Below are 111224 nucleotides of genomic sequence, written 5' to 3'. Positions count from 1 at the left end.
CCTCGAAGGCCGGTCCGCCCTGTTCTGGCTCAATCACATCGAGAACTGCACGCTCGTCTGTGCCGACACATTCAAGAAGCCCGAGGTAGAAGACCGTTTCGATCGCAACATCAGACAATTCGGCGCACGCGTCCGGAAAATGAAGGGCCCGTCGATCCTGGCGCTCGGAACGCTCGTCACCGAGCAGGCGGCGTTCGACCTCATCTATGTCGACGGCGGCCATCAGCGCGATACGGTGATGATCGACATGCTGGCATCATGGAGCCTGCTTCGCGCCGGCGGCATCATGCTGCTCGATGACTATGGCTGGAAGCCGGAGCTGGCACCGGAGCACACTCCAAAGCAGGCTATCGATACGTTTCTCGACTGGCACGCCGACGCCGACATCATCCTCAAGTCCTACCAGGTGGCCCTCCGCAAGGCGCCTGCGACAGCCAGCAAGGCCTAGCACGGTGGCCGCGCCGGCCCTTGCGGAGTATGGATATGGTTCGCTTTCGTCGACGGCGGGACGCCACTCAACCTTATGAGCGATAGTGACGCTGCGGCGGGCGCGACTCGCCGCTTGCGGATGCCACGCGCGCCCTCTCGGCGCCGGCCGCCAAACGACAGCATGGAGTGGATGCGATGGCGCTCAGGCGCATGGACAATGTCGGGATCGTGGTGGCCGACCTCGAGGCGGCGGTCGACTTCTTTTGCGCGCTCGGGCTCGAGCTCGAAGGGCGGGGCATGGTCGAGGGCGAGTGGGCGGGGCGGGTCACCGGGCTCGGCGACCAGCGCGTCGAGATCGCCATGCTGCGCACGCCGGACGGGCACAGCCGGCTCGAGCTTTCGCGTTTCCTCGCGCCGCCGGTGGTCGCCGATCACCGCACCGCGCCGGTCAACGCGCTGGGCTATCTGCGCGCGATGTTCGCGGTGGACGACCTCGACGGCACGCTGCGCCGGCTCGACCGGCACGGCGCGCGGCTCGTCGGCGAGATCGTGCAGTATCAGGACGTGTATCGGCTCTGCTACATCCGCGGGCCCGAAGGGCTGCTCATCGGCCTCGCCGAGGATCTGCGGTAGCCATCGGGGCCCGACCGCTCAGGCGCAGACCCCCGGCGGCTGCGGCCGCATGGCGAGCGAGGCGCGCAGCAGCGCCCCGAGCGGCAGGGCGGCGCGGCGCTTCTCGTGCGTGTCGCGGCGGCGGGACGGATGTTCGGGATGCGGCTCGACGTCAGGCGCGGCGGCATGCCAGCCGCAATCGAGGCATTTGAGCCGCACGTCGCAGCCCGTCGCCGTTTCGACGATGCCCGGAAATACATGCTGCGAGCCGCACGACAGGCAGTGCGGTCGCGCTGGCGGCAGGTTGCCCTGCGATGGCCGCGCCATTGACGAAGTCCCTCTCCCCTGCGGGAGAGCATACCACATCACGGTTCCGTGAAAAGCCCGTGACAGCGGCCGGCGCCTACGCCTTCCGTCGCAGGCGCGCCAGGTCGGTTTTCTGCTGCCGAGGCGGCATGGACCGCGCCAGGCAGATTTTTCATCCCGGCGACGGCGCTACATCGACTGGCAGAGCTGAAGCTCCTCGTCCCACCAGATATTCGGCCCAAAGCAGTCGTCTGGTTTGGTTGTCGGGCTGCCGACCTCCCCGGTTCCCGCGCCTCCGTCACCTTGCGGCGGCAGATCGCCCGGCGGAGTCGTGTCCGGGGGCGGCGTGGTATCCGGCGGCGGTGTGTCGGGTGGCGGGGTGTCGGGTGGCGGCGGCGCATCTGGCGGCGGTGTGGTGTCCGGCGGCGTGGTGGAGTCACCCGGCGGATCGCCTGGATCGCCGGCCGGACCGCTGGCGGGCGGCGGCGTGTCGCCGGCAGTGGCCGGCGGGTGGCCGCCGGGCGCAGGTCCGCCGCTTGCTGTATCGGCCGATGCCGTCTTGTCCTCGCTTTTGGGTGGCGCCCCCAGCAGCGTCGACCGTCCCGCCGCGGCGGACAGCGCGCTGCCGAGGTCGGCCGGATCGTCCTCGCGGTGGCGGGCGAGCAGCGATTTGTGCGGGTCGGGGCCGAAATAGGTCTTGAGGCCGACCAGCGCGCGGATGGCGCCGTCCTGGCCGAGGCGCGCCTCGCCGGTGACGGCGACCGGCAGGTCGAACCTGTCGAGCAGGTATTCGCTGCCCAGCTGCAGCGCCGCATAGCCGTCGAGCGACGACACGCCGAGCGACACGCGCCAATTGTCGGTCGGATAATAGGCCACCGTGCCCAGCGCGAAGAGGCCGACGCGGTCGGGCGCCGGCGCCGCCGGGCGCACCATGGCGACGCCGCCCCAGGCTTCCACCGTCACCCGGTCGCGGTAGAGCTCGGCCTCCGGCCCGGCCGCGAGGATGGTGGCGCCGGGCGAGCGCACGAGCCCGAACGAGGCGCCGAGCAGGTACGAGTCCGGATCGCGGGTGAACAGATGCAACGCGGCGCTGGCGGTGACGCCGGGGGCTGTGGACGCACTCACATCCGCCTGCAGTCCGAAGCCGTCGCCGAGCGGAACGGTGAGGGCCCCGGCGGCGCGACCCATGAAGGCCGGCGTCGGCAGCGAGAGCGCCCCCGCACTGAATTCGAACTTGCCGTTGAGCCCGGACACGGCCGGCTTCTGTTGCGCCAGCGCCGCGTTGGAAAAAAGACATAACAGTATTGCTGCGGGCCAGATGGCCACGCCGAAAATATTGCCTTGCACGGACGCCCCCGAGAAAAGTCGGCCGTATATGTCCTTAAGTAAACGTTATCAGTGTAGGCACGTCTCAAAAGTCGTGGCAAGCGAAAGAATCGGCTTCTAGATCGGCGCCCCGGCACGGCCCCGGACCCGCCTGCCCGCCCCGGCGTCACCCCGGCCGGAGCGTGCCGATCGCTCCGCCGGAGGACGGCGGCGCGCCGCCGCTGCCGCGCGGCCGCCATCACCCGCGAGCGCCGCCTCCGGCGACGATGCGCCGGCCCATCCACACCCCGCCCGCGCGCCCCCGCACCCGGATTTGCGCGTTGTCCCGCGCGCGCCTATATTGCCACAATCGTCCCATAACCGGGGCCGGCCATTGCCCCAAGGGAAGCCTTCATGAGCTGGATCGACAACGTCCTCCCCCCCAAAATCCGGTCGTTTCTGGGCAATACCAAGCGCGAGACGCCGGAAAATCTGTGGGTGAAGGATCCCGAATCCGGCGAGATGGTGTTTTACCGCGATCTCGAGGCCAATCAGTGGGTGGTGCCCGGCTCGGGCCACCATATGAAGATCAAGGCCGGCGACCGCATGACGGCCTTCCTCGACCGCGGGCAGTACGACACCGTGCCGCTGCCGCAGGTGGCGCAGGACCCGCTCAAATTCCGCGACCAGAAGCGCTATGTCGACCGGCTGAAGGAGACCCGCCTCAAGACCGGCATGGACGATGCGGTGCTGGTGGCGACCGGCAGGCTCTACGGCCAGCCGGTGACCGTGGCGGTGCAGGATTTCGACTTCATGGCCGGCACGCTCGGCATGGCCGCCGGCTCGGCGGTGATCACCGGGCTCGAGAAGGCGGTCGAGCTGAAGACGCCGTTCGTGCTGTTCGCCTCCTCGGGCGGGGCGCGCATGCAGGAGGGCATCCTGTCGCTGATGCAGATGCCGCGCACCACCGTCGCGGTGCTCAGGCTGCGCGACGCCGGCCTGCCCTACATCGTGGTGTTCACCAACCCCACCACCGGGGGTGTCACCGCCTCCTACGCCATGCTGGGCGACGTGCACATCGCCGAGCCGGGCGCGCTGATCTGCTTCGCCGGCCCGCGGGTGATCGAGCAGACGATCCGCGAAAAGCTGCCCAAGGGCTTCCAGCGCTCGGAATATCTCTACGAGCACGGCATGGTGGACATGGTGGTGCACCGCCACAATCTGCGCTCCACCATCGGCTCGATGCTGGCCATGCTGACCAAACAGGCCACCCCCGCCGACCTCGCCTCGGCCCCGGCTTTGGTGCCGCTGCCCACCAGCACCGCCAACGACGACGACCTCGAAGGCCCGGTGACGCAAGCCGCGTCGGAATAGGCGCGAGGGCGCGACCGCCCCCACCGGGGCCGCTCCCCCACATCCCCCACCGCGCCTCTGGATTGTTGCCGCGCCGGTGCTATTACCCATCCGTTCCTGGGCGATTCTGCATGTCCCGCACCGATGCCATCCTCAAGCGCCTGACGGCGCTCTATCCCCGTTTCATGGATCTGCAGCTCGACCGCGAGCGGCGGCTCCTGGCCGAGCTCGGCCATCCGGAGCGGCAGCTGCCGCCGGTGATCCACGTCGCCGGCACCAACGGCAAGGGCTCCACCGTGGCCTATCTGCGCGCCATGCTGGAGGCGGCGGGCAAGCGCGTGCACGTCTTCACCTCGCCGCATCTGGTGCGCTTCAACGAGCGCATCCGGCTGGCCGGCGAGCTGGTCGGCTCGCGCCGGCTCAACGCCATGCTGGAAGCGGTCGAGCGCATCAATGCCGGCCAGCCGATCACGCAGTTCGAGATCACCACCTCGGCGGCGCTGAAGCTGTTCGCCGAAACGCCGGCCGACTATTTGCTGCTCGAGGTGGGCATGGGCGGCAGCTTCGATTCGACCAACATCGTCGACCACCCCGCCGGGGTGATCATCACCCCGGTCGACTACGACCACATGGCGTATCTGGGCAATTCCATCGCCGAGATCGCCGCCAACAAGGCCGGCATCTTGAAGCGCGGCAGCCCGGCGGTGATCGGCCGGCAACGCGACGAGGGCCTCGACACCATCGAGCGCGCCGCGGCGAAGCTCAAGATCACCCCCTTCGTTCAGGGCCGCGACTATGACGGCTTCCCGCAGGACGGCAGGCTGATCTACCAGGACGAGGCCGGCCTGCTCGATCTGCCGCCGCCCGCCCTGCGCGGCCACCATCAATACGACAATGCGGCGCTCGCCGTCGCGGCGGTGCGGCACTTCCGCCTGCCGGTCAGCGAGGCGCAGATGGCGGCGGGGCTGCGCCACGTCGTGTGGCCGGCGCGATTGCAGCCGCTCACCGGCAGATTGCGCGCGCTGTTGCCCAGAAGCGCCGAGCTCTGGCTCGATGGCGGCCACAACGCCCATGGCGCGGCGGCGCTGGCGCTGTCGCTCGAGGAGATGCAGGCACGGCGCAAAAAGAACCTCGTTCTGATCGTCGGCATGATGAACACCCGGCCGCCGGCCGACTTCCTCGCGCCGTTCAAGCCGATGGCGCCGCGGGTGCTGGGCCTCGGCATTCCGGGCGAGCCCAATTCCTGGCCGGCGCGCGCCATCGCCGACGCCGGCCTGTCGCACGGACTGCCGTCGAAAGCCTGCCGGTCGGTGCTGTCGGCGCTGCGGGATGCCGCCGAGGTGCCGAACGCCCGCGTGGTGATCTGCGGCTCGCTCTACCTCGCCGGCGACGTGCTCGCCCGCAACGGCACCCCGCCGGAGTAGACCACCATTTTACAGTCAGCCTCACCTCGCCCCTTCAGGGGAGAGGTCGGCGCCTTGGCGAGCGCAGCGAGCCTGGAAGCCGGGTGAGGGGTGCGATCTCTCGGCTCAAGCGATGCGGCCCGCAACGCGCAAGGTTCACCACCGCACCCCTCACCCAGCTCCGCTACGTCGCTGTGCTCCGAAGCTGCGCTACCCTCGCCCCTTCAGGGGCGAGGGGACCAGGCTGATGGAATGATGGTCCAGTGCGCAGCGATGCTGCGCGCAACGGCACGCTGCCGGCCTGAGCAGATGGCAGCAGCCGGCTCACTTTGCCCCCACCCCCAACCCCTCCCCGCAGAGGGGAGGGGGGCGATGGAACCGCAATCGCCGATGTTGCAGTCGCGCTCCCCTCCCCCTTGCGGGGTGGGGGTGGGGGCCACACGCGCCGGATCCGGCGTCAGCCTAATATTTCGCCTGCTCGTCCCCGGCGAACGGGTCCACGGGCGAATGCGTGTTCCAGTCCTGCCGGCCCAGCAGGGCCTGCACCACCGCGCGCTGCATCGTCTCCGTCGTCGAATACGCATTGACGTAGGTCGGCGCCCGCGGGGCGTCGTAGAGATAATACGGATAGCCGAACGAGATCAGCAGCGTTGGAGTCTCGCTCCAGTAGCGCTGCATGGCGCTGACGAAATCGCCGGTGAGGCGCAGCCAGTCGAGGAAGATGTGGCCGCGCGTCAGCAGCGTTTCCTCGCCGAACAGATAGAGGACGAGGTCGTAATCGCCGGGCGCGACGCGCTGGCCCGGCGCCGCCATCGTCACCTCGAAGCCCTCGGCCTTGAGCAGGTCGGGCAGCGCGAAGGGCAGCGGGCGGGGCGCGAAGGGAAGGACGATGCCGGTCGAGAACACCAGCACGCGCCGGTGCTGCCGCGGATCGAGCGGCAGCAGCGCCTGAATGTCCTTGACCAGCGTCGGGGCGCGCCGCGCCGCCTCGGCGGCAAGACGCCGATGCGCCGCGATGTCGATGCTCGGCGCGGCCTGCGGCCCGCGGTGCAGGCCGAGCGCCGCCTTCATCGCCAGGATACGGGTCACGGCCTCGTCGACACGGGTCCGGCTCAGCCGGCCGTCGGCCAGCGCGTCGGCGATGTAGCGATGATCGGCCTGCATGTCGTCGACGAACAGGATCACGTCGCAGCCGGCGGCGACCAGTTCGGGCAGATAGTCGGCGCGGCGCGACCAGGCCTTGAGGCCGGCCATGCCGGTGGCGTCGGAGACGATCAGGCCGTTGAAGCCGAGGCGGCGGCGCAGCAGCTCCTCGTTGAGGTCGCGGCTCAGCGAGGCGGGCCGGTAGAGCTCGACGCCGGCGTCGGGGTTGCGTTCGCGCACGAAGGCGGGCAGCGCGATGTGCGCCGACATGACGCTCAGCGCCCCCGCCGCGATGGCGGCGCGGTAGAGGCGGCCGAAGCACGCCTCCCAGTCGTCCATGCTGAGCGGATTGACGGTGGTGACGAGGTGCTGGTCGCGGTCGTCGAACCCTTCGCCGGGCCAGTGCTTGACCGCCACGGCCACGCCGTTCTGCTGGAAGGCCGTGAGCTGCGCCAGCGCGTGCCGCTCGATGGTGTCGATATCGCTGCCGAAGCCGCGGGTGGCGACGATGGCGCTCCTGAACCTGGCATTGATGTCGAGCACCGGGGTGAACGACCAGTTGATGCCGACCGCCTGCGCCTCGCGCGCCATGGCGGTGCTGACGGCGCCGGTCAGCGCCGGATCGTCGATGGCGGCGAGCGCCAGCGGATTGGGAAATTCGCCGCCGCCCGGCAGGCTCATGCGGCCGCCCTCGAGGTCGGCCGAAACCAGCAGCGGCACCGGCGCCGCGGCGTTGAAGCCGGCGACCAGCGCCCGCTCGGCGGCCCAGTCGGCGCCGGCCTGGCGGGTGATGCTGCCGGGCCGGAACGCCTGCTGCGCCGCGAGCAGGGCCGGATCGTCGCCGGCCGAGCGCAGATTGAACAATTGCCGGATCCGCTCGTCCGGCGTCAGCCGCGCCAGCGTCTGCCGCACCCAGGCGATGCCGTCGGCATCGAGATGGAACGGCGCTGCCGCCAACTGCGCGTCACGCATGGATTTTCCCCCGTTTTCCGGGAGTGTAGCGTGGGCTCGGCGTCAGGCGAAGGTCTCCAGCCATTTGGTGAGCTGGGCGCGCGAGGGGCCGTAGCCGACCTTGATGTCGACCGGCTCGCCGTCCCTGAACAGCATCAGCGTGGGCATGGCGCGCACATTGTAGGTGACGACGGTGGACGGATTGGTCTCGACGTCGAGCTTGACGATCTTCACGCGACCGTCGAGCTCCACCGACAGATCGTCCAGGATGGGGTCCATGGCCTTGCAGGGCGGGCACCAATCGGCCCAGAAATCCACCAGCACCGGGCCCTTGGCCTCCAGCACCTCGCGCCCGAAATCGGCATCCGACACCAACTGGCCCACGGTTCTCTCCATCGTTGATTGCCGATGAATGCTAGGCGAGTCGGGGGCGGTGCGGAAGTCAAAACGCCCAGCCGCACGATACTATGATGCCATATCACCTCCGGGCAGCCCCGGAGGAGAGGACAAACCCGGGATGCGGGCGCCGGACACGCGCCGGCCGCGCGATGCTATGACGCCATAGCATCTTTGCCCCATTCCGACCGCGAAGCTCTGGCAGTCCCGGAGGGAAACGGAGGCAGCGGCGATGACTTTCGACGAGGCGATGGCGTATGCCCTCACCCTCCCCGGCACCGAGCGCTCGACCAGCTACGGCAAGCCCTGCGTCAAGGCCAACGGCAACGGCGTCCTGTTCGTCGGCCACGAGCCGCACGAGGCCTTCGCCCTGCGGCTCGAGCCGAGCACCAAGCAGATGCTGCTCGCCGCCCACCCCGAAAGCTTTTTCGAGACGCCGCACTACGCCGGCTACCCCATCGTCCTGGTCCGCTACGCCAGCCCCGACGCCGACCTCATCCGCGAGCTGATCGCCGGCGCCGTCGAGGCGGCCCGCGCCAGCCCGCCGCCGCGGCCACGCAAGCGGCAGCGGGCATAGCTGCCGCCTGCGCATCCGGCGGTGCCTCAAAACGAAAACGCCGCCGGGGATCACCCGACGGCGTTTTCGATTGCCTTGACTGCGACAGCTCAGGCGGCGTGGCTCTCGAGCCATTTGCTGAGGCCCGCCTTGGGGGTGCCGGCGCCGATCTTCATGTCGACCGCCTCGCCGCCCTTGTACAGGATCATGGTGGGGATCGAGCGGACGCCGTACTTCACGGTGGTCGAGGGGTTCTCGTCGACGTTGAGCTTGACGATCTTCACCTTGCCCTCGAGCTCGGTGGCGAGTTCCTCGAGCACCGGCGCGATGGCCCGGCACGGGCCGCACCATTCGGCCCAGAAATCGACGAGCACCGGCTCCTTGGACGAAAGGACTTCCTCGCCGAAATTGGCGTCGGAAACGTGGTTTGTCATATGAAGAATTCCCTTTGGGATGTCGCCTTCCAAGAAAGCGGCGTTTGTGTGATCCAAAAGCTAGGAAGAGTCCAGCGACGCCGCAATGTGTATCACCCTATGGTGAAGCCGGAAACCGCCTGCCGCAACCGCCCCGGCGGCAGAATCATCAATGATTCCAAACTCGTCCACAGGATGGCCGCGTCCACGGCCCGTCCCGGGAAGAGCTGGCCTGCGAACAGCGCATAGAGCCCGAGCTGCGCCAGATAGGCCTCGGGCACGCCGGCGGGCGTCGCCGGCGGCGCGGCGTCGGACTTGAAGTCGACCACCAGCACGCGGTCCGGCTCCACCACCAGCCGGTCGATGCGGCCGGCGATGGTGACGGGGACGCCGTGGCGCGTGCCGCGCGCCAGAATCGGCAGCTCGGCGCGCGAATTGGGTCCGAACAGATGCACCAGGTCGAGCCGGGTGAGGATCGAGCAGGCCCGGCGCGCGAGCTCGGCATGCGCCTTGGGCCGCCCCGGCAGCAGCACGGCGAGCGCTTTGGCCGACACCGTCGGCCAGTCGGCCTCGGGCACCTTGAGCAGATGCTGCAGCAGCGCATGCAGCGCAATGCCCTCCTGCCGCGCCGCCTCGGGGTCGCGCGGATCGCCCAGCCGCTCGGCGGGGGTGGCGAGCGCGTGCGCGGCGTCGGCCTCGGCGAAGGCCGTCGACGGCCGCACGATGCGCCGCGGCCGGTGCGTCGGCAGCTCGGGCAGGCGCAGCGGCGCCGGCGCCGCCGGAACAGCCGGTGCGGCGCCGGCGTCCGCCGTCCCGTCCGCCAGCCGCGGATAGACCAGCGCCGTCTCGGCGCCCTCGCCATCGTGCACGCTCTCGGCCACCGGGCGCAGCGCCTGCTCGACCGCCTCGTACCAGGTGCCCTCGAGCTTGCCCTGCCGGGTCAGCGTGCCGGTGACGTAGAGCTCGTCCTCGGCGCGGGTCATGGCCACGTAGAGCTTGCGCCAATATTCCATGCGCTGCGCCGCCAGCGCCTCGTCGCGCAGCTGCAGCGTCTCGCCGACATGCGCCTCCTTGCTGGAGGCATGGATGAACAGCGGCGCCTCGCGCATGAAGATGGCGCGCCGGTCGCGTCCCTCCTCGGTGCTCGCCGCGTCGGCGAGGATGACGATGGGCGCCTCGAGCCCCTTGGCGCCATGCACGGTCATCACCCGCACGCCGCCGGCCTCGCCCAGCTCGCGCTTGATGGTGACCTCGCGCGAGCGCAATTCGGCGAGGAAGCCGAGCAGCGAGGGCTGCGGCGCCTGCTCGTGCGCCAGCGCCAGGTCGAGGAACTGCGCCACCACGTCGTCGATCTCGGCGCCGAAGCGGGCGCGCAGCTTCCTGAGGCCGCCTTCGCGATAGAGCACGTCGCTGTAGAACTCGAAGGGCCGCTCGAAATCGAGGCGCCGGCGCCACTCGTGCAGCGTCTGCTGCGCCGCCCGCACCGCGGCGCTGGAAGAGCGTTTCAGCGCGTGCCACAGCCACTCACGGGCGGCGCGCGGCTGCGCCACCGCCGCCAGCTCGTCCTCGGAAATGTCGAACAGCGGCGAGCGCAGCAGCGCGGCGAGCTGCAGATCGTCGGCGGGGTTGGACAGCACGTCGCCCAGCGCCATCAGGTCGAGCGCGCCGATATGGGTGGTGACCGCCAGCCGGTCGGCCCCCGGCGTCGGCAGGCCGGCCTGCACCAGAGCGCGGATGATCTCGTGGAACAGCACGCTGCGCACCTGCACCAGGATCAGCACGTCGTCGGCCGTCACCGGCCGGCCGCGCGGCCCGAGATGCCGGCCGGCGTCGATCCAGCCCTTGATCTCGCGCGCGATCCGTTCGGCGACGCGGCGCGCCGCGCCCTGCGTCTGCTGCTGCGGCGGCGTGGTCGGCCAGGCGTCGGGATCGGCCTCGTCGGCGACGTCGCGCAGCGGCGGCCACAGCGTCACCCGGCCGCCGGTCTCGGCGCGCGCCGTCTGGTGCTCGACCGCCACCTCTTCGAGCACCGCCTCGTGCAGATCGGGCCGGGCGAAGACGCGGTCGACGGCGGCCAGCACCTCGGGCAGCGTGCGGAAGCTGTCGCGCAGCGGCAGCGCCTCGAACTCCACCCGGGCGCTGCGCGCCGAAAAATAGGTCTTGCGGCCCAGATCGACGAACACCCGCGGATCGGCGCCCTGGAACGAGAAGATCGACTGCTTCTGGTCGCCGACGGCGAACAGCGTTCTGGTGCGCCGTGCCACGCCCTGGCCGGCGAAGAATTCGTCGACCAGCGCCTCGACCACCGCCCATTGCTGCGGGTTGGTGTCCTGCCCCTCGTCGACCAGGATGTGGTCGATGCCGCTGTCGAGCTTGTAGCGCACCCAGTCGCCGTGCCGCGGGTTGCGCAGCAGCGCGTCGAGCCGTTCGATCAGATCGTCGAAATCGAGCAGCGAGCGCGTCCGCTTCCTGGCGTCGTAGCTCGCCGCAATGGCGCCGACGATGTCGAGCATGGCCTCGCTGCGCTCGACCAGCTCGGCGCGCGTCAGCTCGAGCCGCAGCCGCTCGAGCCGCGCCGCCTCGTCCAGGAGGCGCTGCGCCACGTCGGGGATCAGCAGCGCGACCGGCTTTTTGAGCAGGATCTTCCGCGCCGTGCCGGTCTGCGTCAGGTAGGCCGCGAGCAGCAGGTCGCAGTCCGGCCGCTCGGGGTCGATGCGCGCCAGCCGGTCGACGAACTCGTCGCCGTCCGGGCCGGGCGCGGCCAGCTCGAACACGGCGCGATGGTCGGCGGCGCTCGGCCCGTAGCCTTCGGCGATCTCGGTCAGCACCGCCTCGCGCAGCGGCCCCGGCCCGACCTGCAGCAGGTGCCGCAGATTGCGCCGGGCGCGGACGGGGTCGGCCAGCACGTGGCGCAGCACGCGCTGCTGGCCGAGCGCCTCGACGATCGCCGTCTCGATCTGGAAGTCGCTCAGCATGTCGAACAGCGTCGCCACCGCCCCGGCATGGGCGCCGCCGCGCAGACCCGTGGCCAGCACGGCCTCGCGCGCCTCGCGCAGCATGCCGTCGCGCTCGTGCTCCTCGAGCACGGTGAAGTCGAAGGGCACGCCCGCCTCCTGCGGGAAGCGGTGCAGCACCGCCTCGCAGAAGGCGTGGATGGTCTGGATGCGCAGGCCGCCGGGGGTTTCGAGCGCGCGCGCGAACAGCGTGCGGGCGCTCGACAGCATGGCCGCCGACGGCGGCGCGCCGGTCAGGTCGCCCAGCGTCCGGCGCAGCTCGCTGTCCTCGACGACGGCCCATCTGGCGAGATTGCCGCCGATGCGGCCGCGCATCTCCGCCGCCGCCGCCTTGGTGTAGGTGAGGCAGAGGATCTGCTCGGGCTTCACCTCGCTCAGCAGCAGCCGCAGCACGCGCTCGGTCAGCACATGCGTCTTGCCCGAGCCGGCATTGGCCGTCACCCACACCGATTGCGTCGGGTCCGAGGCCCGGCGCTGGCTGGCGATGATGCGCTCGGGGAGCGGCTTGAGGTAGCGGCGGGTCACGGGTCGTCGACCCCCGAAATCAGCGTCCACTCGTCGGTGCGCGCCAGATGGTCGTAGGGTCCGGGAGAGTGCCGCAGCCCGACGTCGCGCGGCTTCAGTCGCGGCACCATCGCCAGATCGTCGCGGATCAGGAATGCCTCGATATGCGCCTGCACGCGGCGCGACATGGCGTCCACGGCGTCCATCAGCGACATGCCCTTGCGCAGGCTGAACGGGCGCACCACGAAGGCGTTGGGGCCTAGGCCGATCTTGATATAGGTGAGCTCGGCGGTATCGGCGGGGGCGACGCCGGGAAACACTCCGGCGGCGGCCATCGCCGCCTCGAGCAGCAATTGCGGCGCCTCGAAATTCTTCATGTCGGCGGGCGCCGGCACGCCGCCGGTCTTGAAGTCGAGGATTTCGAGCCGGCCGTCGGTGCGCCGGTCGACGCGGTCCGCCTTGCCGGCCAGAACGAAGTTCTGGAGCAGCGGGAAGGTCCATTCGCCGGTGATCTCGGCGGTGCGCGAGGCGATGCGGCCGTGCCGCTCCTGCTCCCACAGCAGGAACAGCTCGGCGGCATGGTTGAAGCGCTTGATCCAGATGTCGCGCCGTTCGGCGATGCTTTCGAGCGCGCCGAACTGTTCGACCGCCATGGCCTCGAGCTGCGCCGCGGCGCCGGGCGCCGAAAAATTCAGCCCACGAGCGACGAACTGCTCGAACACCTTGTGGATCATGGTGCCGCGCTCGCGCGCCCCCGGCTCGGCGCCGAGCGGCTCCAGCCGTTCGAGGTGCAGCACATAGCGGGCGTAGATGTCGTAGGGCGAGCGCAGCAGCGTTTCGACCTCGGTGACGCGCAGCCGGCGCGGCCGGAGGGCGGCCGGAGGGCGCGGCTCGGGCCGCCGCGCCGGTTGCGGCAGGCCGGTGAAGTCGATGGCCGCCGCCTGGCGCAGCCAGATGTCGCCGCGGGCGCGCAGCGCCCGGGCGGCGTCATCGCCGACAAAGGCGTCGAGCCGCTGCAGCAGGCGCGAGGGCAGCGCCGGCGCGGTGCCGAGCCGGGTGGCGTAGGCGACGAGCAGTTCGGCATTGCCGAAGGCCATCTCGAAATCGTGCGCCGCAAGCCCCTGCTGGCGCTCGGGCGGCTCGAGCCCGACGCCCAGCCGCATCTGCCGGCTCATCCACGGGCCGGGATCGGCGGGCGCCGGCCAGATGTCCTCGTTGAGGCCGGCGAGGATCGTCAGATCGGGGTTCATCAGCCGCGCCTCGAGCTCGCCCCAGATGTGCACGTCGTCGCGCCGGCGCTGGCCGGGCGGCACCTTGACGGCCTGCATCAGCGCCTGCAGCACGCCGTCGAGATTGACCGGCCGGAAGCGCGGACCGGCATCGGGGCCGGCCGCAAGGTCGCGCGCCCATTGGCGCAATTCGAGCAGGCCCGGCACATCGGCGCCATCGACCAGCGCCGTCAGCGCCGCATCGAGCGCCGACGCCAGTTGTCCGGCCTCGATCTCGGGCGCCGCGACCAGATCGCAGATCGGCGCCAGCGCCAGGCCCAGCGCGTCGAGCAGGGCGCGCAGGTCGTCTTCCTTCGCGAGCGGCAGCACGCCCGCAAGGCCGGGCAGCGTACGGTCGCGCCGCAGCCGGAGGTCGAGCCGCGTCGCCAGCTTCTGCACCTCGTCGCGGCCGCGGCCGAGGGTGACCGCGGCGTTGCGCAGCAGCGCAACGAGATCGACCGGGGCGAATTTCTCCGTCGCCACCGCCAGCACCTGCCGCGCCAGCCGGCCGGCGCTCGACTGGTAGAGCGGCGTTCCGGCGGGATCGTCGACGTTGATCCCGTGGCGGCGCAGCTCGGCGGCGATGCGCCGGGCCAGCGTCTGGTCGCGCGTGACGATGCCGACGCTCCGCCCCTCGGCGACCGCCTGCCGCGCCGCCAGCGCCACGGCGCGGGCCTCGATATCGGCATTGGGCGCGGCGATGACGCCGACGCCGGCGAGCGCCGCGTCGATGGCGAGCGCCTGCCGCTCGCGCTCCCAATGCTCGGTCTGCGCCGCCGGCGCCAGCGCGGCGCGCACGAGGCGCGTGCGTTCGGTCGCCGGCGCCAGATCCTCGACGTCGGCAATGCCGGCGCCGAGCCGGCGCAGCAGCGTTGCGAGGCCGTATTGCGGATGCCCGTGCAGGGTGTCGCTGTCGAGCAGCAGCTTGTGCTGCTCGGGGCTGAGGCTGGTGTCGAGCCCGGGCAGCACCAGCGCGCCGCGCGGCAGGGCGGCGATGGCCCTGAGCAGCTCGGCGGTCGCGGGGATCGAGCCGGTGGTGCCGGCGGCGATCACCGGCCGCTCGCCATAGAGCAGCGGCGCCGTATCGGCCTGCCGCCGCAGGCGGTCGTTGCGCGCCGCGGCGGCATCGGTGCGGCCGGTGGCGCGCAGATAGGCCGGCCACGCCTCGAGCGCGATGTCGAGGAAGGCCAGCACCTGCTGCCAGTTCGCCGCGAGCTCCTCGGGCACCAGGTCGCCGAGCCGTTCGCGCCGCACATCCTCGATGGTGAAATCGTCGATCAGCGTGCCGAGCGAATCGGCGAGCCAGAAGATTTCCGCCGCATTGGGCGGCGAGGCGAAGCCGTCGGCGCGCTGCGCGAAGGCCGCGACCAGCCGCGACAGCACCAGCCGCCGCTCGATCAGGCTTGCGGCGGGCGGCGCCACCGGCGCGTCGATGGGCGGCAGGAACGGCTCCTCCTCGCCCGGCTCGCCGCCGAAGGTGCGGATGTCGGGCAGCAGCGCCGCGCCGCCCAGCCGGGTCGCGAACAGCTCGGCCAGATGCAGCCGCGCCCGTCGCGTCGGCAGGATGATGGTCACGTCCGCAAGCCAGAACGGCCCGGTCCTGTCCCACCCGGACAACAGGGTGCCGTCGAGCACCTTGTCGACGAGAATCGGCAGGAAGGCCGCGTTGGGCGGGATCGACCAGAGGCCGCGCCGGCTCACCATGCGACCTCCGCGACACGCCCCGTGCGTGTGTCAGGGATGGACAGCGTCACCGACCGGAGAGAACCTGACAGTGTGTCACGGGCGCGCTCGGGCCATTCGACCAGCACGATGGCGTCGGGGCGGTCGAACAGGCCGAGTTCGTCGACCTCGCGCGGATCGCCGATCCGGTAGAGGTCGGCATGCAGGACCGGCACCCCGTCGGGGGTCTCGTAGGGCTGCACCAGGGCGAAGCTCGGGGACGGCACGTCGAGCGCCGCATCGTTCGTCAGCGTCCGGATAAGTGCCCGTGCCAGCGTGGTTTTTCCGGCTCCGAGGCCTCCCTCGAGCAGCACCGTATCGCCCGGCCGAAGCAGCGCGGCGAGGCGTGCGCCAAGCGCCGCGGTGGCCGCGTCGTCCGCCAGAAAGATGCGCTCGATTCCCATGCCCGAGCACTAGCACAAGGCCGGCGGCGATGCCTATTCCGCCGCCGTCGGAGCGGCGATGGCGGCCTTCAGCGGCAGGCTCACCACCACGCGGCTGCCCCGCGGCTCGCGCCGCTCCACGCTGATGGTGCCGCCATGCAGGCTGACGAAGCTGCGCACGATGGCGAGGCCAAGCCCGACGCCGCGCTGGCGGCCCGAGGCGTCGCCGCGATCGCTGAGCGCGGCCCGCATCTGCTCGCTGGTCTGCGCTCCCTCGTCCTCGACGGTGAACAGCATCCGTCCGCCGCGCGAAACCGCCGTCAGCGTCACGAGCCCGCCCGGTTCGGAGAAGCGCGCCGCCATCGACAGCAGGTTGTAGAGGATTTGCACGATGCGGGTGCCGTCGGCATAGAGCGGCGGCAGGGCGTCGGGGATCTCGACGCGGATGTTGAGCGGCTTTTCGCCGTCGACCTCCGGGAAGGTGGCGGCCAGGCCGGCGCGCGCCTTCTCGATCAGCGCCGGCACGTCCTGCGCTTCGGGCTGCAGCTCGGCGATGCCGGCATCGACCGTGGCGAGATCGAGGATGTTGTCGATGAGCACGCCCAGCGTCACCGACGAGGCGCGGATATAGTCGGTGTAGGCCTTCTGCTTGTCATTGAGCGGACCGACCGCCTCCGACGCCAGCAGGTCGGCAAAGCCGATGATGTTGGTGAGCGGGCTGCGCAGCTCGTAGCTGACGTTTTGCACGAAGGCGTCCTTCAGCCGGTCGGCGGTGATCAGCGCCTCGTTGCGCTCGGTCAGTACGCGCTGGTAGTTGGCGCTTTCGGTGACGTCGACGAAGGTCATCATCGTCTGCCCGTCCGGCAGGCGGGTGATGGCGTAGTCCAGCATGCGGCCGTCGGCCCGGGTGATGCGGCCGCTGGTGTCGGTGCGCGTGGGGTTGAGGTCGACGATGCCGCGCTTGAGGTTGCGCCACAGGCTGGCGCCATCCTCGGGCAGGACGCGGCCCACGGCTTCGACGATCTGGTCGATGTGCGGATTGGTCTCGAGCAGGTTGGTCGGCAGCTTCCACAGCGTCGACAGGCGCGGATTGGAGAGCGTCAGCCGGCCATTGGTGCCGAACACCGCAACGCCCTCGGTCAGCGCGTTGAGGGTCGAGCGCTGCACGTCGATCTGGGTGCGGTGCTGGCTCTTGAGCTTGAGCTGGTCGGTGATGTCCTCGAAGACATAGATGACGCCGCCCTGCGGGCCGGCCGGCGCCGAGATCACCTGCACCACGCGCCCGTCGGGCAGGTACCAGGGGTCGCTCTCGCGCGGCGCCTTGATGGTGTAGGATTGCAGGTGCTTGGCGCGCCAGGCCTGGTAGTCGGGCTCGGCGGGCAGCATGCCCATGGTCCTCAGCTTGTCGAGGATCGCGCGCTCGTCGAGGCCCGGCTGCAGCCATTTGGGATCGAGCCGCCAGAGCGCGGCATAAGCGCGGTTGCACTGTACCAGCTCACGGCTGGCATTGAAGATGGCAATGGGCGTAGCGAGCGCATCGATGATGGCGCCCAGATGCGCCAGACCCTCGGCCTGCGCCGGTGCGGCCTTGGCCGGTACCGGCCTTTGCCGCAGATAGCCGATGCGGCCAATCGGCAGCGCCACCTCAACCAGATCGAGTCCATGCGCGGCGGCGAGGTCGGCGACCGGCACCGCCTGGCCCCGGGCCAGCGCCTCGTAGGCGGGATTGGCGAAGGCCACCTTGCGGCCATCGCCGAACAGCACAGCGGGGTCCGGCAGGGCCGCCAGCACCGCGGCGACATCGTCGGTGCGATTGGCAGGGCGTGCGTCGGGCTGGTGCAGCGTGGGGCGCACGCGCATGGCGGCGCCGGCGCCCAGAGCCCAGCCCATGACCCGCATCTGGCGGCCGTCGCGGGCTGGCAGCACCACATCGAAGCCCTGCCCGCCGCTGCGCAGATCGTTGACCCGACTGGCCAGCAGGGCCGCGTCCTGCTCGTTCAGCCAGGTGTCGAAATCGAGGATCGCCTCGACGCGGCGGCCGTTCGGCAGCACCGCGGAGGCGGGACCCAGAAGACGCGTATTGCCGGTACGGCCGCCCCATACCACGGTGATCTCGCCGGTGCCCGACAGCAGCGCCTCATAGTCGTCGACCATGGCCCGCAACGACGCCACCTGGTCGGTGGCACGGCGCTGCGCCTCGCGACTGTCGCGAACGATGCGGCGCACCAGCGCCAGGGCCACCAGCGCAAAGGCGCCGGCGCCCAGCGCGATGGCGAGCGGCACGGTGCTGGCAAGATTGGGTGTCCCCAGGCCCTGGCTCAGCGCCGGGGCGGCAGTCAGAAGTGTCAAGGGAGCCGAAGCGCCAAGCGCGAATCCCAATCGTCTCCGGAATCGCTCCGGCCGCATGCACCAAACTCCGGTAAATTGAACCGCCACCACCTGCCCCGCCGGGGCAGATCACTTCAATCGCCGGAAAACGCTGGCGCCCATCGACCGCTTCCTCACGGTATCCCGGCAGCGCCGGGCTGTGAGGGTGCCCCCGAATCATCCAACCATAGCGAGGCGACGAGTCGCGAAAAAGAGTCCTCGTCACTGTGCACAGCGGGCAAATCGCCAAACATGGCGATTGACCGTGGACCGAACAGTGAACGATTGGTTAACGCTCGAAGCTCGGCAGCCGGCGTGGCAGCCTGAGGCGGGAGACGGCGCCATGCGACGCCGCCCCGAGGCCGAAAATCAGTAGCGATACTGGTCGGACTTGAACGGGCCATGCTGCGGCACGCCGATATAGTCGGCCTGCGGCTTGGTGAGCTGCGTCAGCTTGGCGCCGAGCTTGGCGAGATGCAGCTCGGCCACCTTCTCGTCGAGGCGCTTGGGCAGCACGTGCACCTTGTGCTCGAGCGACTTGCCGTTGGTCCACAGTTCGATCTGCGCCAGCGTCTGGTTGGAGAAGGACGCCGACATCACGAAGCTCGGATGGCCGGTGGCGTTGCCGAGGTTGACGAGCCGGCCCTCCGACAGCAGCACGATGCGCTTGCCCGAGGCGAGCTCGACCAGATCGACCTGCGGCTTGACGTTGGTCCATTTGAAATTGCGCAGGCCCGCGACATCGATCTCGTTGTCGAAATGGCCGATGTTGCAGACGATGGCCATGTCCTTCATCTGCCGCATGGCGTCGACGGTGATGATGTCCTTGTTGCCGGTGGCGCTCACCACGATGTCGGCGCGATGCGCCGCGTCCTCGAGCGTCACCACCTCGAAACCGTCCATCGCCGCCTGCAGCGCGCAGATCGGATCGATTTCGGTGACCAGCACACGGGCGCCGGCGCCGCGCAGCGAGGCAGCCGAGCCCTTGCCAACGTCGCCATAGCCGCAGACGATCGCCACCTTGCCGGCCAGCATCACGTCGGTGCCGCGGCGGATGGCATCGACCAGCGATTCCCGGGTGCCGTATTTGTTGTCGAATTTGGACTTGGTGACGCTGTCGTTGACGTTGATCGCCGGGAAGGGCAGCTCGCCCTTTTCCTGGAGCTGATAGAGCCGCATCACGCCGGTGGTGGTCTCTTCGGAGACGCCGCGGATATTGGCGCGGATCTTCGAATAGAAATTCGGATCCTTGGCGAGGCGCGCCTTGATGGTGGCGAAGAAGATCTCTTCTTCCTCATTGGCTGGTTTGGCGAGGATGGACGGGTCCTGCTCGGCCTTGGCACCGGTGAGGACCAGCATGGTGGCATCGCCGCCATCGTCGAGGATCATGTTGGGGGTCTGCCCGCCCGGCCAATCCATCATGCGGTCGGTGAAGGCCCAGTATTCTTCGAGGCTCTCGCCCTTGTGGGCGAACACCGGAATGCCAGCCTTGGCGATGGCGGCGGCGGCGTGATCCTGGGTCGAAAAGATATTGCAGCTCACCCAGCGGACATCGGCGCCGAGCGCCACCAGCGTCTCGATCAGCACGGCGGTCTGGATGGTCATGTGCAGCGAGCCGGCGATGCGTGCACCCTTGAGCGGCTGCGCGGCGGCAAATTCCTCACGGATGGCCATCAAGCCGGGCATCTCGATCTCGGCCATGCCGATTTCCTTGCGGCCATAGTCGGCGAGCGAAATGTCTTTGACGGCGTAGTCGGCCATTGCATGTCTCCGGGATGCGTGTGCGGCGCCTTATAGAGACGGACGCGCCAGCGGGCAAGGTGATATAAAGAAAGCTTTATATGCTAGCGGATGATACCCGCGCTGGGCCTTCAGTCCGTCGCGCCGACACCTTCATTGTCTTCGTCGAAGCCGTTTTCGACGAGGATGGTGATGGCATCCAGCGCTTCGCGGGCCTGCTTGCCAGTGGCTTGCACGAGAATGGTGCTGCCCGGTCCGGCTCCCAGCATCATGAGTCCCATGATTGACCCGCCGGAAACGGTGGTGCCGTCGCGGGTGACCTTGATGTCGGCGTCGAAGCATTCGGCCATGCGCACGAAGCGCGCCGAGGCGCGGGCGTGCAGGCCCTTGCGGTTGACGATGGTGAGTTGTTGCGCCAGCGCCCGGCCGGCATTCGCCGCAGCATCCATGAGCAAAACTGTATGCCGGAAACGGGTCAGCCGCCAAGCGACTCGCTGGCGACATTGATGTATTTCCGCCCGGCCTCGGCGGCCATGGTGACCGCCTGCTTGATCTCGAGGTCGGAGCGGACGCGGGTGAGCTTCACCAGCATGGGCAGGTTGACGCCGGCGATGACCTCGGCGCCGACGGTCTTCATTACCGAAATGGCGAGATTGGAGGGCGTGCCGCCGAACATGTCGGTGAGGATCACCACGCCGTCGCCGGTGTTGGCCTTCTCGACGGCGGCGATGATGTCCTCGCGCCGCGCTTCCATGTCGTCATCGGGACCGATGCACACGGTTTCGACCTGTTCCTGCGGGCCGACCACATGCTCGAGGGCGGATTTGAACTCGACGGCGAGCGCTCCATGCGTCACCAGAACCAGACCGATCATCCACCATCCCCAAACGCGCCAGCCCCCTGACGCGACTGCACCGAGCGGGAAGCCCTGTCCTGGAGCCGACCCCGATGTGAAGCGCCGAGTCTTGCCCCTCGATTCAGGTGTTTCAAGCGGTTTTTTTCCGGGTTGCGGGAGTTGGGCTAAGTGCCCGAAGCGCCTCGCGGATCAGCAACATCTGATGGCGACTATCCACCAGGCCGGCGCGCGGCACCGGGCAACGCGCGAGCGTGACGCCCTCGAGCGCGGTGACCAAAGCATCCTCCTCGACCATGCGCTCGAGGCCGTCGACGAGGTCGATCACCAGATGCAGCGGCGCCCGGCGCAGGAAGGGGCGGCTGACGATGCCGCGCCCGCGCAGCTCGATCAGCCCCTCGATCGCTCTGGGGGCGTGCATGACAAGGCCGCCGGGCGTCGGCTCGATGTCGATGCGGTCGTCGCTGACCAGCTTCGCCGGCACGCCGCGCAGCGCCCATTCGTCGAGCAGTTCGAGCGCGAGGATGGATTTGCCGGAGCCCGGCGCACCACGCAGGATCAGTCCGGTCCTGCCCAGCACCAGCCCGGTCGCGTGGATGTTGACGAGGCTCATTTGCGCGGGCGTTGCGGCTTGTCGATGGCGACGCGCGGCAGGCTGACGGTGAAGACGGCGCCCGAGCGGTCGGTGCGGTTGGCGGCGGAGATGGTGCCGCGATGCGCCTCGATGATCTGCTTGGAGATGGCGAGGCCAAGCCCCGAATGGTCGCCGAAATGCTCGCCGTCCGGACGGTCGGTGTAGAAGCGCTGGAAGATGCGCGAGATGTCGCCGCGGATGCCCGGGCCCTCGTCCTTGACGGTGGTGACGACCTTGTCGTCGCTGGTCGCGATCGACACCGTCACCGTGCTGTCCTTAGGAGAAAAGCTCACGGCGTTGTCGATGAGGTTGTTGAACACCTGCGCCAGCCGGCTGTCGTGGCCCATGACGGTCGCCGGGAAGCGGCCCTGGTGCTTTTCCAGAACGACGTTCACCTCGCGGGAAGCGGCGAGGTCCTTCTGGATGGCGACCATGGCGTCGCAGAGCTTGTCGAGCTCGATCGGCTCGGAGGTGCCGCGCGCCAGCTCGGCATCGAGGCGGCTGGCGTTGGAGATGTCCGAGATCAGCCGATCGAGGCGGCGCACGTCGTGCTGGATGATGGCGTTGAGCCGCTCGACATCCTCGGGGCGCTTCGCCCTCGGCAGGGTCTCGACGGCCGAGCGCAGCGAGGTCAGCGGGTTCTTGAGCTCGTGCGCCACGTCGGCGGCGAAGCGCTCGATCGCCTCGATGCGGTTGTAGAGCGAGCTGGTCATCGAGCGCAGAGCGCGGCTCAGATGCCCGACCTCGTCGGTGCGGTAGGTGAAATCGGGGATCTCCTCGCGCGAGCTGGGCGAGGTCTGCACCTTTTCGGCCGCCTCGGACAGGCGGCGGAGCGGCCCGGCGATGGTCGAGGCGAGCAGCAGCGACAGCACGATAGTCACGGTGGCGGCGACCAGCGCGATGCGCAGCACGCCCCAGCGCTCGGTGGCGACGATGGAATCGATCTCGCCCGGAGCGGTCGAAAGCAGCAGCACGCCGACGGTGGCGCGCACGCGCTGCACCGGCACCGCCACCGAAATCACCAATTGATGGTCGGAATCGACGCGCACCACGTCGGCGGGAGCACCGCCCAGCGCCGCCGCGACCTCGGGGTATTTGGTGCCTTCGTCGGCGCCGTATTCCTTGTAGGGCGGGAAATCGTCGCCGGGGACCCAGCTCATCAGCGAGGTCCACCAATCGTTGTTGGCATCGGCGGTCGAGCCGGCCAGCGGCCGGCCGGAGCGGATCACCTCGCCCTTGCTGTAGATCGAGGCGCTGTCGACGATCATGAAGCCCGACTGGTCGTAGATGCGGGCACGGGTGCGCGTTGGGGTGACGAGGTTGCGCAGGAGCGGCGCGACGCGCTCCGGGTTGATCGGAAATTCGAGATTGGGATCGTAATAGGAGAAGGGCGAGACGGCGCTGCCCGATTTGAGCTGCAGCAGCCGGTCGGGATCGACCTGGATGACGTCGCTGTCGACCGTCGCCGAGGCGGCGATGGCGGCGGCGATGATCTCGCCCTGCACGCGCAGCGACTGCACGCGCGCATCGATGAGCCCGGCACGCCACTGGTTGAGGTAGAGGATGCCGGTGACCAGCACCGCCAGCGCCACGAGGTTGAGCACCACGATGCGCCGGGTGAGGCTGCCGAAGACCACCGCACCCAGTACGCGCGAGACGCCGCCGATGCCCTTCTGCGCCTCGTGCAGAAAGCCGCTCCACCACCGCGACGGCGCCGCCTCGCGACGCCGCGCCTGGGTGGAGGGCTTGTTGAGCCCGGGCAGATCCTGACCGGTGACGGCCATGTGGCCTTATTGTTCCTTGAACCGGTAGCCGACGCCGTAGAGGGTTTCGATCATCTCGAAATCGTCGTCGACCGCCTTGAACTTCTTGCGCAGCCGCTTGATGTGGCTGTCGATGGTGCGATCGTCCACATAGACCTGGTCGTCATAGGCCGCATCCATCAGGGCGTTGCGCGACTTGACCACGCCGGGCCGGAGGGCAAGCGCCTGCAGGATGAGGAATTCGGTGACGGTGAGGGTCACCCGCTGGCCCTTCCAGGTGCAGGTGTGGCGCTCCTCGTCCATGACCAGATTGCCGCGCTCGATCAGCGCTTTGCCCGGCTGTGGCTCGGCCGCGGCTCCCGGCTGGCCGTCGCGCGGGGCGGCACGGCGCAGGATGGATTTGACCCGCTCGACCAAAAGGCGCTGGCTGAACGGCTTCTTGATGAAATCGTCGGCGCCCATCTTGAGGCCGAACAGCTCGTCGATCTCTTCGTCCTTGCTGGTGAGGAAAATCACCGGCAGGTCGGATTTCTGCCGCAGCCGGCGCAAAAGCTCCATGCCGTCCATGCGCGGCATCTTGATGTCGAGGATGGCGAGGTCGGGCTTGTCCGACGTCAGGCCCTCGAGGCCCGACGCGCCGTCGGTATAGGTGGAGACGTTGTACCCCTCGGCCTCGAGCGTCAGCGAGACGGATGTGAGAATGTTGCGGTCATCGTCCACCAGGGCGATCTTAGGCATCCAAGTCCCTTTCTTTGGGTCAGTTGGCTCGGTTCGGCCAGGGCCTGCCAAATGTGGCGGAACGGAATTGCCACAATTGCGCATAAAGTAAGGCGCCTGCCCGCTATATACCAGACGGCCCTGAGCCGCCATTCCTTGGGGTGGCGCCCCGCAGATTCTCAAACTTCCGTCTTACGACCGATTGCCCGCTGTCCCCTGCCCCGGCCCCGACCTAGCTATGCCGGCGCCGATTAACGTCGAGGGATAGAGGACGAAATGGCTCAAACTGCGGAGCTGGTTGGCCGGCTCGAAGGTATTGCGCGGATCCGCCGCGGCGGCAATCGGGCGCAAATGGTCACGGCCGCGCTGGTGGCGGGAGATGGGCAGCTCACCAATGCCGGCGCGCTGGCGGTGACGACCGGCGCCCATACCGGCCGCTCGCCTAAGGACAAATATATCGTGCGCGACGAGCTGGCGGCGCCGCATGTGTGGTGGGACAACACCGGCGCGATGGCGCCCGCGGCATTCGAGCGGCTGCTCGAGGACATGCTGGACTATGCGCGCGACCGCGAGCTCTATCACGAGGCGCTGGGCGCCGGCGCCGATCCGGCGCTGCATGTGGCGGTCGACGTGATCACCGAGACGGCGTGGCACGCGCTGTTCATCCGCAATCTGCTGCGCCCCCGCCTGCCGCAGCCGGCAATGCAGGCGACCATCCTGCAGCTGCCGGGCTTCGTCGCCGATCCGGCGCGGCACGGCACGCGCAGCGGCACGGTGATCGCCCTCGACATGAGCCGGAACATCGTTCTGATCGGCGGCAGCGCCTATGCCGGCGAGATCAAGAAGTCGGTGTTCTCGCTGATCAATTTCCATGCCCCGCTCCGGGGCGTGTTGCCGATGCATTGCTCGGCCAATGTCGGGGCCGACGGCGGCACGGCGCTGTTCTTCGGGCTCAGCGGCACCGGCAAGACGACGCTCAGCTCCGACCCCGACCGGCCGCTGATCGGCGACGACGAGCATCTGTGGAGCGCCGCCGGCGTCGCCAATATCGAGGGCGGCTGCTACGCCAAGACGGCGCGGCTCAGCGTCGAGGCGGAGCCGGAAATCCACGCGGCGAGCCAGAGCTTCGGCACCGTGCTCGAAAACGTGGTGATCCGCGACGGGGAGCCCGATTTCGACGACCTGACGCCCACCGAGAACACCCGCGCCGCCTATCCGCTGCAGACGCTGGGCGCGGTGGTGCCCGCCGGCACCGGGCCCACGCCCCGGGCCGTGGTGTTCCTCACCGCCGACGCCTTCGGGGTGCTGCCGCCGGTCGCCCGGCTCGACCGCGAGCAGGCGATCCGGCTGTTCCTGCTGGGCTATACCGCCAAGGTGGCGGGCACCGAGCGCGGCGTCACCGAGCCGACCGCAACGTTTTCGGCATGCTTCGGCGCACCGTTCATGTCGCACCATCCGCACGTCTATGGCGACCTGCTGGCCGAGCGGCTCGACGCCAGCGGCGCCAAGGTGTGGCTGATCAACACCGGCTGGATCGGCGGCGCCTATGGCGCGGGCCGGCGCATCGACATCGCCGCCACCCGGCGGCTGGTGGCGGCGGCGCTGAGCGGCGAGCTCGACGGCGCGGCGATGCGGACCGACCCCGTGTTCGGCTTTGCCGTGCCGCTGGCAGTGGAGGGGCTGCCCAAGCGGCTGCTCGACCCGCGGGCGAGCTGGGCGGATGCGGCGGCCTACGACGCAGCGGCGCAGCGGCTCGCCCGCATGTTCGCCGAGGCGGCGCGCAAGCTCGAGCGGAGGCCGGTGGCGACGGCGGCGGAATAGCCGCCGCCATCAGCAGCGAACAGCAAAAACCCGGCTGAGCCGGGTTTTTTCGCGGACGGTATTAGGGAAGCGCCTAGCGGACCGAGTAGAATTCGTGGGCGCCGATGACGGCGACGCGCTTGAACTTGTCGGACCAACCGGGATTGACCGACACGGTGTGATAATAGAGCGCCGAATTGGGGATCACGCCCGGGCGGTCGCCCTGGCGGAATTCGCTATAGGCCACGGCGGCCATCTTGGTGGCGCGATTCCAGGCCGCCTTCTCGGTGCCCATGTCGGACCGACCGTCGCAGGCGAAGGTGAACTGGCAGCGGTGGTAGCCCTGGTCGGCGTTCTGGAACACCACGCCGCACAGGGTAGTGGGGAATTTCTTGCTCATCGCCCGGTTGATGATGACGTTGGCGACGGCCCACTGGCCTTCTTCGCTCTCGCCGCGGGCTTCGTGGTAGATCGCCTGGGTCAGGCAGAGCTTCTCCTGGTTGGAGAGCTGCACCTTCTTGACCGTCGGCATGAAGCTTTTCTGCGCGTATTTCTCGAGCATCGCCGTGTTGAGCGCCGGCTGGTCGGCCAGCGAATCGATGGCGTCGAGCGCCGGGGTGCTGATATTGCGGGTGCGGTCGACATAAGCGAGCAGCACCTGCTCGGTCAGCTTGCCGGCGGGCTGCACGTCGAAACCGTCGAAGCTCCTGAGCTGCTGCTGGCGGGCGACGTAGGCGGCCAAAAGATCATTGGTCAGCGCCGGCTGAGCGGAAAAGCTCGGGCGGAGCGGCACGGTGGCGGGCGCTTCGCGCGCCGCGGCCAGCTGCGGCGTCATTTCGGCGGGGGTGACATAGGCGACCTGCAGGTCGACGGCCTGGACCGGAGCGGATACGCCGAGCGCCATGACCGCCGCAGCGCCCACGACTCCCACCATCCACAGCGCGCGTGTGAGCGCGTTTGCCCTCAATCCCCCGTCCTTCCCCCAGCCCCGCCCCAAGCGTGCCGGCTTTTGGCCGTTGTTTCCCGCAGTCTTTCTAGCCGAGCTTTTTCGACCTGCAAACCAGAATTTACCGTGCCTTAACCATACACGTTAGGTTGCTAAAGCGACGTTAACGGCCCCGCGGGTACGGGGAAACCCCATATTTCTCAAGGTTTTGGAGGGGGTAAGCAGCGGCTTGCGCAAGCGAATCGTAGTTAATTCAAATTGCGCCGATACGCCGCGCAATCCACCGGGATCTGGCCGCCCGGCGGGCGAAGAGCCGCCGTCAACCGGCCATTTCCGTGCCGAAGGCGGCGGCGCGGACGTCGTGCAGGCTGGCAAGGATGGTGCACAGCGCCCGGATTTCGTCGGAGGGCGGCACCAGATCGGGGACCATGATGGTCTGCATGCCGGCGCCGTGGGCGGCGCGGACGCCCGAATGCGAATCCTCGACCGCGAGGCAGGCGCCGGGCGCGACGCCCAGCCGCCGGGCGGCGGTGAGGTAGGGTTCAGGGTGGGGCTTGGGGCGGACGACGTCGTCGCGCGTCACCACGGTCGCGAACATGTCGAGCAGCCCGGCGGTGCCCAGGTGCCCCAGCGCATGCGCCGCCCGCGACGAGGTGGCGACGGCGGCGGGAATGCCGCGGCCGCGCAATTCGGCCAGAAGCTCGGGTACGCCGGCCTTGATCGGCACCGATTGCTGCATGCGCGCGTGCATCAGCCGGCGGCATTCGGCGTCGAACAGGGTGTAGGGGAAGGTGGCGCCATAGGTTTCGACCAGCAGCGTGTTGGTGGCCTCGTGCGAGGCGCCGACCATGCGGCCGTGCACGGCGTCGGTCATGGCGAAGCCGAGGTCGCGCGTCACGTCCCAGACGATCTGTTTGAACACCAGCTCGGTATCGAGAAGCGTGCCGTCCATGTCGAAGACGACGGCGGCGAAGGGCTGCAGGGCGGCTGGGCTGGGCATGCCCGCATTTAGGGCGCTTTGGCGGCCGGCGCCAGCCCTTACTGCGCCGGCGGCGTGGCGCTGGACGAGGCGGCCGAGGCGTCGCCGGCGACCAGGGTGATGGGCACCTCGAAGGTGGTGTCCTTGCCGCCGGCCCGGTCGTGCAGCACGTATTGCAGCTTGTAGGCGCCCGGATCGAAGGCGGTGAGCGTGGCGTCGAGCGTCAGGAAGGTTTCGAGCAGCTTTTCGCGCGACTTGATGTCGGCGGTGAGGAATTTCTCCTGGCTGGCGACCGTGGTGCCCTGGGCATTGAGCAGGTTGAGGTCGGCATCGAGCAATTCGCTCAGCGTGCCGTCGCCATTGTCCTTCCAGCCATAGCCGAGCACCTCGACATAGACGTGGATCGGCTCGCCGGTCCTGAACTCGGAGCCCTGGTGCGGCGTGTAATTGCCGTAGCCGGCGGCGGGCCCGTCTGTGAGCGTGACGTTGCGCGCCGTGAGCGGCAATTCGGCCCAGATGGAGAGCAGGGCCTGCCGCGCCGCGTCGAACGCCGTGAGGCTGGTCTCGGCCAGCGCCGGAACCGGCACGAGCAGGGCCGCGCCCAGGCCAAGGGCGAGCGGGAATTTGAGACGCGAACGCATACGCATGGCCACCTCCACCGGCCCCGAGCATGCACCGAACGCCGGGCGGCTGCAAAGGGGAGCGGGAAATGATGTGGGAATGATGACCAAGCCGGGAGGGGGCGGCGGGGGGCCTCTCCTGCTTGCTGGGCAGGGGACCAGGCGCGGCATAGGGCGACTGCGGGTCAGTGGGAAGACGCCAGTGCCTCGACCGTCAGCTCGTCGTCCACGCCGCCGTAATATTTCGCCAGTGCGTCGGCGAACACCTGGCCGCCCCCGGCATGGCGGAACAGCGTTACAGAGGAGCGGAATTTCAGATCGTCGGGGGTGCCGAGGATGGCGTGGGCCGTCTTGCCCGCAATGGCATTGACGAGACCGGTGCAGTCGAGCGGCCGCCGACCGAGCACCGGATGAGCCAGATAGGCGCGCGCCTCGTCGAGATCGGCGATGCCATAGAATTTCGCCGTCGGCGACCGACCGAGCGCATCGAGCTGCGGGAAGACGAACCACATCCAGTGCGACCGCTTCTGCCCGGCCCGCAGCTCGGCCAGAACCGTCTCGTAGACCGGCGTCTGCGCGGTGAGGAAGCGGGTGAGGGACATGTCGTCTCCTGAGCTGAGCAGGAAACGCGGGAGGCGCCTATCGGTTCGCACAGCCGCCCTCCCTCTCGCGACTCGCCGGCTCACCGCGCCGTGATCGGATTTCCACTGGCGCGCGCCGCGCTTTCCTGCTCCCATCGGTTGCAACGAGAACAATCCACGTCAGGAGCATCCCATGGGCGAGCGCATTACACTTACGGCAGCCGACGGGTTCACGGTCAATGCCTACCGCGCGGCGCCGGAGGGAAAGGCGCGGGGTGGGGCGGTGGTGATCGGGGAGGTGTGGGGGGTCAACAAATGGGTGCGCGAGGTGGTGGACCGCTTTGCGCGGCATGGCTACCTGACGGTGGCGCCCAATCTGTTCGACCGCATCAAGCCCGGCTTCGAAAGCGAGGATTATGCGGCCGGCAGCGCCTATGCGACGATGGCCGCGCAGATGAAGACGTTCTCGTTCGACAAGGCGCTGCTCGACGTCGAAGCGGCGGTGAAGGCCGCGGCTGCCGGCGGCAAGGTGGGGATCACCGGCTATTGCTTCGGCGGGGCCACCACCTGGCGGGCCTGCCATGCAGGGCTCGGGCTCAGCGCCGGCTCGGGCTATTATGGCGGCGGCATCCCCAATTACATCGACCTCGAGCCGCAGATGCCGCTGGAGATGCACTATGGCGACAAGGACAGTGGAATCCCGCTCGAGCAGGTGGCGGCGCTGAAAGCGCGGCACCCCAATGTCAATGTCTATACCTACGATGCCGGTCACGGCTTCTGCAATTCCGACCGCCCCGACAAATTCGACGAGGCGAGCTGCAAGAAAGCCAGCGCGCGAACGCTGGAGTTTTTTCACGGGCATCTGGGATAGCCGTCCGCACTGCCTGCATGGAGGACGCACTGGACTCAGCCCTGTCGCAGGCCGTTGCAGCTGTTGCGGCCGCCCGGGCGGCGCCGTTGTCGGTGAAGAAAGCGTGGCTTGCGGCGCTGCTGGTCGATGCGGCGGCGGATGCGCTGTTTACAGCCCGGCGTGGCGGACAGGGCGAGGACATCCTCGCCTTCCGCGCCGACCTCGCGGCGCAGTGCGCGGCACTGGCGCTGGTGTTCGGCGTGGCCGGGCGCGAGTGCGAGCTGGTGACCGAGGCGGTCGAGGTGCCGGTGCGCGATTACCCCAACCTCGGGGTCGAGGACTTCATGGTGTCGCTGTACAACGGGCGCGCGGTGCAGCGGGTGCGCGTGGTGCTGACCGATGGTGGGCGGGCCGACGTGCATGAGGTCCTGGCGGAGGCGCTGGAGTTTCTCGCCACGCGTTGAGGCTTCAGTCGGGGTTCTTCTCCCCCGCAGGCGGGAGAGGAGCGCCGACTGCATGACTTACACGCTGTTCTAATGCGCCTCGTCCCAGTTGTGGGCGGCGTGGGCGTCGACCTTGAGCGGCACGCTGAGGTTGACGGCCGGCATGGCGGCATTTTCCATGACGGCTGCGATCACCGGCATGGCATCGGCTTCGGTGCCCCTGTCGACCTCGAAGATCAGCTCGTCGTGCACCTGCAGCAGCATGTCGGCGGCAATTCTGGCACGGGCCAGCGCCGGCTCCATGCGGATCATGGCGCGGCGGATGATGTCGGCGGCGGAGCCCTGGATCGGGGCGTTGATGGAGGCGCGCTCGACGAAGCTGCGCTCGGCCGGATGGCTGGAATTGGCGTTGGGGAAGGCGATCTTGCGTCCGAAGATGGTCATCACATAGCCGTCGGCCTTCACCTTGCGGCGCTGCTCGGCCATGTAGTCCTGGATGCCGGGGAAGCGGGCGAAATAGGTCTTGATGTACTCGCCGGCCTCGGAGCGCTCGATGCCGAGCTGGTTGGCGAGGCCGAAGGCCGAGATGCCGTAGATGATGCCGAAATTGATGGCCTTGGCGCGCCGGCGCACCTCGGCCGGCATGCCTTCGACCGGCACGCCGAACATCTCCGACGCCGTCATGGCGTGGATGTCGAGGCCCTCCTCGAAGGCATCCTTCAGCGCCTGGATGTCGGCGATGTGGGCGAGGATACGCAACTCGATCTGGCTGTAGTCGGCCGAGACCAGCATTTTCCCGGGCGCGGCGACGAACGCCGTCCTGATCTTGCGGCCATCCTCTGTGCGGACCGGGATGTTCTGCAGATTGGGATCGTTGGAGCTGAGCCGGCCGGTCAGCACCGAATGCTGGCTGTAGGTGGTGTGGACGCGGTTGGTGCGGGCGTTGATGTAGTCGGGTAGCGCCGCGGTGTAGGTGCCGATGAGCTTGGTGAGCTGGCGCCAGTCGACGATGACCTTGGCGAGCGGCACGCCTTCCTTTTCGGCAAGATCCTCGAGGGCGCCGGCGGTGGTGGACCATTGCCCGGTCTTGGTGCGGCTGCCGCCGGGCAAGCCCATCTTGCCGAACAGGATGTCGCCGAGTTGCTTGGGCGAGCCGATGTTGAAGCGCTCGCCGGCCATCTCATAGGCCAGCTCCTCGAGCGCGGCGGCGCGCTGGGTGAAGTCGCCGGTGAGGCGGCTGAGAATGTTGCGGTCGACCGAGATGCCGCGCCCTTCCATGCGCGCCAGCACCGGGGCCAGCGGCCGCTCCTCGGTTTCGTAGAGCGTGGTCATGTTCTCGGCGGCGAGGCGGGGCTTCAGGATCATCCACAGGCGGATGGTGAGATCGGTGTCCTCGGCGGCGTAGCGGGCGGCGTCGGCGATGGGCACTTCGGCGAAGGTCTTCTGGTTCTTGCCCTTGCCGATGAGCTCGGTAATCTCGGTGCCCTTGTGTCCGAACCAGTGGGCGCTGAGCTCGCTCAGCGTGTTGTACTGCACGCCGTCGAGCACGTAGCTCATCAGCAGCGTGTCGTCGAACGGCCGCATGTCGATGCCGTAGCGCAGCAGGAGGCCGAGGTCGTATTTGACGTTGTGACCGATCTTGAGGATGGAACGAGCTTCCAGCATCGGCCGCAGCAGATCGAGTGCCTGCCGCAGATCGAGCTGGCCGTCGAGGCGCTCGCCGAACATGCCGCTGCCGGAAGTGTGGCCGAGCGGCAGATAGGCCGCCTTGCCCGGCGCCAGCGCCAGCGCGATGCCGACGAGGTCGGCGGTCTGGTTGTCGAGGCCGGTGGATTCGAGGTCGATGGCGACATAGCCCTGCGCCTCGATATCGGCCAGCCAGCGCCCGAGGGTTTCGGCGTCGGTGATGGTTTCGTAGCCGGCAGCGTCGATGGGCAGCGTCTTGACCCGGGCGAGGCGCTCGGCGGCGAATTTCACCGCGGCGTTTTCGGCCTTGCCCTCGGCGGCGAGGCGCAGCACGCGCGCCGCCTCCTTGGCCTCGTTGTTGAAGCCGATGGGCTCGATCTTTACGGCCGCCAGATCGGGGTCGGCCGGCCAATCGTCAGGATTCACCTCCAGCACCTTGGACTGGTAGGCGATGGCCTTGGTGAACTCCATGGCCTTGAGGAAGGGGAAGAGCTTGCCCGGATCGATCGGCTCGCGCGCCAGCGCGTCGAGCGGCAACTGCACCGGAACGTCGCGGCTGAGGGTCACCAGCCGCTTGGAAATCAGCGCCAGATCCTTGTTGTCCAGCAGCGTCTGCCGGCGCTTGGGCTGCCTGATCTCGTCGGCGCGAGCCAGCAGCGTTTCCACGTCGCCATAGGCATTGATCAGCTCGGCGGCGGTCTTGACGCCGATGCCGGGAACGCCCGGCACGTTGTCGACGGAATCGCCGCACAGCGCCTGCACGTCGATGACCTTGTCGGGGGTGACACCGAATTTGTCGAACACTTCGTCCATGCCGATCCAGCGCAGCGGCGGCTGGCCGGGGCGGGGGATGGTGTCGAGCAGGCGGATGGAGCCGTCGGGCTCGACCAGTTGCATCAGATCCTTGTCCGACGACACGATGGTCACCTTGCCGCCGGCGTCGCGCGCCATGCAGGCATAGGTGGCGATGATGTCGTCGGCCTCCCAATCCTCCATCTCGATCGAGGGCAGGCCATAGGCCGCCGTGGCGGTGCGCGTCAGCGGAAACTGCGGCACCATCTCTTCGGGCGGCGGCGGCCGGTGCGCCTTGTAGTCGGCATAGATCTGGTCGCGGAAGGTCCGCCCGGAATAGTCGAACACCACCGCCATATGCGTCGGCGCATCATCGCCCTGCAAATCCTGCTCGAGCTTGAAGATCATGTTGCAGAAGCCGAGCACGCAGCCGACCGGCAGCTTGTCCGAGCGGGTGAACTGGGGCAGGGCATGGAACGCTCGGAAAATATAGCCCGAGCCGTCGACAAGAAGCAGATGCATGGTGATTCCGCAGACCAGGAACGGCGCACCTTAGTGCATCCTTTGTTCTCGCCCAACCCCGCGAGGATTTTGCGCGCAATCTGTCGCCGTGCTAGGCAGATCGATGATGGTGGACACGCACATGCAAAAGCCGGTGATCTTCACGATTTCGGCCATCTGGGACGACGAGGCGTCGGTGTGGAGCGGCCACTGCGACGACATTCCCGCCGCCGCCGACGCGCCGACGCTGGACGAATTGTTCAGCAAGATCTCGGCGATGGCGCTCGACCTACTGCCCGACAACCATCCCGGTCTCGACCCCGCATCGCTTTACCTGCAGATCACCGCCTTGCGCGAAGCCGAGCCGGCCGCGGCATAGATGGCGCCGCAATTCGACCGCCCGTTGCGCGACCTGCTGAAGGTGGCCGGATGCACGATGGTCCGGCAGGGCAAAGGCAGCCACGAAATCTGGCACAGCCCGCTGGGCGGGCAGAACTTCGCCGTGCCGATCGGCATTCCGAGCCGCCACACCGCCAACGCCATCCTGCGCCAGGCCGGACTGCCGAAGGCGTTCTAGCGGCCTCTACTCTTCGCTCGGGCGAATGCGGCGCAATTGCTTGACGCCGCTGCGCTGCGACTTGCCTTCGAGGCGGCGCTGCTTGCTGGCGAGGGTCGGCCGGGTGGGGCGGCGCGGCTTGGGCGGCACTGCGGCCTCGGCCAGCAATTCGAGCAGCCGGGCGACCGCGTCGTCGCGGTTGAGCGGCTGGGTGCGAAAGCGGTCGGCGGTGATGACGATGACGCCGTCATTGCTGAGCCGCGAGCCGGCGAGCCGCGCCGCCCGCGTCTTCACCGGCTCGGGCAGCGAGGGCGAGTGGCGGAGGTCGAAATGCAATTGCGCCGCGGTCGAGACCTTGTTGACGTTCTGCCCGCCCGGGCCCGAGGCGCGGATGAAGGCAATCACGATCTCGGCCGGATCGAGCGACAGCGACGGGGTGATGGGCAGGCGGTCGGGCATCGGTACAGCATAGCCGAGCGCAGCGGTTGCGCCAGCCGGGCGAGGCGCCTACATCGACAGGCGACACACCCCAAGGAGGCGGTGCTGCAGCTTTACCTGATCCAGGCGCCGACGCGGCTGCGCCACTATGCCGAGGCCAGCGGCCGCCTGCTGCTGCGCCAGTGGCAGGGCATGCTGCTGCTCGGCCTGCTGGTGGCGGGACAGGCGACGACCATCCTGATGCTGCCGGCGATGGCCTTGGCCGGCCTCGCGCGGAACAGCGATCTCGGCGGGATCACCGCATTGGCCGGGCTGGCGGCGTTGTGGGTCCTGCCGCAGCGCCGGCAGATACGCGGCGGCACGTTCGCCGGATATGCCGCGACGCTGCCGATGCCGCGGCGCGTGCGGCTGCTGCTCGACCTCACGGTGCTGCTGCTGGCCGATGCGCTGTTGCTGCTGGAGCTGGTGCTGGCGGCGAGCGTAGGCGGCATCGCGGCGATGCCGGGGCTGGCGGTGCTGCTGGCGCTGGTGCTCGTGGCGCAACTCGTCGTGCTGCACCTGCCCCTGCCCGACCCGCGCCGAATGCTGCGCGGCCTGCCGGCGCCAGCCGGCCTGCGATGCAATCTGCAGGCGCTGGCGGAACAGCCGGCGAGCGCGGGCACGCGGTTGCTGACGACCATCGCGATTGCGGCAGGCGCCGCGGCAATTGCGACGGCGTTCCACTTCGACGCTCGCGCCCTGTCCGTGGCGATTGCGGCACTGGCACTGAGCGGTTTCGTGCTCGCCGATTTCTATCGGGTGCTCAATGCCGCGCATGCGCCGATCCGCGCCTATCTCGCGACGCTGCCGCTTGCACCGCACACGCTGCTGCTGCGCGACATGGCAACCGTGCTGCTGCTGGGCAGCGTGCCGTTCCTGATGCTCACGGTGTGGTTCGGCGTATTCGAGCCGGCGAGCCTTTTCGTCTTTGCGCTGCTGGCGCTGGCCTATGCGGGATTGCTGGCGCTGCTGCGCCTGCCAATGCTGCGTGGTGGCGGGCTGGGCGCGATGCTGGCTGCCCTCGTGGCGGCGGGCTGGGCCGGCAGCGCCATCGCCATGGTGCTCAAATGACGCTGCTCGCCGCCCACGACCTCGCCGCCGGCTATGATGGTCGCGTGGTGTTTTCCGGCATCGGCCTGACGCTCGGACCGGGCGCCTATGCGCTCGTCGGGCGCAATGGCAGCGGCAAGTCGACGCTGTTGCGGGTGCTGGCCGGAGCGCAGCAACCGATGGCAGGCCGCGTGATCGTCGCCGGCCATGATTTGGCGCGCGCGCCGCTCGCGGCGCGGCGGCAGCTGGCCTACGCCCCCGACGACATGCCGGCCTATCCGTTCATGCGCGGGCGCGAGCTGCTGGCGATGGTGGCGGCGGCCAAGCGTGTGACGCCGGGGCCGGTGGTCGAGGCGCTGCTGGCGACTTTTGCGCTGCTGCCGTATCTCGATGAACGCGTCGACGCGCTGTCGCTCGGCACGCAGAAGAAGCTGCTGCTGGCGGCGGCGTGGATCGGAGCGCCGCGGGTGATCCTGCTCGACGAGCCGTCCAACGCGCTCGACACGGGGGCGCGCGATGCGCTGATCGGGCGCATCCGAAGCGATGCGGTGGGCGCGGCGGTCCTGTTCGCCACCCATGACGACGCGTTTGTTGCCGCGACGGGGGCCGAGGTGCTCACCCTGTCCGATCGTGCCGCGGCGGCGTAATTTTCCTAGAACGTACCGCCCAGAGTCGCCTTGAGGCTGCCGCTGACGAGACCATCGGCGCGGTAGGCGCCGTCGCCGTGCAGCGACAGGGTCAGCGCCGGCCCGAGCCGGCTGTCGATCCCGGCGCCGGCATAGACGCCCGCCGAGGACGCGGCGGAGCTGACGCTGACCGTCTGACCGAGCACCGTCACCGGCACGTTCGCGCCGCCGAAATTGGCGGTGGCGAACACGCCGCCGCGTGCCACAAGCTCGGCACCGACACCGTCGCCAGCGGTGACGCGCCGGCGGCCCTCGAGACCGAGGCGGGCGTCGAGCAGGCCGATGCCCTGTTGGCCCACAGTGAGGCTCATCGACGAGCCGGTCTCGCTGTAGCCGCTGACGAAACCACCGACATAGCCGAGACTCGCCTTGACCAGCAGGGTCGAGACATCGGTCGACGAGACCGGCAGGCTGACGGCGAGGCTCGGCGCGACGAACAGGCTGGAGTATTGGGTGCTGGCCGTCTCGATGCCGCCGGGCGCCGACACCTGCCGCGTGCCGGCATGGCTCGATGCGCCGGCGAGCAGCGCCAGGTCGAGATCGGCAGCGCCCAGGCTCGTCTGCCCATAGACACCAGCCAGCACCGTGCGGCTCACGACGGATTGCACGCCGCCATGCTGACCATTGGCCGAGTCGACATAGCCGGCGAGCCCGCCGAGAGTGAGGGCCTGGCTCAGCCGCACATGCGCGCCGGCGACCAGACCGCCATAGACGCCTGAGACGTCGAGCGGCTGGCCGGTGTTGCTGGCGCCGCCAATGGTGCCGCCCCAGATCGCGATGCCGGGCTGCCGCACGTCGAGCTCGCTCAGCACCGCGGTTTCGGCGGCGGATCGCGACGGCTGCGGCGCGAAGCCGAGGGGCGCGGCGGCAGGTCCGGACGTCAGCGCATGGCCGAGTTTGGTCTCTGCCAGGCCGGCGATGTCGCGGCTCATCCGGGCGTAGAGATCGCCGAAGGCACCGCCACCCATGGCGGAAATATCGAAGATGGCGATGCGGTCGTTCGGCCTGTCCCAGGCGTAGGAGTGAATTCCGGGCACCACGACGTCGAGGCCGGGCACGGTCAGCACAGTGCTGCCGAAGTAGCCGGAGAAATCGAGGGTATCGTGGACGTCGCGGCTTTCGCTGCCGAAATTGACGGCGCCGAAAATGCGCGAGCCGGTGAGGATGGTCAGCGTATCGGCGCGGTCGTAGTCGCCGCAGCCGCAGTCGAAATCGATGGCGGTGCCGTTGGTGAGGCTGCGGATGATGCCGGAATTGATGAGCTGCTCGCGCCCATCGGCATCGACGAAATACAGAACGCCCGTCGGCCCCTCGATGGTGCCGGTGTTGACAAATGTCGTTCCAGCCGCGGTGATTCCATCGAGCATCACGCCGGCATAGCCGCCGCTGATATAGCCGGCATTGGTGAAGCTGTGGATAGGCTGGTAATTGTAGGCCTGCACGCCGGCGAGGGCGCCGACGATGGAGCCGCCGGCGAGGTTGGCGAAGCTGTCGACCTCGTCGTCGAATCGCACGGCGCTGCCGCCAGTCGAGGTGATCTGCCCGGAATTGGCGAAGCTGCCGACGGCGCCATTGAAATAGGCTCCGTCGTCGCCGCCGGCAATCTCGCCGGAATTGGCATAGTCGCCGACGCTGCCATAGATCGCCGTTCCAACAGTGGCGCCGTAGATGGTTCCGCCATTGTAGAATGAGCCGACGCGGAGCGGGACGTAGTTGGCAAACTCGACGCCCACCTGATTGCTGGTGATGTGTCCGAGATTGCTGAAGCTGCCGACGTCGCCGCCGCTGTAGACGCCGGTCGACGTTCCCGGTCCCGGATTGACGTCGATGATGCCGCTCGCACTGTTGAGGAAGCTGTCGACGCCGCCGGCCAGATAGACGCCGCCGCTGGCGCTATCGAGCACCATCTTGAGGGTGCCGTTGTTGATGAAGCTGCCGACGCGGCCGTTGATGCCGACGATGGCGTTGTGGCCACCGTCGATCTCGCCGTCGTTGATGAAGGTCGTCACGTCGCCATCGAACACCGCGGACTCACCGGCATTGTCGGCGCGGATCGTGCCGGAGGCGCGGTTGTAAACGAGACCTACCGACTGGCTGCTGGCAATGCCGGTCGCACTGCCGCCATCGACGTAGCCGCTGTTGTCGAACCCGTCATAGGGGCCGCCGGCATAGGTCTGCAGATCGATTGCCCCCGGCGCGTCGCCGGCATCGATCGCCAGCGTCGCCGCGGCGCCGCTCCCTGTGGCAGCGAGCAGGGCGACGGCCGAAATGGCGCCGGCGCTCAGCCATTGCCCGAATGACGCTGTGGCAGACATGTGGCCCCCTTGGCGGCGCAAGCTAGCGGGAGCGGCCTTCCTAGCTGGAGCGGCCTTCTGCACAAGATCGCAAAAGTGTGCATTTCCGGACTGGCTGCAGGTCTTTCGCTTGTGTGCCCATCTTGCCACAATCTGTGCAAATGACGGCGCCCGAAAAACCGGCTAGAACTCACCTGTCATTTCGGGGGAAATCCATGCCATCGCGCCTCTTCGCCGCCCTAGCCGCCGGCTTGCTGCTCACGGCGCCGGCCGCGGCCGCCACCACGCTGCCAGGCGGCGCCACGTCGCTCACCGAGGCGCATGACGACTGGACGGTGCGCTGCGACATCGAGCAGGGCAGCGTGCACTGCGCGGCGCAGCAGGAGCAATTGTCGTCGCAGACCAAGCAGCGGGTGCTGGCGGTGGAGATCCTGCCCGGCAAGGGCCTGCTCGACGGCACGCTGGTGCTGCCGTTCGGGCTGGAGCTGAGCAAGGGCGCGGTGCTCAAGGTCGACGACAAGCTGACCTCGCCGGTGCTGAACTTCAAGACCTGCCTGCCGTCCGGATGCCTGGTGCCGCTCAGCATCGGTGCCGATTGGGAGAAGGCGATGCGCGCCGGCACCAAGCTGGCCGTGGTGGCGCAGGCGGTCAACGGCCAGGCGGCGAACTTTTCGATCTCGCTCAAGGGGCTGGCGGGCGCGCTCGACCGCATTACCGAGCTCACCAAATAACAGGGCCCGCCGAAGCGGGCCCCGCAACTGCCGTCGGCGGTAACGCTATTTGACCTGGCCGATATTGGCCGGCGTTTCGCCCGGCGACAGCAGCGCCCGCCAGATGATGCCGCCCAGCGCACCGCCGACCAGCGGGCCGACGATGAACAGCCAGATCTGGCCCCAGGCGCCGGTGGTGGCGAAGATCGCCGAGGCGATCGAGCGCGCCGGATTGACCGACAGATTGTCGACCGGGATGCCGATGATGTGGATGGCGGTGAGGCAGAGGCCGATGGCGAGCGGCGCGAAGCCGGCCGGCGCCGCGGTGCTGGTCGAGCCCAGGATCACCAGCACGAACATGCCGGTGAGCACGATCTCGGTGACCAGCGCGCTCAGCATCGAATATTTGCCCGGCGACAAATCGCCATAGCCGTTGGCGGCAAAGCCGCCGGCGGCGAAGTCGGGCGCGCTCGAGGCGATCCAGTAGACGATGACCGCCGCCACCGCGCCACCGACGATCTGCGCGATCCAGTAGGGCACGAGATCCTTCCAGTCGAAGCGGCCGGCGACCGCCAGCCCCAGCGACACCGCCGGGTTGAAGTGACCGCCGGAGATGCCGCCCACGGCATAGGCCATGGTCAGCACAGCGATGCCGGCGGCAAAGCCGACGCCGATGAAGCCGACCCCGACGGTCGGAAAGCCGGCCGCCATCATCGCCGTGCCGAGCACCGCGAGGACCAGCCAGAAGGTGCCGAAGAACTCGGCGAAGAGTTTACGAGCCATGCGTTGTTGCCCCTGAGAGTTTCCCACCTGCCGAGGGTTAGCGCCCGGCGCGATGCGACGGAATCGTCGGTGCGGGGTTTCACACCGGAAACTGGGCGCGCAGCATGGGCTCGAGGTGATCCTCGAACAGCAGGCCGGGCCTCGCCGCCGCCGCAGCCGGATACGTCTCCTCGGCGACGAGCGAAATGCGCAGGAACGCCGCCATGCCCTCGGGGCCGGCGGGGTCGGCCATGGTGTAGTGGCCCGTTTCGAGGCGGCGCAGCATCTCGCGCTTGCTGCGCAGCATCTTTTCGGTGACGCCGGGACCGTTGCTCATCGACACCGAGAGCTTCAGGTAGTCATGAAGCGGCGTGCCCAGGTGCCAGCTTGCGGGCACCGTGCGGTAGAGCTGCAGCAACAGCTCGAGATCGGTCATGTTGGTGAGCTCGAGATCGTAGCGGGCATCGGTCTTGCGGCGATCCCACAGGAGCATCGAATCCATCGACAGGCAGGTCCATTTGTAGACCGCAGGGGAAAGCTCCGCGTCGGGTCCGGCGCCGACGAGACGCAGGCGCCGGTCCGTTTCGTCGAACTCGTCGAGCGCAACCGAAACGATGGGGTGATGGGCGAGCGCGGCGACGGCGCGCGCGAGCTTTTGCGGCTTGAAGCGGTCGTCGGCATCGAGGATGGCGACGTAGTCGGTGCCGATGGCATCGAGCGCGACGTTGCGGGCGCGCGAGGCGCCGCCGCCAATGGCGCCCGAGGATAGGAATTTGAGGCGCCGGTCGCGGATGCCGGCGGCGGCCAGCAGCGCCTCGTAGTCGGCACCGTCATCGGCGATGATGACGTGCTCGAACGCCTCCCAGGTCTGAGCGAGGACGGACCTGACGCAGGGGACGATCCAGCGCTCGGACCTGTAGGCGGGGGTGATGACCGAGACGGTCGCAGCCATGGGTCAGCCTTGAAGGAGAGTGTGCCCTGCCCCATATTTGGGCAGTCCGCCGGTGCCGCTGAAATCTGGGCCGGAGGGCAACGTTGCTTGTCGAAGGACGGATCGATGTCCCGTGTCTCGTTGTTTTCGGCGCCGTTCCTGTTGGGCTTCGATGCCTATGAGGAACGGATAGACCGGCTCAGCCGGGCCGCGGACGGCTACCCGCCCTACAATATCGAGCGCAGCGTCGATGCCGACGGCAGCGAACGCTATGTGATCTCGATCGCGGTGGCGGGGTTTGCGCTCAACGACCTCGAGATCGTGTGGGACGAGAGCCAGCTCGTGGTTCGCGGCAAGCAGCAGGACGATCCAACGCGCCAGTTCCTGCATCGCGGCATTGCCGCGCGGCAGTTTCAACGGAGCTTCCTGCTGGCTGACGGCGTTGAGGTGAAGGATGCCGTGCTGCAACACGGCATGCTGGTCATCTCGGTGCTGCGGCCCAGGATCGAAAAGCCCGCCCGGCGCATCGACATACGTTCTGCCTAGGAAGGGGAACATCATGCAAGACAGACCAGAACAGACCAGTTTCGACAACCCGTTGCGGCACCTGACGCCGGCGCAATTCATGGCGCTGGGCGGCAATGCGGTTGTCTATGTCCGCTCGATCAAGGGCGGCAAGCTCAACGAGATCATGCCGCCCGACGACATGGAGGTTTCGGACGACGACGCCGACTTCCAGCTCGTGGTGTCGGCCGATGGTTCGCCGCTGCTCGTCGCCGACAGCATCGAGGCGGTGGAAGAGTGGCTCAGCGACAAGAATTTCGGCATCGTGGCGCTGCATTGAGAGCCACTGCGGTGCAGTGACTGGCGCGCTGCTCCCCGCGATGGGAGCAGCACCTGGCCACAAGCCTCACGCCGCCTTGGTGGCTTCCAGCGGCTGGGTGAGGATAGCGTAGAGCTTGTGCGGGTCGCTGGTGCGGCGCAGCGCTTCCGCGACGCTGTCGGTGCGCAGCACGCGGGCAACGCGGGCCAGGGCCTTGAGATGGTCGGCGCCCGAGCCCATGGGGGCGAGCAGCATCATCACGATGTCGACGGGCTGGTCGTCCACGGCCTCGAAATCCACCGGGGTTTCAAGCTTCATGAACACGGCGAGCACGCCCTTGCCCTTGAGCGGGGCGAACTTGCCGTGCGGCACGGCGATGCCGTTGCCCAGCCCGGTCGAGCCGAGCGATTCGCGATCGTTGAGCGCCTCGAACACGTCGCCGGCCGGCTGCCCGGTCAGCGCCGCGACCTTGTCGGCAAGCTTGAGAAGAACGTCGCGCTTGCTGGTAATGCCCGTGCAGACAAGCACGGACTCCTCGGAGAGGATGTCAGCCAGTTCCATTCGTATCGAACCCTAATTCTTTTCCGGCGCCGGAGGTTGGATTGTCGCGATCTTCAAACCGGGAAACCGCTACGCACTGGGAACGCTCTAGTTGGCCCTGAGGGCAGGATCGATCCAGCCAATATTGCCGTCGGCGCGGCGATAGACCACATTCAGTCCCCCATGTCCAGCATGGCGGAACATCACAATATCGGCCTGTGTAAGATCGAGTTCCATTACTGCTTCCTCGACGCTCATCTGCCTGAGGTTCCTGGTGGTCTCGGCAATCACCGGCGGAGAGTAGTCTTCCGCCAATTCGTCGGAATCGTCCGGCGCCTGAAGCACATAGCTTTGCGCGGTGTCGTCACCATTGGCTGGATGGCGATGCTGCTTGAGCTTGCGGTTGTAGCGGCGCAGGCGCTTTTCGATGGTTTCGGTGAGGATCTCATAGGCGGAGATGGCATCGCCGCCATAGGCGCTGGCCTGCAGCACGGCGCCCGAATCGAGATGCACCATGCAGATCGCGTTGAAGCCCGACCCTTCGGGCTCCAGGGTCAGGTGGCCGGTGTAGCCCCCGTCAAAGTATTTCTTCACGACGCCGTCGAAATGGCCCTCAGCCCTGGTCCTGAGCGCATCGCCCACATCCATGTTCTTGCCTGAGACGCGTAGGGTCATGGAACTCCTCTTGGGGTGATTGGTCCTCCGTCGGCCGACGCGGAACGCCAGCCGCGTGCCCCGAGACTAGACCCGGGGCCGCTCAGGGGGCAATGCGCAAAGGGAGCGGCGGTTGCCGCACCGACCCCCTCGGTTCGGCGGAATTCGCTGTTGATTTTCAGTACGAAAGGTGCAGGCACGCACCGCTAGCGCGCCGCGACCAAAGCGCGCTTCTGCCGCCGGCGGATCACCGAGGACGGGATGTTCATGCCCTCGCGGTATTTGGCCACGGTGCGGCGGGCGACCTCGATGCCCTGCTCCTTGTGCAACATGTCGGCGATGGTGTCGTCGCTGAGGATGTCTGCGGGCGATTCGGCATCGATGAGCTGACGGATGCGATGACGCACCGCTTCGGCCGAATGGTCGGCGTCGCCGGTCGAGGACGCGAGCGCGGTGGTGAAGAAATACTTCATCTCGAACAGGCCGCGCGGGGTCGCGATGTATTTGTTGGAGGTGACGCGGCTCACCGTCGATTCGTGCATGTCGATGGCGTCTGCGACGAGCTTCAGCGTCATCGGCCGGAGGAAGGCGATGCCGCGATTGAGAAACGCATCCTGCTGGCGCACGATTTCGGTCGCCACCTTGAGGATGGTCTGGGCCCGCTGGTCGAGGCTCTTGGCCAACCAGTTGGCGGTCTGCAGGCAATCGACGAGGAAGGCCTTTTCGGCGCTGTCGCGAGTCTTGCCGGTGACGGTGGCGTAGTAGGTGCGGTTGACGAGGACGCGCGGCAGGATGTCGGAGTTGAGCTCGACGATCCAGCCGGCCGGCCCTTCGCGCACGAAGACGTCGGGTACCACCGCCTCCACCGGGCCGCGTTCGAAGGCGCGACCGGGCTTGGGGTCGAGGGCGCGCAATTCGGCCAGCATGTCGGCGAGATCGTCGCGGTCGGCACCGACGGCGCGGGCCAGCGCCGCGAGATCATGACTGGCGATCAGCTCGAGATGGTCGAGCAGGCGCTGCATCAGCGGATCGAGCCGGTCGCGCTCGCGCAACTGGATGGCGAGGCATTCGGGCACCGAGCGGGCAAACAGGCCGGGCGGATCGAGCGTCTGCAGCCTGGCGAGCACGGCCTCGACGGCTGCGAGCGGGGCGCCGAGCTGCTGGGAGACGGTGTCGAGGTCGAGCGTCAGATAGCCCGCCTCGTTGAGGCCGTCGGCGAGAAAACGCGCGATCAGCCGCTCGACCGGATCGTCGAGCAGCAGGCCGATCTGGGTGTTGAGGTGGTCGGCCAGCGTCGGCCGGGCGGCGACGTACTGGTCGATGTCGGCGGCCTCGCCGGGATCGGACAGGCTGCCGCCGCTCCAGCCGGACTCGAGCCGGTCCTCGCTGCGCTGTTCGGGAAAGACGTTGTCGACCTCGGTGTCGAAGCTCTGGGCGATGCCGTCGGCGTCCTGAATGCGCTCGCCGGCATCGACCGCGTCATCATGGGCGGTGATCTCGGGCGCCGGCTCTGGCGTCTCCACCGGCTCGGTGCCGTCCTCGCGCTCGAGCAGCGGGTTGCGCAGCAGCTCGGCGTCGACGAAGGCGCTGAGCTCGAGATGGCTGAGCTGCAGCAGCCGGATCGACTGCATGAGCTGCGGCGTCAATGTCAGCGACTGCGATTGCCGGACCTCGAGCCGAGGCGACAGCGCCATGGAGCGTATTCCCGTGTCTTTCAGCCGCCGCGGGGAGCGCGACGCGAGCGGACCATGGCCTATTCGGGGCGCGAGGACAAGGGCGAGGGCAAGAACCGTGCCAATACGGTGAATGGTGAATGGTGAATGGAAGGCAGTGGCCCGATCCTGCGCCGCCGCAAGACCATCCGCCCTCTACCATTCACCACTCACCCCCTCACACCTCGAAGCTATCGCCCAGATACACGCGGCGCGCTTCCGGATCGCTGGTGATCACCTCGGGCTTACCCTGGATCATCACGCGGCCATCGTGGATGAGGTAGGCGCGATCAACCAGCGACAGGGTCTCGCGCACCGAGTGATCGGTGATGAGCACGCCGATGCCACGCCGGGTGAGTTGGCGGACCAGCGCCTTGACCTCGCTGACGGCGATGGGATCGACGCCGGCGAAGGGCTCATCGAGCAGCATGAACACCGGATCGCCGGCGACGGCGCGGGCGATCTCGGTGCGGCGCCGCTCGCCGCCCGAAAGCGCCAGGGCGCTGACATTGGCAAGGTGCGCAATGCCGAATTCCTCGAGCAGCGCGTCTAACCGCGCCTGCCGTTCGCGGCGTGAGCGGATATGCGATTCGAGCACGGCCAGAATGTTGTTCCTGACGCTCAACCCGCGGAAAATCGAGGGCTCCTGCGGCAGGTAGCCGATGCCGAGCAGGCCGCGCTGGAACAGCGGCAGGCGGGTGATGGCGTGGCCATCGAGCCGAACCTCGCCCTTGTCGGGCTTGATGAGCCCCATGATGATGGTGAACACGGTGGTCTTGCCGGCGCCGTTGGGGCCGAGCAGGCCGACCGCCTCGCCGCGGCGCACCGCGATCGACACGTCGTGGACCACGGTCTTCTTGCCGAAGCTCTTGGCGAGGCCGTGCGCGACGAGCCAGCCGCTCTGGTCGATCCGCCCTTCGCGCTCGTCGCTCATTTGGGCGTGAACACGCCGGTGACGCGGCCGCCGCTGCCCTTGGCGGCCGAGAAAGTGGAGGTGTTGGTCAGCATGTTGACCACCAGCTCGGGGCTACCGACGGTGCCGCTGGCGTTGACGACGATGACGTTGCCGGTCAAGTGAAGAAGCTGGGTCTTGGGATCGTACACGGCCCGCTGGCCGGTGGCGTCCTGGTCGGGCGTCTTGATGCGGACATTGCCCGAGGCGACGAAGCTCTTGATGTCGCTGGGGCCACCCTCGCCGTAATCGACCACCACCTTGGCGGCCCAGACGGTGAGCTTGGTGCGCAGCACCACCACCTTGCCGGTGAAGGTGGCGGTATGCTCGGCGTCGTTTATGACGAAGGTATCGCCGGTGATCTTGATGGGATCGGCGCCGCCGAGGCCAGCCGTCGCCGCATGCGCCGCGGAGGCGGCGAGAGCCAGCAGTACGGCAAGAGCGAGGCGCTTCATTGCGGCAGCACCTCCGGCTCGGCGAACAGCAGGAAAACGTTGTTCCAGCTTGGCGCAGCGTGCGGCAGGTTGGGCACGGTCAGCGTGGCGCGCTCGAAGCTCCAGACGTCGGCAGGACCATCGAAATGCATGTTGGCCGCAACCAGATGCGTGCCGTCGGCGAAGGTGAGGTCGACCGGCCCATCAGCGACGGTGATCTGCGCCTTCATGTCGGAGTGCACCGAGGTGAGCGTGCCGAACAGCCCGTCGGCGCTGCGCACATGGGTGACGCCCGGCACGGTGACGACGTGCCGGCCGGTATCGACCGTGGCGCTGTCGGCAGTAGCGTGCAGGGCGGACTCGCCGGGACGTTCGAAAAGCAGATCTGGGCTGGTCATCTCGATGCTGTTGGGGTTGTCGAGCGGCGTGCGCGCGGATTCGGCAGTCACCAGGTAGCGCGAGCCATCGTCTCCCGTCTCAGAATATTGGGGCGTTTCGACGACCAATTGGCCGCGGTCGATGCGGATGCCGGAGACCCCGTACTGGCGGGCAAGGCCGGTGAGCCACATCTGCCCCATCAGCACCAGGAAGGCGGCGACGCCGAGCGCCGGCACGGCGAGGCGCAGCACGCCGACCAGCCGGTTGCGCCACAGCAGCCGGCCAAGGATGGCGGCACGTTGATCGAAGGTCTGGGTGCGCGCCACAAGCATCAGGAGTGGGCGAAGATGTCCTCTTCGTCCCAGCCCAGGAGATCGAGCTCGATCCGCGTGGGCAGGAAACGAAAGCAGGTTTCGGCCAGCTCCAGCCGCCCCTCGCGCCGAAGCATGCGGTCGAGGTGGCGCTTGATGTCGTGCAGATAAAGGACGTCGGAGGCGGCGTAGTCCATCTGCGCGTCGGAAATCTTGTCGGCGCCCCAATCCGAGCTTTGCTGCTGCTTGTTCATATCGATGTTGAGCAGCTCGCGGGCCAGGTCCTTGAGGCCGTGGCGGTCGGTGTAGGTGCGGGCGAGCTTGCTGGCGATCTTGGTGCACCAGACCGGGCCGGTGACGACGCCGAAGCGGTGCTTGAGCACGGCCATGTCGAAGCGGGCATAGTGGAAGATCTTGGTGCGGGCCGGATCGGTCAGCAGCGACACGAGATTGGGTGCCTGGGTGAGGTCGGCCGGAATCTGCACCACGTCGGCGCTGCCGTCGCCGGGCGAGAGCTGCACCACGCACAGCCGGTCGCGGCGCGGATCGAGCCCCATGGTTTCGGTGTCGATGGCCACTTCCTTGCCGTAACGGGACAAATCCGGCAGGTCGCCCCGGTGCAGTCGTGTGGTCATCAACGCCCCCAAATCGAAATATCGGGCTGGTTTGCCACAGCATCTTGGCATTGGAAAGGCCGAGACGCCGCGGTGTTTCCGTCGGCATCGGCGGAGACGCAAGTAAACCGGGCGGAAACGGCGCCGCAAGCCGATCATCGCGTCCGGCGTCATGTCAGCATCGATTGTGGAAAGCATCGCTTTTTCGGGCCCGCGCCTGCCCGCAGGGAGCATGCCTCATATGCCCCTGTCCGGGTTTACAGCACCGGTCGCCCACACCATTTTCCGCCGCAAATGCAGGGCGCCCGCCCTGCCCCCGACGAAAGGACGTGCCAGATGAGCATGAGCCAACCCGAACGATCGCAACCAGGCGCCGAGCGCCGCGCCGAAACCGAGTCCGCCGCGCCCGAGCCAACCGAGCACCCGCGCGACAAAGCACGACGCACCGGCCTCCACCCCAGTCTCAGGGCGCTGCCGGACTACCCGGCGCGCTGAGCGGCCCCTTCGGGGCGCCGCCGATCCGACAATCGCTGGAGAGTGGTGCCCCGGAGAGGCTCCGGGAAACCGGCCTCAGTCACGCTGTTCCTGGGCCTTAGGGGCTGTCAGCGTCGAACGGCACGGTGCTCCGCACGGAGCTTTGGACTTCGGAGAGCGCCTCCGGCGGCCGTTAACCACCGTTGCGGGTTGGCATTATGACCCATTTGCATAGGCTCCGCCCGAGGGTCTATTTCGAATGCCTTCTTCCAGCAGGAGGCGTTCCATGTATCCCACCCATTCCGGCCACTACGTCATTGACCCCGAGGACGTGTTGATCCCCGACGGATGTCGTGTCCCCGACGAGCCGAACGTCGTCAGGCTGATTGAGACCCTCACGGCAGGGCCTCAGACCGACATCATCTACCCCAGCTTGCCAGACCATCACCCCTCAGTGCTAGTTATGGCTGCGATGCGCATCGCCGGCAGAAGGTAAGACACGTGCTTACGACGTTGTTGATTATCCTGATCCCCGTGGGCTTCTTCGTCGGCTACATCGTCATTATGACCGTTGAATCCGCGGCTTCGAACAGGGACTTTTCTGCACAGCACCCTGAGGACCCCTTCTCCAAGGGTATGGATGCCGCGTGGACTGGAAAAGGGCCTACTCCCACGAAGCAGGACCGAAGCGACCATATTCGTCGCGCTATACTCTGGGACAGGCTGAACCCATTTGGACGGACCCTGTCGAAGGCTCAGCGCGAAGCGATACGGAAGAGTGCCGAGGAGGTCGCCGCAAGAGCGGCATCGGCCGAGGCAACGGGCTCGAACAAGGTCTCTTCAGAAGACCAGTAGGCGGTCCTGCACGGACACTTGCACGGATACTTCTACCCCGCACCAGCGGGCACCCCAGTGCACCACCGTGCACCATAACACGATGCCGCCGATGAGCCGGAGAGGCCCACGTACTGGGGTTCTCACGGCGCGAGAGGCCCGCGAAGCGGGGCGTTGCTGCTGAAACGAGGAGGGAGTGCCTGGTGCCCCGGAGAAGACTCGAACTTCCACGACTTGCGTCACACGGACCTGAACCGTGCGCGTCTACCAATTCCGCCACCGGGGCAACCGATGGGCGCCGTTCACCTAGGGGAGCGCCCTGCGGCTGTCAATCGGCAAACGCGCCGCGCCGGACGGTTTTGCCGGCCCTGGCGTGGCGCCGAGCCGTCTCGACAGTCCGCGCGGCTTCGCGATAGAAGCGGACACCCTGTTTTCGCGCCCACGGAGCCGCCTGATGGATCACCCCGAACTGGTCACGATTTTCGGCGGCTCGGGCTTTGTCGGCACGCAGGTGGCGCAGCTTCTGGCGCGCGCCGGATATCGCATCCGCGTGGCGGTGCGCCGGCCCGACCTCGCCGGACCGGTGCGGATGTTCGGCAGCGTCGGGCAGGTGGTGCCGATCCAGGCCAATGTGCGCAACAAGGACTCGGTGGCGGCGGCGGTGCGCGGCGCGGCGATCGTCATCAACCTCGCCGCGATCGGCATCGAAAAGGGCAAGCAGCGTTTCCGCGCCGTCAACGTGACGGGCGCGCGCAACGTGGCGGCGGCGGCGAAGGCGGCCGGCGTCACGACGCTGGTGCATATGTCGGCGCTGGGCGCCGATGCCAATTCGCCGAGCCTGTTCGCCCGCTCGCGCGCCATGGGCGAGGCGGAGGTGCGGGCGCACTTTCCCGACGCCATCATTTTCCGTCCGTCGGTGATCTTCGGGGTGGGCGACGATTTCTTCAACACGCTGGGCCACATCGCCCGCATGCTGCCGGTGATGCCGCTGTTCGGCGGCAAGACCAGGTTCCAGCCGGTCTATGTCGGCGACGTGGCCGAGGCGGTGGCCGCGGCGGCGATGGGCAAGGCGAAGCCGGGCACGATCTACGAGCTGGGCGGGCCCGAGATCGTGAGCAATCGCGAGCTGACCGAGCGGGTGCTGCACTACACCAACCGCCGCAACCCGATCCTGCCGCTGCCGGCCGGCGTGGGCACGCTGCTCGCCATCCCGATGGGGCTGATGCCGAAGCCGCTCCTGACCAGCGACAGGGTGCGGCTGCTCGGCCTCGATAATGTGGTGTCGCACGCGGCCACCGCCGAGCGGCGGACCCTTGCGAGCTTCGGCATCGTGCCGGTGCCGCTCGATGCAGTGCTGCCCAGCTATCTGTGGCGGTTTTCGCCCAACGGCCAGTTTGACCGGCAGACGGCCTGACGCTCCGTCGAGCAACCGCTGTTGAAGGCTAGAGGCAGGTCAGCGACAGGCGAGTGAGCAGCGACACCAGCTCGGACTGGCGGCGGGTGCCGGTTTTGCGCATGACGCCGACGAGCTGGTTGCGCAGGGTCTGCTTGGACACCTCGCGCTCCTGCGCGAAATCGGCCAGCGTGGCGCCCTTGACCAGCGCCTCGGCGAGCTGCGCTTCCGCCTCGGTGAGGCCGAAGGCGCGCCAGAGCAGATCGAGCGGCAGGCTGGCGGCATCGAGCGTGCCGTGCACGATCAGCGTCACCAGCGGGCCGGGATCGAGGATGGCGTCGTGCAGCTGGTAGTTCTGCGGGCCGCGATAGGCGAGACGCGCCACCACCAGGTAGGATTCGTCGGAGCCTGGGCGGTTGAGCCGCAGCACGGTGGTCGAGGCGCGCTTGGAGGTGGCGATCTTGCCGACCAGATTGCGCAGCTCGGCGTCGCCGGCCTCGTCGGCCGCCCGCAGCGTGCCGTCGAGCCCGAGGAAGGGGCTCGCGGGGCTGTGCCGCATGGTGTCGGCGTTGAGGTTGGCATAGTGGATGTGCATGCCGGCATCGACCAGTAGCATGGCAAAGGGCAGATCCTCGAGCACGTTGTCGAGATAGCCCGGGCCGATGGAGAAGCGCGAGCGGCGCAGGATCTCGAAGGCGCGGCCGAAATGATAGGCGGCCTCTCCCAGTGCCGCGGCGGCACGCTCGCGCCGCTCGAGGTCCTTGGGCGAATAGCGGATTTCGATGGCCATCTGCCGCGCGCCTTCGCGCAGCACCACCACGCCGGTGGCCGCGGCGTAATCGCCCTGGCGTGACAGCCAGTCGCGGTAGAATGTCGTTTTCGCGGCTTCGTCGCGCGGCAGCAGCTGGTCGTCGTGATAGATCTGGAACGGGGCCAGCTCGGCCTGCCCGTCGAGCCAGGGATTCTGGTCGGCGTATGTCGACAGGTAGGTCTGCACCGCGGCCGGCGACAGGCCGCGCTGGGCAAAGACCAGGCTGGTGTGCCGCACGAGATCGTGGCCGGTGACGAAGATCAGCGAATTGGGGAAGGCCGCGCTCAGCACGTCTAGAATGCTGTCCCAGCTAGAGCGGCCGAGCGCCATCTCGTAGATGTAGCTGGTAAGGCTGTTCTGCGAATATCCCATGTGGGATCCTCCCGGGCCGTCCTGGACCGGATTATCCCTGTGCGCCCCGCGCCGGACCGGGGAGGGAGTGCAGACGCAGCGAAGTCGTTCTATTGCGCCTGCGACGGGCTGTACTAAGCACCGGCGTCGTGCGTTAGCAATTCATATACTATGTCATGGTTACCGCGCCCGCGCTCGGGAGGCGGCGAAAGGCCGGAGGCGTGGGGGTTTTGACCCGCGCCCGCGCTGGCCGGCACCTAGAGCATATGCACCAAGCGGTTGGTACCGTTGCGCTATCGACGCCGCCAAAACATACGGCCGGATGTGAAAACGTCTCTACTGTCGTAGAGCGTATTACACGCCACACTAGAGCAAATAGCCCAAATTAATATTGGTAAACAGATGGTTAACCATGCTGCTATACCTGGGCTTACGATGCCAGTGTCTTTGCGCAGTTTTCCACAGTGATGTTTTTTGCTGTCTTCACGGGGTGCGACTGCCCCCCGGAAGCGAAACACTTCACGGAGGACTTCACATGCGCCGTATTCTTCTTGCAACGACTGCGATCGTTGCGCTGAGCGCCGCCTCGCCGGCGTTTGCTTTCAATCTTACTTTGGGCGGGCAGCTTGGATACAATACCGCTGTCAGCGTGCAGCACGATCACGCCAATAGCAGCGAGGGTGCGAATGTGCTGCTCGCGGGTCAGGCAGGCCTGGGCAACACCATCGACAATGGTGTCTGTGTGCAGAGGAATAGCCATCCTAAGCCGAATTGCGATTGGTATGAAAAGCCCGGTCAGGACGCCAAGGGCAAGGGTGTCAATGCCGCTGCCATTGGCCAGCTCGGGCTCGGCAACTATGCGAAGAACCGTCAGAAGGCCGAGGACAAAGGTGTCAATCTGAGCGGCGTCGGCCAGATCGGCATTGCCAACAGCGCGGAGAACTATCAGAACGCCAAGGGCAAGGGCTCGTTCAACGGCTCGCTCGTGGTTCAGGCCGGACTGCTTAATGAGGCCACGAACGACCAGAAGGCGCGTGACGGCAAGAACAACACCGCGACCCAGTGGCAGCTTGGGGCTTTCAATGAGTCGAGCGTGTCGCAAGATACCAGTGGCGGTGGCGGTACCAAGGGCAACAACGATTCCGACACGGTTCAGGTGGGTTTCGGTAACGGCTCGTACGTTTCGCAGAAGGGCGGGAACGACCAGTTCACCGGCCAGCTCGGCGCCGGCAACATCTCGGTGACGGACCAGAACCATAACCAGAGCTCGCCGAACGACTCGACGACGCTGCAGGCAGGGCTCGGCAACTTCTCGCGCACGACGCAGAACGGTGGCAACAGCGACGCCACGACTGTTCAGGGTGGCGTCGGCAACGTCTCGGTGACCAGCCAGAGCGACAAGAACAACACGTCGCAGACGTTCCAGGCTGGTGCCGGCAATACTGCCGTCGTCGATCAGAGCGGCAACGGCACCAACTGGTCGGCCGTCGGCCAGGTGGGAGCCGGCAACACCTTCGTCTCGGTGCAGAGCAGCCACTAACAATGGTGGGGCGCGTCGCGCCCCACTCTTCCGTATTCCAAAAGCAAAGGGCGCCCCAGAGGCGCCCTTTGTTATCGTGCTGCAAAGTTTTAGAAGTGTCCGCTGACACCACCTGTCAAGGTAAACGCCCACATGTCGCCAAACGACAGCAGAGGCGAACCTGACGACGACCAGTTCGCATTGGCATCGGTTGCATTCGCGGTGTAGGTGACGTTGGCGCCACCATTCGGGCGCGCCACTTTCGACAGGTAGTCGACCGAAGCCGCCAGCGTCAGATCCAGGTTCGGATTGAGATTGACGGTGGTCGAGGCCTGGCCTCGGATCGCGTAAGCGATGCCATTGTTGAACGCCGATGCACCGGGTCCGTAGGTTACCGTCTGCGGCCCGTACGGCAAGCCGGCAACGCCGGAGCCTCCAGCGATCGTCACTGAGTCCGAACCACTGAGCGCTGCGTGCATGTAGTACAGCGAACCCTCGGCCGCGAACGCCACGGATACAGTGTCGTTGACCTTGCTGGCCAAACTGCCGCCAATCACGGCGCCGATATAGTTCGACGTTACGTTGGCATTGCGATCCAGCGTGTAAAGCGGATGTACAACAGTGGTGCCAGCGACTTCGGGCAGGTCGACCGAGAGCGAATAGTTCGTCTTGTTCCACTGATCGATGAACCGATAGCTGGGACCAACATAGGCCTGCGCCACCGTGCGATCATTGACCACACCCGACGCACCGAAGGTAACGTCCATCCCGGTATAGAGGATGGAGTTCTGAACGCTCGTCGCGATCGACAGCCCATCGAGGTCGCCCACCGCCAGCAGCAAGCTGCCGGATGTGTCGGCCGCGGCCCCCACTGCAAGAGCCTTGGCGACGCCGCCGGCAGAAACCTGCGTGTTTGCGGCGCCCCAGACAAAGCTGTTGCCAGTTCCGGCGGCGGTCACCTGCGATGCGCTCTGCTGATTGCCGGGCGCCGGAGTCGTTTGGGTAAAGCCATTAGTGGCGTTGCCGCCCTCGGGGTTGTTGTCGACCACGTTGACCGACGCCACGGCGCCGGCGGCTCGCGACGTCGTCAGATCGATCGAAGCGTTGGCCGGGGTCGAAATACCGGGAATGGCGACCAGGCCCACGCCCGAAAAGTTCTGCGTCCGAGTACTGCTACCATTGGCGTAGGTCGCGAACAGGTTTGCGCCCATGAAGGCGTCATAGTCACCGATCTTGCCAATGCCGATGACGCCGTTGAACCCGAACGTTCCACCTATCATCAGCGGGTCGGAACCAGCGCCCTGCACGTCCCCCTGCGTCAGCACACCATTCTGGCCCGCGGGCAGCTTCAGGACGGCGACGCCGCCATTCGCCCCGAGGCCAAAGAACGGATGGGTATCATCCTGCGCCATGACGGCGGTCGACCCCAGGAGGGCGGGGAGCAGCGCGGCGCTCAGTGCCCAGAACTTCATCTCATGCCCCTCGAAAGCGAGAATCGGAATTATGGTTAATTGACTGCAAAATGCCGCGTTTTCGACAAATTGTCGAGACGCCCAGCATACCGAAATAAGCTGTGAATAAATCCGGCGTCTTGGTGTGACAGTTAAGCAACGCCAACCGGCATCGGCGCAGTTTTCAGCAAGAGTTTCTTAAGATTTGAAGCGTCTTCGCCCACCGCCCGGAGGCTTACTTGAACAGCAGGACACCCCAAAGGCCGATGGCGCCGATGAAAATCCGCCAGTAGGCGAACGGCGCGAAGCCGTGGCGCTGAATGAAGTCGAGCGCGTAGCGGATGACGAAGAAGGCGGAGATGAACGCCAGGGCAAAGCCAATGGCGATGTCAATCCCCGCCTCGGTGCCGATCAAAGCGCGGTTTTTCCAGAAATCGAGGCCGAAGGCGCCGATCATCAGCGGGATGGCGACGAAAAAGCTGAACTCGGCGGCGGAGCGCTTGTCGGTGCCGAGCAGCAGCGAGCCGACGATGGTGGAGCCGGAGCGCGACACGCCGGGCACCAGCGACAGCACCTGGAACAGCCCGATATACAGACACAGCAGCGGCGGATAGTCGTAGATCGAGGTGTATTTCGGCGTCAGCTTCAATTGATCGACGTAGAGCAGCACGATGCCGCCGATGATCAGCATGGAGCAGATGAGGATGGGGCTCTCGAACAGCACGCCCTTGATGAAATCGTGCGCGAGGGCACCGACCAGCGCCGCCGGCAGCGCCGCCAGCACGATGCCGAGGATGAAGCGCCAGGCGCCGGGCTTGCGCGCGATGGCGTCGCGCAGGATCAGCAGGATGCGGCCGAAATAGACGACGACGATGGCGAGGATGGCGCCGAGCTGGATCAGCACCTCGAACACCTGGCCGGGACTCTGAAAGCCAAGGAAATGCGCGGCCAGCAGCAGGTGCGCGGTGGAGGAGACGGGAACGAACTCGGTCAGGCCCTCGAGAATGCCTAAAATCGCAGGCGCAAAAAGACCTTGATCGACGCTCATATGTTCTCCTACTCATCGCGGGCGCGTGGGCGGCTTTTTCGCATAAGCTGATTTGCGGGGCCGCGCCATTGGACCCGGATGCCGAATGCCGCGACTGTTGCACCACAGGCTCGACCCCTCGTCCCGCCTCGCCCGGCTGATGTTCGCCGAGTACGGCGTGGCGGTGGACCTCGAGGACGTGAAGCCGTGGCGGCGCGACCCGCATCTGCTCGAGCTCAACCCGGCGGCCACGGTGCCGATCCTGATCGACGAGGGCGAGCCGCCGGCGGTGGGCACGCTGGCCACCATCCACGCCATCGAGGACCGCTACAGCCCGAGCGCGGTGGCCGGGCTGTTCCCCTCGCAGGGGCGCGACCGGGCCGAGATGTGGCGGCTCAGCGAATGGGTGCTGATGAAGCTCAACGACGAAGTGACGCGCTATGTGATCGAGGAAAAGATCGTCAAGCGCGACACGCCCGGCGCGACGCCCGATCCGTCGGTGCTGCGGGTGGCCAAGGCCAACCTCGTCGAGCACATGCTGTATTTCAACTGGCTGTTCGCGACGCGGCAATGGCTGGCGGGCGACGCCATGTCGCTGGCCGATTTCGCGCTGGCGGCGCACCTCAGCGCGCTCGACTATCTCGGCGACGTCGACTGGGAAACCTCGGTCGAGACGCGGCACTGGTATGCCCGCATCAAGTCGCGCCCGGCCTTCCGCACCCTGCTCAACGACCGCATCGGCGGCATGCCGCCACACGCGGGATATGCCAATCTTGATTTTTGACTATACTTTTGTATATACATTGACGGGATTTCAATCGTGGCTCTCACGTCTCGCTATGTGTGGGATGCCGGCAATCTGGAGAAATGCCAGTCGCATGGCGTGACGATCGCCGAGATCGAGCATGTGCTAGATAGCGATCCGTTCCTCGTTCCGGATTACGAGCATTCCGACCACGAAGACCGCAGCATTGCGGTCGGCAGCAATCGTAGCGAGCGTCCGGTATTCGTGGTTTTCACAATTCGGATGCAAGAGGGACAAGAAGTGGTTCGCCCGCTTAGTGCCCGTTACATGCATAGAAAGGAGATCGAGCGGTATGAGCGACTCTGGCGGGAGGAAGGTTCCTAAGTTCAAGACCGATGAAGAGGCGGAAGCCTTCCTCATGCAGGACTTGTCCGACCTCGACCTGGCGCAGTTCAAGCGCCATCATTTCGAGTTCGAAAAGAAGGAGGCGCAGCTCAATATGCGGGTGCCGCAGCCGCTGCTGGATGCGGTGAAAGATCGGGCCAAGGCGCAGGGCATGCCGTACACGCGCTACATCCGGATGCTGATGGAACGCGACATTGCCGCAAAGTAGCGCGGCGCTGGTGGCCGAGCTCAAGGCTCGCGCCAAAGCACTTGGGTTCGATGCGTTCGGCATCGCCTCGCCGGCGGCGCGGCCGGATCTGCGTGATAAGCTCGGCGAAGCGCTCAAGCGCGGCTGGCATGGCGACATGGCGTGGATGGCCGAGACGGCCGAGCGCCGCGCCGATCCGCTGGCGCTGTGGGACGGCACGCGCTCGGTGATCATGCTCGGGGTCAATTACGGGCCCGACCGCGACCCGCTGGAGGTGCTCAAGCAGCGCGACCGCGGCAGCATCTCGGTCTATGCGCGCAACCGCGACTATCACGACATCATCAAGGGCCGGCTGAAGGAACTGGCGGGGCTGCTGGCGCGGCGTAGCGGCGCCGAGGTCAAGGTGTTCGTCGACACCGCGCCGGTGATGGAAAAGCCGCTGGCGGAAGCGGCGGGGCTCGGCTGGCAAGGCAAGCACACGGTGCTGGTCAGCCGCGAGTTCGGCTCGTGGCTGTTCCTCGGCGCCATCTTCACCGCCGCCGAGCTGCCGGTGGATGCGCCGCATGAGGAGAGCTGCGGCAGTTGCCGGCGGTGCCTCGACATCTGCCCGACCAACGCCTTTCCTGCGCCGTTCCAGCTCGATGCGCGGCGCTGCCTCGCCTATCTCACGGTGGAGCACAAGGGGCCGATTCCGCGTGAGTTCCGGGTGGCGATGGGCAACCGCATCTATGGCTGCGACGACTGCCTCGCGGTCTGCCCATGGAACAAATTCGCCTCCGCCAGCCGCGAGGCCAAGCTCATGGCGCGCGACGAGTTCAACGCCCCGACCCTTGCCGATCTGGTCCTATTGGACGATGCCGGCTTCCGGGCCTTGTTCGCCGGCTCGCCGATCAAGCGCATCGGCCATGCGCGTTTTCTGCGCAACGTGCTGATCGCCATCGGCAACAGCGGCGATGCGGCACTCGTGCCGCTGGCGGCGGCGCGGCTGGGCGATGCCGAGCCGTTGATCCGCGGCGCCGCGGTCTGGGCCGTGCGCCGGCTTGCTCCGGTGGACGAAGCCAGGCGTTTGGCGCTGGACTTTCTGCCTCGCGAGGACGACACCACGGTCCGAAACGAATGGACGGCAGAGCTTTCGGCATAATGGGCGTGTTCTTTTTCGGCATGGGGTATTCGTCGCTGGCCACGGCCAAGGCGATTCACGACATCATCGCGCCGGACGTAGCGATCGCCGGCACCACCCGCACCGAAGAGGGCGTCGAACGGCTGGCCGAGAGCCCATATCGGCTGCACGTTTTCGACGGCCTGAAGAAGGGGCCGACGCTCGGTGCCGATTTGCGCAGCGCGAGCCATGTGGTGCTGTCGATCCCGCCCAACGACAGCGGCGATCCGGCCTATAATCTGCATCGCGACGACCTCGACGCGGCGACGGGCCTCCAATGGCTCTGCTACTACTCGACCGTCGGTGTCTATGGCGATTTCGGCGGGCAGTGGATCGACGAGACGGCACCGACGCGGCCGATCAACAAACGCAGCCAGCAGCGCGTCGAGGTGGAGCAGCTCTGGCGCGACTATGCCGCCGCGCGCAATCTGCCGCTGCTGGTGCTCAGGCTCGCCGGCATCTACGGGCCGGGACGATCGAGCTTCGACAAATTGCGCGAGGGCACGGCGCGGCGCATCATCAAGCCGAACCAGGTGTTCAACCGCATCCATGTCGACGACATCGGCCGGGTGAGCGCGCTGGCGGCGCAGCGCAAGCTGGCCGGCACCTTCAACCTTAGCGACGACGAACCGGCGCCGCCGCAGGATCTGGTGGAATACGCGGCGCGGCTGATGGGCGCGCCGGTGCCGCCTGGACTGCCGTTCGAGGAGGCGGAGATGACGCCGATGGCGCGCAGCTTCTATGCCGACAACAAGCGGGTTTCGAGCCACGCCATCAAGCAGGCACTGGGCATCGAACTGATGTACCCGACCTACCAGGCGGGGCTCGACGCCATCTTCAGGCAGCCGGCATGAGCGCGCCTCACGCCGCCAAGGGCCCGCCGCAGCGGGTGGTGCTCGAGGGCCGCTATGCGCGGCTCGAGCCGATCGGGCCGCAGCACGTGGCGAGCCTTTACGAGGCCATCGGCAGCGCCGACGGACGCGAGCGTTTCACCTGGCTGTTCGAGACGGCGCCCGAGACGGAAGCCGATCTCGCCGATTTCGTGCAGCGCGCCGCGGCAGCGAACGACCCGCTGATGTTTGCAGTAGTCGACAGCGCGACCGGCCGCACCGAGGGCCGGCAGGCGCTGATGCGCATCGTGCCCGAGCATGGCGTGATCGAGATCGGCTCGATCTATTGGGGACCGCGCATGGCGCGCAGCCGGCTTGCGACCGAGGCGCTGTACCTGGCGGCACGCTACGTGTTCGACGAGCTCGGCTATCGCCGCTTCGAATGGAAGTGCAACAACAACAACGCGCCGAGCAAGAAAGCGGCCGAGCGCTTCGGCTTCAGTTTCGAGGGCATCTTCCGCCAGCACATGATCCAGAAGGGGCAGAACCGCGACACGGCGTGGTTCGCCATGCTCGACGGCGAGTGGCCGGCCCGCAAGGCGGAATACGAGCGCTGGCTCGCGCCGGACAATTTCGACGCCGGCGGGCAGCAGCGCAGCAGGCTGCGCTTCGACAACGTGGAGAGCACAAGATGACCTACCGCGCCAACGACACCCGCTACGACAGCATGGCCTATCGACGCAGCGGCCGCTCCGGTCTGAAGCTGCCAGCCATCTCACTCGGCCTGTGGCAGAATTTCGGCGGCACGCGCGACTACCCGTCGGCCTTCGAGATCCTGAGCTATGCCTTCGACCACGGCGTCACGCATTTCGACCTCGCCAACAATTACGGCCCACCGTCCGGCGCCGCCGAAGAATTGTTCGGCGACATCATGGCGCGTGACTTCCGGCCGTACCGCGACGAGCTGATCATTTCGAGCAAGGCCGGCTGGGGCATGTGGCCGGGGCCGTATGGCGACCTGGGCTCACGCAAATACCTCATCGCTTCGTGCGAACAGAGCCTCAAGCGCATGGGGCTCGACTATGTCGACATCTTCTATTCGCACCGGTTCGATCCCAACACGCCGCTCGAGGAGACGATGGGGGCGCTGGCGCAACTGCACCGGCAGGGCAAGGCGCTCTATGTCGGCATCTCGTCCTATCCGCGCGAGGAGACCAAGCAGGCCTACCGCATTCTCGCCGACATGGGGGTGCCGCTGCTGATCCACCAGCCGAGCTATTCCATCCTCAACCGCTGGATCGAGGACGACGAGACGCTCGACACCTGCGGCGAACTCGGCATCGGCGTGATCCCGTTCTCGCCGCTGCAGCAGGGAATCCTGTCGGGCAAATACTCCAGGGGCAAGGCCGGCACCCGCGCCGAGGACAAGAACTCGTCGATCAATGCGCGGGCGCTGGCGCCCAAGGTGCTGGCCGGGGTCGACGCGCTGGGCAAGATCGCCAAGGCGCGCAAGCAGACGATGTCGCAACTGGCGCTGGCCTGGGTGCTCAGGCGCAGCGAGGTGACCTCGGCGCTGATCGGCGTGCGCACGCTGGAGCAGCTCAAGGACTGCCTCGGCGCGCTCGACAATCTGAGCTTCACGCAGAAGGAGCTCGACGCCATCGACGCGGCGGTCGAGGGGGCGCTGCTGCCCAGCCGCCCGGCGACGACTATGGCCGACTGACCTCGTCAGGCTCGCGGAAGGCGCCGAGGACGATGGCGGTGAGCACCGCGTGCAGCGTCGTCGGCAGGTCGTAGCCGAAGGTCATGTCGGTGAGGCCGAAGACGAAGAAGCTCAGGCTTAGGAGCAGCGCGCCGTAGAGCCTGAGGTTGGCGTAGCGGTCGGGCGGCAGTACCAGCACGCCGACCACCGGCGCGACCAGCGTCGCCAGCCAGGCGACGATGCCGACGATGCCGGCGGCGACGGCGGCATTGAAGAAGTCGTTGTGGTACATCGACAGCACATAGGGCAGTGCCGCCTCGCTCAGATGCGCCCAGCCATGGCCGAGCAGCGGCGCGCGCAACAGGGCGGTCCAGCCGGCCTGCCACATGGCGAGGCGCTCGGTGGTCGAGGGATCGGGGATGGCCGAGGGATCGACCACCACCTGCTCGAGCAGCGAGGCGACGGCGAGAAAGCGCGGCGACATGAGCGCGACGGCACCGACTGCGACGACCAGCACGCCGAGGCCGGCGAGATACCACAGGCGGCTCGCCCGCATTTCGCGCAGCAGCGCCCAGACGAACAGCAGCCCCAGCACCGGCACGGCGACGAAGACGCCGCGGGTCGAGGTGAGATAGAGCGCGAACAGCGAGGCGGCGGCGCCGATGACGAGCAGCCAGCGCCAGGGCGAGCGGAGGCCGATGATGCCGGCAAGGCCCATGAAGCCGAGCAGCACCACGGTGCGCGCCATGAGGTTGCCGCCCGAGCCCCAGCCGATGGCGCGTTCCTTGTGCTGGATGAAAACGTCGTAGCTGCCGGTGAGGGCGCCGACGACGGCGCCCAGCGCGCAGAGGGTGGCAATGGTGGCGATGGTGCGGGCGCCCGGCCGGCGCAGCGCCAGCAGATAGGCCGCCGGCGCGAGCAGCAGGCCGAGGAAATTGGTGGCGAACAGCGTGTCGCCGAATTCGCGCGCCGTGGCGATGAAGCAGACCAGCAGCGACAGGAAGGCCGCGAGAAAGAGCAGCATCGCCGGCTGCCGGCGCAGCGTCGTCCAACTGCCGCGAAGAAAGGCGACCGGCGACAGCAGCAGCAGCGCCAGCACTGCAACGATCGAGGCGATGCTGCCGATGGCCGGCGACAGCACGAACAGCACAACGGCCGCGAACCAGGCGAGCCCCATCGCGGCGCCGCGCAGGATGGTGAGCAGCAGCACGGTCACTTCGTCGGCTCGCGGCAGAGATGCAGCAGAATGGCGGTGAGCATGGCGAAGAGGTAGGTGTGGAACTCGAAGCCGAACATCAAATCGGTGAGACCGCCGCCGACATAGACGATGGTGAGCACCGTGGCGCCGTAGAGACGGAAAGTGCGGAGACTGTCGCGCGGGCCCAGCAGGGCGCCGACGATGGGCGTGGTGATGATGGCGAGATAGGCGGCAACGCCGATGATGCCGCTCGCCACCGCGAAGTTCAGGACGTCGTTGTGAAGCTGCGGCAGCCAGGTGAGCAGCCATTGGTCGGAGTCGGCGAGGAACGGCTTCACCGAGCTCATGATGTTGCCCCAGCCATGCCCGACCCAGGGCGATTGCTGGAAGGACTGCCAGCCGGCGCGATAGAGCACGAGGCGCTGGCGCACGGTTTCGTCGACCACGGCGTTGCCCTCGGCCACGGCGCCGACGATGGCAAGGAGGGAGCCCGCCCGGCCCTGCAGCACCGCGGCAATGCCGCCGGCGAGCACGACGACCAGCCCGGCGGCGCCGATGAGCGTGGCGCGTAGCGACTGGCGGAAGCGGTCGTGCCAGATGAAGATGGCAGCGGCGATGGCGGCGGCGGGGACCGCCAGCAGCGGCCCGCGCGAGCCGGTGAGGACGGTCGCGACGATGGCGAGCAGGGGCGGCACGAGATAGAGCCAGCCATAGCGATCGCGGCGCACGAAGACGCCGCCGAGCGACACGAAGCCCAGCGCCAGCAGGGCGTTGGAGAGAACGATGGGCCCCAGATTCAGGGCCTCCGGCCGGCTCGCATGCACCAGCACGGCACTGACCCCGACCTCCACGAGACCGAGCATCACGCCGATGGCGGCGAGGCGCGCCACCAGCTCGGCGGGACGGGCGATGCGCTGCCGTTCGAACAGCAGCGCCACCGCGCCATAGGTCAGGAACATGGTGAAGTTGAGGGCGCGCAGCACGTCCGACGCGCTGTCGGCGGTGATGGCGCAGATGATGGCGAAGAGCACGAAGATGCCGAGCAGCACGCGGGCGTCGTAGGAGGCATAGGCGGCGGGCGCATTGCGGCGGATGAGGGTCACGACGAAGAGCGGCAGGATCACCAGCAGCGCCGCGTAGGGGGTGAGCAGCCCCAGCACCGGGGAAAGGGCCAGGGCGAGCAGCAGCAGCGCCCAGAGGGCGATGGCCGGCAGGCGGGCGGTCACGGCGCCGCCTCGAGCTCGGCGAAGCGCCGGGCCAGCAGCTCGTCGCGCACCAGCGCACCTTGCGGCGCCCTGGTGCGGTCGTGCTTCCAGTTGGTGTTGATGCCCTTGAAATGCCAGTAGAAAGCGTCGTCGGGCATGGATTTGCTGAACCAGGCGCGACCCTCGATCCAGTGCCAGTAGGGGTGGACGGAGAGGCGGCGGACCCAGGGGCGGGCGGGGTCGAGAGCCCATTTGCGCTGCGGCGAATGCGCCGGTTTGGGGTCGGCGAGGCGCTGGGTGAAACCGCGGTGTCGGGTGGCCTGACCCACGGCCTCTATCCACGTGCCGTGGAAGACGACGAGGCCGCCGCGCGAGGCGTGGGCGAGATCGTAGAGGGAGGCGCCGGAGCGGGTGCCGGCGAGTTCGTCGATGTCGCAGTCGAGGAGGCCGTAGGCGCGTTCGCCATAGCGCCTAAGTACCACTGACATCGACGCAATTTGCAGGAAGCGGGCCCAATAGGGATTGGCCTTGAGCGCCGCGTCATAGGGGCCGAAGCTGTGCGGCCAGTGCTGCACGCCGACATGTTTCAGGCCGGGAACGGACGCCAGCACACCGTGAAGCTCTGTCAGGTTATAGCGGGTTGAGGCGTTGTCGAAGAGGACGATGGCGTCGGTGCCGTGCAGGCGGGCGTGCCAGGTCGCCCATTCGCGGATCCAGGCGAGGTCGTTGTCCTTGTTGATGGTGAACAGCAGGCGGCTGCCGGCGAGCTCGGCGCAGGCGTTGGGCTGCACCGGCAGCGACATCGTCTCGCCGGCCAGCGACACCTCGATCGCGGTGGTGTCGCGGGGCACCGCCACGAGCTCGGTGACCATGGTGCTGAGCGAGGGCCAGAACCGGACGCGCAGGCGATCGCCCGAGGGACGCGCCGTGAAAATCGCTGCCTTGTAAGGCAGGCCGTAGGGCGGCGGGCCGACCAGCAGCACACGGGTGCCGTCGGCATCCCAGAAGCAATCGTAGAACAGCGTTTTTGTGTCGAACGCCCTGGTGAACGCTTCGGGTCGCGCGCGGCCGGGGGCACGGGCGATGCGGTGGGCCGCATTGCCTGCCGACAGGGCCGCGTAGGAATTGGCGACGGGGAGCGCGGCCGCACTCATGCGCGCAGCGCGCCGCCCGTGGCCTTGCCTACGGCCGCGACGATGGAGGCCGACACCTTGTCGATCTCCTCGTCGGTCAGCGTCTTCTGCATCGGCTGCAGCGTCACGCGGATGGCGATCGACTTCTTGCCCGACTCGACGCCCTTGCCCTCGAACAGGTCGAACACCGCGACGTTGGCGATCAGCGCCTTGTCGGCGTTGCGCGCGGCCTTGAGCAGGTTGGCGGCGGCGACATTGCGATCGACCAGGAAGGCGAAGTCGCGCTCGACCGGCATCAGGTCGGAGAGCTTCAGCGCGCCCTTGCCGCGCGTCGCCTTGCGGCGCGGCTCGGGAATGGCGTCGAGGTCGAGCTCGAACGCCGCCACCGGGCCGGTGAGGCCGAGCTCGGCGGCCCAGGCCGGATGCAGCTCGCCGAACCAGCCGATGATCTTGGCCGGGCCGAGCTGCACGCGGCCGCCGCGGCCGGGATGGGCCCAGGCCGGCGCCTCGCCGACGAGCTGCAGCTTGTCGAGATCGTGGCCGAGCCCGTCGAGCACCGCCGCAAGGTCGGCCTTGGCATCGAAGACGCTCAGCGTGCCGCCGCCGTCCCAGGTTTTCGGCACCGCGCCGGACCGGAGGGCGGTGACATAGGTATGCTGGCCCTCGGGCTCGGCCGAGAGGAACACCTGCCCCACCTCGAACAGCGCCACGGCGTCGAAGCCACGATTCTGGTTGCGGCGCGCGGCCGCCAGCAGGCCCGGCAGCAGCGAGGGCCGCATGTCGGAAAGATCGGCGGCGATAGCGTTGGCGAGCTTCAGTTCGGGCTTGCCGCCGCCGAACCGCGCCGCCTCGTCGGCGGAAATGAACGACCAGGTGACGGCTTCGTCGAGCCCGCGCGCCGCGAGCACGCGCTTGGCGATGCGGCGGCGGGACTGCAGCGTGGTCAGCATGCGTGGGGCGACGCCCGAAAGGCGCGGCAGCGGATCGACGGGCACCTTGTCGACGCCCTCCATGCGCATCACCTCCTCGACGAGGTCGGCCTTTTGCGTCACGTCCGGACGCCACGACGGCACCTTGACGGTGAGCGTGGGGAAGGCGCCGGTGACGGCAAAGCCGAGGCGCGTCAGCAATTCGGCGATGCGCGGCGCCGGCAGATCGAGGCCGGTCAGGCGCTTCACTTCGCCGACGGGGAACTCGATGACGGTGCCGGGCGGCTCGACATGGCCGGCGACGACGATCTCGTGCGGCGTGCCACCGCAGAGCGCGAGGATCATCCTCGTCGCCAATTCCAGGCCGGGCACCTGGCTGGTCGGGTCGACGCCGCGCTCGAAACGGTAGCGGGCGTCGGTGACGACGCCGAGCTTGCGGCCGGCCTGCGCGGTGACCATCGGGTCGAACCAGGCGCTCTCGACGAACACATTGACCGTGGCGTCGGTGGAACTGGTGGGCTCGCCGCCGATGATGCCGGCAATGCCGACGGCGCCATTGGCGTCGGCGATCACCGGGATGGTCGGGTCGAGCGCATAGGTGTGGCCGTCGAGCGCCAGCAGGCTTTCGCCGGCCCTGGCCATGCGGGCGTGCACCGGGCTTTTGAGCTTGTCGGCATCGAAGACGTGCAGCGGCCGGCCGCGATCGTAGGTGATGTAGTTGGTGATATCGACCAGCGCCGAGATTGGTCGCAAACCAATGGCGCGCAGCCGGTCCTGCAGCCAGCTGGGCGACGGCCCGTTCTTCACGCCGGAAATCAGCCGGCCGGCGAACATGCGGCAGGCCTCGGGCTCGCCCTCGGCAAAACGCAGTTCTACCGCGATCGGGCTCGCGCCACCCGGCGACGGCTGCGGCGCGATGGCGCCGTCCCTGAGCGTGCCGATGCCGAACGCCGCGAGATCGCGCGCCACGCCCAGCACGCTGGTGGCGTCGCCGCGATTGGGGGTGATGGAAATGTCGAACACCACGCCGCCGAGCTTGGCGTATTCGACATAGGGCATGCCGATGGGCGCGTCGTCGGGCAGGACGATGATGCCCTCATGGTCGTTGCTGAGCTCGAGCTCCATGGCCGAGCAGAGCATGCCGTTGCTGGGCTGACCGCGAATGACGACGCCGGCCTTGAGCTCGAAATCCTTGCCCGGAATATAGGTGCCGGGAAAGGCGAAGACCGACTTCATGCCGGTCGTGGCGTTGGGCGCGCCGCACACCACGTCGATGAGCGCGCCGGTGCCGGCATCGACCTTGCACACCTTGAGGTGGTCGGAATTGGGGTGCGGGATGGCCGACACCACCTTGGCGACGACGAAGGGTTTCAGCGCCCTGCCCTGATCCTCGATGCTTTCGACCTCGAGGCCGATCGTGGTCAGCGCCTCGCCGATCTCGGTGGCGGTGGCAGTGGTCTCGAGGTGATCCTTGAGCCAGTCGAGGGTGAACTTCATCGATAGATACTTTCGGTCGCTTCGATCCTGGGCAGGCCGCCGGAGATCGCAAAGAGCTTGGCAAGGACGTTGGCGAAGCCGCGCGCATCGTCGATGGCGCGGTGCGTGTGCGCGATGTGGCCGTACCAGTCGGGCGGCACGCGCTGCATGCCCCATTTCAGGTATTCGGCGCCGCGCAGGGCGCCGGCCATGGTGTAGAGGCAGACGCCGCCGCCGCGGAAGATCTGGCGGCCGCCGGTGGGATGGCCGAGCACGCGCACGCCGGCATAGGTCTGCAGATAGTGGTCCATCCACAGCCCGTCGAAGCTCATCGGCGCGGCGGCGAAGGCGTGCCAGCCCGGCAGCGCCTCGACCCAATCGGCATAGCGCGGCATGACGATCTCGGGCCGCTCGGGATTTTCGGTGGCGTGCCGCCAGGCCTCGGGCTGCGTCTTCCACCAGTCCATGGTCACCGGGTGCGGCTGGCGATCGGAACGCGGTTCCAGCACCGCCTCGAACTCGGCCAGCACCGTGCCGGCGACGTCGCACGCCACCGAGGCAAAGCTCAGCATCGAGCTGTCGAGCGGCGACGGCCCGTCGGCCTCGATGTCGGTGACGACGAAGGTGACGATGTCGGTGGTGTCGGTCAACGCGTGTTCCGCTTCACCAGCTCTGCCAACGCATCGTTGATACGTGTCTGCCAGCCCGGGCCGTCGTGACGGAAGTGATCGACGATATTGCGATCGAGGCGCAGGGCGACGCGCTCCTTGGTGGGGGATTTCTGCGGTCCGCGCTGGCCGCGGGCACGCTCCAACTCGTCGATCTTGATCTGGGTGCGAAGGATCGACGCGATGGAGGCTTCCTCGTGAAACTGTGGCCAGTGGAGGCCCTCCGGCGTCAGCACGAATGCCTGACGCTCGTCCGGCGTAGCGGTAACGAGGTCCGGATACCAGGTCAGCGGCACTGTCAGGGTGCGGCCATCCGCAAGATCTATGTGCAGATGTTTCTCATCGAACCGAGCAGCCACCGGCGGTGAAACCTCGACTTCAGGTTGCGGCGGCCGGGGTTGCCGCTGCGCGCGCTCAAGGGCGGCCTTCAGCTCCGGAAAATCACTAATCGGCCGCGCGCGCTTGAAGTCATCCTCAGTCCACTCCGGCGCGTCATCGCCCACGCGCTTCTCGAAATCGTCCAGGGACTCGCCCGGAAGAATGCCTTCCATCGACCCCGGCTCTCTATCGCGTCTGATATTTCTTGCGTTCGCGGTCATTGGCTTTCCTCATGGAAAAGATGCGCATTCCCCCTGCTCGAGGCGTCCAACAGAAGTTGATCAGGCGGCCACGCAGGTAGGCGAAGCTGGAGAACCGCACCTCGCCATAGTCCTGGCGCGTGTCCTGCTCCGAAACGAGACTGGCCCTGTCGATGAATGCGACGTCGGCGAAGTCCAACTGGCGGTTTTCCAACGTCCATTGTCGCTTCGTCTCGTCCCATTCCAGTTCCATCTACCACAATCCCCATTTAATTGTGGTCACAAATAAATCAATAGGTCAGCTCTGATGGCGTCGGCTCATTGGATCGGAGTCCCTTGCAGAGGCGGTGCGGCGAACATCGCAAATGGCCGATACTCATCCCCGGGGGCAACGGTCTCCTTGGCCTGCGGGTCGTCCGGTGTCCACCGAATCCACCAATTCACGAGGGCCGCAGCGTCATCGGCTCGATCGAACAATTTGTGACTGTTCAGCACCCACTCGCCGGGGTGTCGGCTCACATGATGGAGCAGCAGGGAGTAGTGACCGTAGGCATCGAAATACATTCCGGCGTCGTAGCCAACAAAGCGAAAGTCTCCACGCGGCGGCGTGTTATCGAGTTCGTCGGAAATATAGGCACCCCGTAGCGGTCCCGATGGCAGAGCATCTGGATGCTGCTTGAGCTGTGCCACGCGAAAGCTGGACTTCAGCAGCGGCTCCCATCGTTGATTGGCCCGAACAGCGAGTCCGTCGAAGCCCGCATAGCTCCGCCAGCTGCCAGAAGCCTCGAGCGTCTCGGGCAGGTCAAAGTCGACGATCAGAAGATACCGCTCGACCTTCTGCATCAGCTCGACAACCCTCCGAACAGCGTCGGCATGTCGAACGCCCTGAAGCCGTAGTGGTCGAGCCAGCGTTTGTCGGCGTCGAAGAAGGCGCGGAGGTCGTTCATGCCGTATTTGAGCATGGCGAGCCGGTCGATCCCCATGCCCCAGGCGAAGCCCTGGTAGACATCGGGGTCGAGGCCGCAATTGCGCAGCACGTTGGGGTGCACCATGCCGCAGCCCAAAATCTCGAGCCAGTCGCTGCCCTCGCCGATCTTCACCTCGGGGCCGGAGCGGTCGCAGCCGACATCGACCTCCATCGAGGGCTCGGTGAAGGGGAAGAAGCTCGGGCGGAAGCGCAGGGTGACGTTGGGCACCTCGAAGAAGGCCTTGAGGAATTCCTCGAGCACCCAGCGGAGCTGGCCGATATGCGAGCTCTTGTCGATCACCAGCCCCTCGACCTGGTGGAACATCGGGGTATGGGTCTGGTCGCTGTCGTGCCGATAGGTGCGGCCGGGCATGACGACGCGGATCGGCGGCTCCATCGGCGGGGTGAGATAGGGGGCGGCGGGCGTCTCGTTGGTCCGGCGCATCACCCGGATCTGCACCGGCGAGGTGTGGGTGCGCAGCACCTTGCGCACCCCGTCCGGTCCCGGCTCGAGGAAGAAGGTGTCGTGCATCTCGCGCGCCGGATGCCCCTCGGGGAAGTTGAGCGCGGTGAAATTGTACCAGTCGGTCTCGATGTCGGGGCCTTCGGCGATCCTGAAGCCCATGTCGGAGAAGATGGCGGTGATCTCGTCCCACACCTGGCTGATGGGATGGATGCGGCCCTCGGCGGTGGGCGCGGGCCGGAGCGGCAGGGTGACGTCGAGGCGCTCGGTTTCGAGCCGGGCGGCGAGCGCGGCGGCGGCGAGGGCCGCGCCCTTCTGCTCGATGGCGCCGGCGATCCCGGCCTTGAGGCCGTTGATCAGCGGGCCGGCGCTCTTGCGCTCGTCGGGCGGCATGGCGCCGAGCGTCGCCAGGAGGGCCGAGACCGAGCCCTTCTTGCCCAGGGCGGCGACGCGGACCGCCTCGAGCGCTCCCGCGTCGGCGGCCGCGGCGATGGCGGCGGTAAGCTCGGTGCGCAGGCGCGCAATGTCATCGGTGAGGCTCATGTGCAATTCCAGTTCAGGCGGGCAAACAAAAAGCCCTGCGCCAAAGCCCGGACGGGCGGCGCAAGGCTTAACGTGAGGCCTCGGAAAAGGCTAGCGCGGTGGCTGTATCAGGCCACGCGCGCGGCGGTGGTCTTCTCGATCTCGCCGAGATAGCCGAGCGCCTTCTTGGACTGGGCGACCAGCGCCTCGAAGGCCTTGGGCTCGGTGATGGCGATGTCGGACAGGACCTTGCGGTCGACCGCGATCTCAGCCTTCACGAGGCCGTCGATAAATCGGCCGTAGGTCAGCCCATGCGCGCGCACGGCGGCGTTGATGCGCTGGATCCACAGCGCGCGGAAATTGCGCTTCTTGGCGCGGCGGTCGCGATAGGCGTACTGGCCGGCCTTGTCGACGGCCGCCTTGGCGACGGTGATCGACGATTTGCGGCGGCCGTAATAGCCCTCGGCGGCCTTCAGGACTTTCTTGTGGCGGGCGTGAGCGGTTACGCCACGTTTGACTCGGGACATCTGTCAGCTCTCCTTCAGCGCGCGTACGGCATGTACCATTTCACCAGGCCCTCATCCCCCTTCTTGAGGATCTTGGTGCCGCGGTGACGGCGGATGTAGTCGGCATTGTGCGAGGAGAGGCGGTGGCGCTTGCCCGCGACACCGGCCTTGACGCGGCCAGACGCGGTCATCTTGAAGCGCTTTTTGGCGCCCGATTTGGTCTTCATCTTTGGCATTTTGCTACCCGTTTGCGCCCGAAGGCGGTGGCATTCAGGATCGCCACGGCATGCCTTTCGGCCGGGCGGTCCGGTTGGAAGCGGCGTCTATAGAGGGTGGGCGCGACAAGCGCAAGCCTCAGGCGGTCCTGAGCGACGAAATGACTTCGCCCAGCCGGTCGATGAGGTGGGCGCCCTCGGTACGGCTCAATTCGCCGAGCGCGGCGCGGTTGATCTCGGCAGTGATGCGGGCGAGGTCCGGCACCAGGGCGCGCGCCTTGTCGGTGAGGTAGAGGCCCTGGGCCCGCCCGGCCAGATGCCGGCGGGTGATCCAGCCTTCGGCCTCGAGGCCGTTGAGGGTGCGGGCGACACCGGGCTGCTCGACGTCGAGCCGCTCGACCAATTGCTTCTGCGTCAGCCCTTCGGCCCGGCCGATCTCGATCAGCGCCGCCGCCTGCGCCGGCTGCACCCCGAGCGGCGCCAGCGCCTCGCGCAGCCGGTTGGCCAGCAGCCGCGCCAGTTGCGCGGCGTGAAAGCCGATGGTGTCGCGCTGGTCGAAGGTCATAAGGCGTTATGTAGAGGATTCGCGGGACGGTGGGAACAGCCACCCCGCCATCCTCGAAACAAAAGGGCGGCACGGGGCCGCCCTTGTTCCTGCCGATGCCGGGCCGCCCTCATTTGGGCGCCAGCACCATCACCATCTGGCGGCCTTCGGAGCGCGGGGCGGATTCGACCTTGGCCCTGGCCTCCATCTCCTGCTGCACCTTGACCAGCAGTTCCATGCCGATGTCCTGGTGCGCCATTTCGCGGCCGCGGAAGCGCATGGTCACCTTCACCCGGTCGCCGTCCTCGAGGAAGCGGGTGACCGCCTTCATCTTGGTCTCGTAGTCGTGGGTGTCGATGTTGGGGCGAAGCTGGATTTCCTTGACCTCGATCACCTTCTGCTTCTTGCGCGCCTCGGCCGCCTTCTTCTGGGCAGCATATTTGAAGCGGCCGAGATCGAGCATCTTGGCGACGGGCGGCGTGGAGTTTCCGGCGATGACGACGAGGTCGAGGCCCAGTTCCTGAGCCTGGGCCAGCGCGTCGCGGGTGCGGACCGCGCCTTTGTTGACGCCTTCGGCGTCGATGAGCTGGACTTCGGGAGACTGGATGTCCTCGTTGCTGAGCGGCCCATCCTTCTGGGGCGCAACGGGTCTCATGGGTCGGCGAATGGCAGAGAATCCTTCTGCAGTTGAACGGATGCCAAGGGAAGCGGCGCTAAAATCGTTATTCGCGGCCCATAAGTCAATCGGCTGGACAGGGCGCGAACGGAAATGTCAAAGCCTGTTGCGGAGCTGCGCGGAGCCGCGAGTGTGAGCGAGACCATCCTGGTGGGCGACAGGGCGATCGCCGTCGAGCGCCGGGCGGGGCGGCCGCCGGGGCTGTTCTGGCTGTCGGGCTTCCGCTCGGACATGAGCGGATCGAAGGCCAGCGCGGTCGATGCGTTCGGGGCCAGCCACGGCCTTGCCGTCACCCGCTTCGACTATTCCGGCCACGGCCGCTCCGGCGGCGACTTCGACCAGGGCACGATCAGCCGCTGGCTGGAGGAGGCGGAGGCGGTGTTCGCCACCACCAGCGGGCCGCAGATCGTCATCGGCTCGTCGATGGGCGGCTGGCTGGCGCTGCTGCTCAACCGGGCGCGGCGGGCCAGAGGCGACGCGCGCATCCATGGGCTGGTGCTGATCGCCCCGGCGGTCGACATGACCGAGCTGATGCTGGCGCAGATGCCGAAGAAATATCGCAAGCTGCTCGACAAGCAGGGCTTCGTCGACACGCCGTCGGACTATTCCGACACGCCGTACCGCATCAACGGCGCGCTGATCGAGGACGGCCGGCGGCACCTGCTGTTCGGACGCGCCATCGAAACGGGCTGCCACGTCACCATCCTGCAGGGCGCGCGCGACAGGGACGTGCCGCGGGAGCATGCGGCGAGGCTGGTGCAGCATCTGGTCAGCGATCCGGTGAGCTTCATCGTGGTCCCCGAGGGCGACCACCGCCTCAGCCGCCCCGAGGACCTGGCGCTGCTCGACCGCGCCATCGAACAGACCATCGCCGAACGCGGGGTGTAGCGCCTCGCCCTAGGCCCACTCGCCCTTGCGCATCACCGGGGTGACCGCGCCGTCCTGGCCGATGCCGTCGACGTCGATCTCGGCGGAGCCGATCATCCAGTCGATGTGGATGTTGGAGGTGTTGCCGCCGCGGCGCGCTACCTCTTCGGGGGTGATGGTGTCGCCGTCGAGGAAGCATTTGGAATAGCACTGGCCGAGCGCGATGTGGCTGGCGGCGTTCTCGTCGAACAGCGTGTTGTAGAACAGGATACCGCTCTGGCTGATGGGCGAGGAGTGCGGCACCAGCGCCACCTCGCCGAGGCGGCGCCCGCCCTCGTCGGTGTCCATGGCCTTGAGCAGCACGTCCTCGCCCTTGCCGGCATGGGCCTCGACGATGCGGCCGCCCTCGAATTTAACCGCGATGTCGGTGATCAGCGTACCGTTGTGGCTGAGCGGCTTGGTGGAGCGCACCACGCCATCGACGTGCAGCCGGTGCGGGGTGGTGAACACCTCTTCGGTCGGGATGTTGGGGTTGCAGGTGATGCCGTTGCGCGCCGGCGAGGCGCCGCCCTTCCAGGCATGGCCGTCGGCAAGGCCGAGCGTCAGATCGGTGCCGGGACCGGTGTATTTCAGCGCCTTGAAGTTCTTGCCGGTGAGCCAGGTCTGGCGCTCCCTGAGGCGGCCATTGTGCGCGGCCCAGGCGGCGACCGGATCGGCGGTGGAGATGCGGGTGGCGGCAAAGATGGCGTCGGCGAGCTTCCTCACGGCGGTCGCCTCGTCGTCGCCCTCAAACACCTGCTTCGCCCAGGCGGCGCCGGGATAGGGCACGATGGTCCAGTTGATGTCGAAATTGACGATCTTGGCCGAGGCCGGCTTGTAGGCCTTGCTCAGCGCCCGGTTGGCGCGGCCGACCTTGTCCGGATCCTCGCCGCTCAGCAGCATCGGGTTGTCGCCGGCGATGGCGAGGCGGGCGGTGTTTTCGCCGAACGCCCTGGCCACCCCCTCGTACAGCCAGCCGGCGGCGCGGTCGAAGCCCTCGTCGTGGCCGTGGCGATAGCGGGCGAGGGTCATCTCCTCGTCGGAAAAGAAGGTGGTGACGAGGCCGGCGCCGGCCTTGTAGGCCTCGGCCGCGATCAGCCGGGCCAGCGGCAGGGCGCTGATGGGCGACGTCATGTAGAGGTCCTGCCCCGGCTTCAGCCCGAGGCCGACCTGGATGGCGACCTCGGCGAGTTTCTGCAGCTTGTTGGGATCGACGGCGGGAGCGGGCATGGCGGCACCTGAATGAACGACGGTGCATGACGCCTAGAACAATTCGCCATTTCATGGAAACAGCGAATCGTTCCGGTTTTCGTTTCGACGCGCGGGACACAATGGCGACGGTGGCTGTGGCCCCCACCCCCGGCCCCTCCCCGCAGGGGGGAGGGGGGCGCAGGAGCCGCGATCACGGTGGTGCAGTCGGGCTCCCCTCCCCCTTGGGCGGCGATCACCAAGCTCGAGGTTCGCGTCAAGCGCCGGGTCAGGCCGCCTGGTAGCTGGCGGTGAAATAGAGCATCGCGCTGTTGGTGAATTGCGAACTGGTGAGGCCGGCGCCGGCGCCGTTGGCCGACTGGTACAGCGTCACCTTGCTGCCGTTGGGCCCGATCAGGCCGAGCACGGCGCCGCTGACGCCCGAAAAACCGCCGGCATAGCCGATTGCGACGGAGCCGTAGATGCCGTCGTTGAGCGACGCGAAGGGCAGGCCGGTGATCTGCGCCGGCCCGGACGAGCTGCCCTTGCTGGACAGGGTCAGGAGGCCCGTGACCGTGACCAGATTGCCGACCTTGGTGTAGCGGCCGAGGCAGGGCGAGCCGTAGACGACGCCGGTGGCGCCACCGCCGAAGGTGATCGCGGGGGTCCAGACGCCCTCCTCGTAGTCGTCGAGGGTGTTGGCGCCGGCCGAGGGATTGTGGGTCGCCGGAAAGGCGAGCTGGCCGACCGGCAGGCTGACCACGCCCGTGCCCTGCGCCACGGTGAGCGCCTCGGTCCAGGCGCTGCCGTCGGGCGAGACCTTGAGGTGCAGCGCGTCGTCGCCGGCAAGCCCGATCTCGCCGCGGCCGGAAGCGTTGTCGGCGAAGACGATGCTGGCGGTGTCGGCGGCGCTGGCCTTGTCGAGCGTCAGGCGGTGGCCGGCGCCGTCATGGGTGAAGAGGCTGCCCGCGGCGGCGACGGCCAGCCGAGTGGTGAGGTCGGCGTCGGTGTTGACGCCGAATTTGCCGAGGCCGGCGCCGCCGGTGAAGGCCAGGGCCGACCAGGCGCCGGCGGCGCAGATGGCGATCTCGCCGGCGTCGAGCACGTAAGCGAGCCAGCCATCGGCGGGAACGACGAAGCTCCAGCCGCCGTCGCGCCAAAGGGCGAGGCGGCCGTCCTTGCCGGCCCACGCGCCGCTGGCCGAGGGTGCGACGATATAGGCGTCGCCCTCGGTGGGGCCGGCCGGCGGCGCGGCAATGCTGCGGCTCTTGACGGCCGGCTGCACGAGCTGGTCGAGCCGCGCCATGGCGGCATTGTAGGTCACTTGCTTTTGCGCCTGCTGCGGGGCGATGTAGGGCAGCGAGAGGCGGGCAGTCGTCGACATCGGGGGTTCCTCCGAACCGTTGGCGTTGCCCGCCATTTTACGAGCCCCCGCAGCGACGGGGATAAGCGTGCCTCAGGAGCCCCTGCCCATGACCCGGATCGACGACCTCGAAACGCCCTGCGTGGTGATCGATCTGGGGCGCGTCGAGGCCAATCTGCAGCGGGCGCAGGCGCATGCCGACGCCAATGGCTACGCGCTCCGCCCGCACATCAAGACGCACAAGCTGCCGCGCTTCGCCAAGCGGGCGCTGGCGCTTGGGGCGGTCGGCATCACGGTGCAGAAGCTGGGCGAGGCGGAGGTGATGGCCGACGCCGGACTGACCGACATCTTCCTGCCCTACAACCTCATCGGCGACAAAAAGCTGAGCCGGCTCAAGGCATTGAACGAGCGGATCAGGATCAGCGTGACGGCCGACAGCCCCGAGACCGTGGCCGGCTATGCCGCCGCCTTCGCGGCGCCGGGGACGAAACCGCTGACCGTGCTGATCGAGTGCGACACCGGCGGCGGGCGCTGCGGCGTGCAGTCGCCGGCGCAGGCGCTGGCGCTCGCCCGGCAGATCGCGCTGGCGCCGGGGCTGCGCTTCGGCGGGCTGATGACCTACCCGCCGCGCGGCCAGGCCGCGGCCGCCGACCGCTGGCTCGGCGAGGCCAAGACGCTGCTCGAAACGGCGGGGATAGACGTGCCGGTGGTGACCTCGGGCAACAGCCCCGACATGTGGCATACGGGCGACTCGGTGGTCACCGAACGGCGGCCCGGCACCTACATCTATTTCGACCGCAGCCAGGTGGGGTTCGGGGCGGCGCGCTTCGCCGACTGCGCGCTCACGGTGCTGACCACGGTGGTGTCGCGGCCGACGCCGACGCGCATCGTGGTCGATGCCGGCTCCAAAGCGCTGAGCAGCGACCTGTTGGGCCAGACCGGGCATGGCGCGGTGCAGGGGCATGAGGAGATCGTGGTCACCGCGCTGTCGGAGGAGCATGGGGTGATCGAGCTCGACGCCCCGTCGGACTGGCCGCGGGTGGGCGAGCGGCTGAGGCTCATCCCCAACCATGCCTGCGTGGTGTCGAACCTGTTCGACCGGGTCAACCTGCTGGCGGCGGACGGCACGATCGAGGCGGTGCCGGTGGCGGCGCGCGGCCGGGTCGACTGACCGATCGAGGCGAAACGCGCGGTCAAACTAACTCAATGTTTACGGCGCGAGCCTATCCTGGGCCCAGAAAAACCCCGGAAATCCGGTGGTTTGGAAGGATCGCGGATGGGCGCATCGCAGCTCTGCCGGAACGCTGGCGAGGGCCGGCCGGACGAGCCTGCCGAGCCGGCAGCCGTCGTCTCGCGCCGCGCGCCGGCCGGCGGCTGAGCGGGCCGCCCGACATGCACACGCGTCTCGCCCGGCAGCTCGACGAAGCCCGCCTGCCCGATGGCGGCATCGACCTGGCGCGCTTCACCGCGCTCGTCGCGGGCGCCTATGCGGAGGCGGACGCGGAGCGCGAGCGCGGCGACCGCTCGATGCGGCTGCGGGCCGAGGAGCTGGAGGCGTTCCAGCAAAGCCTCGAGCGCAAGATCCGGCAGCGCACCGCCGAACTGCGCGACAGCCGCCGGGCGCTGAAGCTGCAGACCGAGCGCATGGCGCTGGCGCTCGATTCCACCGGCTACGCCATCTCGATCTTCGATGGCGGGCGCCGGCTGGTCTATTGCAACAGCTATTTCCTCGACCTCTACCACCTGCCGCGACGGCTGGGGAAACCCGGCACGCCGTTCGCCGACATCGTGCGCGCCCGGATCGCCGCCAATTCCTTCGTCGGGGAGGACCCCGAACGGTACTACGCCGAGCGCACGCAGGGCGTCGACCGCAACCAGGTGTGGGTCGACGTGCACCGGCTCAACAGCGGCGAGATGGTGTCGGTCAACCACCAGCCGCTGCCCGATGGCGGCTGGGTGGCGACGCACAAGGACATCACCGAATTCGCCCGGCTGCAGGAAGAGCTGGCGCACCGCGCCTATCACGACGCACTGACCGGCCTGCCCAACCGCCACATGCTGCAGCAGCGGCTGGCCGAATGCGTGGCGCAGGCCGACGGGGTCGGCAGCTTCGCGCTGCTGCTGGTCGATCTCGACGGCTTCAAATCGATCAACGACACGCTGGGCCACGCCGCCGGCGACGTCGTGCTCAAGGAGGTGGCGCGACGGCTCGAGGCCAGCGCCGGCGGCGCCTGCATGGCGGCACGCATGGGCGGCGACGAGTTCGCGGTGGTGATGGATGTGGGCGCGGCGGCGCGCGACGCGCACCGGCTGGCGGTGACGCTGACCGATGTGGGCCGCGTGCCGTTCATCGTCGACGGGCAGGAGGCCGACATCGCGTTCTCGATCGGCGTGGCGGTGGCGCCGGGCGACGGGCTGACGCCGGACGAGCTGCTCAAGAACGCCGATCTGGCGCTCTATGCCGCCAAGGCCGAGCGGCGCGGCAGCTACCGCTTCTTCGAGCCGGCCATGGACAAGGCGCTGCGCGACCGGCGGCGGCTGGAGCGCGACCTCGGCATGGCGCTCGAGCGCGGCGAGTTCGAGCTCTATTACCAGCCGATCCTCAACCTCAAGCGGCAGGCGTTTTCGGGCTTCGAGGCGCTGCTGCGCTGGCGGCATCCCGAGGACGGGCTGATCTCGCCGGTCCGTTTCGTGCCGGTGGCGGAGGAGACCGGGCTGATCGTGCCGATCGGCGAATGGGTGCTGCGCCAGGCGATCGCCGAGGCGGCCACCTGGCCGGCCGGACTGCGCGTCGCCATCAACGTGTCGTCGGTGCAGTTCCAGCGCGGCAATGTGGTGGCGACGATCATGAATGCGCTGGGCGCCTCGAGCCTCAGCCCGGAGCGGGTGGAGATCGAGATCACCGAATCGGTGTTCTTCGAAAACAGCGCCGCCAACCTCGACGCGCTGCGGCAATTGCATGCGCTCGGGCTCAAGATCGCGCTCGACGATTTCGGCACCGGCTTTTCAGCGCTGAGCTATCTGCTCAAATATCCGTTCGACAAGATCAAGATCGACGGCGGCTTCGTACGCGCCATCGACAGCGCCGCCGGGGCGCAGACCATCGTGCGGGCCATCGCCGAGATCGGCCACGGCATGGGCATCGTCACCACCGCCGAGGGTGTCGAGACCGCGGCGCAATTGCGCAACATCCACGCCGCCGGCTACACCGAGGCGCAGGGCTATCTGATCGCCCGCCCGCTGCCGGCCGGCGAAGTGCGCAAACTGCTGGGCGGCGAAGACGATGCGATGCCGTATCCGCCGATGGAGCAGCGCCTTACGGGATAGGACAGATTCGGGACGCCGGTGGCGGCCGACGAAAGGGGCGGCCCCAGGCACCGATGCCTGGGGCCGCCCCTCCATTACGCGACGCGCGGTCCCCGTCTCCCGCAAGCGGGAGAGGAGCGCCGAGTGCGGGTGTTAGTGGTGGATGAACAGCAGGATGATGATGATCAGCCAGATGGGAACGCCGAGCAGCCAGAGCAGAATGCCGGCACCAAGATTGCGCATGTCCGATCCTCCTCAGTAGCGGCCGAAGACATCGGCGAACACCGTGCCCTCGTCGCGATGGCGACCACCCTTCATGGCGGCCCAATAGGCGCCGACGGCGCTGACCAGCAGCGAGGCGGCGGTGAGGAAGGCGGCGAGCACGGCGGTCTTGCGGGCCGTCTCGGCGGCTTCTGCGGCCTTGGCCCTGGCGTCGTCCACCGCCTTCAGCACCTGGTCGACGCGGGCCGTGGCCTGGTCGGCCGGCAGGCCGGTCGACTGCGCCACGAGCTGGCCGAGATAGGCCTTGTCGTCGTCGCTGACGTTGCCCGAGACGGCGCTGGCCGCAAGGATGCGTCCGGCTTCGCCGCGGGCGTCGGCAACGTCGGCGCCCTGCGGCGCCGCGCCGTCGGCGGGCAGGCGGAAGAGCTGGTCGGTGAAGTAGGCGTTGGGGTCGAGCGCGTTGGCCGCGCCGGGATTGGCGGCCGCCCCCTGCGCGACGTTGGACGCCGCGGTGGTGGCGGTGCCGACGGCATTGCCGATGGCACCGACCGCGGCGCCGAGGCCGCCGACGGTGATGATGGCGCCGACCACCAGCGCCCCGGCCCAGACCAGGAGGCCGTGGGCGCCGTCGCGCACGTCGCTTTCGTGCTCGGTGGCGTCGTGGAAGCGGCGGCGCATGCGGCCGGTGAGGTAGCCACCGGCCATGAAGCTCGAGATCTGCACCCAGAGCAGCCAGCTCGCGGCGGCGATGCCGACCCAGATCGGGGCGACGCCGGTGAAGCTGCGGAAATTGGCGAAGCTCAGGCCGACCGCCGAGCCGAAGGCAAGCAGCAGCAGCGAGATCGCCGAGGCGAGCACGATGCCGCCGATGACGGCAGCCCAGTCGATGTAGGAATGATGTTCTGCTGCGCCGCCGGCGGCGGGCGCGGCGGCGATGACGACGTCATGTTCGATGGTCATGGGCGGCCTCGCTCAGCGCAGGCCGAAGAAGGACAGAATGGCCATGATCACCACGACCAGGCCGACGAGATAGATGATACCGTTCATGGGGCAAGCTCCTGTGACGCAATTGCTCGGTGACGCAATTTGCTCGAGTCACAAAGGCGCGATGCCGCAATTTGGTTGCCTCGCTGCCCAATTGTCGTGCAACAGGCGGAACCGGCGTGGCCGGAACAAGTTGTTGGGTTCAGCACCGGGCTGCGCTAAAACGCCCGTGCCCCCCGCGAGGTCGCTGTAGCGTCAGATGGACGAGACGATTGCCGAAAGCAAAGCCGCCGCCCGGCGCTGGACCTGGCGGATTCCGGCCTACGTGCTGCTGCCCTTCTACCTGATGCTGATCGGCGTGCTGCTGCGCTACGCCGTCTATGTGCGCACCACCGGGCATTGGGGCTTCAACGACTATCTGCGGGCGCTGTGCGTCTACGACTGCAACGCCTATGAGCGGCTGGCGCTCTATGGCTATGAGGGCCGGCCGTCGGGGTTCGACAAGGGCGACGCCAACAACTGGGCGTTCTTTCCGTTCTATTCGATCTTGGTGTGGGGGCTGAACCGCATCACCGGGCTTTCCATGCTGGTGGGCGGCTCGATCCTGACGCTGCTGCTCAGCGTGTGGGCGGCGATCCTGAGCTGGCCGCTGTTCGAGCGCCGCTTCCGCGCCTATTTCCTGTTCTGCTTCTTTTTGTTCCTCGGGCCGTTCTCGTATTATTTCTCGACGCTCTATACCGAGGCGCTGTTCATCATGCTGACCATCGCCGGCTTCGTGCTGCTGAAGCAGCGCGACTACGTGTCGGCGGGGGTGGCCGGAGCGCTGATGTCGGCGACGCGCTCGACCGGGCTGTTGTTTGCCGGCGCCATCCTGATCGCGGCGTTCCAGAACCATCTGAGGGACGGCGGCTCGGTGCGCGGCTTCTTCCGCACGCTGTGGAAGCGCACCGATCTGCTGCTGGCGGTGGCGCTGGTGCCGGTCGGCATCTGCCTGTTCGCGATCTATCTGTGGTTCCATTCGGGCGATGCGCTGGCGTTCGTCCACATCCAGCGCGCCTGGGGCCGGGCGTTCTCCGATCCGTTCCGCAATCTGTGGCTGACGCTGAAGATGCAGTTCGACGCGCACAATTACTCCACCATCAGCACCGACCTCGCCTTCGGGCTGGCGGCGATCGCCGGCATGGCGCTGAGCGGGGTGATGGCGTGGAAGGGCAAGTGGGACTGGGCGCTGTTCTCGCTGTTCGGCGTGCTGCTGCCGCTCTCGACCAACGCCTATTCGATGCTGCGCTTCGTGGTCGGGCTGGCGCCGGTGCTGATCACCGCGTCGCTGCTGTTCTCGCGCTGGAAATGGCTGTTCTACCTGCTGCTGCCGGCGCTGCTGATCCTCGACGTGCTGCTGCTGCCCACCTGGACCGGGCGCTCCTATTACCTGATGTGAGCGCGCGCATGCTGCCCACCTACCAGCCCCGGCTCTGGCACCTTGCGGTCGTGGCGCTGATCGCGCTGTTCGACCTCGTGGTGCTGTACATGGTGCTGAGGCCCAATGTCAGCGACGACTACCGCGCCTACTATATCGACCGTTCGGCCTCGTGCTTTCCGCGCGCCGACAATGTGGCGACCGGCTACTACCCCCTGGGCGAGCCGATCAGCTTCGTGCCCGACCGCAGCGGCTTTTCGCTCGACACGGTGCGCTGGTGCGGGTTCATGCCGCCCAGCAACACCGGCATCCGCTCGTTCGGCGATTACGGCATCATCCGCATCGTGATGCCGCTGCCCGACGACGATTTCCTGCTGACGTTTGCGAGCTGGGCCAATACCGACAGCTCCAAGCCCGAGCGCGACGTGCAGGTGGTGGTGAACGGCAGCCGCGTCGGCACGCTGAGCTTCACCTCGTCCAAGGGCATCTTCGGGCGCTTCCTGGTGCCGCAGGCGGTGGCGCGCGCCGGCGGCACCGACGACAACGGCAACAACATCGTGCTGATCCGCTTCGAGGTGCCGCGCACCGGGCCGCCGGGCACCAACAGCGAGCCGGTGACGCTGCAATTGCGGCTCGAGAGCCTGCGCCTTGCGCCGCTCAAATCGATCCCGGCCGAACTGGCGAGCGCGAGTTTTGCCGCCGGCACGCCGGGGACGGTGGTCGAGGCGGCGCCCAAGGCGCACCCGCCGCACACGCCGGCGGGCAAAAAGAAAGAGGCGGGCTGAACCGCCTCTTTCGGTGGATTGCGGCCCCCACCCCCAACCCCTCCCCGCAAGGGGGAGGGGGGCGATGGAGTCGATACGACGGTGTTTCAGTCGGGCATCGCACTGCCGCCCGATCCGGAAGCGCTTATTCGGCGTCGGTGATCTCGGTGGTGTAGGCGCCGGCATCCGGCTCCTTGGTGATGGCCGGGTTGTCGCCGCTCTTGTTGGCGAGCAGCGTCGCCACCGTCTGCTTGAAGTCGTTGGCATCGAGCGCGCCCTTGAAGGCCGGGTCGATCAGCTTGGCGACCTCGCCCATCATGTACTTCTGGTGGTCGATGGTGGCGGCGCCGGTGGGGTCGGAATCGACCACGATCTGGGCGGCTTCGTCGGGGTTCTTCACCGCGTCTTCCCAGCCCTTCATCGAGGCGCGCACGAAGCGCACCAGCACGTCCTTGAACTTGGCGTCGGCCAGCTTGTCCTGCAGGACGTAGAGGCCGTCCTCGAGCATGCCCACGCCCTCGTCGCGGTAGTTGAAGACGACGAGGTCGTCGGGCTTCAGGCCGCCATCGAGCACCTGGCCGTATTCGTTGTAGGTCATGGTCGACACGCACGCCGCCTGCTTCTGCAGCAGCGGATCGACGTTGAAGCCCTGCTTCAGCACGGTGACGCCGTCGGCGCCGCCATTGGTGGGCAGGTTGAGCTTGGCCATGAAGGCGTAGAACGGATATTCATTGCCGCCGAACCAGACGCCCAGGGTCTTGCCCTTGAAGTCGGCGGTGCCGGTGATGCCCATGTCCTTGCGGCAGGTGAGCAGCAGGCCGGACTTCTTGAACGGCTGCGCGATGTTGACGAGGTTGACGCCCTTCTCGCGGCTCGACAGCGCGTCGGCCGCCCAGTCGATGACCACGTCGGCGGTGCCGCCGACCAGCGCCTGCACCGGGCTGACGTCGGTGGAGGCGGCGTCGATGGTCACGTCGAGGTTGGCGTCCTTGTAGTAGCCCTTCTGGGCGGCCACGTAGTAGCCGGCGAACTGCGCCTGCGGCACCCATTTCAGCTTCAGCTTCAGCGCGTCGGCGGCATTGGCCCCGGTGGCGCCCGCCAGCAGGGCGCTGAGCGCCACCGCGGCAAAGATGGTGTTCGTCTTCATGGTCGTTCCCTTCTTGTTGCTCCCTTACGTCGTTCCACCACGGATCGACGGATGCCAGAACGTCACGGCGCGCTCGATGAGCGCGACGACGCCGTAGAAGACCGACCCCGCCAGGGCCGACACGGCGATTTCTGCCCAGACCAGGTCGATGTCCATGCGGCCGACCGCGGTCGAGATCCGGAACCCCATGCCCACCACCGGGGTGCCGAAGAACTCCGCTACGATTGCGCCAATCAGGGCCAGAGTCGAGTTGATCTTGAGGGCGTTGAAGATGAACGGCGCCGCCGCCGGCAGCCGCAGCTTGAACAGCGTCTGCCAGTAGGACGAGGCGTAGGAGCGCATCAGATCGCGCTCCATGGCGACGGTGACGTTGAGGCCGGCCACGGCGTTGACCAGCATCGGAAAGAACGTCATCAGCACGACCACCGCCGCCTTGGACGGCCAGTCGAAGCCGAACCACATGACCATGATCGGGGCGATGCCGACCAGCGGCAGCGCCGACACGAAGCTGCCGATCGGCAACAGGCCGCGCTTGAGGAAAGGCGAGCGGTCGATGGCGATGGCGACGAGCAGGCCGACGCCGTTGCCGATGGCGTAGCCGGCGAGCACCGCCTTGAGGAAGGTCTGCTGGAAATCGGCGGCGAGGATCGGCAGGTTGGCGACGATCCGCGCCCAGATCACCGAGGGCGCCGGCAGCAGCACGTTGGGCACGTTGCCGCCGCGCGTCCCCGCCTCCCAGGCGACGAGCACCGCGAGGCCGAACATGGTCGGCACCAGCATGCCCAGCCAGCGCCGGCGCTCGGCGCCCGAGGCCAGCCGCGCCGACAGCCGTTCGGCGAACAGCCAGGCGACGAGCCAGGCGGTGGCGAGCAGCGCCCAGTAGCCCCAGCCGGCGCTGTCGAACTGGGCCAGCTCGAACAGCACCACGGCGCCGCCGGCGACCGCGAGCAGGCCGGAGACGAGCGGCGGCAGCTTCAGCGTGAACAGCGCCAGCAGCAGCAGCACCAGCACCGGCCAGGCGACCGACAGCACGCCGGTCCAGCTCATCACCACGGCATCGCCGCGGATGCCGAGCGGCAGCGCGATGGCGAGCACGGCAAAGAGTGCGGCGGCGATGGCGAGGATGCGCTCGAGCCGGCTCATGCGGGACGCGCTCCCATGCGGGCGACCACCAGGCGCTCGACGATGCCGACGGCCAGCACCAGGAGGCCGGCGAGGATAGCCGAGAGCAGCAGCACCGACCAGATCTGCACCATCTGGCCGTTGTACGAGCCGATCAGCAGCCGGGCGCCGAGGCCCGAGACGGCGCCGGTCGGCAGCTCGGCGACGATGGCGCCGACGAGGCTGGCGGCGACCGCCACCTTCATCGAGGCGAAGAGGAAGGGCACGGCGGTGGGCCAGCGCAGCAGCCACACGGTCTGCGTCGTGGTGGCGTTGTAGGTGCGCATCAGATCGAGCTGGATGGTCTCGGGGCTGCGCAGGCCCTTGACCATGCCCACCACCACCGGAAAGAAGCTGAGATAGGTGGCGATCACCGCCTTGCTGATGAGCTGCGCCGCGTCGGCATCGAGATGCAGCAGCTGCGCCACCGCGTTCTGCCCGGTGAGGACATTGTAGGTCAGCACCACGATCACCGGCGCCACCGCCAGGATCGGCACGGTCTGGCTGGCAATGATCCACGGCATCAGCGAGCGGCTGGCGGCCTGGTTGAGCACGATGAACAGCGCCAGCACGACGCCGAGCACGGTGCCCATGACGAAGCCGAGCAGCGTCGCCGACAGCGTGATCCAGGCGTGATAGAGCAGGCTCCGCTTGTTGGAGGGCGCCAGCGTCAGCGTGGTGTTCCACAGATCGACCGCCACCTGGTGCGGCGCCGGCAGCACCGGGCGGGTGTAGCTCAGCGTGGTGAGGACGATGTCGGTGAGCGAATGCGTGGCGCCGTCGCGCGAGAAGCGATCGGTGACCACGCCCCAATTGAGCAGCACCGCGCCCACATACCAGACCACGATCAGGACGAGCACCAGCACGAAAATGGCGAAGACCTTGCTGTCCCTGATCGCCGTCATCACGACTGCTCGTAGGAATGTCCGGCGCGCAGGCCTTCGCGCACGCGGTGGGCGATCTCGAGGAATTCCGGGGTCTCGCGGATCTCGAGCGGGCGTTCGGCCGGCAGCGTCGAGTCGATGATGTCGGTGACCCGGCCGGGGCGCGGGCTCATCACCACGATCTTGGTGGAGAGATACACCGCCTCGGGGATCGAGTGGGTGACGAAGGCGATGGTCTTTTTGGTGGCGGCGAAGAGCTTCAGCAGCTCGGAATTGAGATGGTCGCGCACGATCTCGTCGAGGGCGCCGAACGGCTCGTCCATCAGCAGCAGGTCGGCGTCGAATGCCAGCGCGCGGGCGATGGAGGCGCGTTGCTGCATGCCGCCCGAGAGCTGCCAGGGAAATTTGCGCTCGAAGCCGGTGAGGTTCACGAGCTCGAGCGTGCGGGCGATGCGCGCCTTCCGCTCGGCGTCGGAGTGGCCCATGATCTCGAGCGGCAGAGCGACGTTCTTTTCGATGGTGCGCCAGGGAAACAGCGCCGGCGCCTGGAACACATAGCCATAGGAGCGCGATTTGCGCGCCGCCTCGGGCGTCATGCCGTTGACGCTGATGGTTCCCGAGGTCGGCTGTTCGAGATCGGCGATGACGCGCAGGAACGTGGTCTTGCCGCAGCCCGACGGGCCAATGAAGGAGACGAACTCGCCCGGCTGCACCTCGAGATTGACGTCAGAGAGCGCGACGACGTCGCCGTCATTGGTGCGGAATGTGAGGCCGAGATTTTTGGCGGAGACGACGGCGGTCATTGCGGCCGCCCCTCCCACCGCCAAGCCAACGCTGCTGCGTGTGTTGCTCCCCCCAGCGTCAAACTCACACCCCCGTCGCCGGGATGCCCGCGCGTTCGATCTTGTGCGGAGCGGTGATGGCTTTCCAGGTGGAGAGCGCGCGGTTGACCGGGTTGTTGGGCTCGCGGGCGACGAACTGGCCGTGGCCCTGCTCGGCCTCGACCTTGCCGTCGTTCACCGCCACCTTGCCGCGGGTCAGCGTGTAGCGCGGCAGGCCCTTGACCTTGAAGCCCTCGAACACGTTGTAGTCGATGATCGATTGCTGCGATTTGGCCGAGATGGTCTTTTCCTTGTTCGGGTCCCAGACCACGAGGTCTGCATCGGCGCCGACCAGCACCGCGCCCTTTTTCGGATACAGGTTGAGGATCTTGGCGATGTTGGTCGAGGTCACCGCGACGAACTCGTTCGGCGTCAGCCGGCCGGTGTTGACGCCGTAGGTCCACAGCAGCGGCATGCGGTCTTCGAGGCCGCCGGTGCCGTTGGGGATCTTGGCGAAATTGCCGAGGCCGACGCGCTTCTGCTCGGTGGTGAAGGCGCAATGGTCGGTGGCCACGGCCTGCAGGGAGCCGGCCTGCAGCCCGGCCCACAGCGAATCCTGATGCTGCTTGTTGCGGAAGGGCGGGCTCATCACGCGGCGCGCCGCATAGTCCCAGTCCTTGTTGAAATATTCGGTCTCGTCGAGCACCAGATGCTGGATCAGCGGCTCGCCGAAGACGCGCATGCCCTTCTGCCGGGCGCGGCGGATAGCCTCGTGGCTCTGCTCGCACGAGGTGTGCACGACGTAGAGCGGCACTCCAGCCATGTCGGCGATCATGATGGCGCGGTTGGTGGCCTCGCCCTCGACCTCGGGCGGACGGGAATAGGCGTGGCCCTCGGGGCCGTTGTTGCCTTCGGCCAGCAGCTTTTCGGTCATGGCGAGGACGACGTCGCCGTTCTCGGCGTGCACCAGCGGCAGCGCGCCGAGTTCGGCGCAGCGCTGGAACGAGGCGAACATCTCGTCGTCGTTCACCATCAGCGAGCCCTTGTAGGCCATGAAATGCTTGAACGAGGTGATGCCGCGCTGCACCACCTCCGCCATCTCTTCCCACACCTGCTTGTCCCACCAGGTGATGGCCATGTGGAACGAGTAGTCGCAGGAGGCTTTGCTGGTCTTGTTGTCCCACATCTGCAGCGCTTCGAGCAGCGACTGGTTGGGGTTGGGCAGGCAGAAATCGACCACCATGGTCGTGCCGCCCGAGAGCGCCGCACGCGTGCCGGACTCGAAGTCGTCGGTCGAGTACGTGCCCATGAACGGCATTTCGAGATGCGTATGCGGATCGATGCCGCCCGGCATGACGTAGCAGCCCGTGGCGTCGAGCACGTCGCCGCCGGAAAGATTCGGCCCGATCTCGGTAATCTTGCCGTTGTCGATACGGATGTCGGCCTTGTGGGTGAGATCGGCGGTGACGATGGTGCCGTTCTTGATGATGGTCATTTGCTATGCCTCCTGCTGCGCCGCCGCCCCCACCTCTCCCTTGGGGGAGAGGTCGGACTTCGCAAAGCGAAGTCCGGGTGAGGGGGCCTTCTGCAAATGGGCCACAATCACCTCGAGGACGCCGTCGGTGTGGATAAGGGCGTCGGTATTCCAGAAGCGAAGCACTTCGTAGCCGTGCTCGGCAAGCACCGCGGTGCGACGCAAATCGTAGCGCACGGCGTCGTCCTCGGCATGCTGGCTGCCATCCAGCTCGATGACGAGATCGGCCTCTCGGCAGGCAAAATCGGCAATGAACGGGCCGACCGGCTGCTGGCGGACGAACTTGAAACCGAGCAGGCGGCGGTCACGCAGGCGCGACCAGAGCTTGCGCTCGGCATCGGTCGAATTGGCGCGCAACCGCTTGGCCGCTCCGGCCGCAAATTTGGTCTTGAGGATGCTCACAGAAAGGCCCCCTCACCCGCCGCTGCGCGGCGACCTCTCCCCCCAGGGAGAGGTGGTGCGTGGGCAAGATCGTGCCGCACCCTGACCTCTCCCTTGGGGGAGAGGTCAGACTTCGCAAGGCGAAGTCCGGGTGAGGGGACCTTTGCGATCCCGCCACCCATCACTCCACGATCTCCGCCGTTTCCACCACGGCGTGGAACAGGACGTCGGCGCCGGCGGCGGCCCAGTCCTTGGAGATGTCTTCGGCTTCGTTGTGGCTGAGCCCATCGACGCAGGGGCACATGATCATGGTCGAGGGCGCCACCTTGTTGGTCCAGCAGGCATCGTGGCCGGCGCCGGAGATGATGTCCATGTGGCTGTAGCCGAGCTTTTCGGCGGCGGCGCGGACGCGGGCGACGAGCGTCGGGTCGAACGTCACCGGATCGAAATGGCCGACCGCCTCCACGGCGCAGCCGACGCCCAGCGCGGCGCAGATCTTTGGCGCCTCGGCCTCGATCCTCGCCCGCATGCGGTCGAGCTTTTTCTGCTCGGGCGAACGGATGTCGACGGTGAACACCACGGTGCCGGGCAGCACGTTGCGCGAATTGGGCGAGAAGCGCATCTGGCCGACGCCGCCGACGGCGCCGGGCTGCTCGCTCATCGCCACCTCCTGCACCATTTCGAGGATGCGGGCCATGGCGAGGCCGGCGTTGACGCGCATGCGCATCGGCGTCGAGCCGGTATGCGCCTCCTTGCCGGTGAGGGTGAATTCGAGCCACCACAGGCCCTGGCCGTGCGTGACCACGCCGATCTGCTTGTGCTCGGCCTCGAGGATGGGCCCCTGCTCGATGTGGTATTCGAAATAGGCGTGCATCCTGCGGGCGCCGACCGGCTCGTCGCCGACCCAGCCGATGCGCCTGAGCTCGTCGCCGAAGCTCTTGCCCTCGCCGTCCTTGCGGCCATAGGCGTAGTCGAGCGTGTGGACGCCGGCGAAGACGCCCGAGGCCAGCATGGCGGGGGCGAAGCGGGCGCCTTCCTCGTTGGTCCAGTTGACCACGACGATCGGCCGGCGCGTCCGGATGCCGAGGTCGTTGAGGGTGCGGATGACTTCGAGGCCGCTCAGCACGCCGAGCACGCCGTCATAGCGGCCGCCGGTCGGCTGCGTGTCGAGATGGCTGCCGATATAGACCGGATCGAGGCTCGGGTCGGTGCCTTCGCGGCGCGCGAACATGGTGCCCATCTGGTCGAGGCCCATGCCGAGCCCGGCGCCCTCGCACCACGATTTGAACAGCGTTCTGCCCCTGGCGTCGTCGTCGGTCAGCGTCTGCCGATTGCTGCCCCCGGCCACCCCCGGCCCGATCTCGGCCAGCTCGTGAATGGAATTCCACAGCCGGTCGGGATTAATGCGGAGGTTTTCACCGGGAGAGGTCATCATCGTTTCCTTGCAGTCGCAGTCAGATCTCCTCGATCCTCCGGGGAGAGGGTGGCTGGCGAGAATCGCCAGTCGGGTGAGAGCCCTGGAGACTCGCCCGCGGCGACGCGGCCGATCAGCTCGTGAACGCCAGCCAGTTCCCTGAGGACCTCGCTGTTCCAGAACCGCAGAACGCTATACCCACGCGCGTTGAGGAAGGCCGTGCGGCGGCGGTCGTATGCCTCATCGTCGACATGCTGGCTGCCATCGACTTCGATGACAAGCATGCGCTCGCGGCATACGAAATCGGCGACGAACGGATCGATCGGCACCTGCCGTACGAATTTGAGCCCGGCGACGCTGCGATTGCGCAACAGATTCCACAGGCGCTTTTCGGCCTCGGTGGGGACCTGGCGCAGGGCGCGTGCCTTGGCAACGCCGGCGGCAGTGACCTTACGGCCCCTCACCCGGCGCTGCGCGCCACCCTCTCCCCAAAGGGGCGAGGGGAGGCTGGAGCCGAGAGCCCCGTTGACCCCACCCATTGACGCTGCAGCCAGGTCCCCTCGCCCCTTTGGGGAGAGGGTGCCGAGCGGCAGCGAGGCAGGTGAGGGGCCGTGCGCCATCGTTATTTGTGGCTCGGGAAGCTGAAGTCGGCGCCGCCTTTGATGCCGGCGGGCCAGCGGGTGGTGACGGTCTTGAGGCGGGTGTAGAAGTGCACGCCTTCGGGCCCGTAGATGGCGTGGTCGCCGAAGATCGAGCGCTTCCAGCCGCCGAAGGAGTGGTAGGCCACCGGCACCGGGATCGGCACGTTGATGCCGACCATGCCGACTTCGATGTGGTCGGCGAACTCGCGGGCGGCGTCGCCGTCGCGGGTGAAGATGGCGGTGCCGTTGGCGTATTCGGTGTTGTGGATCAGCTCGACCGCATCGCCATAGGATTGCGCGCGCACCACCGACAGCACCGGCCCGAAGATCTCTTCGCGATAGATCTTCATGTTGGGCTTGACGTCGTCGAACAGCGTTCCACCGATGAAGAAGCCATTCTCGTAGCCCTGCAGCTTGAAGCCGCGGCCGTCGACGACCAGCCTGGCGCCCTCGGCGACGCCGGAGTCGATGTAGCCGGCGATCTTGTCGCGCTGCGCTTTCGAGACGATCGGCCCCATCTGCGCGTCCTTGTCGGTGGACGGGCCGATGCGCAGCGCCTCGACGCGCGGCTTCAGCTTTTCGATGAGGGTGTCGGCGGTCTTGTCGCCCACCGGCACGGCCACCGAGACGGCCATGCAGCGCTCGCCGGCGGAGCCGAAGCCGGCGCCCATCAGTGCGTCGGCGGCCTGCTCCATGTCGGCATCGGGCATGATGATCATGTGGTTCTTGGCGCCGCCCAGCGCCTGCACGCGCTTGCCGGCATGCGTGCCGCGCCGATAGACGTATTCGGCGATCGGGGTCGAGCCGACGAAGCTCACCGCGGCGATGTCGGGATGGTCGAGCAGCGCGTCGACCGCCTCCTTGTCGCCGTGGACGACGTTCATCACGCCCTCGGGCAGGCCGGCCTCCATCAGCAATTGCCAGGCCAGCATCGGGGCGGACGGGTCGCGCTCCGACGGCTTCAGCACGAAGGTGTTCCCGCAGGCGATGGCGATGGGATACATCCACATCGGCACCATGGCGGGGAAGTTGAACGGGGTGATGCCGGCGACCACGCCCAGCGGCTGGCGGTCGGAATAGGTGTCGATGCCCGGCCCGGCGTTGCGCGAGAACTCGCCCTTGAGCAATTGCGGGATGCCGCAGGCATAATCGACGCAGTCGATGCCGCGGGCCAGCTCGCCCATGGCGTCGTCGTGCACCTTGCCGTGCTCGCGCGAAATCTCGCGGGCGATCTCGTCGGCGTGCTTTTCGAGCAGCTCCTTGAACTTGAACATCACCCGGGCACGCTTCATCGGCGTGGTGCTGGCCCAGGCCGGCAGCGCCTTCTTGGCGGCGGCGACAGCGGCGTTGATCTCGTCGAGGGTGGAGAGCGGGAGCGTCGCCACCGCTTCGCCGGTCGCCGGATTGTAGACCGGCTGGGTGCGCGTGCTGGCGCTCTGGATCAGCTTGCCGGCGATGGCGTTCTGGATGGTCTGCATCGATGGGGTTCCGCTCTTGTTGGAATGATTGTTCTATCTGGATCGGAATAGAACATTCGTTCCATGCTATTCAAGCGTCTTGAGGATCTCCGCCAGCTTGCCGATCAGCGTGTCGATGTGGGTCTTTTCAACGATCAGCGGCGGCGACAGCGCGATGATGTCGCCGGTGGTTCGGATCAGGATGCCGCTTTCGAAGGCCTTCACGAAGGCCGAGAAGGCCCGCTTGGTGGGCGCCCCGGCGATCGGCTCGAGCTCGACGGCGCCGACGAGGCCGAGATTGCGGATGTCGATGACGTGCGGCAGGCCCTTGAGCGAGTGCAGCGCGTCTTCCCAATATTTGCCCAGCTCGCCGGAGCCGCGCGTCAGCAGCCCTTCGTCCTTGTAGGTCTCGAGCGTGCCCAGCCCCGCCGCCGCGGCCACCGGATTGCCCGAATAGGTGTAGCCGTGGAAGAACTCGATCATGTGCTCGGGACCCTGCATGAAGGCGTCGTGGATCTCGGAGGTCACGAGCACGGCGCCCATCGGGATGGTGCCGTTGGTGAGGCCCTTGGCGCACACGATCATGTCGGGCAGCACGTCGAAATAATCGGCGGCGAACGGGGTGCCGAGGCGGCCGAAGCCGGTGATGACCTCGTCGAAGATCAAGAGGATGCCGTGCTTTTTGGTGATCTCGCGCAGCTTCTTGAGGTAGCCCTTGGGCGGGATCAGCACGCCGGTGGAGCCGGCGACGGGCTCGACGATCACCGCGGCGATGGTCGAGGCGTCGTGCAGCGTGACGATGCGCTCGAGCTCGTTGGCCAGCGCCTCGCCGCCCTCCTCGCGCTCGCCGCGGGTGAACTGGTGCTTTCCTGGCGTGTGGGTGTGCGGCAGGTGATCGACGCCGGTGAGCAGCGTGCCGAACATCTTGCGGTTGCTGACGATGCCGCCCACCGAGATGCCGCCGAAATTGACGCCGTGATAGCCGCGCTCGCGGCCGATCAGGCGGAAGCGGCTGCCATCGCCCTTCACCCGGTGATAGGCGAGCGCCACCTTGAGCGCGGTCTCGACCGATTCCGAGCCGGAATTGGTGTAGAGGACGTGGTTGAGCCCTTCCGGCGCGATGCTGACGATGGCGTTGGCCAGCTCGAAGGCCTTGGGGTGGCCCATCTGGAAGGCCGGCGCATAATCCATCTCGGCCGCCTGCTCGGAGATGGCCTGCACGATCTTGGGGCGGCAATGGCCGGCATTGACGCACCACAGGCCCGCCGTGCCGTCGAGCACCTGGCGGCCGTCGGAGGTGGTGTAGAACATGTCCCTGGCGCCCACGAACATGCGCGGCGCCTTCTTGAACTGCCGGTTGGCGGTGAACGGCATCCAGAAGGCGCTCAGATCGTTCGGCGCAACATTTTGACGATTGGACACGCGCAACTCCCTCGCGATTATTTCCTGAGCAATACAGTCAAGTTTGTTGGCGCTTGACGCGGCGATGTGCTACGGGAATTTTTGACCAGTTGGAAAAAGTGTTAGCACTTAGCGGCTGCCGATCAAGGTGAAAATGCTCCCCGAACGACGCCCGATGGACTGCCGCTGATGGCCCCGCCGAGCAAGGTGCGGCCGCGGACGCGCATCCAGCGCGAAAAGCAGGATGTGATCCTCAACGCCGCGCTCGACGTGTTCTCGCTGCACGGCTTCCGCGGCGCCACGATCGACCAGATCGCCGAGGCGGCGGGGATGAGCAAGCCGAACCTGCTGTACTATTTCTCGAGCAAGGAAGAGATCCATCGCCGCCTGCTCGAGGACATGCTCGATCTGTGGCTCGACCCGCTGCGCGAATTCGACGCCGCGGGCGACCCGGTGTCGGAGCTGCGCAGCTACATAAGGCGCAAGCTCGAAATGGCGCGCGACTTCCCGCGCGAGAGCCGGCTGTTCGCCAACGAGATGCTGCAGGGCGCGCCGCACGCCATCGACGTGCTCGCGGGCGAGCTCAAGGCGCTGGTCGACGACAAGGCCGGGGTGATCGAAAGCTGGATGCGCGAGGGCAAGATCACCCGCACCGACCCCTACCATCTGATCTTTTCGATCTGGGCGACGACGCAGCATTATGCCGATTTCGACGTGCAGGTGCGGGCCGTGCTCGGCCCCGCGCGCGGCGGCGAAGGCCGCTTCGAAGATGCGGCGCGCTATCTCGAAAACCTGTTCATGCACGGGCTGGTGCCGAAGGGATAAGGCACGACGCCTGCAGCCCAGCGGAAAGGCCCCCTCAGTCCTTGACCACCGCCAGGACGATCAGTCCCAGCACCGTCACGGCGGCACCGGCGATGATGCTGAGGCTGGGCAGGCCGTGGCCGGCGATGGCTTCGAACAGGATGACGAAGGCCGGGGTCAAATAGCCATAGGCGATGACCTTGGGGGCGGGCAGGCGCAGCGAGGCGAACTGGATGAGGAAGAAGCAGATCGCGGTGGAGCCGATGGCGAGATAGAGGATCACCCACCACACCACCGCCGGCAGATGCAGCCAGTCGGTGGCGAGGATGTCGGGAATGCCGCCGAGGGCGATGCACACGGCGCTGGCGAGCAGCGTCCAGAAGCTCAGCACCAGCGACGGCTCGCCGCGGCTGTAGCGGCGCAGCAGCGGCGTGTAGATCGCGTAGGCGACGCAGCCGACGAAATAGATCAGCTCGCCGCGGCCGACATCGAAGCGCAGGAGCGCCGCGAGGTCGCCGTGAAAGATCACCCAGACGGCGCCGGCGGCGGCGATGACGAGGCTCAGCAGCACCACCAGGCCGGAGCGCTGGCGCACGATGAGCCAGGCGGTCACCGCCGTCATCAGCGGCACCAGCGTATAGACGGCGCTGGTGGCGACCGGCAGCGTCATGCCGAGGGCGATGAACTGGGTGACGAAATAGGCCGCCATCAGCACGCCCATGACGCCGAAGCGCCAGGGTGCCGCGGGAACGACGAAGCGGTTGCGCGCGACGCCGAACGCCACCACGCCCATCAGCGCCGAGGCGAGCAGGAAACGGATGGCGTTGAGCGGGATCGGGTGGATGTAGGGCACCGCCAGCGCGCCCGAGGTGAACGAGCCGGCGATCAGCGCCGAGAACGCCAGCATCGCCGCATGCGCGAGCCAGCGCTCGCGCGGCGCGACCGGCGGGCTCACGAGATGGCGATCACGAGCAGGAAGCCGCCGACGATGGCGGCATTGGTCAGCACCGAGCTCAGATGGCCCTGCCGCTCGGCGCCGGTGAACCGGGTGAAGTTGTGGTAGAGATAATTGGCGGCGATGGTGAAGGCGATCAGCCCGATGGCGCCGATGGCGGGGAAGATGCCGAGCGCCACCGACAGGCCGCCCAGCACCTGCACGGCCAGCGCTACCGCCAGCGACAGGCGCGGCGCTGGAACGCCCTTCTTGTCGAGGATGCCGGTGTGCAGCTCGAACTTCAGCGCATTGCGCACGCCGGCCTGCACGAAATAGCCGCCGAGCAGCAGGCGGCCGACGATGACCAGGACGGCGCCGAGACTCATGTGGTGTTTCCCCCGAAAAACGCCCGCATCGATGGCCGATGCGGCCCGCCGGGTCAAGCCGCCGAGGCGGCCGGAGCGCAGGATAATCGCGCGTCAGGCGGCGTAGCGGCGCGGCGGCAGGGCCGGAACGGCGAGCTCGGTGGCGTTGCCACCGCGGCGCTTGGCGCGATAGAGCGCGGCATCGGCGGCACGCATCAGCGCATCGGGCGAGGCCTCGAAATCGCTGCGCCGGGCGACGCCGAAGCTGATGCCGATATCGACGCTGTGGCCCTCGAGCGACAGCGGCTGCGCCAGCCGGCGGTGCAGCTCGGCCAGGTAGTCCTCGAGGGCGGAAACGGCGCACAGCACGGCGAATTCGTCGCCGCCCAGCCGCGCCGCATCGATGGCGCCGGCCGCCGGCGCCGCCGGCCGGAGGGTGGCCGCCACGTGCTGCAGCACCAGGTCGCCGGCGGCATGGCCGAGCGCGTCGTTGATGGCCTTGAAGCGGTCGAGATCGGCGAGGATCAGCGCGAAGCCTTCGCCCGTGGCGAGGCGCTGCGCCAGCGCTGCCTCGAAAGCCAGCCGGTTGCCGAGCCCGGTGAGGCTGTCGGTCAGCGCCAGATGCGCCGCTTCCCGCCGGCGCTGCTCGAGCTGCCGGCCGAGACGACGGATGTAGAGCGCGACCAGCCCCACGATCAGCGCGAAACCGAAGCCGAGCCCAATGCGGGTTGGCGCCAGATGGCGGAAGGCGTCGCTGCCGAACAGATGCGGCGTCCAGGCGACGACGCGGTCGCCGCCGAGCGCCACCGCCAGCTCGTCCCGCCGCAGCGCGTCGCGCGTGGTCAGGCGCGGTGCGTCGAGGTCGAGCGTGCTGCGCAGCGCGTCGAGCGTCACATAATCGAGGTCGCCGCCATAGGCGGCAACGGTGCGCTCGACCTGCAGCCGCTCATGCGCGATGGAATTGGCGTCGATGACGTCGACCGCCCGCAGCGCCGCCACGATCAGCAGCAGCACGATCAGGATGGTGCAGCCGAGGCCGGCGAGCAGGATCAGCGTCAGGCGCCGGAGCACCTGCCGGTTGCTGTCTTCGGGCGGCACGGCCGCCCGCAAGTCCAGAGTGTCCATGGTCCCACTCGCATTCCCGGGGGGAATGCTTAGGGACGACCCCTTAGTCGGCGGTTTACGCGGCGGGCGCCGCAGCGCCTATGGTGAACGACGCGTTACCGGCCTATTCGGCCGGTTCCATCGCGTCCTTGCGCATGGGGTTGTTAGGATGCGTGGTCCAGTTGGCATATTTGCCGGTGACGACGCGGCCGGTGCGCTCGTCGATCATGCCGGGCTGCAATTCGACCATGGTGATGCAGTCCTCGACCGGGCAGACGTTGACGCAGAGGTTGCAGCCCACGCACTCATTGTCCATCACCTCGAAATGCCGGCGGCCGTCCTTTTCCTTCATGATCGCCTGGTGCGAGGTGTCCTCGCAGGCGATGTGGCAGCGCCCGCATTTGATGCAGAGGTCCTGATCGATACGCGCCTTGGTGATGTATTCGAGGTTGAGGTACTGCCAGTCGGTGACGTTGCGCGACGCCTTGCCGACGAAATCGTCGAGCGTTTTGTAGCCTTTCTCGTCCATCCAGTTGGATAGCCCCGAGATCATCTCCTCGACGATCTTGAAGCCATAGACCATGGCCGCGGTGCAGACCTGCACGTTGCCGGCGCCCAGCGCCATGAATTCGGCGGCGTCGCGCCAGGTGGTGATGCCGCCGATGCCCGAGATGGGCAGGCCCAGCGTGTCGCGGTCGCGGGCGATCTCGGCCACCATGTGCAGCGCGATCGGCTTGGCCGCCGGGCCGCAATAGCCGCCATGCGTGCCCTTGCCGTCGATGGTGGGCATCGGCGCCATGTCGTCGAGGTCGACGGCGGTGATCGAGTTGATGGTGTTGATGAGGCTGACCGCGTCGGTGCCGCCGCTTTTCGCCGCGCGCGCCGGACGGCGGATGTCGGTGACGTTGGGGGTGAGCTTGGTGATCACCGGCATGCGGCTATACTGCTTGCACCAGCGCACGACCATCTCGACATATTCGGGCACCTGGCCGACGGCAGCGCCCATGCCGCGCTCGCTCATGCCGTGCGGGCAGCCGAAATTGAGCTCGATGCCGTCGGCGCCGGTCTCCTCGACCAGCGGTAGAATCGCCTTCCAGCTCTCTTCCTCGCACGGCACCATGATCGAGGCGATCACGGCGCGGTCGGGCCAGCGCATCTTGATGGCCTTGATCTCGCGCAGGTTTTTCTGCAGGTCGCGATCGGTGATGAGCTCGATGTTGTTGAAGCCCATCAACCGGCGGTCGCCGGCCCAGATGGCGCCGTAACGCGGGCCGTTGACGTTGACCACCGGCGGGCCGGCTTCGCCCAGCGTCTTCCACACCACGCCGCCCCAGCCGGCGCGGAAGGCACGCTCGACATTGTATTCCTTGTCGGTCGGCGGCGCCGACGCGAGCCAGAACGGATTGGGCGATCTGATGCCGACGAAGTCGTTGCGAAGGTCTGCCATGTGATCCTCCTAGTAGTTGGAGTTGCGCGCAGTTCGGACTATGTTTGACGTCGTTGAAAGCGGGCGGAGCCAGAAAGAATGAGCGCCGAACACAGCTACACCATTCATCTTCTTCCTGAACCGGAGGGTGGCTTTACCGTCCGCGTGCCGGCTCTGCCCCCGGTGGTGACTTATGGAGAGACATACGAGGAGGCCATGGCGAATGCCCGCGAGGCGATTGAGGCCATCCTTGACGTGTACCGGGAAGAAGGGATCGAAATCCCGCCGGACATTGAGACACGCATCGACAAGCTGACGATCGCGGCCTGAGCCGTGAATGCCCGAAGGCTTCCGGCCGTCAGTGGCAAGGCTGCCGTCAAAGCCTTGCAGCGCGGTGGATTTACGCTGCGCCACATACGTGGCAGTCACCACGTCATGATCCACCCCGGCCCTCCGGGCAGAATGGTCTCTGTCCCGGTACACGCGAACAGGTCGCTTCCAGCGGGCACACTGTTGGGCATCCTGGACGAGGCCGGTTTCACGATCGACGAATTCGTTGCCTTGCTTTGAGGACGGACGAGCTGTCGTTCTCACCGCTCAGCCCATCAAATAGCGGTTGATGCTTTCGGCGGCGTCGCGGCCTTCGGCGACGGCGGTGACGGTGAGGTCGTCGCCGCCGGTGGCGCAATCGCCGCCGGCCCAGACCTTGGGCATCGAGGTGCGGCCCTCGGCGTCGACCTCGATCTTGCCGCCGATGAGGGTGACGCCCTCGCCGTCGGTGGCGAGCATCTGGCCGATGGCCTTGAACACCTGGTCGCAGGCGATGGTGGCGGTCTCGCCGGTGGCAACCAGCCTGTCGCCGTCCACGCGCATGTAGCCGAGCTCGATGCCGCTGACCTTGCCGCCGGCGGTCAGCACGCGGCGCGGCGCCAGCCAGTTGCGGATGTTGACGCCCTTGGCCGCCGCCAGATCCTGCTCGAAGCCGGAGGCGCCCATCTGCTCGCGACCGCGGCGATAGACCATGGTCACTTCCTCGGCGCCCAGGAGCTTCGACTGCACCGCGGCATCGATCGCGGTCATGCCGCCGCCGATCACCACCACGCGGCGGCCGATGGGCAGCGCACCGAGGTCGGAGGCCTGGCGCAGCGTGGCGATGAAATCGACGGCATTGTCGACGCCTTCGGCGTCCTCGCCCTCGGCGCGCAGCGCGTTGACGCCGCCCAGCCCGATGCCGAGGAACACCGCATCGTATCTGCCGGCGAGCTCGGCCAGGCTGAAGTCCTGGCCCAGCGCCTTGCCGGTCTCGATGGTGATGCCGCCGATGGCGGTGACGTAGTCCACCTCGCGCTGGGCAAAGCCGTCGATGGTCTTGTAGAACGCAATTCCGTATTCGTTGAGGCCGCCCGGCTTGGGGCGCGCATCGAAGATGGTGACGGTATGGCCGTGCATGCTGAGCCGGTGCGCGCAGGCGAGGCCCGCCGGACCGGCGCCGACGATGGCGACGTGCCTGCCGGTCTCGGCGCCGCGGCTGAAGAACTGCGCGCCCTCGGCCATGGCGACATCGGTGGCGTAGCGCTGCAGCATGCCGATCTTGACCGGCTTGCCCTCGGCCTCCTCGCGCACGCAGGCCTCTTCGCACAATTGCTCGGTGGGGCAGACGCGGGCGCACATGCCGCCCAGGATGTTCTGCTCGAAGATGGTCCTGGCGGCGCCCAGCGGATTGTCGGTCAGGATCTCGCGGATGAAGAGCGGGATGTCGATCGACGTCGGGCACGCCGTCTGGCACGGCGCGTCGTAGCAGAAATAGCAGCGGTCGGCCTCGACGAAGGCCTCGTGCTCGACGAACGGCGGATGCAGATCGGCGAAATTGGAGACGTACTGGTTCTCGGCCAGCCGCCCCGCCGCAATGCCGTCCTTGAGGATCCCCTCGCCCATCCGCCTCTCCTCCAGAGCGCAAACATCGAACAGGTCAAGAACGGTTGCTGGAACCGTTCCAGACTGGCAACGCTAGCACAGCCGGAAATTTTATCAATTGGTCAAATATTGGCGCCGAGCGGGCCGGGGCGGCGGGCCGTCAGGGCGCCAGATCGTGTCCTGTTCCGACGCTGCGACGGGCTCGAGCGGAAAAATCGCCACGCGCCGGGCGCTGGACGCGTCTTCAAAGAGCTGCCGAAACACATTGTTTCGCCAGCACAATCGAGTCGAAATCGCGACCGATTGTCCTGTGTTTCATGCGCAACAGTTCCGGGATGGATTTGCTCCTGCCCGGATTCGCCCACAATCTCGCCACGGCCCGACATTTAACGCTCACGGGTCGTTAACTAGCGTGAGTAAAGCGTTTGATTAAGCACATCGTTGTTGCCGCCGCCCTCGTCACGGGGTGTTGTTCGTTCGTGACTGGGGACAGTTTCGCCGGCAGCAATCAATGCGGTGGCGCGTCCTGGTATTCCTTGCCCGGACAGAAAACCGCGAGTGGGGAACGGATGAACCCCAACGCCATGACCGCAGCCCACAAGACTTTGCCGCTGGGCTCGGTCGTACGGGTGGAGAACCAGCAGACCGGCAAGGTCATCAAGGTGACCATCAACGACCGCGGTCCCTATGTCAGGGGCCGCATCATCGACCTGAGCAAGGCCGCGGGGCGGCAATTGGGGATCATCCCCGCCGGCACCGGCAAGGTGTGCATCACCCGCGTCTAGCTCCAGTTTCGCAGCAGACAAAACGGGCGTCCCGGTTGCCGGGGCGCCCTTTTCCCGGCGCCGGCGACGCGTCCCGAGCATTTGCAGGCGCCTGCCGTTCAACTAAGAAGAGGCGGGGCCGCTGGGGGCTCGGGGACATGTCTTGAGCAACAGGAGCCGCGCGACCTTGGCGGACGTCGCCGCGCGGGCCGGCGTCAGCCCGGTCACGGTGTCGCGCGCCATCCGCCATCCCGAGATGGTGTCGGACGCCCTGCGGGCCCGCATCGACGCGGCGGTGCATACGCTCAACTACATCCCCAACCACCTGGCGAGCGCGCTCGCCTCCACCCGCACCCACATCGTCGGCGTCGTCGTGCCGTCGCTCACCAATGGCGTGTTCGACGACTATCTCGGCGCCATCCAGGACGTGCTCAACCCGGCCGGCATCCAGGTGCTGGTGTCGAACGTGCGCTATTCCGAGATCGAGGAAGAGCGCGCCATCCAGACGCTGCTCGGCTACCACCCCGAGGCGATGATCCTCGCGGGGGTCGACCAGACCGAGCGCTCGCGCCAGATGCTCCGGAACGCCGGCGTACCGGTGGTGCAGACCATGGACGTCACCGACACCCCGATCGACCTCAATATCGGCCTCGATCACGCCGCGGCCGGCGCCGCCGCGGTGCGCTACCTCTACGATCTGGGGCATCGGCGCATCGCCCACCTCACCGCCCGCGCCGACCCGCGCGCCCGCCGGCGCCACGCCGGCTACCAGCGGGCCATGGACGAGCTCGGCCTGTCCACCAAAGGCCTCGTCGGCGCCTCGCCGCGCCCCTCCGACGTCGCCATGGGCGGCGAGCTGTTCGCCCGTATCGTCGCCGCGGTGCCGGAGGTGACGGCGGTCTTCACCTGCAATGACGATCTGGCGCTCGGCACGCTGTTCGAGTGTCAGCGCCGCGGCATGCGCGTGCCCGACGAGCTGGCCATCATCGGCTTCAACGACCTCGATTACTGCGTCGCGGCGGTGCCGCCGCTGACCTCGGTGTCGACCGAGCGCCAGCAGATGGGCACCTGGGCGGCGCAGGCGATCCTCGACATCATCCGCGGCTCCGGCCGCCGCCCCAGGCAGCCGCAGATCGACGTCGGCTTCTCCATCAAGGCGCGCGGCAGCACCGTACGCGCCGCCTGAGGGCGCGGCCGCGGTGGCGAGCGGGCGGTGCGGACGACGTCAGTTGCCGCCGCCGAACAGGCCCTTGAGCATGTCGCCGATGGTCTTGGGCGAGCGTTTGGCGGGTTGCGCCGGCTGGGCGCCGGTCAGGTCGGTGGGGGCGGGCTGGCCGTCGGGCAGCGCGCCGGTGCCGCCCGGCTGGCCGTCGCCGGCGGCCAGCGCCCCGATCGGATCGTTGGGCTGCAGCTCGGAGGCGGGCACGGCGGCGGAGGACGCGTCAGGCAGGTTCTGCGGGGTCAGGCCCTGATGCGCCTTGGCCATGAAGTCGGACCAGATCTGCGTTGGCACCGAGCCGCCGGCCAGGGTGGTGGGGGTGTCGTCGTCGTTGCCGAGCCAGACGCCGGTGACCATGCGCGAGGTGAAACCGACGAACACCGCGTCGCGCGCCTTCTGGCTGGTGCCGGTCTTGCCGCCGATCTGCCAGCCGGCGAGCTTGGCGTGCTTGCCGGTGCCGATGTCGAGGGCGGTCGAGAGCATGTCGTTCATCTCGCCGACCACGGTGGGCGAGATGACCTGGCCGGGGCCGGCCGGCGAGGCCTCGTACAGCACCTTGCCGCTGGCGGTTTCGATGCGGGTGACGACATTGGCGATGACGCCATTGCCGCCATTGGCGAAGGGCACATAGGCCGAGGTGAGCTCGAGCAGCGACACCTCCTGGGTACCGAGCGCGATCGAGGGCACCGGCTGCAGCGGCGAGGAGATGCCGAGACGCTGCGCCACCTCGACCACCTTGTCGGGGCCGACAATCCAGGCGAGCTGGGCGGCGACGGTGTTGCGCGAATAGGCCAGCGCGTCGCGCAGCGTGATCGGGCCCATGAATTTGTTGTCGGCGTCGTTGGGCGACCAGCCATTGATGTTGATCGGCGCGTCCTGCGACATGGTGTCTGGCGTGTAGCCCTTCTCCATCGCCGCCATGTAGACGAAGGGCTTGAAGGTGGAGCCCGGCTGCCGGCGCGAGGTGACGGCGCGGTTGTACTGGCTCTTCTGGTAGTCGGCGCCGCCGACCACGGCGCGCACCGCGCCCGAGGTATCGACCGCCACCAGCGCGCCCTGGGTGAAATGGTATTTCGGGCCCTGCTCGGCCACCGCCTCCTTGACCAGGAATTCGGCTTCCTTCTGCAGGTCCCAGTTGATGGTGGTGTAGACGACGATGTCTTCCTTGACGTCGCCGATATAGGACTGGACGATCTGCTCGACCCAGTCGGCGACATAGGATTCCGAGCCCGCGACCTTGGTGCGGATGTCCTGGCCCGGATCGACGGTGGCGGCGTCGGCCTCCTTCTGGCTGATATAGCCCTGGTCGGCCATGGCCTGCAGCACCAGCTTCTGGCGCGCCTCGACCAGCTTGGGGTCGCCCTTGGGGTTGAGGCGCGACGGCGCCTGCATGGAGCCGGCGAGGATGGCTGCTTCGCCCAGCGACAGATTCTTGGCGGATTTGCCGAAATAGGTCTGCGAGGCGGCCTCGATGCCGGTGGCGTTGTTGCCGAAAAACACCCGGTTCAGATACAGGTCGAGGATCTGGTCCTTGGTGTAATTGTGCTCGAGCCAGAGGGCGAGCAGCGCCTCCTGCACCTTGCGGCCGAGGGTCTGGTCGGGGGTGAGGAACAGATTCTTGGCGAGCTGCTGGGTGATGGTCGAGGCGCCGCGGGTGACGTGGCGGGCCTTGAGGCTTTCGACCGCCACGGCGCCCAGCCCCCACACGTCGATGCCGAAATGCTGGTAGAAGCGCTTGTCCTCGATGGCGATGAAGGCCTCGGGCACGTAATCGGGCAGATCGGCCAGGGCGACGGCCTCGCCGCCCATCTTGCCGCGGTTCGACATCATCTGGCCGTCGGCGGCGACGATGCGGATGTTGGCCGGGCGCTCGGGCACCGCCCAGGTGCTCACCGCCGGCATCTGCATCCAGTAGTAGTAGACCACGCCGGCAACGCACAGGGCGCCGACGATGCCGAGGGTGGCCACCCAGTAGATCAGCCGGCCGAACAGCCGCCACAGGCTGAAGGATTTGCGCTGCTTGCGGCCGCGGGGCTGCTTCTTCTGCGGCTTGGGGGCGCGGCCGCGGCGCGGCGGCTCGTCGTCGTCATAGGCATCGGCGGCGGTGAAGAAGCCGCCGCCAAATCCCGGTTCGACCCGTTCGCCCTTCCTGGGCTTGCGGGGCTTTGCCGCCGGTTTCGCCTTCGCCTTGCGGCCACGCTGCGCGCCGCCGATGCGATCCTCGGGCGAAATCTCGAAATCCATGAACAGAGCCCCGATTGTCCGTAGGTCACGGTTGCCCCGAATACGCGGGGAACGACCGGCCGCGAATCCGCACCGGCCGGGCAGCCGACCAACCCCACCGTTCTTGGAGTCAAATGTGGCCGGTTTATGTGAACCCGACCAGCCTGCTTAGCCCTGTGCTTGCCGGGCAACAAGGGGCGGCGGCCGGTTTGGGGCGGCTATCGACAGCCGGACGGCGCTATTGGGCGGCCTGATAGACGAAGGCATTGGGCCGGACGGCGACGATGATGGCGCCCTCGGCCCATTCCCGGAACTCCGGGTCCTGCCGCAACTGCTCGATGGTCCGCGGCGCGGGCGGGCCGCCGGGCCAATCCTCCAGGGCAAAATCTAGCGCAACGGCGCCTTCGCGCAATACGGCCTCGAACGTATCTTCGGCCGAGATGACGCCTGGCACGTCAGGAAACGAGATGCCGTAACTGGAATCGGGGTCCTTGTGGACGAGGCCGATATAGAACCGGTCGCTCATTGCGCTTCCCCTTCGGCCATTGTGCCTGCTTGTAGATCGAAAACACCGTGCCAAGCGGGATGTCGCGGCGCGGGTGCTGTACGCTTACGACGCGACCGTCGGCATGTCGGAACTTATGGTGCGATCCCACAATGTGCACCAACACGAAACCATCCTGCTCCAGCCGCTTGATGATATCGCGGCTGTTGCGCAGCATCAAACGTCCAGATTGGCGACGTTGAGGGCATTGTCCTGGATGAAGTCGCGGCGCGGCTCGACGAGGTCGCCCATCAGCTCGCTGAACAGGCGGTCGTGGTCGTCGCTGTCCTTGATCTCGACCTTGAGCAGGGTGCGGATGTTGGGATCGAGCGTGGTCTCCCACAATTGCTCGGGGTTCATTTCGCCCAGGCCCTTGTAGCGCTGCAGCGAGATGCCCTTGCGGCCGGCGGCTGACACCGTGGCGTAGAGCGAGGACGGCCCGAAGATCTCGCTGGTCGCGTCCTTCCTGGTGAGCGTCGCCACACCGGCGAAGACGTCGCCGGCCCGCTCGATCATCTGCCGCATCTTGCGGGCGTCGGCGGAGGCAAGCAGATTGGCATCGAACTCGTGCGTCTCGGTGACGCCGCGCACGGTGCGCTGGAACACCAATCCACCCTGGCCGTCGGGCTCGCCGGTCCAGCCGCGCTCGACCTCGTCGGAGATGCGGTCGAGCCGGGTGGCGATGCGGCGGCCGATCTCGCCGGCGCGCGCCGGATCGGCGACGGCGTCGGGATCGAGGGCGCCGACGATGGCGGCCTGCTCGAGGATGGAGCGGCTGTAGCGGGTGTTGAAGGTCTCGATCTGGTGCACGATGTCGCGCGCCTGATGCACGATATCGAGCAGGTCCTGCCCGGTGTGGACCGAGCCGGCAGCGGTCCTGAAGCTGGCGTCGTCGACGCCGCCCTGGATCAGATAGTCTTCGAGCGCGCGCTCGTTCTTCAGATACTGCTCGGACGAGCCGCGCTTGACCTTATAGAGCGGCGGCTGGGCGATGTAGATGTGGCCGCGATCGATGAGCTCGCGCATCTGCCGGTAGAAGAAGGTGAGGAGCAGCGTTCTGATGTGGGCGCCGTCGACATCGGCGTCGGTCATGATGATGATCTTGTGGTAGCGCAGCTTGTCGATGTTGAACTCTTCGCGGCCGATCGAGGTGCCCAGCGCCATCACCAGATTGCCGATCTGCTCGGAGCCGAGCATGCGGTCGAAGCGGGCGCGCTCGACATTGAGGATCTTGCCGCGCAGCGGCAGCACCGCCTGGTTGGAGCGGTCGCGGCCCTGGGTCGCGGAGCCGCCGGCGCTGTCGCCCTCGACGAGGAACAGCTCGGACTTGGCCGGGTCCTTCTCCGAGCAATCCTTGAGCTTGCCGGCGAGGAAATTGACGTCGAGCGCCGATTTGCGGCGGGTGAGCTCGCGCGCCTTGCGCGCCGCCTCGCGCGCGGCGGCGGCTTCGGCCACCTTGCCGACGACGGTGCGGGCTTCGGCCGGATGCTCCTCGAACCATTCGGCGAGCTTTTCGTTGACGACGTTCTCGACCACCGGACGGACCTCGGAGGAGACCAGCTTGTCCTTGGTCTGCGACGAGAATTTCGGATCGGGCACCTTGACCGAGAGCACGCAGGTCAGCCCCTCGCGCGCATCTTCGCCCGACAGCGTCACCTTCTCGCGCTTGAGGATGCCGGAGGTTTCGGCATAGGTGGTGACCTGGCGCGTCAGGGCGCCGCGGAAGCCAGCGAGATGCGTGCCGCCGTCGCGCTGCGGGATGTTGTTGGTGAAGCACAGCACGTTTTCGTGGTAGCTGTCGTTCCACCACATCGCCACCTCGACGGTGATGCCGTCCTTTTCCTGCATCAGGTAGATCGGCGCTCCAATCAGAGCCGTCTTGGCGCTGTCGAGATAGCGCACGAATTCGGCGAGGCCGCCTTCGTAGTGCAGCTCGACCTCGACCTTCTCGGGATGGCGCAGATCGCGCAGCACGATGCGGACGCCGGAATTGAGGAAGGCGAGCTCGCGCAGGCGGTGCTCGAGCGTCTTGAAATCGAACTCCACCATGGTGAAGGTCTGCGGCGACGGCAGGAACGTCGTTTCAGTGCCGGAGCGGCCCTCGTAGGTGCCGGGCTGCTTCGACGGGGTGTAGGTGCCGGTGACGGCGAGCGGGGCCACGGCATCGCCGTGACTGAACTCCATCTCGTGGACCTTGCCGTTGCGGCGGACCTTTACGCGCAGCCAGGTGGAGAGGGCGTTGACCACCGACACGCCGACGCCGTGCAGGCCGCCCGACACCTTGTAGGAGTTCTGGTCGAACTTGCCGCCGGCATGGAGCTGGGTCATCACCACCTCGGTGGTGGAAATGCCCTCGGTGGGGTGGATGTCGGTGGGGATGCCGCGGCCGTTGTCGATGACCGTGCAGGAGCCGTCGGCATTGAGCTGCACCGTCACCAGATCGGCGTGGCCGGCCAGCGCCTCGTCGATCGAATTGTCGACGACCTCGTAGACCATGTGATGCAGGCCCGAGCCGTCATCGGTGTCGCCGATGTACATGCCGGGGCGCTTGCGCACCGCGTCGAGGCCCTTGAGGACCTTGATGGAGTCGGCGCCGTAATCTTCGGCGGAACTGGGCACTGGGGTGGCTGCGGGCGTGGTCAATCAGGCTCCGAATCAGGCTCGAAAACCGCTTTCGAGCGGTCTAGATCATTGGGGAGGGATACCCAAGAGAAATGGCGTTTTTTGGCCAGATTTCAAGGGATTTGGGCCGATTCGGCGGCGTTCCGGCGCGGCGTGCGGCTAGAGCCTGAAGACCGGGTGGTACGGACTGGCGGGATTGACGTCGTATTCGACCATTTTCATGCAGGTCTGGGCAGTGGAATGAGCGGCGCCGCTGCGCCACGGACCATCGCGCAGGACGGCGTCGCGAACATCCCTGAGCTTCAGGCATTTCCACTCGCCGGCAGCGGGAAGGCGGCCGGCCGAAGTGTCGCCGCCGAACTGGTAGGCAAGGCACTTTTCCTCAAGCCCGGTGCGGCCGAGCAGGATCGGGCAGAGCTCGCGGCGATGGCCCTGGTAGAGGCAGACGATCTGCCGGCGGCCGCGCATGGCGGCAAGGAACAGCTCGTAGGTGGCGCTAGGCATCGAGGCGGCCGTCGCGCACGGTGACGCGCTGGGCCCGGGGGCCGAGGGCGTCGAACAGCATGGGGTCGGTGCCGGTCATCAGGCACTGGGTGGCGAGCGCGTCGAGCGCGGCGAACAGCGCGGCGCGGCGGTCGGGATCGAGATGGGCGGCGATCTCGTCGAGCAGCAGGAACGGCACGATGCCGGTCTGCGCCTTGACCAGCCGGGCCTGCGCCAGCACCAGCCCGACCAGCAGCGCCTTCTGCTCGCCGGTGGAGCCGAGCGCGGCGGGCATCTGCTTTTGCGCGTAGAGCACCTCGAGATCGACGCGGTGCGGCCCGGCGATGGTGCGGCCGGCGGCGCGGTCGAGAGCGCGCGAGGCGGCCCAGATGGCTTTGAGCTCGGTCTCGAGATCGGGCGAGGCGGCGGGTTCGGGCCGGTCGTCGAACAGCGGCGTCAGCGACAGATGCGCGGCGGGGAAGGCGGCATCGTCGAGGCTTTCGCCGATGCGGTGCTGCAGGTGCGCGACCGCATCGGCGCGGGCGAAATGCAGCGCGGCGGCGTGCGCCGCCATCTCGGCCTCGAGCGCGTTGAGCCAGAGCGGATCGGCGTCCTCCTCGAGCAGGCGGTTGCGCTGGCGCATGGCCTTGTCGTAGTCGGCCACCGCGCTCGAATGCGACGGGATCAGCGTCGTCACCAGCCGGTCGAGGAAGCGGCGGCGCTCGCTTGCCGGGCCGGTGAACAGGCCATCCATCGCCGGGGTGAGCCAGAGCAGGCGCAGATAGTCGCTCAGCTGCTCGATGGTGCGGGCGTTGGCGCCGTTGATGCGAACGCGGCGGCCGCCATCGTCGGCGGCGCCGGTGCCGATATCGGCCGGCCCGTCCGGCGTCTCGATGGTGGCGGCGACGGCCCAGGGCTGGTCGGAGGCATGGTTGCCCAGCGTGTCGAATGCGGCGCGGCGCAGGCCGCGGCCGGGGCTGAGCAGCGACACCGCCTCGAGCAGATTGGTCTTGCCGGCACCGTTCGGCCCGGTCAGCACCAGATGTCGCCCGTCGAGATCGAGCGCGGCGGAAGCGTAGTTGCGGAAGGCGCTGAGGCGCAGGCGGGAGAGGTGACGGTCGGGCATGAGCGTGGGTAGCACAATGGGCGAAGGAGGGCACCGCCCTCCTCCCCCCGGCGCGGCGCGCCTCGCCTCGATGGCGGCCAGTCGCGGGGGGCTACACCCGCATCGGCATCAGCACGTAGAGGGCGCGGGCGTCGCCGTCTTCCTTGACCAGCGTCGGGGAGCCGGCGTCGTTGAACAGGAAGATGGCGTTGTCGGATTTGATCTGGCCGATGATGTCGAGCAGATAGCGGGCGTTGAAGCCGATCTCGAAGCTTTCGGGCTCGAACTCGACGGCGACCTCCTCGGTGGCGGTGCCGTGGTCGGGGTTAGTGACGGACAATTCGAGGTTGCCGTCCTTGACGGCGAGCTTCACCGCCTTGCCGCCGCGATCGGAAGCGATGGTGGAGACGCGGTCGACGGCGGTGGCGAAGGAGCCGCGATCGACGGTGAGCTGCTTGTCGTTATTCTTGGGGGTGACGCGATCGTAATCGGGGAAGGTGCCCTCGATCAGCTTCGACAGCAGCACCACGCCGCCCAGCGTGAAGCGGATCTTGGTGTCGGAGATCTCGATGCCGACATCGCCCTCGGCGCCATCGAGCAGCTTCTGCACCTCGCCCACGGTCTTTTTCGGGATGATGATGCCGGGCATGCCGCGCGAGCCCTCGGGCGCCTCGGTTTCGGCGCGGGCCATGCGGTGGCCATCGGTGGCGACGGCGCGCAGCACCGGCTGCTTGTCGACCTCGAGCGTGTGCACGTAGATGCCGTTGAGGTAGTAGCGCGTCTCTTCATTCGAGATGGCGAACTGGGTGCGCTCGATGAGCTCGCGCAGGGTCGCGGCGGGCAGCGTGAACTGGTGGCTGAAGGCGCCGGATTTGAGGTCGGGGAAGCTGTCGGGGCTGAGGCACGCCAGATGGAAGCGCGAGCGGCCGGAGGTGAGCAGCATCTGCTCGGCGCCGTCGGTCTCGAGCCGGACTTCGGCGCCGTCGGCGAGCTTGCGCACGATCTCGTAGAGGGTGTGCGCCGGCACCGTGGTGGTGCCGGCGGTCGCCACCATCGCCGGCACGGCCTCGGTCACCTCGATGTCGAGGTCGGTGGCGCGCAGGTCGAGGCTGCCATTGGCAGCCTTCATCAGCACGTTGGCAAGGATGGGATAGGTGTTGCGCCGCTCCACCACGCGGTGGACGTGGCCCAGCGATTTCAGCAGCGCATTGCGCTCGAGAGTAACTTTCATTGCACGCCATCCCCGACCACGTCCGGCATCCTGCCGGATGGGTCAAAACCCCCACAAAACCGGGCCGCGACCTTGGCAAGACGGGGAGCAAAAGGCAAGCGCAAGAGGTGTCGCGGAGGTTCCCGTCCACACCTCGCGGTCGCGGTGCGGGGGCTAGTTGAGGCCGAGGCGGTTGAGCGCCTGCTCGGCCTCGGCCAGGCGGCGCTCGGCGGCGCGGCCGCGCTCGTCGATTTCGGACAGCATCGCCTGCCAGCGCTCGCGATTGTCGACGCCGGACAGATCGGTCTGTTGGGGCTCCCCCACCTTCAGGCGGCGGACGGCCCTACGCACACGCAACACCAAACGCGGCAGCACTGACTGGCTCCTACGCAACGCAACAAATACCTGGCGGCCCGCCGCAAGGGCCGCAAACTCAACTCACTCCTCAAGCATGCGCTTGAGGAGCTCGATCTCCTGGCACAGGTCGCCATCGTCCTTCATCATCTGCTCGACCTTGCGGACGCTGTGCAGCACGGTGGTGTGGTCGCGGCCGCCGAAGCGGCGCCCGATCTCGGGCAGCGAGCGCGAGGTCAGCGATTTGGCGAGATACATGGCGATCTGGCGCGGCCGCACCACGTCGCGCGAGCGGCGGGACGACAGCAGCTCGTTGCGCGGCACCTTGTAGTGGCGCGACACGATGCGCAAAATGTCCTCGATGCGGACGCGGCGCGCCTCGCGGGCACGGACGAGGTCGGCAAGGGTCCGCTCGGCGAGCGGCACGCTGATCAGCTCGTGCGTGAGCTGGTTGGCGGCGACGAGCCGGTTGACGGCGCCGTCGAGGTCGCGGCCGTGGCTGACCACGATGCGCGAAATGTAGTCGATCACCGGCGCCGGGAAATGCACGCCGAAGCGAGACTGCGCCTGCTCGGCGCGGCGGGTGACGATCTGCCGGCGCAGCTCGAGATCGAAGCCGCCGATCGGCACCACGAGGCCGCCGGAAAGGCGCGAGCGTACGCGCTCGTCGAGCATTTCGAGATCGCGCGGCGGGGCGTCGCCCGCCACCACCACCTGCTTGGCGCCGGTCAGCAGCGTGCCCAGCGTGTGGCCGAACTCGGTGGCTGACTTGCCCTGCAGGAACTGCATGTCGTCGATGAGCAGCAGATCGACCCGCCGCAGCCAGTCCTTGAGCGCGATGGCCGACTGCCGCTGCACGGCGGTGATGAAATGGTACATGAAGTGGTCGGCCGTCAGATAGACGATGTTGCGGCCGGGCTCGGCGGCACCGGCCGCCCAGGCGATGGCGTTGAGCAGATGCGACTTGCCCAGGCCGACGGTCGAATGGACATAGACCGGGTTGAAGCTGACGGTGCCGTTGAGGGCGGCGCTGGCCACCTGCCTGGCGATGCCGAGCGCGATCTCGTTGCTGGCGCCGGGCACGAAGCTGTCGAACGTCATTTTGGGATCGAGCGCCGACCCCGACAGCGCATCGCCGCGCGGCGGCACCATTTCGCGGTGCGGCTTCAGCGCCGGAGCGGCGGGCTCGGCCTCGACCTCCGCCGGCGCCTCGACCGGGGCGCTGAGCCGCGGCCGGGCCTGGCCGTTGACGCGCACGGTGAAGTGCAGCCGGGTGATCTCCGGCGTTTCGGCCTTGAAGATATCGAGAATCTTTTCGGCGTAGTTGGACTGGATCCAAGAGCAGAGGAAGCGCGTCGGGACGCTCAGATGCGCCTTGTCGTCGATGATCTCCTCGAGCTCGAGGCGGGCGAACCAGGAGTTGAACACGTCCTCGCCCACCGCGGTCCGGAGCCGGACCCTGACGCGCTGGAACAGCTCGCTCTCGGTGCGCATCTCCCCCGACGCTGCCGGTGCCGCGGGGCGGGCCGGCGCCGCTCCATGACCGGTTTCAGGTTTGCCGAATTCATTGCGCGCACCGCTCGCACCCAACGCCATGTCTATCTGCCCCGCCTCGCCGATAGGAGCCCGTTTTCGAGCCCTCAAATTTGCCGCCCTGCCTGTCCGCCGACAGACAAAATCCTTCACCCGCCGCAAAGACTTGCGGCCTGGCCGTACTCGTTTTTACTTTGACGCCGGAGTCGAGACGCCCCGGCTCGCCATTATCTCTCACGCAAACGCAAGACGATAATTGTTAACGCCCCAACAAACCGCAACACAGATGGACACCACGATACTTCCATCCGCGATAGTTGACTCCGCGGCAGAGGCATTCGTCTACGCAACTGATATTTGTCATCTGAAAAACCGGCAGGAGGACCGCCGTTCCTCATCCAACGGAAGGCATCTTAGAGGCGCAGATTTTTGCCTGCAACCGACTCTTTTCGCAAAAGCGGGGTTGACAGGTTCGGGCCGAAACAAGGGAGGAAAATGGTTCTTCCAAGGCGCGTTAACGTGCCTCAAACCAAGCGTCTGTGACTCAATGATGAATCGCTGAATCCGAGTTTGTCCGGAGTCGCGTTCTAGATTTCCGGCAAGGGCGGGATTCGGAAAGATTCATCCGCGATGCAGGCGGAGAGCCTTGGAAATCAAGGGGTTTCGTGAAAGCCGACGACTGTCGCAGAAGTGCCACACCGATGACATCGAGTCGTCACGGGCAAAGAAAAAGGCCCCGCGACGGGG

General features: G+C 67.5%; 108 protein-coding genes and 1 tRNA gene (1 of these 109 only partly in view). 34 read left to right on the top strand and 75 right to left on the bottom strand.

Annotation, left to right across the window (positions count from 1 at the left end):
- Together BGO82_RS18455 and BGO82_RS18450 are read left to right on the top strand one after the other, a co-directional pair.
- Positions 1-448, top strand: partial view of a class I SAM-dependent methyltransferase gene (locus BGO82_RS18455; protein ID WP_291307093.1) — the 3' portion only. 194 nt of this gene lie to the left of the window's left edge; 448 of the gene's 642 nt are visible here — the last part of the coding sequence; the start codon falls outside the window, past its left edge; it ends in the stop codon at positions 446-448.
- Between the two features lie 176 nt (positions 449-624).
- Positions 625-1062, top strand: coding sequence for a VOC family protein (locus BGO82_RS18450; RefSeq protein ID WP_291307092.1), 438 nt, complete (start codon positions 625-627; stop codon positions 1060-1062).
- Positions 1063-1080: 18 nt separating this feature from the next.
- On the opposite strand, the gene BGO82_RS18445 is transcribed toward BGO82_RS18450, so the two are convergent.
- Positions 1081-1368 carry a hypothetical protein gene (locus BGO82_RS18445; RefSeq protein ID WP_291307091.1) on the bottom strand — a complete coding sequence of 96 codons (288 nt, stop codon included), beginning with the start codon at positions 1366-1368 and terminating at the stop codon, positions 1081-1083.
- A 168-nt stretch (positions 1369-1536) separates the two neighbouring features.
- On the bottom strand, positions 1537-2601 hold the full coding sequence (locus tag BGO82_RS18440) for a hypothetical protein (protein WP_291307090.1): 1065 nt from the start codon (positions 2599-2601) through the stop codon (positions 1537-1539).
- A gap of 465 nt (positions 2602-3066) precedes the next feature.
- On the opposite strand from BGO82_RS18440, the gene accD reads away from it, so the two are divergent.
- Together accD and BGO82_RS18430 are read left to right on the top strand one after the other, a co-directional pair.
- Positions 3067-4026, top strand: a complete 960-nt coding sequence (accD, locus tag BGO82_RS18435; RefSeq protein WP_291307089.1) for an acetyl-CoA carboxylase, carboxyltransferase subunit beta — start codon at positions 3067-3069, stop codon at positions 4024-4026.
- Positions 4027-4136: 110 nt separating this feature from the next.
- Positions 4137-5429: a folylpolyglutamate synthase/dihydrofolate synthase family protein gene (locus BGO82_RS18430; protein WP_291307088.1), complete on the top strand. Its 1293-nt coding sequence runs from the start codon at positions 4137-4139 to the stop codon at positions 5427-5429.
- 441 nt (positions 5430-5870) lie between these two features.
- Here BGO82_RS18430 and BGO82_RS18425 read toward each other — a convergent pair whose 3' ends face one another.
- Together BGO82_RS18425 and trxA (BGO82_RS18420) are read right to left on the bottom strand one after the other, a co-directional pair.
- Complete coding sequence (locus BGO82_RS18425) at positions 5871-7523, bottom strand: glycoside hydrolase family 3 N-terminal domain-containing protein (RefSeq protein WP_291307087.1); 1653 nt, start codon at positions 7521-7523, stop codon at positions 5871-5873.
- 42 nt (positions 7524-7565) lie between these two features.
- Positions 7566-7886 carry a thioredoxin gene (gene trxA, locus BGO82_RS18420; protein WP_291307086.1) on the bottom strand — a complete coding sequence of 107 codons (321 nt, stop codon included), beginning with the start codon at positions 7884-7886 and terminating at the stop codon, positions 7566-7568.
- Positions 7887-8130: 244 nt separating this feature from the next.
- On the opposite strand from trxA (BGO82_RS18420), the gene BGO82_RS18415 reads away from it, so the two are divergent.
- Positions 8131-8475: a hypothetical protein gene (locus BGO82_RS18415; RefSeq protein ID WP_291307085.1), complete on the top strand. Its 345-nt coding sequence runs from the start codon at positions 8131-8133 to the stop codon at positions 8473-8475.
- A gap of 89 nt (positions 8476-8564) precedes the next feature.
- On the opposite strand, the gene trxA (BGO82_RS18410) is transcribed toward BGO82_RS18415, so the two are convergent.
- The 11 genes from trxA (BGO82_RS18410) to BGO82_RS18360 form a co-directional block, all read right to left on the bottom strand.
- Positions 8565-8888 (bottom strand): thioredoxin, encoded by a 324-nt coding sequence (gene trxA / locus BGO82_RS18410; protein WP_291307084.1) that lies wholly within the window; start codon positions 8886-8888, stop codon positions 8565-8567.
- Positions 8889-8980: 92 nt separating this feature from the next.
- Positions 8981-12406, bottom strand: a complete 3426-nt coding sequence (addA, locus tag BGO82_RS18405; RefSeq protein WP_291307083.1) for a double-strand break repair helicase AddA — start codon at positions 12404-12406, stop codon at positions 8981-8983.
- On the bottom strand, positions 12403-15357 hold the full coding sequence (locus BGO82_RS18400) for a PD-(D/E)XK nuclease family protein (protein WP_291307082.1): 2955 nt from the start codon (positions 15355-15357) through the stop codon (positions 12403-12405). Before BGO82_RS18400 ends, addA begins: the two co-directional genes overlap by 4 nt.
- Positions 15351-15779, bottom strand: coding sequence for a tRNA (adenosine(37)-N6)-threonylcarbamoyltransferase complex ATPase subunit type 1 TsaE (gene tsaE / locus BGO82_RS18395; protein ID WP_291307081.1), 429 nt, complete (start codon positions 15777-15779; stop codon positions 15351-15353). Before tsaE ends, BGO82_RS18400 begins: the two co-directional genes overlap by 7 nt.
- A 33-nt stretch (positions 15780-15812) precedes the next feature.
- The gene (locus BGO82_RS18390; protein ID WP_291307080.1) at positions 15813-18107 is read right to left on the bottom strand and encodes a PAS-domain containing protein; all 2295 of its coding nucleotides are present in this window, start codon (positions 18105-18107) and stop codon (positions 15813-15815) included.
- Positions 18108-18494: 387 nt separating this feature from the next.
- A complete protein-coding gene (ahcY, locus tag BGO82_RS18385; protein ID WP_291307079.1) occupies positions 18495-19886 on the bottom strand; it encodes an adenosylhomocysteinase in 1392 nt (463 codons plus the stop codon).
- A 110-nt stretch (positions 19887-19996) separates the two neighbouring features.
- Entirely contained in the window at positions 19997-20314 is a 318-nt protein-coding gene (locus BGO82_RS18380; protein ID WP_291307078.1) for an HPr family phosphocarrier protein, read from the bottom strand.
- A gap of 26 nt (positions 20315-20340) precedes the next feature.
- The gene (locus BGO82_RS18375; RefSeq protein ID WP_291307077.1) at positions 20341-20739 is read right to left on the bottom strand and encodes a PTS sugar transporter subunit IIA; all 399 of its coding nucleotides are present in this window, start codon (positions 20737-20739) and stop codon (positions 20341-20343) included.
- A gap of 112 nt (positions 20740-20851) precedes the next feature.
- A complete protein-coding gene (locus BGO82_RS18370; RefSeq protein ID WP_291307076.1) occupies positions 20852-21331 on the bottom strand; it encodes a hypothetical protein in 480 nt (159 codons plus the stop codon).
- Complete coding sequence (locus BGO82_RS18365) at positions 21328-23136, bottom strand: sensor histidine kinase (RefSeq protein WP_291307075.1); 1809 nt, start codon at positions 23134-23136, stop codon at positions 21328-21330. The genes BGO82_RS18370 and BGO82_RS18365 overlap by 4 nt, the downstream gene beginning before the upstream one ends.
- 6 nt (positions 23137-23142) lie before the next feature.
- The gene (locus BGO82_RS18360) at positions 23143-23853 is read right to left on the bottom strand and encodes a response regulator transcription factor (protein WP_291307074.1); all 711 of its coding nucleotides are present in this window, start codon (positions 23851-23853) and stop codon (positions 23143-23145) included.
- Positions 23854-24108: 255 nt separating this feature from the next.
- Between BGO82_RS18360 and BGO82_RS18355 the strand changes: the two genes are divergently transcribed.
- Positions 24109-25653, top strand: coding sequence for a phosphoenolpyruvate carboxykinase (ATP) (locus BGO82_RS18355; RefSeq protein ID WP_291307073.1), 1545 nt, complete (start codon positions 24109-24111; stop codon positions 25651-25653).
- Positions 25654-25726: 73 nt separating this feature from the next.
- On the opposite strand, the gene BGO82_RS18350 is transcribed toward BGO82_RS18355, so the two are convergent.
- The 4 genes from BGO82_RS18350 to BGO82_RS18335 form a co-directional block, all read right to left on the bottom strand.
- Positions 25727-26554 carry a cell wall hydrolase gene (locus BGO82_RS18350; RefSeq protein WP_291307072.1) on the bottom strand — a complete coding sequence of 276 codons (828 nt, stop codon included), beginning with the start codon at positions 26552-26554 and terminating at the stop codon, positions 25727-25729.
- Between the two features lie 343 nt (positions 26555-26897).
- A complete protein-coding gene (locus tag BGO82_RS18345) occupies positions 26898-27578 on the bottom strand; it encodes an HAD family phosphatase (protein ID WP_291307071.1) in 681 nt (226 codons plus the stop codon).
- A gap of 38 nt (positions 27579-27616) precedes the next feature.
- Positions 27617-28204 (bottom strand): hypothetical protein, encoded by a 588-nt coding sequence (locus BGO82_RS18340; RefSeq protein ID WP_291307070.1) that lies wholly within the window; start codon positions 28202-28204, stop codon positions 27617-27619.
- 158 nt (positions 28205-28362) lie between these two features.
- Positions 28363-28779 carry a DUF1810 domain-containing protein gene (locus tag BGO82_RS18335; protein WP_291307069.1) on the bottom strand — a complete coding sequence of 139 codons (417 nt, stop codon included), beginning with the start codon at positions 28777-28779 and terminating at the stop codon, positions 28363-28365.
- Between the two features lie 172 nt (positions 28780-28951).
- Here BGO82_RS18335 and BGO82_RS18330 point away from each other — a divergent pair, with 172 nt between their 5' ends.
- Both BGO82_RS18330 and BGO82_RS18325 read left to right on the top strand, forming a co-directional pair.
- Positions 28952-29629 (top strand): dienelactone hydrolase family protein, encoded by a 678-nt coding sequence (locus BGO82_RS18330; RefSeq protein WP_291307068.1) that lies wholly within the window; start codon positions 28952-28954, stop codon positions 29627-29629.
- 92 nt (positions 29630-29721) lie between these two features.
- Positions 29722-30072, top strand: coding sequence for a hypothetical protein (locus BGO82_RS18325; protein ID WP_291307067.1), 351 nt, complete (start codon positions 29722-29724; stop codon positions 30070-30072).
- A 69-nt stretch (positions 30073-30141) separates the two neighbouring features.
- On the opposite strand, the gene polA is transcribed toward BGO82_RS18325, so the two are convergent.
- A complete protein-coding gene (polA, locus tag BGO82_RS18320; protein WP_291307066.1) occupies positions 30142-33051 on the bottom strand; it encodes a DNA polymerase I in 2910 nt (969 codons plus the stop codon).
- Between the two features lie 106 nt (positions 33052-33157).
- On the opposite strand from polA, the gene BGO82_RS18315 reads away from it, so the two are divergent.
- Together BGO82_RS18315 and BGO82_RS18310 are read left to right on the top strand one after the other, a co-directional pair.
- Positions 33158-33409 carry a DUF1902 domain-containing protein gene (locus tag BGO82_RS18315; RefSeq protein ID WP_291307065.1) on the top strand — a complete coding sequence of 84 codons (252 nt, stop codon included), beginning with the start codon at positions 33158-33160 and terminating at the stop codon, positions 33407-33409.
- Positions 33410-33607, top strand: coding sequence for a type II toxin-antitoxin system HicA family toxin (locus BGO82_RS18310; RefSeq protein WP_291307064.1), 198 nt, complete (start codon positions 33410-33412; stop codon positions 33605-33607).
- A 6-nt stretch (positions 33608-33613) separates the two neighbouring features.
- On the opposite strand, the gene arfB is transcribed toward BGO82_RS18310, so the two are convergent.
- Complete coding sequence (gene arfB / locus BGO82_RS18305) at positions 33614-34045, bottom strand: alternative ribosome rescue aminoacyl-tRNA hydrolase ArfB (RefSeq protein ID WP_291307063.1); 432 nt, start codon at positions 34043-34045, stop codon at positions 33614-33616.
- A gap of 81 nt (positions 34046-34126) precedes the next feature.
- On the opposite strand from arfB, the gene BGO82_RS18300 reads away from it, so the two are divergent.
- Together BGO82_RS18300 and BGO82_RS18295 are read left to right on the top strand one after the other, a co-directional pair.
- A complete protein-coding gene (locus tag BGO82_RS18300; RefSeq protein ID WP_291307062.1) occupies positions 34127-35134 on the top strand; it encodes a hypothetical protein in 1008 nt (335 codons plus the stop codon).
- Positions 35131-35760 (top strand): ABC transporter ATP-binding protein, encoded by a 630-nt coding sequence (locus BGO82_RS18295; RefSeq protein WP_291307061.1) that lies wholly within the window; start codon positions 35131-35133, stop codon positions 35758-35760. The genes BGO82_RS18300 and BGO82_RS18295 overlap by 4 nt, the downstream gene beginning before the upstream one ends.
- A 5-nt stretch (positions 35761-35765) precedes the next feature.
- On the opposite strand, the gene BGO82_RS18290 is transcribed toward BGO82_RS18295, so the two are convergent.
- Positions 35766-38114, bottom strand: a complete 2349-nt coding sequence (locus BGO82_RS18290; protein ID WP_291307060.1) for an autotransporter outer membrane beta-barrel domain-containing protein — start codon at positions 38112-38114, stop codon at positions 35766-35768.
- A gap of 194 nt (positions 38115-38308) precedes the next feature.
- Between BGO82_RS18290 and BGO82_RS18285 the strand changes: the two genes are divergently transcribed.
- Positions 38309-38824: an invasion associated locus B family protein gene (locus tag BGO82_RS18285; protein WP_291307059.1), complete on the top strand. Its 516-nt coding sequence runs from the start codon at positions 38309-38311 to the stop codon at positions 38822-38824.
- A gap of 45 nt (positions 38825-38869) precedes the next feature.
- Here the strand turns inward: BGO82_RS18285 and aqpZ are convergent, their stop codons facing one another.
- Both aqpZ and BGO82_RS18275 read right to left on the bottom strand, forming a co-directional pair.
- On the bottom strand, positions 38870-39586 hold the full coding sequence (gene aqpZ, locus BGO82_RS18280) for an aquaporin Z (protein WP_291307058.1): 717 nt from the start codon (positions 39584-39586) through the stop codon (positions 38870-38872).
- 79 nt (positions 39587-39665) lie between these two features.
- Positions 39666-40517 carry a glycosyltransferase family A protein gene (locus BGO82_RS18275; protein WP_291307057.1) on the bottom strand — a complete coding sequence of 284 codons (852 nt, stop codon included), beginning with the start codon at positions 40515-40517 and terminating at the stop codon, positions 39666-39668.
- Between the two features lie 105 nt (positions 40518-40622).
- On the opposite strand from BGO82_RS18275, the gene BGO82_RS18270 reads away from it, so the two are divergent.
- Both BGO82_RS18270 and BGO82_RS18265 read left to right on the top strand, forming a co-directional pair.
- Positions 40623-41042: an Hsp20 family protein gene (locus BGO82_RS18270; protein WP_291307056.1), complete on the top strand. Its 420-nt coding sequence runs from the start codon at positions 40623-40625 to the stop codon at positions 41040-41042.
- A 13-nt stretch (positions 41043-41055) separates the two neighbouring features.
- Positions 41056-41340 carry a DUF1150 family protein gene (locus BGO82_RS18265; RefSeq protein WP_291307055.1) on the top strand — a complete coding sequence of 95 codons (285 nt, stop codon included), beginning with the start codon at positions 41056-41058 and terminating at the stop codon, positions 41338-41340.
- 66 nt (positions 41341-41406) lie between these two features.
- Here BGO82_RS18265 and BGO82_RS18260 read toward each other — a convergent pair whose 3' ends face one another.
- From BGO82_RS18260 to BGO82_RS18225, 8 genes are all read right to left on the bottom strand, one after another.
- Positions 41407-41880: a PTS sugar transporter subunit IIA gene (locus BGO82_RS18260; protein WP_291307054.1), complete on the bottom strand. Its 474-nt coding sequence runs from the start codon at positions 41878-41880 to the stop codon at positions 41407-41409.
- Between the two features lie 87 nt (positions 41881-41967).
- Positions 41968-42534, bottom strand: a complete 567-nt coding sequence (locus BGO82_RS18255) for an HPF/RaiA family ribosome-associated protein (protein WP_291307053.1) — start codon at positions 42532-42534, stop codon at positions 41968-41970.
- 185 nt (positions 42535-42719) lie between these two features.
- A complete protein-coding gene (gene rpoN / locus BGO82_RS18250) occupies positions 42720-44207 on the bottom strand; it encodes an RNA polymerase factor sigma-54 (RefSeq protein ID WP_291307052.1) in 1488 nt (495 codons plus the stop codon).
- Positions 44208-44403: 196 nt separating this feature from the next.
- A complete protein-coding gene (gene lptB / locus BGO82_RS18245) occupies positions 44404-45159 on the bottom strand; it encodes an LPS export ABC transporter ATP-binding protein (protein WP_291307051.1) in 756 nt (251 codons plus the stop codon).
- Positions 45156-45632 (bottom strand): LptA/OstA family protein, encoded by a 477-nt coding sequence (locus tag BGO82_RS18240; protein WP_291307050.1) that lies wholly within the window; start codon positions 45630-45632, stop codon positions 45156-45158. The genes lptB and BGO82_RS18240 overlap by 4 nt, the downstream gene beginning before the upstream one ends.
- Positions 45629-46321: a hypothetical protein gene (locus BGO82_RS18235; RefSeq protein WP_291307049.1), complete on the bottom strand. Its 693-nt coding sequence runs from the start codon at positions 46319-46321 to the stop codon at positions 45629-45631. Before BGO82_RS18235 ends, BGO82_RS18240 begins: the two co-directional genes overlap by 4 nt.
- Positions 46321-46935 carry a ribonuclease H-like domain-containing protein gene (locus BGO82_RS18230; protein ID WP_291307048.1) on the bottom strand — a complete coding sequence of 205 codons (615 nt, stop codon included), beginning with the start codon at positions 46933-46935 and terminating at the stop codon, positions 46321-46323. Before BGO82_RS18230 ends, BGO82_RS18235 begins: the two co-directional genes overlap by 1 nt.
- Positions 46936-48423: 1488 nt before the next feature.
- A tRNA-Leu gene (locus tag BGO82_RS18225) sits at positions 48424-48508 on the bottom strand.
- Positions 48509-48676: 168 nt separating this feature from the next.
- Between BGO82_RS18225 and BGO82_RS18220 the strand changes: the two genes are divergently transcribed.
- Positions 48677-49636 (top strand): complex I NDUFA9 subunit family protein, encoded by a 960-nt coding sequence (locus BGO82_RS18220; RefSeq protein WP_291307047.1) that lies wholly within the window; start codon positions 48677-48679, stop codon positions 49634-49636.
- A 28-nt stretch (positions 49637-49664) separates the two neighbouring features.
- On the opposite strand, the gene BGO82_RS18215 is transcribed toward BGO82_RS18220, so the two are convergent.
- Complete coding sequence (locus BGO82_RS18215) at positions 49665-50798, bottom strand: hypothetical protein (protein WP_291307046.1); 1134 nt, start codon at positions 50796-50798, stop codon at positions 49665-49667.
- A 514-nt stretch (positions 50799-51312) separates the two neighbouring features.
- Here BGO82_RS18215 and BGO82_RS18210 point away from each other — a divergent pair.
- Positions 51313-52317 (top strand): hypothetical protein, encoded by a 1005-nt coding sequence (locus tag BGO82_RS18210; protein ID WP_291307045.1) that lies wholly within the window; start codon positions 51313-51315, stop codon positions 52315-52317.
- A gap of 89 nt (positions 52318-52406) precedes the next feature.
- Here BGO82_RS18210 and BGO82_RS18205 read toward each other — a convergent pair whose 3' ends face one another.
- Positions 52407-53768 carry a hypothetical protein gene (locus BGO82_RS18205; protein ID WP_291307044.1) on the bottom strand — a complete coding sequence of 454 codons (1362 nt, stop codon included), beginning with the start codon at positions 53766-53768 and terminating at the stop codon, positions 52407-52409.
- A gap of 214 nt (positions 53769-53982) precedes the next feature.
- Positions 53983-54795: an undecaprenyl-diphosphate phosphatase gene (locus BGO82_RS18200; RefSeq protein WP_291307043.1), complete on the bottom strand. Its 813-nt coding sequence runs from the start codon at positions 54793-54795 to the stop codon at positions 53983-53985.
- A gap of 85 nt (positions 54796-54880) precedes the next feature.
- Between BGO82_RS18200 and BGO82_RS18195 the strand changes: the two genes are divergently transcribed.
- The 7 genes from BGO82_RS18195 to BGO82_RS18165 are packed head-to-tail and all read left to right on the top strand — an operon-like array spanning position 54881 to position 59823.
- The gene (locus tag BGO82_RS18195; protein WP_291307042.1) at positions 54881-55558 is read left to right on the top strand and encodes a glutathione S-transferase family protein; all 678 of its coding nucleotides are present in this window, start codon (positions 54881-54883) and stop codon (positions 55556-55558) included.
- Positions 55559-55594: 36 nt separating this feature from the next.
- Positions 55595-55903 carry a BrnT family toxin gene (locus tag BGO82_RS18190; RefSeq protein ID WP_291307041.1) on the top strand — a complete coding sequence of 103 codons (309 nt, stop codon included), beginning with the start codon at positions 55595-55597 and terminating at the stop codon, positions 55901-55903.
- Complete coding sequence (locus BGO82_RS18185; protein ID WP_291307040.1) at positions 55872-56132, top strand: CopG family antitoxin; 261 nt, start codon at positions 55872-55874, stop codon at positions 56130-56132. The genes BGO82_RS18190 and BGO82_RS18185 overlap by 32 nt, the downstream gene beginning before the upstream one ends.
- Positions 56119-57252: a tRNA epoxyqueuosine(34) reductase QueG gene (queG, locus tag BGO82_RS18180; protein WP_291307039.1), complete on the top strand. Its 1134-nt coding sequence runs from the start codon at positions 56119-56121 to the stop codon at positions 57250-57252. The genes BGO82_RS18185 and queG overlap by 14 nt, the downstream gene beginning before the upstream one ends.
- Positions 57228-58124, top strand: a complete 897-nt coding sequence (locus BGO82_RS18175) for an SDR family oxidoreductase (RefSeq protein WP_291307038.1) — start codon at positions 57228-57230, stop codon at positions 58122-58124. Before queG ends, BGO82_RS18175 begins: the two co-directional genes overlap by 25 nt.
- The gene (locus BGO82_RS18170; protein ID WP_291307037.1) at positions 58121-58795 is read left to right on the top strand and encodes a GNAT family protein; all 675 of its coding nucleotides are present in this window, start codon (positions 58121-58123) and stop codon (positions 58793-58795) included. The genes BGO82_RS18175 and BGO82_RS18170 overlap by 4 nt, the downstream gene beginning before the upstream one ends.
- On the top strand, positions 58792-59823 hold the full coding sequence (locus BGO82_RS18165; RefSeq protein WP_291307036.1) for an aldo/keto reductase: 1032 nt from the start codon (positions 58792-58794) through the stop codon (positions 59821-59823). Before BGO82_RS18170 ends, BGO82_RS18165 begins: the two co-directional genes overlap by 4 nt.
- Here the strand turns inward: BGO82_RS18165 and BGO82_RS18160 are convergent.
- From BGO82_RS18160 to infC, 13 genes are all read right to left on the bottom strand, one after another.
- The gene (locus tag BGO82_RS18160; RefSeq protein WP_291307035.1) at positions 59810-61018 is read right to left on the bottom strand and encodes an O-antigen ligase family protein; all 1209 of its coding nucleotides are present in this window, start codon (positions 61016-61018) and stop codon (positions 59810-59812) included. The two genes, BGO82_RS18165 and BGO82_RS18160, sit on opposite strands and share 14 nt — an antisense overlap.
- Entirely contained in the window at positions 61015-62226 is a 1212-nt protein-coding gene (locus BGO82_RS18155) for an O-antigen ligase family protein (RefSeq protein ID WP_291307034.1), read from the bottom strand. The genes BGO82_RS18160 and BGO82_RS18155 overlap by 4 nt, the downstream gene beginning before the upstream one ends.
- Positions 62223-63359, bottom strand: a complete 1137-nt coding sequence (locus BGO82_RS18150; protein ID WP_291307033.1) for a hypothetical protein — start codon at positions 63357-63359, stop codon at positions 62223-62225. Before BGO82_RS18150 ends, BGO82_RS18155 begins: the two co-directional genes overlap by 4 nt.
- Positions 63356-65764 carry a phenylalanine--tRNA ligase subunit beta gene (gene pheT / locus BGO82_RS18145; RefSeq protein WP_291307032.1) on the bottom strand — a complete coding sequence of 803 codons (2409 nt, stop codon included), beginning with the start codon at positions 65762-65764 and terminating at the stop codon, positions 63356-63358. Before pheT ends, BGO82_RS18150 begins: the two co-directional genes overlap by 4 nt.
- A complete protein-coding gene (locus BGO82_RS18140) occupies positions 65761-66393 on the bottom strand; it encodes a DNA polymerase III subunit epsilon (RefSeq protein WP_291307031.1) in 633 nt (210 codons plus the stop codon). Before BGO82_RS18140 ends, pheT begins: the two co-directional genes overlap by 4 nt.
- Positions 66390-66962, bottom strand: a complete 573-nt coding sequence (locus BGO82_RS18135; protein WP_291307030.1) for a BrnA antitoxin family protein — start codon at positions 66960-66962, stop codon at positions 66390-66392. The genes BGO82_RS18140 and BGO82_RS18135 overlap by 4 nt, the downstream gene beginning before the upstream one ends.
- Before the next feature lie 13 nt (positions 66963-66975).
- Positions 66976-67242, bottom strand: a complete 267-nt coding sequence (locus tag BGO82_RS18130; RefSeq protein WP_291307029.1) for a BrnT family toxin — start codon at positions 67240-67242, stop codon at positions 66976-66978.
- A 65-nt stretch (positions 67243-67307) separates the two neighbouring features.
- Positions 67308-67832, bottom strand: coding sequence for a hypothetical protein (locus BGO82_RS18125; RefSeq protein WP_291307028.1), 525 nt, complete (start codon positions 67830-67832; stop codon positions 67308-67310).
- Entirely contained in the window at positions 67832-68962 is a 1131-nt protein-coding gene (gene pheS, locus BGO82_RS18120) for a phenylalanine--tRNA ligase subunit alpha (protein ID WP_291307027.1), read from the bottom strand. The genes BGO82_RS18125 and pheS overlap by 1 nt, the downstream gene beginning before the upstream one ends.
- 107 nt (positions 68963-69069) lie before the next feature.
- Positions 69070-69468, bottom strand: coding sequence for a 50S ribosomal protein L20 (gene rplT / locus BGO82_RS18115; RefSeq protein ID WP_291307026.1), 399 nt, complete (start codon positions 69466-69468; stop codon positions 69070-69072).
- 14 nt (positions 69469-69482) lie between these two features.
- Positions 69483-69683, bottom strand: a complete 201-nt coding sequence (gene rpmI, locus BGO82_RS18110; protein WP_291307025.1) for a 50S ribosomal protein L35 — start codon at positions 69681-69683, stop codon at positions 69483-69485.
- Positions 69684-69801: 118 nt separating this feature from the next.
- Positions 69802-70227, bottom strand: a complete 426-nt coding sequence (locus tag BGO82_RS18105) for a MarR family transcriptional regulator (RefSeq protein ID WP_291307024.1) — start codon at positions 70225-70227, stop codon at positions 69802-69804.
- Between the two features lie 109 nt (positions 70228-70336).
- Positions 70337-70873 carry a translation initiation factor IF-3 gene (gene infC, locus BGO82_RS18100; protein WP_291307574.1) on the bottom strand — a complete coding sequence of 179 codons (537 nt, stop codon included), beginning with the start codon at positions 70871-70873 and terminating at the stop codon, positions 70337-70339.
- Between the two features lie 141 nt (positions 70874-71014).
- Here infC and BGO82_RS18095 point away from each other — a divergent pair, with 141 nt between their 5' ends.
- Positions 71015-71770 carry an alpha/beta hydrolase gene (locus BGO82_RS18095; protein ID WP_291307023.1) on the top strand — a complete coding sequence of 252 codons (756 nt, stop codon included), beginning with the start codon at positions 71015-71017 and terminating at the stop codon, positions 71768-71770.
- Between the two features lie 9 nt (positions 71771-71779).
- Here BGO82_RS18095 and BGO82_RS18090 read toward each other — a convergent pair whose 3' ends face one another.
- Both BGO82_RS18090 and BGO82_RS18085 read right to left on the bottom strand, forming a co-directional pair.
- Positions 71780-73018 carry an aminopeptidase gene (locus BGO82_RS18090; protein WP_291307022.1) on the bottom strand — a complete coding sequence of 413 codons (1239 nt, stop codon included), beginning with the start codon at positions 73016-73018 and terminating at the stop codon, positions 71780-71782.
- A 247-nt stretch (positions 73019-73265) separates the two neighbouring features.
- Complete coding sequence (locus tag BGO82_RS18085) at positions 73266-74360, bottom strand: DUF2793 domain-containing protein (RefSeq protein ID WP_291307021.1); 1095 nt, start codon at positions 74358-74360, stop codon at positions 73266-73268.
- Between the two features lie 88 nt (positions 74361-74448).
- Between BGO82_RS18085 and BGO82_RS18080 the strand changes: the two genes are divergently transcribed.
- Positions 74449-75510 carry a D-TA family PLP-dependent enzyme gene (locus BGO82_RS18080; RefSeq protein WP_291307020.1) on the top strand — a complete coding sequence of 354 codons (1062 nt, stop codon included), beginning with the start codon at positions 74449-74451 and terminating at the stop codon, positions 75508-75510.
- A gap of 221 nt (positions 75511-75731) precedes the next feature.
- Positions 75732-77666 carry an EAL domain-containing protein gene (locus tag BGO82_RS18075; RefSeq protein ID WP_291307019.1) on the top strand — a complete coding sequence of 645 codons (1935 nt, stop codon included), beginning with the start codon at positions 75732-75734 and terminating at the stop codon, positions 77664-77666.
- Positions 77667-77900: 234 nt separating this feature from the next.
- Here the strand turns inward: BGO82_RS18075 and BGO82_RS18070 are convergent, their stop codons facing one another.
- Positions 77901-78827, bottom strand: coding sequence for a hypothetical protein (locus BGO82_RS18070; protein ID WP_291307018.1), 927 nt, complete (start codon positions 78825-78827; stop codon positions 77901-77903).
- Positions 78828-79110: 283 nt separating this feature from the next.
- Between BGO82_RS18070 and BGO82_RS18065 the strand changes: the two genes are divergently transcribed.
- Together BGO82_RS18065 and BGO82_RS18060 are read left to right on the top strand one after the other, a co-directional pair.
- Complete coding sequence (locus BGO82_RS18065) at positions 79111-80289, top strand: hypothetical protein (RefSeq protein ID WP_291307017.1); 1179 nt, start codon at positions 79111-79113, stop codon at positions 80287-80289.
- Between the two features lie 8 nt (positions 80290-80297).
- Complete coding sequence (locus BGO82_RS18060) at positions 80298-81053, top strand: hypothetical protein (RefSeq protein ID WP_291307016.1); 756 nt, start codon at positions 80298-80300, stop codon at positions 81051-81053.
- A gap of 124 nt (positions 81054-81177) precedes the next feature.
- Here the strand turns inward: BGO82_RS18060 and BGO82_RS18055 are convergent, their stop codons facing one another.
- The 10 genes from BGO82_RS18055 to BGO82_RS18010 form a co-directional block, all read right to left on the bottom strand.
- Positions 81178-82179, bottom strand: coding sequence for an ABC transporter substrate-binding protein (locus BGO82_RS18055; protein ID WP_291307015.1), 1002 nt, complete (start codon positions 82177-82179; stop codon positions 81178-81180).
- Positions 82180-82203: 24 nt separating this feature from the next.
- Complete coding sequence (locus tag BGO82_RS18050) at positions 82204-83322, bottom strand: ABC transporter permease (RefSeq protein WP_291307014.1); 1119 nt, start codon at positions 83320-83322, stop codon at positions 82204-82206.
- Positions 83319-84245, bottom strand: coding sequence for an ABC transporter permease (locus BGO82_RS18045; protein WP_291307013.1), 927 nt, complete (start codon positions 84243-84245; stop codon positions 83319-83321). Before BGO82_RS18045 ends, BGO82_RS18050 begins: the two co-directional genes overlap by 4 nt.
- On the bottom strand, positions 84245-85027 hold the full coding sequence (locus tag BGO82_RS18040; protein WP_291307012.1) for an ABC transporter ATP-binding protein: 783 nt from the start codon (positions 85025-85027) through the stop codon (positions 84245-84247). The genes BGO82_RS18045 and BGO82_RS18040 overlap by 1 nt, the downstream gene beginning before the upstream one ends.
- A 64-nt stretch (positions 85028-85091) precedes the next feature.
- Complete coding sequence (gene hydA, locus BGO82_RS18035) at positions 85092-86540, bottom strand: dihydropyrimidinase (protein ID WP_291307011.1); 1449 nt, start codon at positions 86538-86540, stop codon at positions 85092-85094.
- A 3-nt stretch (positions 86541-86543) separates the two neighbouring features.
- On the bottom strand, positions 86544-86981 hold the full coding sequence (locus BGO82_RS18030) for an endonuclease domain-containing protein (protein ID WP_291307010.1): 438 nt from the start codon (positions 86979-86981) through the stop codon (positions 86544-86546).
- A 160-nt stretch (positions 86982-87141) separates the two neighbouring features.
- The gene (locus tag BGO82_RS18025; RefSeq protein ID WP_291307009.1) at positions 87142-88392 is read right to left on the bottom strand and encodes a Zn-dependent hydrolase; all 1251 of its coding nucleotides are present in this window, start codon (positions 88390-88392) and stop codon (positions 87142-87144) included.
- The gene (locus BGO82_RS18020; RefSeq protein WP_291307008.1) at positions 88392-88913 is read right to left on the bottom strand and encodes an endonuclease domain-containing protein; all 522 of its coding nucleotides are present in this window, start codon (positions 88911-88913) and stop codon (positions 88392-88394) included. The genes BGO82_RS18025 and BGO82_RS18020 overlap by 1 nt, the downstream gene beginning before the upstream one ends.
- Before the next feature lie 83 nt (positions 88914-88996).
- On the bottom strand, positions 88997-90493 hold the full coding sequence (locus BGO82_RS18015; protein ID WP_291307007.1) for a CoA-acylating methylmalonate-semialdehyde dehydrogenase: 1497 nt from the start codon (positions 90491-90493) through the stop codon (positions 88997-88999).
- A gap of 66 nt (positions 90494-90559) precedes the next feature.
- Entirely contained in the window at positions 90560-91894 is a 1335-nt protein-coding gene (locus BGO82_RS18010; RefSeq protein ID WP_291307006.1) for an aspartate aminotransferase family protein, read from the bottom strand.
- 168 nt (positions 91895-92062) lie between these two features.
- On the opposite strand from BGO82_RS18010, the gene BGO82_RS18005 reads away from it, so the two are divergent.
- Complete coding sequence (locus BGO82_RS18005) at positions 92063-92698, top strand: TetR family transcriptional regulator C-terminal domain-containing protein (protein ID WP_291307005.1); 636 nt, start codon at positions 92063-92065, stop codon at positions 92696-92698.
- A gap of 34 nt (positions 92699-92732) precedes the next feature.
- Here the strand turns inward: BGO82_RS18005 and BGO82_RS18000 are convergent, their stop codons facing one another.
- The 4 genes from BGO82_RS18000 to preA form a co-directional block, all read right to left on the bottom strand.
- Positions 92733-93632: a DMT family transporter gene (locus tag BGO82_RS18000; RefSeq protein WP_291307004.1), complete on the bottom strand. Its 900-nt coding sequence runs from the start codon at positions 93630-93632 to the stop codon at positions 92733-92735.
- Complete coding sequence (locus BGO82_RS17995) at positions 93629-93997, bottom strand: DoxX family protein (protein WP_291307003.1); 369 nt, start codon at positions 93995-93997, stop codon at positions 93629-93631. The genes BGO82_RS18000 and BGO82_RS17995 overlap by 4 nt, the downstream gene beginning before the upstream one ends.
- Before the next feature lie 93 nt (positions 93998-94090).
- Positions 94091-95101: a GGDEF domain-containing protein gene (locus BGO82_RS17990; protein WP_291307002.1), complete on the bottom strand. Its 1011-nt coding sequence runs from the start codon at positions 95099-95101 to the stop codon at positions 94091-94093.
- 103 nt (positions 95102-95204) lie between these two features.
- Positions 95205-96527, bottom strand: coding sequence for an NAD-dependent dihydropyrimidine dehydrogenase subunit PreA (gene preA, locus BGO82_RS17985; RefSeq protein ID WP_291307001.1), 1323 nt, complete (start codon positions 96525-96527; stop codon positions 95205-95207).
- Positions 96528-96605: 78 nt separating this feature from the next.
- On the opposite strand from preA, the gene BGO82_RS17980 reads away from it, so the two are divergent.
- On the top strand, positions 96606-96836 hold the full coding sequence (locus BGO82_RS17980) for a type II toxin-antitoxin system HicB family antitoxin (RefSeq protein ID WP_291307000.1): 231 nt from the start codon (positions 96606-96608) through the stop codon (positions 96834-96836).
- Positions 96837-96839: 3 nt separating this feature from the next.
- Positions 96840-97076: a type II toxin-antitoxin system HicA family toxin gene (locus BGO82_RS17975; RefSeq protein WP_291306999.1), complete on the top strand. Its 237-nt coding sequence runs from the start codon at positions 96840-96842 to the stop codon at positions 97074-97076.
- A 27-nt stretch (positions 97077-97103) separates the two neighbouring features.
- Here BGO82_RS17975 and BGO82_RS17970 read toward each other — a convergent pair whose 3' ends face one another.
- Positions 97104-98441: an NAD(P)-dependent oxidoreductase gene (locus BGO82_RS17970; RefSeq protein ID WP_291306998.1), complete on the bottom strand. Its 1338-nt coding sequence runs from the start codon at positions 98439-98441 to the stop codon at positions 97104-97106.
- A 458-nt stretch (positions 98442-98899) separates the two neighbouring features.
- Here BGO82_RS17970 and BGO82_RS17965 point away from each other — a divergent pair, with 458 nt between their 5' ends.
- Positions 98900-99205, top strand: a complete 306-nt coding sequence (locus BGO82_RS17965) for a septal ring lytic transglycosylase RlpA family protein (protein ID WP_291306997.1) — start codon at positions 98900-98902, stop codon at positions 99203-99205.
- Positions 99206-99371: 166 nt separating this feature from the next.
- Entirely contained in the window at positions 99372-100370 is a 999-nt protein-coding gene (locus BGO82_RS17960) for a LacI family DNA-binding transcriptional regulator (RefSeq protein ID WP_291306996.1), read from the top strand.
- Between the two features lie 39 nt (positions 100371-100409).
- On the opposite strand, the gene BGO82_RS17955 is transcribed toward BGO82_RS17960, so the two are convergent.
- The 9 genes from BGO82_RS17955 to dnaA form a co-directional block, all read right to left on the bottom strand.
- Positions 100410-102647 carry a PBP1A family penicillin-binding protein gene (locus BGO82_RS17955; protein ID WP_291306995.1) on the bottom strand — a complete coding sequence of 746 codons (2238 nt, stop codon included), beginning with the start codon at positions 102645-102647 and terminating at the stop codon, positions 100410-100412.
- A 217-nt stretch (positions 102648-102864) separates the two neighbouring features.
- Entirely contained in the window at positions 102865-103152 is a 288-nt protein-coding gene (locus tag BGO82_RS17950) for a type II toxin-antitoxin system HicB family antitoxin (RefSeq protein WP_291306994.1), read from the bottom strand.
- Entirely contained in the window at positions 103082-103348 is a 267-nt protein-coding gene (locus tag BGO82_RS17945; protein WP_366246976.1) for a type II toxin-antitoxin system HicA family toxin, read from the bottom strand. Before BGO82_RS17945 ends, BGO82_RS17950 begins: the two co-directional genes overlap by 71 nt.
- On the bottom strand, positions 103348-105813 hold the full coding sequence (gene gyrB / locus BGO82_RS17940; RefSeq protein WP_291306993.1) for a DNA topoisomerase (ATP-hydrolyzing) subunit B: 2466 nt from the start codon (positions 105811-105813) through the stop codon (positions 103348-103350). Before gyrB ends, BGO82_RS17945 begins: the two co-directional genes overlap by 1 nt.
- A gap of 138 nt (positions 105814-105951) precedes the next feature.
- On the bottom strand, positions 105952-106296 hold the full coding sequence (locus tag BGO82_RS17935) for a hypothetical protein (RefSeq protein ID WP_291306992.1): 345 nt from the start codon (positions 106294-106296) through the stop codon (positions 105952-105954).
- A complete protein-coding gene (gene recF / locus BGO82_RS17930; RefSeq protein ID WP_291306991.1) occupies positions 106289-107401 on the bottom strand; it encodes a DNA replication/repair protein RecF in 1113 nt (370 codons plus the stop codon). The genes BGO82_RS17935 and recF overlap by 8 nt, the downstream gene beginning before the upstream one ends.
- Positions 107402-107492: 91 nt before the next feature.
- Positions 107493-108611: a DNA polymerase III subunit beta gene (dnaN, locus tag BGO82_RS17925; protein WP_291306990.1), complete on the bottom strand. Its 1119-nt coding sequence runs from the start codon at positions 108609-108611 to the stop codon at positions 107493-107495.
- A gap of 153 nt (positions 108612-108764) precedes the next feature.
- Positions 108765-108941 carry a hypothetical protein gene (locus BGO82_RS17920; protein WP_291306989.1) on the bottom strand — a complete coding sequence of 59 codons (177 nt, stop codon included), beginning with the start codon at positions 108939-108941 and terminating at the stop codon, positions 108765-108767.
- An 87-nt stretch (positions 108942-109028) separates the two neighbouring features.
- Positions 109029-110438 carry a chromosomal replication initiator protein DnaA gene (dnaA, locus tag BGO82_RS17915; RefSeq protein ID WP_291306988.1) on the bottom strand — a complete coding sequence of 470 codons (1410 nt, stop codon included), beginning with the start codon at positions 110436-110438 and terminating at the stop codon, positions 109029-109031.
- Positions 110439-111224: the final 786 nt, after the last annotated feature.

It is taken from the genome of Devosia sp. 67-54 (assembly GCF_001899075.1).
GTDB lineage: Bacteria > Pseudomonadota > Alphaproteobacteria > Rhizobiales > Devosiaceae > Devosia_A.
This window is presented reverse-complemented; position numbering and strand designations above follow the sequence as displayed.

What these genes read in the sequence shown, in the direction of transcription:
- BGO82_RS18175 (WP_291307038.1), top strand. Translation starts at nt 57,228, where the DNA reads ATGGACGGCAGAGCTTTCGGCATAATGGGCGTGTTCTTTTTCGGCATG.
- BGO82_RS18215 (WP_291307046.1), bottom strand. Translation starts at nt 50,798, where the DNA reads ATGGGATATTCGCAGAACAGCCTTACCAGCTACATCTACGAGATGGCG.
- BGO82_RS18200 (WP_291307043.1), bottom strand. Translation starts at nt 54,795, where the DNA reads ATGAGCGTCGATCAAGGTCTTTTTGCGCCTGCGATTTTAGGCATTCTC.
- BGO82_RS18075 (WP_291307019.1), top strand. Translation starts at nt 75,732, where the DNA reads ATGCACACGCGTCTCGCCCGGCAGCTCGACGAAGCCCGCCTGCCCGAT.
- BGO82_RS18210 (WP_291307045.1), top strand. Translation starts at nt 51,313, where the DNA reads ATGCGCCGTATTCTTCTTGCAACGACTGCGATCGTTGCGCTGAGCGCC.
- pheS (WP_291307027.1), bottom strand. Translation starts at nt 68,962, where the DNA reads ATGAGCCTCACCGATGACATTGCGCGCCTGCGCACCGAGCTTACCGCC.
- BGO82_RS18260 (WP_291307054.1), bottom strand. Translation starts at nt 41,880, where the DNA reads ATGGAACTGGCTGACATCCTCTCCGAGGAGTCCGTGCTTGTCTGCACG.
- BGO82_RS18205 (WP_291307044.1), bottom strand. Translation starts at nt 53,768, where the DNA reads ATGAAGTTCTGGGCACTGAGCGCCGCGCTGCTCCCCGCCCTCCTGGGG.
- BGO82_RS18060 (WP_291307016.1), top strand. Translation starts at nt 80,298, where the DNA reads ATGCTGCCCACCTACCAGCCCCGGCTCTGGCACCTTGCGGTCGTGGCG.
- dnaN (WP_291306990.1), bottom strand. Translation starts at nt 108,611, where the DNA reads ATGAAAGTTACTCTCGAGCGCAATGCGCTGCTGAAATCGCTGGGCCAC.
- BGO82_RS18380 (WP_291307078.1), bottom strand. Translation starts at nt 20,314, where the DNA reads ATGGATGCTGCGGCGAATGCCGGCCGGGCGCTGGCGCAACAACTCACC.
- BGO82_RS18255 (WP_291307053.1), bottom strand. Translation starts at nt 42,534, where the DNA reads ATGACCCTACGCGTCTCAGGCAAGAACATGGATGTGGGCGATGCGCTC.
- BGO82_RS18265 (WP_291307055.1), top strand. Translation starts at nt 41,056, where the DNA reads ATGCAAGACAGACCAGAACAGACCAGTTTCGACAACCCGTTGCGGCAC.
- BGO82_RS17990 (WP_291307002.1), bottom strand. Translation starts at nt 95,101, where the DNA reads ATGGACACTCTGGACTTGCGGGCGGCCGTGCCGCCCGAAGACAGCAAC.
- BGO82_RS18070 (WP_291307018.1), bottom strand. Translation starts at nt 78,827, where the DNA reads ATGACCATCGAACATGACGTCGTCATCGCCGCCGCGCCCGCCGCCGGC.
- BGO82_RS18135 (WP_291307030.1), bottom strand. Translation starts at nt 66,962, where the DNA reads ATGGAAGGCATTCTTCCGGGCGAGTCCCTGGACGATTTCGAGAAGCGC.
- BGO82_RS18295 (WP_291307061.1), top strand. Translation starts at nt 35,131, where the DNA reads ATGACGCTGCTCGCCGCCCACGACCTCGCCGCCGGCTATGATGGTCGC.
- BGO82_RS18355 (WP_291307073.1), top strand. Translation starts at nt 24,109, where the DNA reads ATGGCTCAAACTGCGGAGCTGGTTGGCCGGCTCGAAGGTATTGCGCGG.
- BGO82_RS18450 (WP_291307092.1), top strand. Translation starts at nt 625, where the DNA reads ATGGCGCTCAGGCGCATGGACAATGTCGGGATCGTGGTGGCCGACCTC.
- BGO82_RS18230 (WP_291307048.1), bottom strand. Translation starts at nt 46,935, where the DNA reads ATGACCACACGACTGCACCGGGGCGACCTGCCGGATTTGTCCCGTTAC.
- BGO82_RS18425 (WP_291307087.1), bottom strand. Translation starts at nt 7,523, where the DNA reads ATGCGTGACGCGCAGTTGGCGGCAGCGCCGTTCCATCTCGATGCCGAC.
- BGO82_RS18065 (WP_291307017.1), top strand. Translation starts at nt 79,111, where the DNA reads ATGGACGAGACGATTGCCGAAAGCAAAGCCGCCGCCCGGCGCTGGACC.
- BGO82_RS18345 (WP_291307071.1), bottom strand. Translation starts at nt 27,578, where the DNA reads ATGCCCAGCCCAGCCGCCCTGCAGCCCTTCGCCGCCGTCGTCTTCGAC.
- BGO82_RS18375 (WP_291307077.1), bottom strand. Translation starts at nt 20,739, where the DNA reads ATGATCGGTCTGGTTCTGGTGACGCATGGAGCGCTCGCCGTCGAGTTC.
- BGO82_RS18005 (WP_291307005.1), top strand. Translation starts at nt 92,063, where the DNA reads ATGGCCCCGCCGAGCAAGGTGCGGCCGCGGACGCGCATCCAGCGCGAA.
- polA (WP_291307066.1), bottom strand. Translation starts at nt 33,051, where the DNA reads ATGCATCTGCTTCTTGTCGACGGCTCGGGCTATATTTTCCGAGCGTTC.
- BGO82_RS18360 (WP_291307074.1), bottom strand. Translation starts at nt 23,853, where the DNA reads ATGCCTAAGATCGCCCTGGTGGACGATGACCGCAACATTCTCACATCC.
- BGO82_RS18430 (WP_291307088.1), top strand. Translation starts at nt 4,137, where the DNA reads ATGTCCCGCACCGATGCCATCCTCAAGCGCCTGACGGCGCTCTATCCC.
- BGO82_RS18045 (WP_291307013.1), bottom strand. Translation starts at nt 84,245, where the DNA reads ATGACGGCGATCAGGGACAGCAAGGTCTTCGCCATTTTCGTGCTGGTG.
- BGO82_RS17955 (WP_291306995.1), bottom strand. Translation starts at nt 102,647, where the DNA reads ATGGATTTCGAGATTTCGCCCGAGGATCGCATCGGCGGCGCGCAGCGT.
- BGO82_RS18415 (WP_291307085.1), top strand. Translation starts at nt 8,131, where the DNA reads ATGACTTTCGACGAGGCGATGGCGTATGCCCTCACCCTCCCCGGCACC.
- BGO82_RS18235 (WP_291307049.1), bottom strand. Translation starts at nt 46,321, where the DNA reads ATGCTTGTGGCGCGCACCCAGACCTTCGATCAACGTGCCGCCATCCTT.
- ahcY (WP_291307079.1), bottom strand. Translation starts at nt 19,886, where the DNA reads ATGGCCGACTACGCCGTCAAAGACATTTCGCTCGCCGACTATGGCCGC.
- BGO82_RS17980 (WP_291307000.1), top strand. Translation starts at nt 96,606, where the DNA reads ATGAGCGCCGAACACAGCTACACCATTCATCTTCTTCCTGAACCGGAG.
- BGO82_RS18240 (WP_291307050.1), bottom strand. Translation starts at nt 45,632, where the DNA reads ATGAAGCGCCTCGCTCTTGCCGTACTGCTGGCTCTCGCCGCCTCCGCG.
- BGO82_RS18400 (WP_291307082.1), bottom strand. Translation starts at nt 15,357, where the DNA reads ATGGTGAGCCGGCGCGGCCTCTGGTCGATCCCGCCCAACGCGGCCTTC.
- rpoN (WP_291307052.1), bottom strand. Translation starts at nt 44,207, where the DNA reads ATGGCGCTGTCGCCTCGGCTCGAGGTCCGGCAATCGCAGTCGCTGACA.
- recF (WP_291306991.1), bottom strand. Translation starts at nt 107,401, where the DNA reads ATGCCCGACCGTCACCTCTCCCGCCTGCGCCTCAGCGCCTTCCGCAAC.
- BGO82_RS18365 (WP_291307075.1), bottom strand. Translation starts at nt 23,136, where the DNA reads ATGGCCGTCACCGGTCAGGATCTGCCCGGGCTCAACAAGCCCTCCACC.
- BGO82_RS17950 (WP_291306994.1), bottom strand. Translation starts at nt 103,152, where the DNA reads ATGAGCGACCGGTTCTATATCGGCCTCGTCCACAAGGACCCCGATTCC.
- rplT (WP_291307026.1), bottom strand. Translation starts at nt 69,468, where the DNA reads ATGTCCCGAGTCAAACGTGGCGTAACCGCTCACGCCCGCCACAAGAAA.
- aqpZ (WP_291307058.1), bottom strand. Translation starts at nt 39,586, where the DNA reads ATGGCTCGTAAACTCTTCGCCGAGTTCTTCGGCACCTTCTGGCTGGTC.
- BGO82_RS18050 (WP_291307014.1), bottom strand. Translation starts at nt 83,322, where the DNA reads ATGAGCCGGCTCGAGCGCATCCTCGCCATCGCCGCCGCACTCTTTGCC.
- BGO82_RS18290 (WP_291307060.1), bottom strand. Translation starts at nt 38,114, where the DNA reads ATGTCTGCCACAGCGTCATTCGGGCAATGGCTGAGCGCCGGCGCCATT.
- BGO82_RS18085 (WP_291307021.1), bottom strand. Translation starts at nt 74,360, where the DNA reads ATGTCGACGACTGCCCGCCTCTCGCTGCCCTACATCGCCCCGCAGCAG.
- preA (WP_291307001.1), bottom strand. Translation starts at nt 96,527, where the DNA reads ATGGCAGACCTTCGCAACGACTTCGTCGGCATCAGATCGCCCAATCCG.
- BGO82_RS18165 (WP_291307036.1), top strand. Translation starts at nt 58,792, where the DNA reads ATGACCTACCGCGCCAACGACACCCGCTACGACAGCATGGCCTATCGA.
- BGO82_RS18025 (WP_291307009.1), bottom strand. Translation starts at nt 88,392, where the DNA reads ATGACCTCTCCCGGTGAAAACCTCCGCATTAATCCCGACCGGCTGTGG.
- BGO82_RS18340 (WP_291307070.1), bottom strand. Translation starts at nt 28,204, where the DNA reads ATGCGTATGCGTTCGCGTCTCAAATTCCCGCTCGCCCTTGGCCTGGGC.
- BGO82_RS18220 (WP_291307047.1), top strand. Translation starts at nt 48,677, where the DNA reads ATGGATCACCCCGAACTGGTCACGATTTTCGGCGGCTCGGGCTTTGTC.
- lptB (WP_291307051.1), bottom strand. Translation starts at nt 45,159, where the DNA reads ATGAGCGACGAGCGCGAAGGGCGGATCGACCAGAGCGGCTGGCTCGTC.
- BGO82_RS17945 (WP_366246976.1), bottom strand. Translation starts at nt 103,348, where the DNA reads ATGCTGCGCAACAGCCGCGATATCATCAAGCGGCTGGAGCAGGATGGT.
- BGO82_RS18275 (WP_291307057.1), bottom strand. Translation starts at nt 40,517, where the DNA reads ATGGCTGCGACCGTCTCGGTCATCACCCCCGCCTACAGGTCCGAGCGC.
- BGO82_RS18285 (WP_291307059.1), top strand. Translation starts at nt 38,309, where the DNA reads ATGCCATCGCGCCTCTTCGCCGCCCTAGCCGCCGGCTTGCTGCTCACG.
- BGO82_RS18105 (WP_291307024.1), bottom strand. Translation starts at nt 70,227, where the DNA reads ATGACCTTCGACCAGCGCGACACCATCGGCTTTCACGCCGCGCAACTG.
- BGO82_RS18445 (WP_291307091.1), bottom strand. Translation starts at nt 1,368, where the DNA reads ATGGCGCGGCCATCGCAGGGCAACCTGCCGCCAGCGCGACCGCACTGC.
- BGO82_RS18040 (WP_291307012.1), bottom strand. Translation starts at nt 85,027, where the DNA reads ATGACCGCCGTCGTCTCCGCCAAAAATCTCGGCCTCACATTCCGCACC.
- tsaE (WP_291307081.1), bottom strand. Translation starts at nt 15,779, where the DNA reads ATGGGAATCGAGCGCATCTTTCTGGCGGACGACGCGGCCACCGCGGCG.
- BGO82_RS18150 (WP_291307033.1), bottom strand. Translation starts at nt 63,359, where the DNA reads ATGAGTGCGGCCGCGCTCCCCGTCGCCAATTCCTACGCGGCCCTGTCG.
- BGO82_RS18330 (WP_291307068.1), top strand. Translation starts at nt 28,952, where the DNA reads ATGGGCGAGCGCATTACACTTACGGCAGCCGACGGGTTCACGGTCAAT.
- BGO82_RS18195 (WP_291307042.1), top strand. Translation starts at nt 54,881, where the DNA reads ATGCCGCGACTGTTGCACCACAGGCTCGACCCCTCGTCCCGCCTCGCC.
- BGO82_RS17935 (WP_291306992.1), bottom strand. Translation starts at nt 106,296, where the DNA reads ATGCCTAGCGCCACCTACGAGCTGTTCCTTGCCGCCATGCGCGGCCGC.
- BGO82_RS18015 (WP_291307007.1), bottom strand. Translation starts at nt 90,493, where the DNA reads ATGCAGACCATCCAGAACGCCATCGCCGGCAAGCTGATCCAGAGCGCC.
- BGO82_RS18055 (WP_291307015.1), bottom strand. Translation starts at nt 82,179, where the DNA reads ATGAAGACGAACACCATCTTTGCCGCGGTGGCGCTCAGCGCCCTGCTG.
- accD (WP_291307089.1), top strand. Translation starts at nt 3,067, where the DNA reads ATGAGCTGGATCGACAACGTCCTCCCCCCCAAAATCCGGTCGTTTCTG.
- BGO82_RS18315 (WP_291307065.1), top strand. Translation starts at nt 33,158, where the DNA reads ATGGTGGACACGCACATGCAAAAGCCGGTGATCTTCACGATTTCGGCC.
- rpmI (WP_291307025.1), bottom strand. Translation starts at nt 69,683, where the DNA reads ATGCCAAAGATGAAGACCAAATCGGGCGCCAAAAAGCGCTTCAAGATG.
- BGO82_RS18130 (WP_291307029.1), bottom strand. Translation starts at nt 67,242, where the DNA reads ATGGAACTGGAATGGGACGAGACGAAGCGACAATGGACGTTGGAAAAC.
- BGO82_RS18125 (WP_291307028.1), bottom strand. Translation starts at nt 67,832, where the DNA reads ATGCAGAAGGTCGAGCGGTATCTTCTGATCGTCGACTTTGACCTGCCC.
- BGO82_RS18170 (WP_291307037.1), top strand. Translation starts at nt 58,121, where the DNA reads ATGAGCGCGCCTCACGCCGCCAAGGGCCCGCCGCAGCGGGTGGTGCTC.
- pheT (WP_291307032.1), bottom strand. Translation starts at nt 65,764, where the DNA reads ATGAAGTTCACCCTCGACTGGCTCAAGGATCACCTCGAGACCACTGCC.
- BGO82_RS18335 (WP_291307069.1), bottom strand. Translation starts at nt 28,779, where the DNA reads ATGTCCCTCACCCGCTTCCTCACCGCGCAGACGCCGGTCTACGAGACG.
- arfB (WP_291307063.1), bottom strand. Translation starts at nt 34,045, where the DNA reads ATGCCCGACCGCCTGCCCATCACCCCGTCGCTGTCGCTCGATCCGGCC.
- BGO82_RS18270 (WP_291307056.1), top strand. Translation starts at nt 40,623, where the DNA reads ATGTCCCGTGTCTCGTTGTTTTCGGCGCCGTTCCTGTTGGGCTTCGAT.
- BGO82_RS18185 (WP_291307040.1), top strand. Translation starts at nt 55,872, where the DNA reads ATGAGCGACTCTGGCGGGAGGAAGGTTCCTAAGTTCAAGACCGATGAA.
- BGO82_RS18080 (WP_291307020.1), top strand. Translation starts at nt 74,449, where the DNA reads ATGACCCGGATCGACGACCTCGAAACGCCCTGCGTGGTGATCGATCTG.
- BGO82_RS17995 (WP_291307003.1), bottom strand. Translation starts at nt 93,997, where the DNA reads ATGAGTCTCGGCGCCGTCCTGGTCATCGTCGGCCGCCTGCTGCTCGGC.
- BGO82_RS18370 (WP_291307076.1), bottom strand. Translation starts at nt 21,331, where the DNA reads ATGAGCCTCGTCAACATCCACGCGACCGGGCTGGTGCTGGGCAGGACC.
- hydA (WP_291307011.1), bottom strand. Translation starts at nt 86,540, where the DNA reads ATGACCATCATCAAGAACGGCACCATCGTCACCGCCGATCTCACCCAC.
- BGO82_RS18310 (WP_291307064.1), top strand. Translation starts at nt 33,410, where the DNA reads ATGGCGCCGCAATTCGACCGCCCGTTGCGCGACCTGCTGAAGGTGGCC.
- BGO82_RS17970 (WP_291306998.1), bottom strand. Translation starts at nt 98,441, where the DNA reads ATGGGCGAGGGGATCCTCAAGGACGGCATTGCGGCGGGGCGGCTGGCC.
- BGO82_RS18020 (WP_291307008.1), bottom strand. Translation starts at nt 88,913, where the DNA reads ATGGGTGGGGTCAACGGGGCTCTCGGCTCCAGCCTCCCCTCGCCCCTT.
- trxA (WP_291307084.1), bottom strand. Translation starts at nt 8,888, where the DNA reads ATGACAAACCACGTTTCCGACGCCAATTTCGGCGAGGAAGTCCTTTCG.
- BGO82_RS18090 (WP_291307022.1), bottom strand. Translation starts at nt 73,018, where the DNA reads ATGCCCGCTCCCGCCGTCGATCCCAACAAGCTGCAGAAACTCGCCGAG.
- dnaA (WP_291306988.1), bottom strand. Translation starts at nt 110,438, where the DNA reads ATGCGCACCGAGAGCGAGCTGTTCCAGCGCGTCAGGGTCCGGCTCCGG.